The organism is Aromatoleum toluolicum, assembly GCF_012911005.2.
Classification (GTDB): domain Bacteria; phylum Pseudomonadota; class Gammaproteobacteria; order Burkholderiales; family Rhodocyclaceae; genus Aromatoleum; species Aromatoleum toluolicum.
Genome location: NZ_WTVS01000012.1, coordinates 1 through 110287, shown reverse-complemented (window position 1 = coordinate 110287; position 110287 = coordinate 1). Strand labels below are relative to the sequence as shown.

The following is a 110287-nucleotide window of genomic DNA, read 5'->3' as shown; positions in this document are numbered from 1 at the left end:
AGACAGACGCAACGCCCCCCACGGCCTCGCCACCATCGCGCCACCCGAAGCATGGGCTGCGTGCGATCCATTGGGGATGGCTGGCTGCGGTCGCCGGCGCACACGCGGCCGGACTGGCCGCGCTCTCGGGCCTGGGCGGAGATGCGCATCAGGTACCGCAACCGGCGGACACAGCGGCAATCAGCATCCGCCTGCTTGCGCCCGATGCCCGGCCCCGACCCGACGCCGCCGTCGCGTCGCCCGATCCGCACGAAGCTCCCGACACGCATGCAGCCGTCCCCGCACGACAGCAGAGCGCCCCGCCGCCCGCGCGGACCCGAGGACGCCGGAAGGAGCCTCCTGCCGGCCACCCGCCTCCCGCGGAAGCGCCCGCCCTTGCCAGCGGACGCACCACGCCCGAAACCCACTCACCGCAGACGCATGAAGAACCGCAGCATCCGGGCGGAATTCCAAACGCCCCCGCCGCGCCCGAACCCCCTGCGCCAGCAAGCGTCGCGCCGGCGTCGGCAGCGACTGCGCCGGGGGCAGGAATGTCGTTCCACGCATCGAGATACGACGCCGCCTATCTCGACAACCCTGCTCCGCAATATCCGAAGCTGTCCCGACGCCGCGGCGAACAAGGGAAGGTCACCTTGCGGGTGCGCGTTCGCGCCGACGGACGTGCGGAAGCCGTCGAAATCGCCCACAGCAGCGGACATCCGCGGCTGGATGACGCGGCGCTGGAAACCGTGCGGTCATGGCGGTTCGTACCGGCACGCCAGGGCGACACGCCCATCGACAGTTCGCTTCTGGTGCCCATCGCCTTCCGCCTCGACGACTGACCCAGCCAGGCGTGGTCAGGCAGGGCAACCGAAGCCGGCATCCTCCACCGCCGCGCGCATCGCCTCGACGGACACTTTCGCCGGATCGTACCGGACCACGGCCTGGCCCGCTTCGAGCGACACCTGGGCATCGCTCACGCCCGGCAGGGCCTTGAGAACGGTGGTCACGTTGCGCACGCACCCGCCACAGCTCATGTCCTCGACCTTGATCGTCACTTCCACCATTTCATTTTCTCCCGAGAAATCGGTTCAGCGGTCCGGCGCCCAGCGTCGCAACAGCAGCGAATTGGTGATCACCGAAACCGAACTCATTGCCATCGCCGCCGCGGCAATCACGGGATTGAGCAGCCCCAATGCCGCCAGCGGAATGCCCAGCACGTTGTAGACGAAGGCGAAGAACAGATTCTGCCGGATCTTCGACAGCGTCGCCCGCGACAGATCGATCGCGTCGGCAACCCCGTGCAGGCTGTTCCTCACCAGCGTGATGTCCGCGGCCTCGACCGCGACGTCGGCACCGACGCCGATCGCAAACGAAACGTCGGCCGCCGCCAGCGCCGGCGCGTCATTGATGCCGTCCCCAGCCATCCCGACTCGTCCGTGGCCGGCAAGCGCCTTCACTGCCGCGGCCTTGTCCCCCGGCATCACCCCGGCACGCCAGTCCTCGATGCCGGTCTGTGCCGCGATTGCCGCGGCCGTTGCCGGGTGATCGCCGGTCAGCATCACCACCCGCACGCCGCGCGCCTTGAGGCGAGCGACCGCGGCGGCCGAATCGGCGCGGACGCGGTCCGCCACGCCGATGACGCCTGCAAACACGCCGTCGACACCCACGGCCACGAGGGTCATTCCCCCCGCTGCAGTCCGCTCGCAGGCAGCAACATCCACCGCCACGTGCCGCTCATCGAGAAACGCCGGTGTGCCGACCACCACGTCGCGTCCGTCGACACGCCCCGCAAGCCCCTTGCCCGCCACGGCAATGACGTCCGCAGCGCCGGGTAGCGCCGCTCCCGATTCGCGTGCGGCACGGACGATCGCAGCGGCGATCGGGTGAGCGCTCGTCGCTTCGAGGGCGCCCGCGATCGCGAGCAACTCCTCGCGACTCCTGCCGGCCGCGGGAATCACGTCGCTCACCTCGGGCGAGCCTTCGGTCAGCGTGCCTGTCTTGTCGACCGCGAGTACGCGGATCTTTTCGGCCAACTCGAGCGCCTCGGCATTCTTGACGAGCATGCCTGCCCGCGCGCCCTGCCCCGTGCCGACCATGATCGCAGTCGGGGTGGCCAGCCCGAGCGCACAGGGACATGCGATCACCAGCACCGCGACCGAACTGATCAATGCCTGCGCAAAATCCCCTGCCAACCACCACCATCCGACGAAAGTGAGCGCCGCGATCACCACGACGACCGGCACGAACACGGCCGCGATGCGGTCCGCAAGCCGCTGCACCGGAGCTTTCGAGCCTTGGGCCTGCTCGACCATGCGGATGATTCCTGCCAGCAGCGTGTGCGCTCCGACCCCGGTCGCCCGGCAGCGCAAGACCCCCTGGCCATTCAGGGTCGCGGCAAAGATCCGGTCCCCGGGGCGCTTGTCGACCGGCATGCTTTCTCCGGTCAGCATCGCCTCGTTGATCGCGGACTCGCCCGCCTCGACCTCGCCGTCCACCGGGATCGCGTCGCCGGGGCGCACGACGAAGCGGTCGTCCGGCTGCAGCGTCTCGACGGGGACGGATACGATCTCCCCGTCGCGTTCGACGAACGCGAGTTTCGGCTGCAGGCGCAACAGGGCGTCGAGTGCCGCCGTCGTGCGCGCCTTCGCACGCGCCTCGAGCAACTTGCCGAGCAGGATCAGCGTGATGATCGTCGCCGACGCTTCGTAATACACGTGCAGATCGTGACGGCCAAGCAGCGTCACCACCGTGCTGTAGATCCACGCCATCGACGTGCCGAGCACCACCAGCACGTCCATATTGGCGCCGCCGCCGCGCAGAGCGGACCATGCGCCGCGGTAGAAGCGCGCGCCGATCCAGAACTGTACCGGGGTGGCGAGCAGCAACTGTATCCAGCGGGGGACGAGTTCATGCGCACCTGCCGACTGTCCGCCGAACATCAGGGGCATCTGCGCCAACAGCGGCAAGGTGAGCAGGACCGCGATCCAGAAGCGCTGCATCTCGCGCTTCCACGCCTGTTCCTGCTGCAGGCGCTGCTGCTCGCGCGCGGCAACGCCCGTCTCGACACCCGCGAAGCCCGCGCGGCGCACTGCTTCGCGAATGGCCTCAGGCACGACGAGGCCCGGCTGGTAACGCAGTGTCGCGCGCTCGGTCGCGAAATTCACCGTCGCATCGACGCCCGGAAGCCGATTGAGCACCTTCTCCAGACGCGTCGCGCACGCCGCGCAGGTCATGCCGGTAATGCCCAGTTCCATCGTAGCCTGCGGCACGTCGAAACCCGCCTTGCGAATCGCGGCGATCACCTGCTCGGGGCCGCTCGCCGGATCCATGAAACGCACACGCGCCTTTTCCGCAGCAAGATTGACCGATGCATCGACACCGGGCAGCCGGTTCAGCACCTTCTCGATCCGTGCTGCGCACGCGGCGCAGGTCATTCCGGAAACCGGCAGTTCCAGGGTAGGACTTTTCATTGTTGTTTCGGGTGCACTCATCTTCCCACTCCATTCGGCCTATCCGCGATCCGCGCATTCCGGTCGCCGATTGCGGAACGGAACGCTTGATGGCAGTCTAGACCCCGTACCCGAGTACGGAGTCAACCCCATGAACGACCTCACGATCGGTGCGTTGGCGAAATCGGCCGGAGTCGGCGTCGAGACGGTGCGCTACTACCAGCGCCGTGGACTGCTGTCGCCAAACGGCGCACACAAGGGCGCGTTTCGCGTTTACGGCAACGACGAACTCGCCCGCCTGCGTTTTATCCGTCGCGCCCAGTCGCTCGGCTTCAGCCTCGACGAGGTCGCCGACCTGCTTGCGCTCGACGAAGAGACAGACCGCGAGCGGGCACGTGCGTTCGCGCAGTCCAAGATCGCTGACGTCGAATCCCGTATCCGCCAACTGACGGAGATGCGCAGCGCGCTGCAGGGACTCGTGAGCTGTTGCGAGCATACCGAGGCGCCCGCCCCCTGCCCGATTCTGCACGCGCTGGCGAACAGCCCCGAGCCGCCGCCCGCGCCGCAGGGCAAGGCTCGCACCCGGTCCGCCAGGCAGGCACCCTGACGACGCTCAGACCTCGCACACGACGCCGCGCCAGAGGGCGCCGCCGAGGCTGGGCGCATGAAACAGCCCGAACACGCCGAACCCCAGCACCAGCATCCCGGCGACGAATCGCACGCGTCGATTGCGCGTGATGTCGCGGAAGCGCTTGAACACCATGCCCGCGAGCATCAGGTTCGGCAGCGTGCCGAGCCCGAAGGCCAGCATCAGCCCCGCCCCGCGCCCGGCCGAACCAGTCACGAGCGCCGTCGTCAGCACGCTGTAGACAAGGCCGCAGGGCAGGAATCCCCACAACAGCCCCAGCGGCAGGGCCTGCCCGACCGAACGGGCGGGGATGAAGCGCGCGGTGTAGGGCTGCACGCGCTTCCACAGAATCAAGCCCGCCCGCTCCACCGGCGCAAGGAGCCGGGTAAAGCCGGTCAGGTACAGCCCCAGGGCGACGAGCATCAGGTTCGCGAGCACATAAAGGCCCATCTGCACCGGAAGGATGTCCGAGAACAGCATCCCGACCGTGCCGAGGGCACCGAGCGCCCCGCCCAGCATCGTGTAGGTCGAGATCCTGCCGAGGTTGTAGGCGAGATGCACCGGCCACTGACGTCCGGCCCGGCCCGGCATGTTCACGGTGAGCGCGCCGACGATACCACCGCACATGCTGACGCAGTGCGTGCCTCCCAGAAGGCCGATCAGGAAGGCTGCGATGTAACCGGTTTCAGGCATGGCAATAGACGGCAAGACGGGAGAAACCCGGGGTCGCGACGCGAAAAAACAACGCGGGCGCCCGAGGACGCCCGCACTGTATCACCTTCTCCCGGCCGGTACAGCCCGCGGCCGCGAGCTGCCGGAGCGGCTCAGATGACCTTCGAATAGCGCGCGCGCTCGCGGTCGGAACGCAGGTAGCGGTCGAACACCATCGCGATGCCGCGCACCAGCAGACGCCCGGGGGGCAGCACGCTGATCCACTTGTCGCTGACCTTCAGCAGGCCGGCTTCTTCCATCGCCTTCAGGTCCTCGAGTTCGTCGGCAAAGTATTCGTCGAACTTGATCAGGTGCGCGATCTCGATCGAGTCGATCGACAGCTCGAAGTGGCACATCAGGGCCTGGATGATCGAACGGCGCAGCAGGTCGTCGGCGGTAAGCTCGATGCCGCGCAGGACGGGCAGCTCGTCGCGATCGAGGGCGTCGTAGTACTCGTCGAGCGTCTTCACGTTCTGCGCGTACACCGGGCCGATCTTGCCGATCGCCGAGACCCCGAACGCCAGCAGGTCGCACTCGGCCTGCGTCGAATAGCCCTGGAAATTCCGGTGCAGCCGCCCCTGGCGCTGGGCGATCGTCAGCTCGTCATCCGGCTTCGCGAAGTGGTCCATGCCGATATAGACGTAGCCCGCCTCGGTCAGGCGGCGGATCGCCAGCTGCAGGATCTGCAGCTTGGTGTCCGACGTCGGCATGTCGTTGATCGCGATGCGTCGCTGCGGTTTGAACAGGCCCGGCAGGTGCGCGTAGCTGTACAGGGAGATGCGATCGGGCGACAGCTCCAGCACCTGCTCGAGCGTGCGGTTGAAGCTGATGATGTTCTGGCGCGGCAGGCCGTAGATCAGGTCCATGCTGATCGACTTGAAGCCGGTGGCACGGGCTGCGTCGATGACGAGCTTGGTCTCGTCGTAGCTCTGGATGCGGTTGACCGCCTCCTGCACGTCCTCGTTGAAGTCCTGCACCCCGACACTCATGCGGTTGAAGCCGAGGTCGGCGAGCAGCTTCACGGTGTCGAAATCAACCTTGCGCGGGTCGACCTCGATCGAGTACTCGCCGTTCGGCACCAGCGTGAAGCGCTTGCGCACCGAATCCATGAGCTGGCGCAGTTCGTCGTGCGACAGGAAGGTCGGCGTACCCCCGCCGAGGTGCAGCTGCGTCACCTGATGGCTGCCGCCCAGTGCGGCAGCCTGCATCTCGATTTCCTTGTCGAGATATTTCAGGTACTTGGCCGAGCGCGCATGATCCTTGGTGATGATCTTGTTGCAGGCGCAGTAGTAGCAGATCGTGTTACAGAACGGGATGTGGAAGTATAATGAGAGCGGTTTACTCACGCCCCCAACACCGCGTTGCGCCAGCCAGTCCCGCAAAGCACGGGCATCGAACGCTTCGACGAAGCGATCGGCCGTCGGGTAGGACGTGTAACGCGGCCCGTTGATGTCGAACCGACGAATCAGCTGCTGGTCGAACACGAGATCTTTCTGACTGGTCATGGTTGTATCGCTTGAGTGCATTCCGTACGATCTCAAAAAGCTGCAGTTTCGTGGTTGACGTGGATCAACGGTCCATTCCGCCGGGCGCCTGCCACTTCTCGGTCGACGTAGAAGGAACAATATTATCGTGCAAATGAAGGCGACGGTGCCGATTACAGTTGCGAGTCTGAAGGTCGCATGCTCCCAGTGCAATCTGGTCGAGCTGTGCCTGCCGTTCGGGATGGCGGAATCGGAAATCGACCGTCTCGACGAACTCGTCGGCGCGCGTCGCAAGATCAAGCGGCAGCAGAATCTGTATCGCGCGGGCGATCCCTTCGAAGCGATCTACGCGATCCGCGCCGGGTCGTTCAAGACCGACGTGCTGCTCGAGGACGGGCGCGAACAGGTGACCGGCTTCCAGATGACCGGCGAGATGCTGGGCCTCGACGGCATCAGCACCGAAACCCATTCGTGCAACGCGATCGCGCTGGAGGACAGCGAGGTCTGCGTGATCGCTTACAGCAAGCTCGAAGAGCTGTCGCGCGTGGTGGAGGGGCTGCAGCTGCAGTTCCACAAGGTGATGAGCCGCGAAATCGTGCGCGACCATGGCGTGATGACCCTCCTCGGTTCCATGCGCGCTGAAGAGCGCCTGGCGGCCTTCCTGCTCAACATGTCCCAGCGTTTCACGGCGCGCGGCTTCTCTCCGGCGGAGTTCCACCTCCGCATGACCCGCGAGGAAATCGGTTCCTATCTGGGCCTGAAGCTCGAAACAGTCTCACGCGCCTTTTCGAAGTTCCAGGACGAGGGCCTGATCGCGGTGCAACAGAAGCACATCCGAATCCTCGACATCATCGGCCTGAAGCGGCTGATCCAGCACCCTTCGCCGCGCTCCTGAGGGGATCCCTCCCCCTTCGTCCGGCCGATCCGCCCGCGTCGTCCGCTATTGACGCCGCCGCGCGGTCATTGTTCCCGACAGGACGGCAATATCCTCCTCGGAAAGCAGACCGCGAGCGATCGGTAGCAGTTCGCCCTCCTCGCGCTGGATGTGACGACGGTAGGCGTCGGCAAACTCCTCGACATCCGCAGGCGACAGATCGGCGTTTTCGCCGCCGGCGATGCGCTCGAGCCGCGCCCGCATCCGCGCCCAGCCGGCAAAGAGCCTCTGGTGGTCGGCCAGGATCCAGTCGATGAGCGTGCCGAGTTCGGCGCGCCTGGCGTCATCGGCACGCGCCCGCAGGACGGGGAAGAGGTCGTCCTCCTCGTCCTGATGATGCTTCACGGCAGCGATGTCGAAGTAGCGCATCACGTTGACTGCCGCCTGCTGCGCCTGCTTGTCCGGACCATGCTCGGGCAGCCAGGCGGCAAGCCGGGCGAGGGTCGCGAGTTGCGCCTGCAGGCGCTCGTGGCAGGCTTCGAGCATCTCCAGAGGCGTCTCGAAACCCGGGGATGAAGGGATCAGCGAATCGGTCATCGGAACACTCCGGAAAATGCGAGGAATCCTGCCGGGTTCTTGCTCAGAGCCACCGACACGATCCATGAAAAGGTTAGCAGTGCCGCGAGCAGCGCCAGCACGCGGACGCGCATGGTGCGCCCCCAGCGCAGCGCGGTCGCGCCGAGAAGAATATAGACGACAAGCGCGACGACCTTTGCCGTGACCCACGGCGCGACGAAGGGGTACTGGCCGCTCATGGTCGCGAGCGTGATCGCGCTGCCGAGAAACACGGTATCGATGAGGTGCGGCAGTATGCGTGTAATCCGGTGATCGAGCAGCGGACTGCGCCGCATCATCCAGACGCCCTGGAGCACGAATCCGCTGATGCTCAGGACCGCGCACAGGACGTGCAGGTGCTTGATCGACAGGTACATCTTGCTCAGCCCGGGCGTCCATCGCTGCGCGGACGCCAGTAGATCGGCAGGTAGCGCGACGCCCACGCGCCGAACACGCCCAGCCAGCCGAGCACGGCCAGCAGCATGACAAATGCCGACCAGCCCGCAGGGACGAGTTCCGCGGCAATGCGCACAACGACGACCGCTTCGAGACCGAGAAACAGCACCCAGGTCAGGCGATCCGCAGAGAGCTTGCGTCCCGAGTGTCCGAGGGTGACGCGCGACACCATCGCCATCAGGACGGACCCGAAGAATCCGACGCCCAGCGCATGCAGCGGCGCCATCCCCAGCACGGCGTAACCCAGCAGGGACGCAAACCCTTGGATGGCGAAGAGCGTCAGCGCGATTCCGAGCCAGAGAAAACCGATGTGCAGCATTCCCAGCAGCGGCACCTTCATGGCCGGTACCGGCCTCCACTGCCGCGACAGCCACAGGGCCGCAAAGGCGGCGGGAGCGTCGACGATCCAGCGCAGCGACAGCAATCCCGCCACGTCGAGCGCAGCGTGCAGGACGCTGCCGCCGACGACCAGCACCAGTACCCACAGGGGACGCACCATCACGTAGGCCGGGATCACGCTGCTCGAAAAGAACGGCACCATACGGTGGCACACGCCGAAGAACACCGGCAGCAGCGAGCAGAACACCGCGATCTCGATTGCGATACGCGCCCAGACCGGGTTGCCGCTCAGCGCAAAGCCGAGCCAGGCGAGCACGGCGACCATTCCGGCGATCATCGCATAGCACACGAGGCGGGCATGCAGCGCCTCGAGGTCACCGTGATGCGCGACCTGCCACAGGATGCGCTGCATCCCGCCCCATCCGAGAAACACCAGTACGAGGCCCGGGACGGCGACACCGGGCACGACCATGCCGACGATGGCCAGCGCCCACCCTGCCGCCAGCAGACGCCAGGACCAGAGCCAGCGTCCTGCGTCGATCTCGTCATAGCCCTGCCAGCGCGGCATGGCGGTGAGGAGGAAGCCGAACATGAAGAACGGAAACACGCCGCTCGTCACGAGCAGGGCGTGCATCCAGCCCGGCGGGAACACCCAGCCGATCGCCGGCAGCAGTCCGACCCGGGCGCCGAGTTCCGCTGCCCACATCGCAAAGCTCACGAGCAGCATCACCGCGCCGGACAGGAACAATGTCCGGTGCGGTGCGACAAACAGCATGAATGAGGGCGGAACCGGCTTCGCGTGCCCCTGCATCTTGCCTCCTGTTGCCCCCAGCGGAGACAGTCTGCGGGACGCCGGATCGCGGCCCGTGCCGGGTTGCGGGTTAAAATGCACGAGTTTCTCCACGGAGTCCGAGATGCCCAACCATCCAGTCGATATTCCCACCGCACTGCGCCAGGTTTCTTTCTTCAGCGAACTGACCGCAGAGGAGATCGACCGTGTTGCCCGCTTCACCCGCGAACGCCATCTCGAGAAGGGCGAAATACTGTTCCAGCGCGGCGATCCCGTGCATGGTTTCTACTATGTCGCCTCGGGTCAGATGAAGCTCGCGGTCTCGTCGGCACAGGGCAACGAAAAGGTGGTCGAGATCATCAGCCCGATGCACACCTTCGGCGAGGCGGTGATGTTCCTCAACCGCCCCTACCCGGTTTTCGCCGAAGCCCTCACGTCGACGCACCTGCTGCACATCGGTCAGGCGGTGGTATCCGAGCTTATCGACCAGGATCCGGGATTTGCGCGCAAACTCCTTGTCGGCATGGCAATCCGCCTGCACGGCATGATCCAGGACGTCGAAACCTATTCCCTGCGCTCGAGCATGCAGCGCGTGATCGGCTACCTGCTGCAGCAGGTCGACAGCGAAAGCGGAGTCGCCTGCAACATCGCCCTGCCGACCAGCAAGCAGGTCATCGCCTCGCGGCTCAATCTGACGCCCGAAACGCTGTCGCGCATCTTTCACGACCTGTCCGAAGCGGGACTCATCACGGTACACGGCAAACACATCTCCCTGCTGGACCCCGCCCGCCTGGCCCGCCACCAAGGCTGACCGGCACCCATTGGCAGGGTTTGCAGGGGGATTCTCGGTGTGCAGGCCCCGGGTGACCTTGACAGGGGTCAATCGGGCGAAGCCGCCCCGATCCGCCGCTGGATCGAGCCCCTGACCTGAGGACGGATCAGCGCTCGAGGACGTACCGTCCGGGCGCCTTTGCCAGTTCGGGAAATGCCGCGGACGCGGCCGGGCGGGCCTCGACGAGCTCGCCGCAACGCGGCTTGAGCCAGGCCATCCAGTCGTTCCACCAGCTGCCGTCATGCGCTTCCGCGTGCTTGCGCCAGTCGTCCGCCTTGTCCGTGCGCCGCGCCGCCGCCGCCCAATACTTGCGCTTCGGCGGACTCACCGGCGGATTGACGATGCCGAGGATGTGGCCCGAGCTCGACAGCACGAAACGACGCGGCCCCGTGACGAGGTTGTTGATGCGATACGCCTGCTCCCATGGGGCGATATGATCGTCTTCGGCGGCGACGGCATACAGCGGCTGCACGATGCGCGACAGATCGATGGGCTGCCCCGATATCGTCAGCCCATCCACTTCGATCAGGCGATTCTCGAGATAGAGTTCGCGCAGGTACCACGAATGCATCGCATAGGGCATGCGCGTGGCGTCCATGTTCCAGTACAGCACGTCGAAGGGCGCAGGCGCCTCGCCATACAGCCAGCCGTGCACGACGTAGTGCCAGATCAGGCTGTTGGAGCGGAGCAGGCGGAAGGCGGAAGCCATTTCCTTGCCTTCGAGGAAGCCCTTGCGTGCCATGTTTTCCGACAGGAAGCGGACGCTCGCACCATCGATGAACACCTCGATGTCGCCCGGACGATGGAAGTCGACCAGGGTGGTGAATAGGGTCCAGTCGGCCACCGGCACCTCATCGGCACCGAAGCGGCGGTTCGCCCATGCCATGTACATCGCCAGGGCGGTGCCGCCGATGCAGTAACCGACCGCATGCACCTTCGGCGCACCGGTGAAGCTGCGTGCCGTTTCGACGGTGGCATGGACGCCTTCCTCGAGATAGCTGTCGAAGGCGACGTCGCGCATCGCCTCGTCGGGGTTTTTCCAGCTCGTGATGAACACGTCCAGCCCCTGATCCAGCAGGTAGCGGACCATGCTCTTCTTCGGCGTGAGGTCGAGGATGTAGTACTTGTTGATCCAGGGCGTGACGATCACGACCGGTTCCGCGTGCGTCTTCGGCTGCGTCGGCGCGTAGTGAATCACCTCGAGCAGACGGTTGCGGAAGACGACCGATCCCTCGGTCGTGCCTAGTGTCACGCCCACCTTGAAATCGCCCGGACTGCTCAGGCGGATCTCGCCCGCCTCGAGGTCGGCGAGCATGTTCCGTGCGCCGTTGGCGAGACTCTCGCCCTTCGTCTCGATGGCCTTGCGGATGGCGACCGGGTTCGTCCAGAAGAAATTGGTCGGCGCCACGGCGTTGAGCCACTTGCGCCACCAGAACGCGGCACGGCGCCGCTCCTTGCTCGACAGCCCCGGCGTGTCGAAGAGCATGTCCTGCATGTGGTGGGTGAATGCGAGGTACCACTCCTTCGTCAGGTCCCACGTCGCCGAATCGGACCACACCGGATCGGCAAACCGCTCATCGTCTGCATTGGGAACTACCGGATCCTTGCTGGCCAGCCCCATCGCGCGGCAGGCAGAGTGCCATTGCAGACGCCACAAATCGCTCGAGAGCTCGACCATGCGCTCTGCGAGTTCCTGGGGATGGGATAGCCACGCAAGCTGGGCATGCACGATGGGTGCCGCCATCCCCAGCGGGTCGAGACTTCCTTCGACGTTGTCGTGGATCTCTCGCAGCGCCCGCTTGACGGACCGCGGGGAATCGCCCGCGCCGTGCTTCCTGGTAGTCGTACCGTTCTTCATTCCTCGACGCTCCCGCGCTTCGCGATGACACTCAGGTCAGACTATAGCAGCGCCCTGCAAGCGGAACCGTGACATGCGCCCAGCCGAGCCGCTCATCGATCGCATCGGCCAGCGCAGATGCGGATTCCTGTTCGCCATGCACGACGAAGGTATGCCGCGGCGGGCGCACGAAATTCGACAGCCAGGCCAGCAGGGCCGGCTGGTCGGCATGGGCGGACAGCCCGCCGATCGTGTGGATCGCCGCTCGCACCGGCACTCGCTCGCCGAACAGGGTGACCGCGCGAGCACCGTCGACCAGTCGCCGGCCCAGCGTACCTGCTGCCTGGAAACCGCAGATGACGACACTGCATTCGCTGCGGTCGATGTTGTAGCGCAGGTGATGCTTGATGCGACCGGCCTCGCACATGCCACTTGCCGAGATGATCACCAGTCCCGAGCGCTCGTTGTTCAGCGCCTTCGACTCCTCCACATCCTGCACGAACCTCAGGCGCATGCGCTCGCCGTGCGCGCGAATCCATTGCAGCAACTCGCGCGTCTCGTCGTCCCACAGTTCGTCGTAACGCAGCGTAAGCTCCGTTACCGCTGAAGCCATGGGCGAATCGACGACGACATCCAGCGCATCCAACTTGCCCTGACGCACGAGGCTTGCAAGCACGAACAGCATCTCCTGCGTGCGGCCGACCGCGAACGCGGGAATGATGACGTTGCCTTTCCTGCGCTCCAGCGTGTCGTGCAGGACCGCGAGCAGTTCCTTCTCGGTTTCGGCCATGGCCCGGTGAGCGCGATTGCCGTAGGTCGACTCGACGACGAGGAAGTCGGCCTCCGGCACGGGGGTGGGGTCGCGAAGCACCGGTCGGGTCGGCTGCCCGAGATCGCCGCTGAACACCACCCTCCGCACGGCACCGCCCGATTCGATGTCGAGTTCGATCACCGCCGACCCGAGGATGTGCCCCGCGTCATGGAAGCGGCAGCGGACGCCCGGGTGTGGTTGAAGCTCCTCGCCGTAGGACACCTTGCGCAGGCTCGCCAGGCTCGCGCGCGCCTGGTTGACCGTATAGAGCGGCGCCGCCTCGTAACCGCGACGCAGATTCCGCTGACGATTGCCCCGGTTGATCCACTCCGCCTCCTTTTCCATGATGTGCGCCGAGTCGAGCAGCATCACGCCCAAGAGGTCGACGGTCGCCGCCGTGGCGTAGATCTTTCCCTTGTAACCGAGCGATACCAGCCGCGGAACGAGACCGGAGTGATCCAGGTGGGCATGCGTCAGGAGCACGAAATCGATTCCGCGCAGATCGAAATCGAGCGCCCGCAAATTCTTCCGATCCGCATCCCGTCCGCCCTGGAACAGGCCGCAGTCGACGAGAAACGCGCTGCCGTCATACTTCAGACGCGCACAGGAGCCGGTAACTTCCCCGGCAGCGCCGAAAAATGTCAGTTCCATGCGACCTCCGAGATGACCATTGACTGCCTGACGCGACCGCGACGAAGCTTGTCGGGAATCAACAGCCCGACATCATTACCTTCGCTTTCGCACAAGCGGGCTGGCTATAATCGACCCGTCCTTGCAAAACATTGGGAGATGCACGATGTTCAAGCACATACTGGTCCCCACCGATGGCTCTCCGCTTTCCGAGAGCACGGTGGCACGTGCCGTGTCCTTCGCGAAGGACGCCGGTGCGCGCATCACGTTCTTCTACGCACAGCCTGACTTTCCCATGCCTATATACGGGGAAGGAGCGCTGATCGATCCCACCACGCCGGAACAGTTCAGCAAAGCAGCCGCCGACGAAGCGAAACGCATCCTCGACGCGGCGAAGAGCGCAGCGGATGCGGCTGGCGTCGCATCCGACACCGACACGATCGTCAACGAGGTACCTTATGAAGCGGTCATCGACGCCGCCGAGCGCCACGGCTGCGACCTGATCTTCATGGCGTCGCACGGGCGCCGCGGCATCGCCGGCCTGCTCCTGGGAAGCGAGACGCAGAAGGTTCTCACCCACAGCAAGACCCCCGTACTCGTTTACCGCTGACCCGCGGCCGATCGGTTGCTCCATGCGCATCGGGCAGCGGAGGATCGCTGCCCGATGTCCATGTTACGCTTTCCGGTTGATCTCCGCGGCGCTGCGCTGAAAGAACAACGTCAGCAGACTGGACGCGGCGCCCACCAGCCAGAAGCCGAAGAAGCCGATCGAATATGTCGCCGTGAGCGAGTAATGCACGGGTTCGCCGAAGAGGTAGAGCTCCTGCGGATCGATCACCGTGAAGAAGACCGCCTCGGCAAGACCGGCCACCAGAAAGGACGGCCACAGCACCTGAATCCATCTCAGCATCGCATTCCCCTGCATGGCAACGGTCAGGACTTGGCGGGAACGATGCGGATCACCGCATCGGCAGGAACGTTCGCCGACCCGTTCATGCGCCAGCCGCGCGATTCGTCCTCCACCTGCAGCAGCCACCGTCCGGCAGACAGCGGCGCAAGCGGTGCCACAAACACGCCATCACGGCGTTTCAGCACGACCACCTGATCCATTCCGCCGCGTGTCGGATGGGAAATCGTCAGCACCACGGTCGGCGGCAACGGAGCGTTGGCCGCAGAAGAGAGATCGAGCGTCACTTCCTCTGCGCGCAGCCTGACGTCAGCCATCAATCCCAGTTCGGCGGCCCTCTGCGAGCGAGCGATCGTCTTTTCGATCGCTTTGCCCTCTTGGTAATAGTCGTCTACGACCAGCCCGTCCCAAGTGCTCACGGCAAGCCACAAGGTAATCATCCCTGCAACCACTGCTATTGCGGGGATGGCGATCAGGAACCACGGCCAGCCCTGCCGATACCAAGGTTCCACCGTCTTGTGCATATTTGCACTGCTCATGCGTTTGCTCCTGATTAGCGCGGAAGAAGGAAAGTCGTGCGTTCGCGGACGGCCACGCCGGAGTCGCCCGGGACGCCGATCTCGAAAACGATCTCGTGGCTGCCGGGCGTCGCCGCCTCGGGTGGAACCTGCACCTGCACCGTCACCGATTCGGTCATCGCTGGCTGGATCTCGAACTGCTGCGGCCCTTCCAGGCGGATTCCCTCGAGGCCGGACACACGCACGACGACCGGGCGGGTGACTTCCTGCATGTTCATGATGCGCAACTGATAGACGTTCTCGATCAGCCCGCCCGCGACTTCGCGCCCCAGCGTCGCGCGATCGCGGATCACGTCCACCCGCAGGTCCGATCGCGTTGCCAGACTCCAGACCGTCGCCAGCAGGATCAGGACCAGTACCCCGCCGTAGATCAGGGTGCGGGGGCGCAGCACGTGCCGCACGATCTCGCTCCGGCCCCAATGACGGCGCAGCGCGTTCTCGGTCGAATAACGGATCAACCCGCGCGGATAACCCATCTTGTCCATCACCTGATCACACCCATCGATGCAGGCGCCGCAGCCGATGCACTCGTACTGGAGCCCCTCGCGGATGTCGATACCTGTGGGGCACACCTGGACACAGATGCCGCAGTCGATGCAATCCCCTACCCCGACGCTGCGTGGCTCCACGCCCTTGCGGCGGCTGCCGCGCGGTTCCCCGCGTTCCTCGTCATAGGTCACGACGAGCGTATCCGGGTCGAACATGACGCTCTGGAAGCGCGCATAGGGGCACATGTACTTACACACCTGCTCGCGCAGCACACCCGCGAACAGGTAAGTGAAACTGCCGTAGAACAGGATCCAGAAGATTTCCCACGGTCCGAAGCCGAAAGTCCGGGCGGACTGCAGGAGCTCCTCGACCGGAGTGAAATAGGCGACGAGCGTGAAACCGGTCCACAGCGAAAACAGCCCCCAAGCCGAGAACTTGGCCGCGCGCAAACCGAATTTCCGCGCATCCATTGGCGCCGCCTCGAGCTTGCGGCGCTTGTTGTGATCGCCCTCGATCTTCTCCTCGACCCACATGAAGATTTCGGTGTAGACCGTTTGCGGACAGGCGTATCCGCACCAGAGACGACCGGCGATCGCAGTGAAGAAGAACAGCGCGTAGGCGGAGATGATGAGCAGAATCGCCAGATAGAACACGTCCTGCGGCCAGAAGACCCAGCCGAACACGTAGAACTTGCGCTCGGTGAGATGGAACAGAACCGCTTGCCTGTCGTTCCAGGTCAGCCACGGCAGGCCGTAATAGAGAATCTGGGTCAGCCAGACGAGGGCCCAACGCCAGTTTGCAAAGACGCCCTTCACCGACCGGACATGAATCTTCTGCCTGGACGCATACAGCTCGTCGCCTTGCTCTTCCCGAAGCTGCGATTTCGGAACCACGCGCACCCGTACCGGATCGCTCATTATCGCTATATCCGTATCTTCTAATTTACTGGCAAGAATTTTCCCCGGGGCGAACCCCGGGGACTAAGCAGCAGTGCAGCAAATTCAGATCTTCGACTTACTTGGCGGCCGGTTGGTTCGAGAGGCCATACACATACGACGCCAGCAGATGGACCTTCGCCTCGCCGAGGAACTCCCCGAAGCCGGGCATGCGGTTGGTACGACCGTTTTGCACCGTCTCCGTCATGACCGCTTCCGTCGAACCGTACAACCAGTCGCCGTCGGTGAGGTTCGGAGCGCCCATCGCCTGGGTTCCCTTCGCCTCGGGGCCGTGGCAAGCGACGCAGTTCTGCTGGAACAGCTCCGCCCCGCGCTGGGCGCGCAGCGAATCATGGGCAAGACCCGACAGCGAACGCACGTAGCTCACCACGTCCTTGACCCCCTCAGGCCCCAACACGGGCCCGAACGGCGGCATCATGCCCATGCGCCCGCCGGTGATCGTGGTCTTGATCGTCTCGGCTTCGCCACCCCAGTTCCAGACCCTGTCGGTCAGGTTCGGGAAGCCCTTCGCACCGCGAGCATCCGCCCCGTGGCACTGGGCGCAGTAGGTCACGAACAGCCGCTTGCCGGCGCCGCGCGCCTCGTCGTCAGCCGCCACAGCGGCCACTTCCATGCCCTGGTATTTGGCAAAGATCGGGGCGTAACGCTCTTCGGCCTTGCGCATTTCGGTCTCGTACTGACCGACAGCGCTCCAGCCCAGCACGCCCTTCGTATTGCCGAAGCCCGGATACATCACCAGATACACCACGGCAAAGATCAGCGTGATCCAGAAGAGGTACAACCACCAGCGCGGCAGCGGGTTGTTGTATTCAGCGAGGTTCTCGTCCCACACATGGCCGTGGAGTTCGACCGGACCGGTTTCCCGCTTGTTGTTCGACATGAGCACGAACAGACAGAACAGCAGGCTCAGGCCCACCAGGCCCATCACGTACGCGTTCCAGAAGCCGCTAATAAAGTCAGCCATTTTTATCCTTCCTTGCTGTGCCGTCCCCCGGAGAGGGCCGGCGCATCATCATCGGTGAAGGGAAGTCGCGCCGCCTCCTCGAAGCCTGCCCGTGCGCTCCTGCTGTATGCCCATATGCAGATGGCGACGAAACAGGCCAGGCCGAGCACGGTGACCAGGGACCGGAGATCGTTGATATCCACGGCGCTTCTCCTTGTTCTTACTTAAAGTTCGACAGTACGATGCCCAATCCCTGGAGGTAGGCAACGATGGCGTCCATTTCCGACTTGCCTTCGAGCGCGGCCCGCGCACCGGCGATTTCCTCGGCGGTGTAGGGGTGCCCCAGCGTCTGAAGCGCGCGCATCTTGTCCTCGATGTCGTCGGCCTTGACCGGCCGCTGCAGCCACGGGAACGCGGGCATGTTCGATTCCGGCACGACATCGCGCGGGTTAACCAGATGCACGCGGTGCCATTCGTCCGAATAACGGCCACCGACACGCGCGAGGTCCGGACCGGTACGCTTCGAACCCCACTGGAACGGACGGTCGTAGATGTATTCACCCGCGACCGAGTAGTGGCCGTAACGCTCGGTTTCCGCGCGGAAGGGACGGATCATCTGCGAGTGGCAGTTGTAGCAGCCTTCACGCACATAGATGTCGCGCCCCACCAGACGCAGCGGTTCATACGGCTTGACGTTGAGCGGCTTGCCGGTGCGGTCGATCGCGGTCGTCGTGGTCTTCTGGAAGAACAGCGGAACGATCTCGACGAGACCGCCGACGCTGACCGTCAAAAGGGTCAGCACGATCAGCCAGCCGACGCTGCGCTCGATGAATTCATGTTTCGATTGAGCCATGTCCTGTCTCTCCGATTAAGCGTGGGCGGCAGCAGGAGCGACCACGGGCGCCTCATACGCCTTCTCGCCCGCCATCGTCTTGACCATGTTGTAGAACATGATGAGCATGCCGGTCAGGAACAGGACACCGCCGAGCAGGCGGATCGCCCAGAACGGATAGCTCGCCTTCACGCTCTCGACGAAGGAATACGTCAGCGTGCCGTCCGGGTTGGTGGCGCGCCACATCAGCCCCTGCATCACACCGGCGATCCACATCGAGGCGATATACAGCACGATGCCGATCGTCGCGATCCAGAAGTGGGTGTTGATCAGCCCGACCGAGTACATCTGGGTCTTGCCGTACATCCGCGGGATCAGGTAATACATCGAACCGATCGAGATCATCGCAACCCACCCGAGCGCGCCCGAATGCACGTGACCGACGGTCCAGTCCGTGTAGTGCGACAGGGCATTGACCGTCTTGATCGACATCATCGGCCCCTCGAAGGTCGACATGCCGTAGAAGGACAGCGCGGTGATCAGGAACTTCAGGATCGGATCGGTACGCAGCTTGTGCCAGGCGCCCGAGAGCGTCATCACGCCGTTGATCATGCCGCCCCACGACGGCGCCAGCAGGATCAGCGAGAAGATCATGCCCACGGACTGAGTCCAGTCCGGCAGCGCCGTGTAGTGCAGGTGGTGCGGACCCGCCCACATGTAGGTGAAGATCAGCGCCCAGAAGTGCACCACCGACAGGCGATAGGAATACACCGGACGCTCGGCCTGCTTGGGCACGAAGTAGTACATCATCCCGAGGAAGCCCGCGGTCAGGAAGAAACCCACCGCATTGTGGCCATACCACCACTGGATCATCGCGTCCTGCACGCCGGCATAGGCGGAGTAGGACTTCGTCAGGCTGACCGGCATCGCGGCGCTGTTGACGATGTGGAGCAGTGCAACCGTGAGGATGAAGCCGCCGAAGAACCAGTTCGCAACGTAGATGTGGCTGGTCTTGCGCTTCGCGATCGTGCCGAAGAACACGATCGCGTAGGACACCCACACGACAGCGATCAGGATATCGATCGGCCACTCGAGCTCGGCGTACTCCTTACCGGACGTCAAGCCCAGCGGCAGGGAAATCGCCGCCAGCACGATCACCAGTTGCCAGCCCCAGAACGTGAAAGTCGCCAGCCCGGGCGCGAACAGCGGCGTGTGGCATGTCCGCTGCACGACGAAATACGAAGTCGCGAACAATGCACAGCCGCCGAAGGCAAAGATCACGGCGTTCGTGTGGAGTGGGCGCAGCCTGCCGAAATGCAGCCACTCGCCCAGATTGAGCTCGGGCCAGACAAGCTGTGCCGCGACGATCACCCCCACCAGCATGCCCACCACTCCCCATACCACGGTCATGATGGAGAACTGGCGGACGACGTTGTAGTTATAAGTCGCCTGCGATTGCATGGAACTCCCCTTGAGATGAAGAAAACTTCAGCACCAGTCCGGGAGAGCATGTGCAACGGCTCGCCACGGACTCGTGACAACGGCCGACATTCTATTGCACTGCAGTAGTGGGTGAAAATACCCAATTACAAAAAATACCTGTTGCCAGCATGGTTTTAATTACCGCATCATAGCCCATGCCATCGGGCAAAAAAAAAGGGTGCGCATCAAGCGCACCCCCAACCCCAACAGAGAGACAAAAATTCCTTACCAGACTGGCGCGATCGAATCGCGACGCACCAATCTCGAAAACCGTAAGAAAAGTATGCCAATCCTCGTTCTCCGGGGCGTTGACGTAGGTCAACAAACCCCTCGCGACGCGCGGAGAAGGCGTTTCCCCATCGCGTGGATCACTGCTTCCTGACCTGCGAGGGAGTGTCATCGGATTGTTTCTGCTTCGGGCCTTCGGGCTGGTCACGGTCGTCCATCAGCATGCGATAGGCGGGACCTTCCATGTCATCGTACTGGCCCGAGCGCAGCGACCACCAGAAGATCACGCCGATCACGAACACCAGCACCACCGAGAGCGGCACGAGAATGTAAAGACTTTCCATGAGCAGTCAACTTACCCGGCGATAACCCTGCAGGCGTAGGGCATTTAGCACGACGAGCAGCGAACTTCCTGCCATGCCTATCCCCGCCATCCAGGGCGTGACCAATCCCGCCATTGCGAGCGGGACGGACGTGAAATTGTAGGCGAAGGACCACCACAGGTTCTGCCGGATGACCTTCAGGGTACGCCGGGCGAGGTCCACGCCCCGCCCCAGACCTGCGAGGTTCTCGCTCAACAGCACGATGTCACCCTGGTTGCGGGCGAGCTCGGTCCCTCCCCCCATCGCTACCGAAACATGGGCCTGGGCGAGCACCGGCGCGTCATTGACCCCGTCACCGACCATCGCCACCACCGCCGACGGATCACGCTGCAGCGCGGCAATAAAGTCACGCTTGCCCTGCGGCGTCATCCCGCCATGCGCGTCATTCAGTCCCAAGCGCGCCGCGATCGAGCTCGCGACCGACGGTGCATCACCACTCAGCACGCTCGTGCGGATTCCCTCAGCTGCCAGCTTCGCGGCCAGCTGACCGGCCTCGGGGCGCGGCACGTCGGCCAAGCGGAAGAGCCCCAGCCAGCGCCCCCGCCCGCCCAACGCAACGATGGTGCCCCCGCGTCCGGACAGATCTTCAAATTTAGACGGCAAATCGCAGCCCAGATTCCCGGCCACGAAATCGGGACGTCCCAGCCAGTACGATTCGCCATTCACCGTCCCGGTGACCCCCTGGCCCGTTTCCGACTCGAGGTTCCGGGCTACGGGGAGCTCCGCATCGTCGCTCGAGCGGCGCAGGGCCCGGGCGACCGGGTGCTCGGACGACTGTTCCAGTGCCCCTGCGATCGCCCCTAACTGCCGGACATCGAGATCGGCGAGCGGCAGCGTTTCCTCAAGTGTCAGGCGCCCAAGTGTCAGGGTACCGGTCTTGTCGAAGACGAAATGGTTCGCGTTCGCCAGCGTCTCGATTGCGTGACCGCGGGTCACAAGCACGCCCATCCGCGCCAGCGTGTCTGTCGCGACGGTGAGCGCAACCGGCGTGGCGAGCGACAGCGCGCACGGACACGCCACCACCAGCACCGACACGAACACCCACAGGGCCCGCGACGGATCCACGAAGTACCAGACGACGCCCGTGATGCTCGCCAGGACCAGCAAGGCAATGATGAAAACGACGGCAACCTTGTCGGACTGCCGGGCGATCTCCGGTTTCTCGCTCGCCGCACGCTCCATCAGCCGCCGGATTGCCGCCAGCCGGGTCGAATCGCCTGTCTGCTCCACCCGGATTGCAAGCGGGCTGGAGATGTTGATGCTCCCGCCCGTCACCTCGCTGCCGACCGACTTGGGCACCGGCAGGCTCTCCCCGGTGAGCAGGGCCTCGTTGGCATCGCTCAGCCCGTCGATGACGACGCCGTCAGCCGGAACGACCTCGCCCGGACGAACGCGCAGGATGTCGCCCACCACGAGCTGGGATACGGGAACCCGCTCGCCGGTGAGGGACGGCCAGCGGGAAAGCCGTTCGGCGAAAGCCGGCAATACCTTGCCGAGTTCTTCCACACCGCGCACGGCCTTCTGCCGCGCGACCATTTCGAGGTAGCGCCCGCAGAGCAGGAAGAACACGAACATCGTCACCGAGTCGAAATACACCTCGCCGCGCGCCGTCAACGTTGCCCAGACGCTTGCGACGAATGCGCTGCCCACCCCCAGCGCAACCGGCACGTCCATGCCCAGACGACGCAGCCTGACGTCGCGCAGTGCGCGCCGGAAGAACGGCGCGGCCGAATACAGGACCACAGGCAGGGTCAGCACGAGGCTCGCCCAGCGCATCAGCAGTTCGATGTCGGGCGTCAGGTCGCCGTCACCGGCGAGGTACGCCGGGAAGGCGTACATCATCACCTGCATCATGCCGAAGCCGGCAACGAACACGCGCCACAGCATCGAGCGACGTTCGCGTTGCGCGATCTGCTCGGAACGCTCCGCATCGTAGGGATAGGCGCGGTAACCGATCGCCTGAATGGCCGCAAGGATGTCCGACAGGCGCGTGCGGCGCTCATCCCAGCGTACCCGCGCGCGACGCGTGGCGTAATTGATGTCGACCAACGACACGCCCGGCTGGCGCGAGACATGCTGCTCGTTCAGCCAGACACAGGCTGCACAGGTGATCCCCTCGAGGATCAGCGACGCCTCCCGCTCGTGCTCGCCGACCGGTTCGACGAAGCTCTTCTGGAAGTCCGGATGGTCGAACAGGCCGAGCTCCTGCAATTCCGCCGGCAGGGCCTCCTTTTGCGGTTCCGGCATCGCGTCGCGGTGCCGGTAGTAATCACTGAGCCCGTTATCGACGATCGAGCGCGCGACGGCCTCGCAGCCCACGCAGCACATCCGCCGCTCGACGCCGTCGATCGCAACGAAGTGGCGGGTCTGTGGCGGGACGGGCAGTCCGCAGTGGTAGCACTCCTCGTCAGGAGATGAATCAGGGACGGCAATTTCGGACGAAGTCATCGGGACGGGCGGAAGGGGGCCGGGCATGCAGCCGCTGCAGCGCAGCATGAGACTGGAAGGAACGCACTTTTAGCACACTTCCCCGATCTCGACCAACGCCCCATCCCGGCTCCCGCAAGAACGCGGGGGCGGCCGCAATCGGCGCCCCCTGCTCCGGCCAGAAAGACCGGAAGGCGACTTACTTCGCGGTCATGCGGATCGCACCATCCAGGCGGATCGTCTCGCCGTTCAGGTAGGCGTTTTCCACGATGTGGCGAACGAGCGCCGCGTACTCGGACGGACGTCCCATGCGCGACGGGAACGGGACGGTCTTGCCGAGGGAGTCCTGCACTTCCTGCGGCATGCCCATCAGCATCGGCGTCTCCATGATCCCCGGCGCGATCGTCATGACCCGGATGCCGAAGCGGGCAAGCTCGCGCGCGACCGGCAGCGTGAGTCCGACGACCCCCGCCTTCGACGCCGCATAGGCGGCCTGGCCGATCTGGCCGTCGTAGGCGGCGACCGAGGCGGTGCTGACGATCACACCACGTTCGCCCTCTTCGTTCGGAGCCGCCTTGCTCATCACGTCCGCAGCCAGCCGCATCATGTTGAAGCTGCCGATCAGGTTGACGTTGATGGTGCGGGCAAAGGACTCGAGGCGGTGGGGTGCCTCGCGGCCCAGGACCTTTTCCGCCGGAGCGATACCGGCGCAGTTGACGAGCCCGTGCAGCCCGCCGAATTCGGACACGGCACGCTCGATCGCCGCCCGGGCGCTGTCCTCGCTCGTCACATCGGTCTGTGCAAACACGACGTTCGCGCCGAGCTCCTTCGCGAGGGCTTCTCCCCCTTCACGGTTCACATCGGCCAGCACCACCCTGCCGCCGGCCGCCGCGAGCATGCGCGCCGTTGCCGCACCAAGACCGGAGCCGCCCCCGGTCACCACGAATACGCTGTTTTCGATCTTCATGCCGAACTCCTCTCCATCGCCGTCCACATGCGGCGACACGAAGGCGCAAAATAATTGCAGTTGACGTCAACGTCAACTCCAGCCGCCGGTCGCACTACCTGCCCTCGCCCAGAAACCTGTACAGGGAAACGAGGATTCCCGCGGTCGCCCCCCAGATGAAGTAATCGCCGTAAGGCATCGCGTAGTACTCGCGCATCCTTCCCTGGTACTCCGCCTGATGCTTCTGGTGCCTGGCCGGATCGAGAAAATGCGACAACGGCACCTCGAAAGCCTCGGCGACCTCGAAACTGTCGAGCGACAGATCGAACGGCGGGTGCACCAGCCCGACCACCGGCGTGATGCGAAATCCCGTGCCGGTCCGGTATTCCGGCAGTTCGCCGAGCAACTCGACGCAATCGGGATCGAGTCCGATCTCTTCTTCCGTCTCGCGCAGCGCCGTCATCACCGCCGAAACGTCGGTCTCTTCCACCCTTCCGCCAGGAAAACTGATCTGTCCGGGATGATGATGCAGATGGTCGGTGCGACGCGTCAGCAGCACGGTCAGCGCCTCCGCGCGCGCAACGACCGGCACCAGCACCGCCGCCGGCCTCAGGCTCGTCACCGACGGGCTGCCATCCTCGTGCACCGGTTCGATCGGCCGCGCCTCCGTGAACTGCCGACGCAGCCACTCCGCATCCCGGAATTCCCCCGAACGCACGCCTTCCTTCTCTGTCACGCCCACCTCTCAGAACCGTTTGCGCAGCGTCAGCCGATCGCCTTCCCGCTGCATATCCATGCGACTGAGGAAGCTCATCCCGAGCAGCACGAACGGAAGGTCGTTCTCGTGAATCAGCCCGTCGACGCCGTGCAACGTGACGTCGCCGACGCGCACCGTATCGAGCCTCACCTTCCATACCCGCGCCGGGCCGCTCGCCGTCTGGCTCACGCCCCCCACGCCCTTGCGAAAGTCGATCCCGGCGCGACGCGCGTCCGATGCCCCCATCGAGACCATGCTCGCCCCCGTATCCACGAGGAAACGGACCGACGCGCCGTTGATGCTGCCGCTGGAAAAATGATGACCGCGCACGTCCGCAACCAGACTGACCGCCGCGGCGCCCCCCTGCTCGCCCGGAGCGCTGCGGACCGGGCCTGCGCCCAGTGCCACTTTCTGCCGTTTTCCGCCGATCTCGACCGTTGCCGCACCGTCGGTCACCTCGACCAGACGCAGTCCGTCACGAGTCTGCTCACCCACTGCAAGTGTACGCGGCGCGCCGCCGTCGACGACCAGCACCGCCTTCCTTCCGAAGAGCCCGACGACTTCGATCTCTGCAGCCATCGCTAAGGCCCCGCTGCTCGCAGCAATCGCAACTGATGACAATAACTGCAGCAATCTGAAAATCCGACTCATCATTCACCTTCCGGACGAAACCGCTTCCCGAGCCCAAAAGCAGACATGCCCCGCCGCGCGGCGGAAAAGCGTACCTGTTCCGCACCCGACCTGCCAAACAAGTCACGCCACTCGGGCACGCCGGCTTGAGGCCGAACGCGGGATGCTGACCTTTACGACGAACAACCTGTCCTTCAAGGAGATTCGCATGCTGCCTTCGGCATCGAAATGTAAAGCGAGGCGTTCCTCGATGTTCGCCAACGCAATCCGGTTCCCTGACGGAGCCCGTGTGTCTCCCCCCAAGACCGAGTTCCTCACCTCGATGACAAGTTCGCGCGAATTGCCTCCTATTGAGACGTACACATCTCCGCCATCTGCCGACGGTTCGACCCCGTACCTGACCGCGTTTTCCAGCAAGGGCTGGAGGACGAGAACCGGAACCTGCGCGGCGAGCGGAGCAGAATCAAGTGCCCAGTGCATTCGCAAGCGTTCGCCGAGGCGGAGTTGCTCGATCTGGAGATACGCCTCAGCGAGACGGATCTCATCGGAAAGTGGCACCAGTGAGCGACTGTCGGCAAGTAACGCTCTGAACAGGTCAGACATGTCCAGCAGGACCTGTTCCGCAAGGCGCGGATCCTGCCGCACGAGGGACACCGCCGTGTTCAAGCTGTTGAAGAGGAAATGCGGACGTATGCGCGACTGCAGAGCCATCAGGCGGGCGTTCGAAAGTGCGGGGGACAGGACCCTTTGCCGCCAGTTGAAATACATCAGGATCAATGCAGCCATCACGGTCGCCAACACCATGGATGTAAATGGACTTGCAACGGCAATACCTCCGCCAAGCCCTTGCATACCTGCATCCAGCCCCCCGCTCGTCAGTGCTGATACGCCACAGACCAAACAAACGCCTCGGCGATAGGGGCACGACGCAAGCCAAGGTGACAGCATGAACAGAACCAGCACGATGGCCAGAACCGAAACCTCGAACAACACCCCCCAGTTCGCAGCGACCAGAAGCGACGAAATTCCTTCCGGCGCATGCGCCATCAGCGAAAGAAGATTCGCAGCCTCCGCGATCACGATGATGCGAAGCATCACCCCGAGATTCCGGAAGTCTGGGAGTTCCTCCCGCATATCTGGATAAGGCCCCTTTCCCATTCGTGCATGCTACACAGAAAGTGATCGTTGGGCGCACCGCCACTCGTACGCAAAATTTACGCGCTCGTCGGATATCCATGCGATGCATGCTGCCCGGCGCTATGCTCACCTCAGCCACCATGGTGATCGTATCGACCAACCCCTCAATCCGGAAATATCGTGAGCCGTCAGCAAACTCCCCCTCGCCCTTCGCTTCGCGGATTCACGTTGATCGAATTGATGATCACCGTGGCTATCATCGCGATCCTTGCCGCCGTCGCCCTGCCCAACTATCAGCAGTACGTCATCCGCGGCAAGCGTGCTGCGGCGCAGGCAGAAATGATGGACATTGCGAATCGCCAGCAGCAGTTTCTTCTCGCGAACCGTGCCTACGCGAGCAAGGCGTCATTGGAAGCCAGCGGATACGCCCTACCGACCGAGGTCAGCACTAATTACTCGTACACGATCACGGTGGGAACCGGGGCCGTACCGTCGTTCACGATCACGTTCACGCCGACTGGTGGTCAGGCAAGCGACGGGGCACTGACCCTGAACAGCGAAGGCGTGAAGACGCCAGCCGGAAAGTGGAAATGATCCTCACCACCCCTTCCCCCCTCGCTCAACGGGGCACAACGATGATCGAGGTGCTCGTCACCATCATCATCCTCACACTCGGATTGCTGGGGCTGGCCGGCCTGCAGTCACGATTGCAGGTATCCGAAATGGAAGCCTACCAGCGCGCCCAGGCCGTGATCCTGCTTAACGACATGGCCAGCCGGCTTACGACGAACCGCAAGACCGCACCAAACTACGTCACCGGCAGCGCATCGCCGGTTGGCGCAGGCATGACCTGCCCGGCCATCAGCAACACGTCATCCCGCAAGGACATAGATATTGGCGAGTGGTGCAATGCCCTGCAAGGGGCAGCCGAAACGTCGGGCAGCACGCTGATGGGGGCGATGGTCGGAGGCCGCGGATGCATCGAGGATTTGGGGGCGGACGAGTATTTGATCACGGTCGCCTGGCAGGGGCTTACCCCGTTGTCGCCTCCGCCCACCGCCATAGCGTGCGGGAAGGACAGCTACGACGGCGCCAGCGGCTCGACCTGCGTTGCGGACAGATGCCGGCGAGTTGTAACGACCAGAGTGAAGATCGCGAAGCTGGACTAACGGCCATGACGAAGAATACCCGGACCGGTTCGACCGGAGCCCTCTCGACCCGACGACAAAGGGCATTCACCCTGATCGAGTTGATGGTCGCGATGACTGTCGGCCTGCTGTTGATGTCCGCACTCCTCGCGGTCTTTCTCAACGTCTCGCGCACCAACCGCGAGATGGCGCGAACCAACATACTGATAGAGAACGGGCGGTTCGCGGTCCAACTTCTCGAAAGCGATCTCGTGCACGCTGGCTACTGGGGGGAACTCGACTACACGAGCACCGACCCCACCCCCACATTCGCTAATGCCAATGCGATTCCCGATCCCTGCGCCGCTGTCGCGAGTTGGACTTCCGCATACAAGGACAATCTCCTTGCCATTCCGGTCCAAGGGTATGCGAACGGGGCTGCATTGACCGGCTGCGGCATCACCAGCGGCAGCGTGCTGGGCACGAGCGATGTTCTCGTCATTCGCCACGCTAATACCTGTGCGCGCGGGGCGGCCGACTGCGCGGAGGGAGCGGATACCGGGCCGCATATTCAAGTTTCGACTTGTCGCAGCGAAGTCTCACCCGGCGCCACAGAACCCTTCTATGCGATGGCTGTTTCCGGGGACACTCCATCGACGGCAGCATTTCCCCTTCGGGACAAGGCTTGCCCGCCGACACCGGTGGCAGCTATCGACGCCCCCTTGCGTAAGGTGATCTCACATATCTTTTACCTTGCAACGAGCAGTAATCAGCCGACGCTGATGCGCGCTTCCCTGGAAAATGGCGCCTATGGGACGCCGCAACCATTCATCGAAGGCATCGAGGAGTTCCGCGTAGAGTACGGTGTCGATGAGAACGGCAAGAATGGCTTACCGATCAGTGCAACCAACCCGGGCGACGGCTCTGCGGACCGCTTTGTCACGACCGCGCAGATTGCGGCCGCACCGACAACTGCATGCGATGTCGCCGGCTCGCGCTGCTTCCTCCTGGCAAACACGGTCGCGGTAAGGGTGCACGTGCTGGCGCGAAACCTCGAACCGACACCCGGATACACCGACACGAAAACCTACGACCTCGGGGAAACCACGGTGGACGCGAAGAACGACAACTTCAAACGCCACGTCTTCTCACGCACGGTTCGCCTCGTCAATCCTTCCGGCCGCAGGGAAACGCCATGATCGCATCCAGAGGTTGCCACCAGCGTGGAGCAACGCTTGTCGTAGGCCTGATTCTGCTCGTCCTGATCACGCTGATCGTCACCAGCGCCTTCAATCTCAGCACCGGCAACCTCAAGGCGGTCGGCAACATGCAGACGCGCGACGAAGCAGTCGCGGCCGCGAACGTCGCGATTGAACGCGTCATCAGCACCGATACCATTTTCTTTGCTCCTGCCGCAAAGACTGAGTCGGTGGGGCCCTATAGCGTTTCGGTGGCAGCACCGGTATGCATTTCCTCCGTAAGCATCAAGGATTACACAAGCGCCGACACCAATCCAAACGTCCTGATCGAGGGCGGACCAGGCGGAAGTGGGTCGGCAACCGGATTCGTGGTCACTTACTGGGACATTACCGCGACGGTCAATGACACGACGACCGGTGCGCGTGCGGAAGTCCATCAGGGCGTGAAGATCACCCTGCCGGCAAGCCCGAACCCCTGCACCTGATCCCATACCGAAACCGCTGCATCTGGAATAACGAACATGACACGCACAAAACCGCTTGCGAAGGCCGTCGCGCTAATGGTTCTGGGATTCTCCTGGCCCGCCGCAGCCGAGGACATCGACATTTTTCTCACGAATCCGGATATCACCGGCACGCGGCCGAACGTCGTCCTGGTTCTCGACAACGCCGCCAGCAATAACTCCCAGGTCACACTACTGAACGGTTCCAGCGGTCAGAAACTGGAGATGCTCCGACAGGTGCTGAACAACATCGTCGACCCACTGAACTCCCCGTACTTCCCGAGCTGCGTTGTGACCGAGACGGAGTCCGGGGAGTCACGCAATCCCGAGGGCTGCGTAACGCGGGCCGAAGTCGATAAACTCCTCAGCGGAATCAATCTTGGCCTGATGCTTGCCAACCCCTCGGGTTCCGGTCGCGGCGGCTACGTCCGTTCACATGTCAGATCGATGGAGGTCGCGGCGAACCGCAGCTCGCTGCTCGCCAAGATCAACAACACGTCCAGCAGCCCCACGGGGATTCCGCAGGCTAACAACGCGCCGTACGCGAAATCGATGCATGAAGCCTATCTCTACTTCGGTGGACGGGCAGCCTATGTCGGTTTCGACAGCAGCCAATACGATAACGCTGCGAGAAGCGGCCAGAACTATGTAAGCCCGGCAGGCGACGCCTGCGCCGACAACTACATCATTTTCGTCGGCAATGGCGGCCCGGACTCCGGCGAGGAGAACGACACCAGAACCCTGCTCACAGGAATTGGCGGGATCCTCAGCACCGACCCGGTTCCCTTTACCCCTTCTAACCTCATGAGCAGTTGGTTCGACGAATACGCACGTACGCTGAACAAGCAGGATGTCGTTCCGTCGATAACCGGAACTCAGACCGTCACGACCTATACGATCGCCGTCCAGAACCCGGCCGACGCCAATTACAACACGGCGCCGGTCAAGAGCTCCCGCGAACTTCTGCGCAGCGCTGCAAGCCTAGGCGGCGGGGAGTACTACGAAGCAAGTGACGGACAGAAGGCAATGAAAGCGTTCATCAGCATGCTGCAAAAAATGCAGGCGGTAAACTCTGTGTTTGCGGCAGTGACCCTTCCCGTGAGCGTGAACGTGCGCGGCACCTTCCTGAACCAAGTCTACATGGGCCAGTTCCGCCCCGACAAGGACGCTCGGCCCCGCTGGCCAGGCAACCTCAAGGTGTATCAGATCGCGCTCGACGCCAATGATCAGCCAATGCTCGCGGACCGTAACAAAGAAGGCGTCGAGGACACCGTCAAGGGCTTCCTGCTGCCTGACAAGACCAGTTTCTGGACCACGAGCTCGAGCTATTGGGAATTTGACAAGATGGGGACGCCACCGTCGGCGAGCGACGCACCCGACGGTGCAATCGTCGAGAAGGGAGGCGCGGCCCAGCGTCTACGCACGAAATTTGCGTCGAGTCAGACAAGTCGGAAATTATATACTTGCAATGGGGCCTGTTCGACCGGAGCTTCATACTCGTCGATGCTCTTCAGCACCGAGAACAGTACACTGACAAGCAATACCACGTTGTCCGCCGGTTCGACTGAACGAACGGCTCTGATCAACTGGATCCGCGGACAGGACAATCAGGAAAATGAAAACAAGAATAAGGATGCGAGCGATGCCCCGATACTAACGGACGTACGTGCACGCATTCACGGCGACCTCCTGCATTCGAGACCCGCGGTGGTAAACTACAACCGCACGGATGGCGATCGTGACATCGTCGTCTATTACGGCACGAACGGTGGCGTATTCCATGCCGTGAAGGGCGGACTTGCCGATGCCACCGCGACTGAAGAAGGCGACGGTTTCGAGAAATGGGGCATCGTATTCCCGGAGTTCTATGGCGACCTGAAGCGACTCAGGGATAATTCGCCCGACATCTCGACCGCATCGCCGAGACCCTATTTCGCCGATGGCCCCGTCTCCATTTATCAGAAGGACGCAAACGGAGACGGACGGATCGTTGCCGCCGATGGCGACAAGGTCTATCTATACGTCGGCATGCGGCGCGGCGGACGTTTCTTGTATGCACTCGACGTCAGCAACCCCGATGATCCGAAGCATCTATGGAAAATCGACAGTTCCCAGACTGACTTCTTGGAACTCGGCCAGACTTGGTCTGCTCCGCGCCCGGCGCGCATCCGTGCCGTCACCGACGATCCGGTCGTGATTTTCGGCGCGGGCTACGATTCCGAGAACGAGGACTTGTCGACGGCCACCGTCAACGACAAGGGCCGCGGCATTTTCGTCGTCAATGGCCGAACCGGGGCGCTCGTCAAGCACATCATCATCCCGGGCGAAATGGGGAGCGTTCCCAGCGACGTCACCGTCGTCGATCGCGACAACAATGGCTCGCAGGATCGCATATACACTGCGGATACCAAGGGCAACGTCTGGCGTTCCGATATCGACGATGCAAACCCGGACAACTGGGCGACCTACAAGATCGCGTCTCTTGGTGGCAGCGGTCCGAGCGCGCGCAAATTCCTTAACAAGCCCGACGTTGTGTTCGGCAGGACGTACGATGCCGTCCTCGTCGGCTCGGGCGACCGCGAACATCCGTTCGACACCACGGTGGTCAATCGCTTCTACATGCTGCGCGACTCATTCACCAGTCTCACGGGCGGCCTTTTCTGCGGCACGACCGACGCGCCGGCTACCTGCACGGAGAGCGATCTCGAGGATGTGACGAGCAATCCTCACCAGGAGTCCCCCCTGCTTACCAACTCGAAGGGTTGGTACATGACGATGGCGACCGGCGAGAAGGTCGTCGGTAACGCGATCACCGTTTTCGGAACCACGTTCTTCGGCACCAATCGTCCAACCCCACCCACGCCAGGGGAGTGCACGAGCAACCTCGGCGAAGCGCGCCTTTACTCAGTGGGATTCGAGACGGGCAATGCGACTCGCGACCTCAATGCGGATGGCGTGATCAACGGGCAAGACCGCTCCGAAAAGATCGAAGGCGGCGGCTTCCTGCCGTCGCCGGTCTATGCGCCGGTCCAGATCAACGGGAAGAAGATCGACACCGTGTGCACCGGACCGAACTGCTTCGGCCCCGGTGGCAAGAGCTTCGGAACCGATCGAATCCGGACATACTGGCGGGTGCAACAATGAGTTCGTTCATTGAGCAGCCTCGCGCACCGCTCCCGTGGGTGCAACGGGCGTCCGGGTTCACGCTCGTCGAGATGATGGTCACCGTTGCCGTGATGGCAATCCTCGTCGCGATTGCCGTCCCGTCATTTACCGACACGCTGCTCGGAAGCAAACTTGCGGCCTACGCAAACAGCCTTTCGGGCGGCGCAATGCTTGCGCGCAGCGAGGCCATCAAGAGAAACGCAACGGTAAGCCTGTGCGTATCCTCGACGGGAACGTCCTGCGACACGGGCTCCTGGGAGCAGGGATGGATCGTTATCAGCGGGACGTCCGTCCTGCATCGCGAGGAAGCTCTTCCGACCGGGCTCCGGATCACGGAGGCGAGCGCGATTGAACGTGTCGACTTTCGGCCCGCCGGAGTCGGCACTACGGCAGCAACCTTGACCGTGTGTCGCCACGCTCCAAGCGTCGGCCCCCAGGAACGCGTGATCACAATCAGCACAACGGGACGTACATCAGTCAGCAAGACGACGAACGCCTCATGCCCCTGAGACCCGATGACCGGCCTCGACGCACAGCGCTCTTCCCGCACGACGCGCGAAAGGTTGCTGCGCGCCCTCCGTAGCGCCCTAGCAGGCAAGCTTCCCCGAGATACGCGGACGGCCGGTCGCACTGATTATCACTTGCCGTGCAGCCCCCTGATCGCATAGCGTAAGAACACCCATCTGCAGGGCTCCAGTGAAGGCTCTCGTCTCGCCGGTGGGAACGTAGGATATGTAATCGCGGACTGGCGTGCTACCCACGATCACAAGTGATGGATCTCGGGGCTCCGACAAGAGCAAGATCGGTTCGATCACGTCTCGCTCGCCGTCGTCATCAAGATCCTCAAACACCAGCCAACCGTGCTGCCATCCGATGCTTCTTGCGCATTCGGACAGCGATATGGTGGTGCAGATACTGACGCGGCGACTACGCTTGACGGCCTCCGAACGAGCAAAATATAGCGTGCCAAGAAGATCATTGGCCGACGTCGTGAGCCGGGACTCTCGCGCCAGCGCTGCAAGACTCGGAGCTGCCGAAGCGGCAAGAACCGCCGTTATCGCGATCACGAGCATGATCTCGACTAACGAAAATCCTCGGCTCAATGCCGTGTGCCGATGCGAATATCTGTGAAGCGAACGACGGACTGTCTCGTACTCAGGACAATCTCCGATTCGCCTCGACACCTCGTCACCTCGTTCCATCAAAAAATGACGAATGATATTACATCAACCTTTAAATTATTCCAAAGGCGTATTCAAATTAATTAACAATCCAACTCTGGGGAAGCAACCGGTTAGCGCAATCGACGGTAACGACAAAGTCGTCGCCGGATAAAGCGCGTGGTTCGCTACGTCATCGGTGTGTCGAGGCAGTCTTGACTGAGTAGACGGATTGCCGCCCTCTCGCAGGAACTAAGCCCGAGGTCAAAGGCATTGTGGTGTGCGACGACGGCGAACAACGCCAGCCCGACGCAACGACAGAAGGTCCCGACGCTCGTGGTCTCGTAGTTCGTAGGCGACTGACCTGTTACGGGACCCCGAGATACTTTATACAAACGTGTCAATTACGCTACCCAGCCTAGCGCCCGGAGTCGGGCCAGCAGGAGCGGGAAGAGCCTGCAGGAGTTGCGCCGCATTGAGCGTCTGCAACTCCATCGCTTTCTTGAGGACCAGGACGGAAGCCTGGGCCTTGAGGGAGGTCGATGCGTTGGCGGAGGCGATGGATGCGATTGTGGTGATGTCCATGACGCCTCCGGCTGGCGGTATCAGTCGCGGAAGTTGCCGAACTGGAGCGGGAAATCGACGATTTCCTTTTTGACCAGCGCGATGGCGTCCTGCAGCACGTCGCGCTTGGCGCCGGAAACGCGCACCACGTCGCCCTGGATCGCCGCCTGGACCTTCATCTTGCTGTCCTTGAGGAGCTTGACGATCTTCTTGGCCAGATCCTGCTCGACGCCGACCCGGACCTTCACTTCCAGCTTGACCTTGTTGCCCGAGATCTTCTGCACGTCGCCGTAGTCGAGGCAACGCACGTCGACGCCTTTCTTGGTCATCTCGGGCAGCAGGATGGTCTTCATCTGGTCGAGCTGGAAGTCGGTGTCGCCGAACATCGTGATCAGCTTGTCGCCGAGTTCGAGCTTCGCGCTGGTGCCCTTGAAGTCATGGCGCCCGGCGATCTTGCTGTTGGCGACGTCCAGGGCGTTCTTCAGCGAGGGCTGATCGACCTCGGACATGATGTCGAAAGACGGCATGTTCGGCTCCCTGCGCGAAGATCAGCCGTAGTGGCAGACGTAGTGATAGGGCTCGCCGGTCACTTCGATATCGAAGCTCGAATTGCCCGGAACGTTGAAGGACTGGCCAGCCCCCCAGGTGGTCCACCCGGTTTCGCCCTTCAGCCGCACGCGGCAGCTGCCGCCGACACCTTCCATGATCTCGGGCGCCCCGGTATTGAACGTCAGCGTCGCGGGCAGGATCACGCCGACCGACTTGCGGGTGCCGTCGGCGAAGGTGATGCCGTGCGAGATGCACTTGCCATCGAAATAGACGCTGGCCTTGGTCGTGACGGCGACGCCGTCGATCTTTTCGGTAATGCTCATGAAACGGGGCCTCCCTATTCGATACCCATGAATTTCTGGATGAAGCTCTTGGCGATGAACCCGATGAAGCCGAGGCCGAGGGCGACGAACAGCCAGATCGTTCCGTAGCGCCCTGCCTTCGACTGCTTCGCGAGGTTGCCGATGATGAACAACATGTACACGATCAGCGCGGAAACGAGGATCTTGAGCGACCAGTCCTCGAATTCCGCTACCGTCAGCCCGAATATGATCGGGTCACCCTCCATCCAGACAGCTCCTTAACCGCGCTTGTTGCGCGCGTTCGCTGCGATGCGCATGCGCAGCGCGTTGAGGCGGATGAAGCCGTGCGCATCCTTCTGGTTGTACGCGCCCTGGTCGTCCTCGAAGGTCGCGATCGTCGGGTCGAACAGCGAATCGGTCTTCGAGTCACGGCCGGTGACGATGACGTTGCCCTTGTAGAGCTTGAGGCGGACCCAGCCATTGACGGTTTGCTGTGTGTGGTCGATGAGCGCCTGCATCGCCTGGCGCTCGGGGCTCCACCAGTAGCCGTTGTAGATCAGGCTCGCGTAACGGGCGAGCAGGTCGTCCTTGAGATGGGCGACTTCGCGGTCGAGCGTGATCGACTCGATGGCACGGTGCGCGCGCAGGAGGATGGTTCCCCCCGGCGTTTCATAGCAGCCGCGCGACTTCATGCCGACATAGCGGTTCTCGACGAGATCGAGGCGGCCGATGCCGTGCTTGCCACCGAGCTTGTTCAGTTCGGCCAGCAGTTCATGCGCCTTCATGCGCGTGCCGTTGATCGCGACGAGATCGCCCTTCTCGAACTCGAGGTCCACGTATTCGGCGGCATCCGGTGCGGCCTCGGGCGAAACGGTCCAGCGCCACATCGATTCTTCCGCTTCGGCGGCGGGGTTCTCGAGATGACGGCCTTCGAAGGAGATGTGTAACAGATTGGCGTCCATCGAGTACGGCGAGCCGCCCTGCTTGTGCTTCATCTCGATGGGAATGCCGTGCTTTTCGGCGTAGGCGAGCAGCTTCTCGCGCGAGAGCAGGTCCCATTCGCGCCACGGGGCGATGACCTTCACGCCGGGCATGAGCGCGTAGTAGCCGAGCTCGAAACGAACCTGGTCGTTGCCCTTGCCCGTCGCGCCGTGCGACACGGCGTCGGCGTTGGTGGCGCGGGCGATCTCGATCTGGCGCTTGGCGATCAGCGGACGTGCGATCGAGGTGCCGAGGAGATACTCGCCCTCGTAGACGGTGTTGCAGCGGAACATCGGGAAGACGAAGTCGCGCACGAACTCTTCGCGCAGGTCGTCGATGAAGATGTTCTCCGGCTTGATGCCGAATTTCAGTGCCTTCTGGCGCGCGGGTTCGAGTTCCTCGCCCTGGCCGAGATCGGCCGTGAAGGTGACCACTTCGCACTTGTAGGTGTCCTGCAGCCACTTGAGGATGACTGAGGTATCGAGTCCGCCCGAGTAGGCGAGGACAACTTTCTTGACGTCGCTCATGTGGATTTCCGCTCTTTCCTTACCGCTTGACTGATTGGCCGTGTCACCACGACCGCTTTTCGCTCCGGGGTCGGCGAAAACTTCGCTCCCCGGTCAACTGCCGTTCCTCCGGCTCGCCCTGCACGCGCGGTCGCTCCGCGTGCGCCGGGCCGAGTCGTCAGCTGTCGACCTTCCCGAGCACGAGGTACTCCATCAACGCCTTCTGCACGTGCAGCCGGTTTTCCGCTTCGTCCCACACGACGGACTGGGGACCGTCGATCACGTCGGCGGTGACCTCCTCGCCGCGGTGTGCCGGCAGGCAGTGCATGAACAGGGCACCCGGATTCGCCGCTGCCATCATGTCGGCATCGACGCACCAGTCGGCGAAGGCTTTCATGCGCGCCTCGTTCTCGGCTTCATACCCCATCGACGTCCACACGTCCGTGGTCACGAGATCGGCACCGCGGCACGCCTCCATCGGGTCGGCGAACAGTTCGAAGTGTCCGGTGCCGGCAAGGCCGGCACGCGCCGGATCGATTGCGTAGCCCGGCGGCGTCGACACGCGGACCTTGAAGTCGAGAACCTCGGCGGCCTGCAGCCAGGTGTAGGACATGTTGTTGGCATCGCCCACCCAGGCGACGGTCTTGCCCTGGATCGAGCCGCGATGCTCGATGAAGGTGAAGATGTCGGCCAGGATCTGGCAGGGATGGTATTCGTTGGTCAGCCCGTTGATCACCGGCACGCGCGAATTCGCCGCGAAACGGTCGATGATGTCCTGTTCGAAGGTGCGGATCATCACGACGTCGCTCATGCGCGAGATGACCTGCGCCGCGTCTTCGACGGGCTCGCCGCGGCCGAGCTGCGAGTCGCGCGTATTCAGGTAGATCGCAGACCCGCCGAGCTGCTGCATGCCCGCTTCGAAGGACAGGCGCGTGCGGGTGCTGGCCTTCTCGAAGATCATGACCAGCGTGCGGTCGAATAGCGGGTGATACGGTTCGTAACGCTTGAACTTGTCCTTGATCCAGCGCACGCGGCCGAACAGGTAGTCGTACTCCTCGCGCGTGAAGTCCTTGAACTGCAGATAGTGCCGCGGCGTGTTCATCCCGGGCCTCCTTATTGCGTCAGGAACTTGCGCACCAGCGGCGCGAGCGCCGACACGAGGTTTCCGGCGTCCTGCTCGGTGAACACGAGCGCGGGCAGAAGACGGATGACGCGCTCGGCCGTGACGTTGATCAGCAGGCCCGCCTCGAGCGCCTGGCGCACGAGATCGCCGCAGGGGCGGTCGAGCTCGATGCCGATCATCAGGCCGCGGCCGCGGATGTCCACGACCCCTGCCACGCCGTCCAGCGCTTCGCGCATGCCGTTGCGGATGGCATCGCCGACACGCACGGCGCTCTCCCGCAGGGCCTTGTCCTCGATCTCGGCGAGGGTCGCAAGGCCCGCAGCGCACGCGAGCGGATTACCGCCAAAGGTCGAGCCGTGATTGCCAGGCGAGAACAGGCCGGCAGCGCGCCCTGCCGTGACGCAGGCACCGATCGGCACGCCCGAACCGAGGCCCTTTGCCAAGGTCATGATGTCCGGCTTGACGCCCGACTGCTGGAAGCCGAACCAGTGGCCGGTGCGGCCGATCCCGCATTGCACCTCGTCGCAGATCAGCAGCCAGCCGCGCTCGTCGCATATCGCGCGCAGCTCGCGCTGGAAGGTGTCGTCGGCGATGTTGATGCCGCCCTCGCCCTGAACCATCTCGAGCATGACGGCGACGACGTTATGGTTGTGTTCGCCCACCGCGCGGATCGCGCCGATGTCCTTGTACGGGACGCGCACGAAGCCCGTCACGAGCGGCTCGAAACCGGCCTGAGTCTTGCGGTTGCCCGTTGCCGAAAGCGTGGCGAGCGTGCGGCCATGGAAGGCGTTTTCCATGACGATGATCTCGGGATGGTCGACGTTCTTCTTGTGGCCGTAGAAGCGCGCGAGCTTGATGGCAGCCTCGTTGGCTTCACAACCGGAATTGCAGAAGAACACTTCGTCCATGCCGGACAGGGCGGCGATGCGGTCGGCCAATTCCTCCTGTAGCGGGATGCGGTACAGGTTGGACGTATGGAGCACGCTCGCCGCCTGCTCGGAAATGGCGCGCACGAGCCGCGGGTGGTTGTGGCCGAGCGTGGACACGGCAATGCCCGAAAGCGCATCCAGGTAGCGCTTGCCGGTCTCATCGAAGAGCCAGACGCCCTCCCCATGCGTGAAAGCAACGGGCAATCTGGCGTAGGTGTTCATGAGATGCGACATGGGGGACCCCGTTCAGGATGTAGCAGAAACGCACACGGCGGCACATGCCGCCGTGAAAAGGTTGGAAGCCGATGTTAAGCGAAAACCGCAGGCGTTGTATAGGTTCGGGAGCCTGCGCGGATAGTCGCCCGGGGGCTCACGGCAACATCCACATTCCGGAATCGCCCGCCGCATCGCGGGATATAGCAGGGGATTTCTGCTAGAATCCGCCCCGTCTTTCGCGGTGCCAGCAGTTCCGGCCGCAGCCGGCGCACCAATCCCCCGGAAATTCCCGCAGCCGCCGAGTCTCGCCCTATGAGCCAATCGATCGAAAGCTTCGTCATCATTGGAGTCACGCGCGAAGGAAAGACCTTCCGCCCGAGCGACTGGGCCGATCGGCTGTGCGGAATCATGTCGGCCTTCGGTTCCGACAACCGGATGATGTACTCGCCCCATGTGCGCCCGGGATGCACGCTCAAGGGTCACAAGGCGGTACTGGTGGATGCCCAGCTGTATGACATCGAGCCCCTCGCCTACAAGTTCCTGATCAACTTTGCAAAGGACAACGACCTGGTCGTCGACCGCATCGACGACGAGCAGGTGAAGATCTGACGAAGGCGAGCAACGGCAAGCGCGCACAAGTAAAACGGAAATAAAAAACGGCGACCTCGGTCGCCGTTTTCTTTATCGCAAGAACGCGAGGATCAGGCAGCCATCGCCTTGACCGCTGCGGACAGGCGGCTCTTGTGGCGGGCAGCCTTGTTCTTGTGAATGATCTTCTTGTCGGCGATGCTGTCGATGGTGCTCGTCGAGGTGCGGAACACCGCCTGAGCAGCAGCCTTGTCGCCACCGACGACAGCCTTTTGCACAGCCTTGATCGCGGTACGCAGACGAGAACGGAGGCTGCCATTGTGAGCGCGGGCCACGACCGCCTGACGGGCGCGCTTGCGGGCTTGTGCCGAGTTGGCCATATCTATGTTCTTCCGTTGAGTGGTTCTTGAAAACGCGCGAGTTTAACCATTCGATCGGCAAGGCGCAAGTGCACCGGCGAGCGACTGCGGCTATCATCGCGTCTTTTGCCACGGCAGCCTCCGATGAACCTGTTGCGCGCCCTTGCCACCGTCAGCAGCATGACCTTGCTGTCGCGGATCCTCGGCTTCGTCCGGGACTTCGTGATCGCGCGCACCTTCGGCGCCGGCATGGCGACCGACGCATTCTTCGTCGCGTTCCGCCTGCCCAACCTGCTGCGACGCATGTTCGCGGAGGGAGCATTTTCCCAAGCCTTCGTGCCCATTCTCGCCGAATACAAGAACCGCCAGGGCCCCGAGGAGACGCACCAACTGGTCAGCCGCGTGGCGACCGCCCTCGCGCTGGCCGTGACGGCAGTGGCCGCGATCGGCATCGTGGCCGCGCCGCTGATCATCTGGATATCCGCGCCGGGTTTTGCGGATGAGCCCGACAAGTTCGCACTGACGGTCGAACTGACCCGCATCACCTTCCCCTACATCCTGTTCATGGCGCTGGTAGCGCTTGCCGGCGGCGTGCTGAACTCCTGGAGCCGGTTCGCCATTCCCGCGTTCACGCCGGTGCTGCTGAACCTCTCCTTCATCGGCATGGCGCTGTTCGCCGCACCGTGGTTCGACCCGCCGGTCCTCGCGCTGGCCTGGGCGGTGTTCATCGGCGGGGTCCTGCAACTGGCGCTGCAACTGCGCCCGCTGGCGCGCATCGGGCTCCTGCCGCGCTTCGACCTGAACCTGTCGGATCCGGGCGTGCGCCGCATCGCCAGACTGATGCTGCCGGCGATGCTGGGCGTTTCGGTGAGCCAGGTGTCGCTGATCATCAACACCATCTTCGCGTCCTTCCTCGAGAGCGGCAGCGTGTCGTGGCTGTATTACGCCGATCGCCTGATGGAGTTCCCGGCGGGCCTGCTCGGTGCGGCGCTGGGGACGATCCTGCTGCCCAGCCTGTCGAAGCTGCACGCGGACGAGCAGCCGGAAGCGTTTTCGTCGCTGCTCGACTGGGGACTGCGCCTGACGCTGATGCTCACGCTGCCGGCCGCCCTGGCGCTGGCGCTGCTGGCCGTGCCGCTGCTGTCGACGCTGTTCCAGCATGGCGCCTTCACGGTAACGGACGTGCAGCAGACGCGCCTCGCGCTCGTCGCCTACAGCGTCGGGCTGAGTGGGCTGATCCTGGTGAAGATCCTCGCGCCCGGCTTCTATGCGCGCCAGGATATCCGCACGCCGGTGAAGATCGCGCTGATCACGCTGGGCGCGACACAATTGATGAACCTCGCCTTCATCGTGCCGCTCAAGCACGCGGGCCTCGCCCTGTCGATCGGGCTCGCTTCGCTGCTGAACGCGGCGCTGCTGTACCGGGGTTTGCGTCGCCGCGGGGTCTATCGGCCGCAGCCGCGCTGGGGGATTTTCACGCTGCGCCTGCTGGTCGCGCTGGCAGTCCTGGGGGTCGTGCTGTGGTTCGGCATGGGCGACGAGCCGTGGTGGTACGCGCAGCATGCGACGACGCGCGTGCTGCGCCTGTCCGCCGTCGTGTTGGGAGGAGTCGCGGCGTACTTCCTGACCCTGTTCGCGCTGGGGATCCGCCTGCGGGACTTTCGCCGCCGCGCGGCGTGAGCGGCGCGCGGGCGCGCCGCGTCGCGGTCGCTGCGCCACGGACACCGTCGGGGGCACTACAATGAAGCGATTGATTCTCCCGATCGACATCGAAGGAGTTCCCTGGCATGAAACTCAGCAGCCAAAGCTTCACCGACGGCGCGCCGATCCCCGGCGAATTCTCGTTCTGCATTCCTGCCGCCGAGGGGCACGTATGCCTCGGCAGCAATCGCAATCCGCATCTGGCCTGGAGCGGGGTGCCGGCGGGAACGCGGTCCTTCGTGCTGATCTGCCACGACCCGGACGTGCCGAGCAAGGGTGACGGCGTCAACCAGGAGGGCCGCGTCGTACCGGCGAGCCTGCCGCGCGTGGACTTCTTTCACTGGGTCGTTATCGACCTGCCGGCGGACCTGCGCGAAATCGCCGCCGGCAGCTTTTCGGATGGCGTTACGCCGGGCGGGAAGAACGGACCGGAAGGGCCGCTCGGCACGCGTCAGGGCATCAACGATTACACGGCGTGGTTTGCCGGAGACGAAGCGATGCGCGGGAACTACCACGGCTACGACGGCCCCTGCCCACCGTGGAACGACGAGCTTGTGCACCACTATGTGTTCACGCTGTACGCGCTGGAAAAGGAATGCTGCAACCTCGACGGCCAGTTCGGGGGAGCCCAGGTGCGCAACGCGATCGCCGGCCACGTGCTTGCCGAAGCGAAGCTCACCGGCACCTACACGCTGAATCCGTCGCTGCGTGGCTGAGCATTCCGCCGAAGACGGACACCGGCCGGCGACTCAGTATCCGGCGGCAGCGCCCTCGCGACGCGGGTCGGCCGCGCCGACCCATTCGCGGCCGCGCCTGACGATCACACCCAGCCCGCTGGTCAGGTCGCGCATCACGGTTTCGTGGCCGAAGGCTGCGAGACCCGCCGCCAGTTGCCGTGCGTCGGCGCGGTCTTCGACTTCGGTGGGGCCATTGCGGCTGCCGACGTGCGGGCGCGCGAGCAAGGCGTCGGGCGCCATGTTCCAGTCGAGCAGGCCGACGAGGTTTTCCGCGACATAGTTGATGATCTGGCTGCCGCCCGGCGAGCCGATCACGACATGGAGTTTTCCGCCGGCGTCGAACACGAGGGTCGGCGACATCGAGCTGCGGGGGCGCTTGCCCGGACCGACGCGGTTCGGATGGGGGCCGCGCTCGTCGGCGGGCACGAAGGAAAAGTCGGTGAGCTGGTTGTTGAGCAGGAAGCCCCGCACCATGCGCCGGCTGCCGAAGGCATCCTCGATCGAGGCGGTCAGCGAGACGGCGTTGCCCGCGGCGTCGACGACCGAGACATGGGAGGTCGCGGGCTGCTCGACGTTTACCGCTTGCGGCGCTGCCGCCTTGCCCGGGGAGCCGGGCAGGGCCCGGTCGAGGCTGTCGTCGAGCAGGATCTGTTGTGCGCGACCGTCGAGATACTCCCGCGCGAGCAGTCGCGCCGGCGCGACCGGCATCGCAGCGGGGTCGCCATACCATGCATCACGGTCGGCGAACGCGAGCCGCCCCGCCTCGCTGAACAGGTGGGCCGCGAACGCCGAGTCGGACGGGATCTCGGCGAGCCGGAAGCGTTCGAGCATGCCAAGCATGGCCAGCACGGTGGCCGCACCCGAGCTGGGCGGGGGCATGCCGCAGACACGGTAGACGCGGTACCTGCCACACAAGGGGGGACGCTCGACCGCACGGTAGCCGGAGAGGTCGCCGAGGGAGAGGGCCCCCGGGTTCGGGCCGGAGGCGACTGCGTCGACGATGTCACGCGCGATCGGTCCTGCGTAGAAGGCATCCGCGCCCTGCTCCGCGACGGTGCGCAAGACCTCGGCGAGCGGGGGATTGCGCAGCGTAGCCCCTTCCGCCAGCGGGCGCCCGTCGGCATCGAAGAAGAGCTGCCGCGCGGACGGATCGCGACTCAGGAAGCGATCCTGCGCGATCAGGGTGTGCAGGCGTGGCGAGACTGCGAAGCCGTCAGCGGCGAGGCGGATCGCCGGCTGGAACAGGCGCGACCAGGGCAGCCGGCCATGCCGGGCATGGACTTCGGCAAACATGCGCAGCAGCCCCGGCACGCCGACCGAGCGCCCACCCACGACGGCGTCGTAGAAGGCCATCTTGTCCCCTTGCGCCGTGAGGAAGAGACGCTCGTCCACGGCTCGCGGCGCGGTTTCGCGCCCGTCCCACGCGCTCGTCCGGCCTTTTCGCGCATCATGGTGGACGAGAAACCCCCCTCCGCCGATGCCGGACGACTGCGGCTCGACGACATTGAGCACCAGCGCGGCGGCGATCGCGGCATCGACGGCACTGCCGCCGTCGCGCAGCACGCTCACGGCGGCGTTCGTCGCGTGCGCATTCGCGGTCACGACCATCGCCTGCGGCGCCACGACGGCGGGCTTCACGCGGAAACCGGTCGCGGCTTCGGGCTGAACGGGAACCTGTCCGAAGGCAGGGGTGGGCGCGGGAAGCGCCGCCAGCCATACCGCCAGCAGAGCCGCCAGCGACGTTCGCGATACGTTCATGTTCCCTCCGAGTTCCGCATGACGGCGGGTTGGCATGCCGGAACGATACGCCCAGCCGCCGTATGCCTGCGCCCGCGGAGTGTATCGCGACGTTTCAGGGGACGTAGGCGGCGAGCTGTCGCGGGACCGAAGACAGACGCGGACACCGGTAGTCAGGCACACCGCCGGCGTATGCGGGATACACCTCCCCTTCGATCAGGGGGTGCAGGTAGCGCCGCGCCGCGTCGGTGACGTGGAGCCCGTCGGCGCGGATGAAATGGGCGGGAACCCGGCGTTCGAGGCTGGCGATCGCGGCCACGTCGCGGAACACGATCTCCCAGCGATAGGGATCGTCGGACAGGCGCCGGATGGCGGGCATCACGCAGTCGCGCCCGGCGATGGCGGCTTCGACAGCGGCGCGTCCGACGGCACACGCCTGGGCGTGATCGACGGCGGAAACGAGGTGCCCCGCGGCGCGCTGCAAATAATCGGGAATGGCCCAGTGGTGCTTGTGGCCGAGACGCGCGTGGATCAGCCGCGCGATGCACTGGCCCGCGCCGCCGAGCTGCACGTGCCCCTTGCGGTCGTGGTCCTGTTCCATCACGAGGGTGCCGTCGGCGCGACGGATCCCCTCCGACACGGTGACGGCGCAGTAGCCGAGGCGCCTTACGGTCGCGTCGACGACGGCGAGAAAGGCGCCTTCGTCGAACGGCACTTCCGGCATCAGGATGATGTGCGGCGGCGCGTCCGCCGTGCGTGCGGCGAGCGCGGTTGCGGCGGCGATCCAGCCGGCGTTGCGCCCCATCACCTCGAGCACGAAGACGCGCCCGGTGCTGCAGGCCATCGACGCGATGTCGAGGCCGGCTTCCAGCATCGCCACTGCCGCGTACTTGGCGGCGGAGCCGAAACCGGGCGAACAGTCGGTGCCTTCGATGTCGTTGTCGACCGTCTTGGGCACGCCCACGCACACCAACGGATAGCCGCGCGCGCGCGCCGCGGCGGAAACCTTGGCGACGGTGTCCATCGAGCCGTTTCCGCCGTTGTAGAGGAATTGGTCAATGCCGTGGGCGGCGAAGACCGCGAACAGGCGGTCGTACTGGGCCGCATTGCGGTCAGGCGGATCGAGGTCGAAGCGGCACGACCCGAAGGCCCCGCCCGGCATGTGCGCGAGCGCTTGGAGATCGTCGGCGCCGAGCGCGGCCGTGTCGATCAGATCCTCGTCGAGGGCACCGAGAATGCCATGGCGCGCGGCGAAGATCGTCCCGATGGCGTCGTCGCGTTCGCGGGCCGCGGCGATGACCGCCGCCGCGGAGGCGTTGATGACCGCGGTGACGCCCCCCGACTGCGCATAGAGTAGATTGGTCCTGGCCATCGCGCTCTCGTGTGATGCAAAGGAAAACGCGGCGAGAAACGGGATGGCTCCCGCCGCTCGCCGCGCTCGTACCGGAGACGCCCGCTTACTTCAGCGCGTCAAAAGCGCGCGCGGTGATCGCGTCGACCGCGCCGAGTCCTTCGATCTTGCGGACCTTCGGGGCGGAAGCCGCACCGGAGGCGGCCCACTTGGTGTAGTACTCGACCAGCGGCTTGGTCTGGGCGTGATAGACCTCGAGGCGCTTCTTCACGGTTTCCTCGCGGTCGTCATCGCGCTGGATGAGCTCCTCGCCGGTCACGTCGTCCTTGCCGGCAACCTTGGGCGGGTTGTACTTGACGTGGTAGGTGCGGCCCGAGGCGAGGTGCACGCGGCGGCCGCTCATGCGCTCGACGATCTCGCTGTCGGGAACGTCGATTTCGAGGACGAAATCGATCGGCACGCCGGCTTCCTTCATCGCGTCAGCCTGCGGAATCGTGCGCGGGAAGCCGTCGAACATGTAGCCGGTCTTGCAGTCGTCCTGCTGCAGGCGGTCCTTCACCAGGCCGATGATGATGTCGTCGGAAACCAGGCCGCCCGCATCCATCACCTTCTTGGCTTCGATGCCGAGCGGGGTGCCGGCCTTGACCGCGGCACGCAGCATGTCGCCGGTGGAAATCTGGGGAATGCCGAACTTTTCCTTGATGAAGTTCGCCTGAGTGCCCTTGCCTGCTCCCGGGGGTCCCAACAGAATCAAACGCATGAATCCTCTCCTCCCTGTCATGCCGCGCCGGTAAGGCCGCATGGTTCCCAAAAAATGAAGCCCGAAACTTACTCGACTCGCCCCGCGCGGTCAAACGCCGCCCGGACCCGCTCGAGGTCTTCCGCGGTATCGACGCCCGCTGCCGGCGCGCGTTCGACCGTAAGTACCCGAATGCGGTAGCCGTGCCACAGCGCGCGCAACTGCTCGAGCGCTTCCCAGTTTTCCAGCGGCGACGGCGCGAGACCTGCGTAGCGGCGCAGGAAGTCCACGCGGTAGGCGTAGATGCCGACGTGGCGCTGCACCGGCAGCCCTGCGGGGATGAGGTCGCGCGATTTCGCGAAGTCGTCACGCGCCCACGGAATCGGGGCGCGCGAGAAGTACAGCGCCTGATCGCGCGCGTCGCACACGACCTTGACGACGTTCGGATTGAAGAGCTCGGCGGCATCGTGCAGCGGATGCGCGGCCGTTGCGATCGCGGCCTCCGGCGTGTCGGCGAGCGCGCGGGCGACGTCGGCGATCAGGGCCGGATCGATCAGTGGCTCGTCGCCCTGGACATTGACGACGATCTCGTCATCGCCCCAGCCGAGCGCGGCAACGACCTCGGCAAGGCGGTCGGTGCCGCTGGGGTGATCGGCGCGCGTCATCAGCACGTCACCGCCGGCAGCCTGCACGGCATCGACGACGCGCGCATCGTCGGTCGCGACCCACGCGGACAGCGGTCCCGCCTTGCGCGCCTGCTCGAGCACGCGCACGACCATCGGCTTGCCGCCGATGTCCGCGAGCGGCTTGCCCGGCAGTCGCGTCGACGCGTAGCGCGCCGGAATGACGACGTGAAAACCCGCCATGCTCAGCGGCGCAGCGCGTCGACTTCTTCGGTGGGCAGCTGGCGCGCCTCTTCCTCGAGCATCACCGGAATGCCGTCGCGGATCGGGAAGGCAAGACGATCGGCCTTGCAGACGAGTTCCTGCTTGTCCTTGACGAAGTCGAGGGGGCCTTTGCAGACGGGGCACACGAGGATTTCAAGCAGTCTGGCGTCCATGCGACAGTTTCTCCAGGATTTGTTCGGCCGCGCCCGCCGGAATCTGTGCCCTGACCGGGAATTCCCAAGTGTCGGCAGGCGCGAAAGCCGAGCATTTTACCGCATCCTTGCTGGTCAGGACTTTCGCCTCGCCGGGCGCGAACGCGAGGTCGGCGGCGGTGAACGGGTGATGGTCGGGGAATGGATGGGGCACGACGTCCAGCCCCATCGCGCGCAGCTGATCGAAGAATCGCTCGGGGCGACCGATGCCGGCGACCGCATGCACGCGGCGCCCCTGGAATGCAGCGGACCGGCATTGTTTCGCGCCATCGTGCAGGGCAATGAAGGTATCGCCTTCGAGTCGCATCGGAAACACCGGCGTGGCGCCGATCGCCTGCTTCAGGCCGGCCGAGAGCGGGCCGTGCGCAATCACGAGGTCGACTTCGCGCAGCCGGGAAAGCGGTTCGCGCAGCGGGCCGGCGGGCAGCAGCCAGCCGTTGCCCAGCGTGCGTTCATCCACGACCACGAGCTCGATGTCGCGTGCGAGTCGGTAGTGTTGCAACCCGTCGTCGGACACGATGACGTTGCATTCGGGGTGTTCGGCGAGCAGCGCACGCGCGGCGGCCGGACGGTCGGCGCCAACGGCGACCGCGCCGCCGGTCAGGCGTGCAAGGAGGACGGGCTCGTCGCCGTACAGCGACGGATCGCCATCCGGGGGCACGACGGAGACGCCGCCGACCCTACCGCCATAACCACGACTGACCACTCCGGGCACCCACCCTGCAGCGCGCAATTCGCGCACGAGCCAGTCGACGACCGGCGTCTTGCCGCTGCCGCCGACGGCGATGTTGCCGACGACAATGACGGGAACGGGCAGGCGTTCGACACGCCGCGGATCACTGCGGTAACGGCCGCGCCGCGCCGCGGCGAGCGCTCCGAACAGCGCCGACAGGGGGCGCAGCAGGTGCGCTTGGGGCGACCGGTCCTGCCACCAGACTGGACTGCTGCGCGCCATGGATCAGGTGCGCGGCAGCAGCGATCGAGGCGTCGGCGACGCCCCGGCGGCGCAACAGCTCACGGAGCGGACTGGGTAGCGAAGGTGATGTGCGGCAGGCCCGCACGCTGCGCTGCCTGCATGACGTCGATGACGCTCTGGTGGGCCGCCTTGGCGTCGGCCGTGATGACGACGACCGGATCCTTTCCGCCGGCGGGAACGGCGCGACCGAGCGCCGCAGCGATCGCGTTGATGTTCTTGTCGCCGACCGGCTGGCGGTTGACCAGCACGTCGCCGGCCGCGTTTACCGCGACGACGATCTCGTTCGGCGTCACTTCCGCCGCCTTGGTGTCGGCCGTGGGCAGATTGATCTCCAGCCCCGACACCTTGGAATACGTCGTCGTCAGAACGAGGAAGATGATGAGTACCAGCAGGACATCGATCAGGGGGATCAGGTTGATGTCCGGGGCTTCGTGCTTGCGTCCGCGCTGGAAGTTCATGCGCATTCCCGCTCAGGGACGACGGTCGCCGTGCACGACCTCGACCAGCTTGATCGCCTGCTGCTCCATGTCGACGACGAACCCATCGACGACCGCGCGGTAATGGCGCCAGAAGATGATCGAGGGGATCGCGATGATCAGGCCCAGGCCCGTGGCGTAAAGGGCCGTCGAGATGCCCTGCGCGAGCTGCTGCGGGTTGGTCGTGGCCCCGCCCTGGGCTGCGAAAATGTCGATCATGCCGACGATGGTGCCGAACAGGCCCATCAGCGGGGCGATCGACGCGATGGTACCGAGCGTGTTGAGGAAACGCTCGAGTTCGTGCGCAACGGCGCGACCGGTTTCCTCGATCGACTCCTTCATCACTTCGCGCGAACTGCTGACGTTGCGCAGCCCGGCGGCGAGAACACGCCCGAGCGGGGAATGGGCGGCGACGCGGCTGGCCATCTCGGACGTGGCGCCCTTCTGGCGCAGGTCGGCAAGAACCTTGTCGAGCAGCCCGTCGGGCACGATGCGCGAGCGACGCAGGGTCACGCCGCGTTCGATGATGAGGGCGACGGCAACGATGGATACCAGCAGGAGGGGCCAGACGGGCCAGCCCGCGGACTGGATGAGCGCGAACACGCAGGAACTCCGGAGCTCGAAAAAAGAAGAACTCTAACCCCCGGCCGCGAACACGGCAAGGGCGCAACCCTTTGTCATGGGGACAGCAAGAATCCACAAAACCTGTGGATAAGTTTGTGGATTCTTCGCGAATTAGTCGCCAAATAGCTGTCGCGACAAGCGTTTTCTTACTTCGCTGAAAAATTAAGCAACAATTTTTTCGTTTAAAAACAGCTACTTGAAAATATCCTTAAATACTTCAGGGGTTCGTAAATACACCATTGACAGAACGGCCCCCTTGTGGATTCCGCTACAATCCCGCCCATGCAGAACACCGTTTCCCTCCCCCTCGGCGGCCCCGAGGACACGAACGGCGCCAGCCGGGCGATCAGCGTTTCCGCGCTCAACCGGGTCGCCCGCGAGACGCTCGAGGCGCGCTTCCCGCTGCTGTGGGTGAGCGGCGAGATTTCCAACCTGACGCGGGCGCCGTCTGGCCACCTGTATTTCACGCTGAAGGACGCCCAGGCGCAGGTTCGCTGCACGATGTGGCGCAATCGCGCCCAGTTGCTGCCGTTCCGCCCCGAGAACGGGATGCGCGTGGACGCGCGTTCGCTCGTGACGCTGTACGAAGCACGCGGCGATTTCCAGCTCAGCGTCGAGGCCTTGCGCCAGACCGGACAGGGGAACCTGTTCGAGGCCTTCCTGCGGCTCAAGGAGAAGCTCGCGGCGGAAGGCCTGTTCGATCCGGCGGCGAAGCGGGAACTGCCGCCCTACCCGCGCCGCATCGGCGTCGTGACCTCACCCGCGGCCGCGGCATGGAAGGACGTGCTGGCGGCATTGCAGCGGCGTTCGCCGCACCTGGAGGTCGTCCTCTACCCGTCTCCGGTGCAGGGCGCGGACGCCGGCGCAAGGCTCGCGGAAGCCGTGCGCACGGCGGATGCACGTACTGCGGAAGACGGCATCGACCTGCTGCTGCTGGTGCGCGGGGGCGGCAGCATCGAGGATTTGTGGGCCTTCAACGACGAGGCGCTGGCGCGCGCGATCCGTGCGTGTCCGGTGCCGGTAGTGACCGGAGTGGGCCACGAGACCGATTTCACGATCGCCGATTTCGCCGCCGACGTGCGCGCGGCGACGCCCACCGGCGCGGCCGAACTGGCGAGCGCGGGCTACCACGCCGCGCGCGCCCGCGTCAGTGAGATCGAACGATCCCTGTCGGTGGGGATGGAGCGGCGTCTGCACGGACTGGCCCAGCGGCTGGACCGGGCGGCGTTGCGGCTGGTGCATCCGCGCGAGCGGCTGGGGCTCGCGCGCGAACGCAGCGAACGGATCGCCGCCCGCCTGGGCGCGGCGATGACGCGCCGCCTGGAGCGCCTCGAAGGTGCACGGCGCGTCCTGGAACTGCGCCTCGTCGCCCGCAAGCCCGACCTTCGTCGGGACATGGAACGCTGCGTCCGCGCGGCGCAGCGGCTGGGCGCTGCGGGCGAGCAACTGGTGCAGCGCCGCGCGGAGCGGCTCGCTGCGCTGGCGACCCACCTGCAGCACCTGGCGCCGCAGGCGGTGCTGGCACGCGGCTACAGCATCACGCGCGATGCCGAGGGCCGCATCCTGCGGGCCGCCGACGAGACGACGGCAGGCGAGGAAATTTCGGTGGAACTCGCAATCGGGCGCCTGCGTGCTATCGTGAATAGCACGGAAGCATGAAGGGCGCCTCAGCGCGCCAGGAGATCTCCCCGCGGACAGGCAGCACGGCCCGCAGGATTGCCAGCGGGGTCAAATCCCGACTAGAATAGTCAGGCTTTAACCCCGACAACCCTGAAACAAAACAGGAAGGAGAACAAATGGAACATACCCTGCCCCCCCTGCCCTACGCCAAGGACGCCCTGGCTCCGCACATTTCGGCCGAGACCATGGAGTTCCACTACGGCAAGCACCACCAGGCCTATGTAACCAACCTGAACAACCTGATCAAGGGTACCGAGTACGAGAATCTCGACCTCGAGGCGATCATCAAGAAGGCGCCCGCTGGCGGCGTGTATAACAACTCCGCGCAGGTGTGGAACCACACCTTCTTCTGGAACGGCATGAAGCCGAACGGCGGCGGCGAACCGACCGGTGCGCTGGCCGACGCGATCAAGGCCAAGTGGGGCAGCTTCGAGGACTTCAAGAAGGCCTTCACGACCTCGGCCGTGGGCAACTTCGGTTCCGGCTGGACCTGGCTGGTGAAGAAGGCCGACGGCAGCGTCGACATCGTGAACATGGGCGCCGCCGGCACCCCGCTGACGACCGGCGACAAGGCCCTGCTCTGTATCGACGTGTGGGAACACGCCTACTACATCGACTATCGCAATCGTCGCCCGGACTTCGTCGCGACCTTCCTGAACAGCCTCGCCAACTGGGACTTCGCCGCGAAGAACTTCGCCGCCTGATCCCCGCACGACATCGGCCGGCCTCCCCGGAGGCCGGCCGCGAGGCCTCCCCCTGCGGCGCAGGGCGGAGGCCTCGCCGTTTCTGAATATACTTTCCAGATTTTCTTGGTTCAGGTTCCAAGCGCGCAACGGTAGATTTTCTCCATCGAATTCCATTCAAGGGAGAAAGCACCATGACGACCAGCCTCATCCGCCGCAGCCTGCTGGCGCTCGCACTCACCGCCGGCCTGATTGGCAGCGCGCAGGCCGAGACGACGCTGCTCAACGTGTCCTACGATCCGACGCGCGAGCTGTACCAGGCCTTCAACCCCGAATTCGCGAAGTACTGGAAGGCGAAGACCGGCCAGGACGTGACGATCAAGCAGTCGCACGGCGGCTCGGGCAAGCAGGCGCGGGCGGTGATCGATGGGCTGGAGGCGGACGTCGTGACGCTGGCGCTGGCCTACGACATCGACGTGATCTCCGCGAAGACGAACAAGTTTCCCGCCGACTGGCAGAAGCGCCTGTCGCACAACAGCTCGCCCTACACGTCGACGATCGTGTTCCTCGTGCGCAAGGGTAATCCGAAAGGCATCAAGGACTGGGGCGACCTGGTGAAGCCGGGCGTGGAGGTGATCACGCCGAACCCGAAGACCTCGGGCGGCGCGCGCTGGAACTACCTCGCGGCGTGGGGCTACGCACTGCAGCAGCCGGGCGGCAACGAGGCGAAGGCGAAGGAGTTCGTGACCCAGTTGTTCAAGCACGTGCCGGTACTCGATTCAGGCGCGCGCGGCGCGACCAACACCTTCGTGCAGCGTGGCATCGGCGACGTACTGCTGGCGTGGGAGAACGAGGCCTTCCTGTCGGTGAATGAGCTGGGCCCGGACAAGTTCGAGATCGTGGTGCCGTCGGTGTCGATCCTCGCGGAGCCGCCGGTCACCGTGGTCGACGGCGTCGCGGCGAAGCGCGGCACGGCGGACGTGGCGAAGGCGTACGTGGAATATCTGTACTCGCCGGTCGGGCAGAAGATCGCGGCGCAGCATTACTACCGCCCGGTGAAGCCGGAGCTGGCCGACGCTAAGGACGTGGCGCGCTTTCCGAAGCTGAAGACCTTCACGATCGACGGCCTGTTCGGCGGCTGGGCGAAGACGCAGAAGGCGCACTTCGATGACGGCGGCGTGTTCGACCAGCTCTTCACGCGCTGAACCGCGCATCACTACTGACGAAAAGCGCACGGAGAGCCGCGCATGCGACACACGACGCTGATCGTGCCGGGTTTCCACGGCAGCGGGCCGGACCACTGGCAGACGTGGCTGGAACAGCGCTTGCCGGACGCGCGGCGCGTGCGCGGCGTCGACTGGGAAGCGCCCGTGCTGGCGCGCTGGGCGGCGGCGGTGCGGCGCGAAATCGACGAGTCGACGCACGCGGTATGGCTCGTCGCGCACAGCTTCGGCTGCCTGGCGAGCGTGGTCGCGGCGGCCGACCGGCCCGAGCGGGTCGCCGGGGCGCTGCTCGTCGCGCCGGCCGATCCGGCACGCTTCGGCCCGCTCGGACTGCAGGAGGAAACGGCGGGGCCGATCGACGACCTCGGGCCGTGGCTGCCGCAGGGGCAGCTCGGCTTTCCCTGTGCGGTGATCGCCAGTACCAACGACCCCTGGGTGCGGCTGACGGTCGCCGCCTACTGGGCCGACCGCTGGGGGGCGCGCTTCATCAACGTCGGTGCGGCCGGGCACATCAACGTCGACTCCGGCTTCGGTGCCTGGCCCTACTGCCACGACCTGCTCGAAGGCATGCAGCAGGCCCACGAGGATCTGCCGCTGGGCGCAATCTCCGGTCGGCGCGAGTCACACAAGGGCCGACGCAGCGCACTCGCACGCCTGCGCCATCACACCCGCAGTTCGCTCGATCTGCGGCCCGGCGATCCGGACTAGCTCTTCCCGTCCCCTCGCCCCCGGCAGCAGCGGCGCCCGCCCGCGGACGGACTTCGGTCCGGACGACGGCGGGCGCCGTGCCGCATGTGCTTATCGCATCCGACGATAAGCACCGTATTTCTTCCCCGCTGCAATACATCCGAATTTTTCTTGGTTCGTCGGCGCGCCGCTGCCGCGTAGATTTTGTGCATAGGACGGCGGCAGCGCATGAGGCGCGGGCCGCGGACGTCGCACATCGCCCAGGGAGAATTCCAATGCATCCATCTCGAATCGCACGCGCCGGCCTCCTCGCGCTGTCGCTGCTTGGCGCAACCAGTCTCGCGCATGCGGAGAGCCTGAAGGTGGGCTACCTTCCGGTCACCGGCCACGCCAAGTTCTTCGTCGCCAAGGAATACGGCCTGTTCAAACAGGAGGGGCTGGACGTCGAGCTGATTGAGTTCCAGAACTCGGCCGACGGGCTCAATGCCGTCACCGCCGGCAAGCTCGACGTGGGCGCCTTCGGCACCACCGCGCCGCTCGCGCACTACGCGAAGGGGGCCGACCTGAAGGTGATCGGCGGCATCATGGGGCTCGATGCGGCGCTGGTCGTGACGCCCGAAAAGGCGGCGTCGATCCGCAACATCGGCGACCTGCGCGGCAAGAAGGTCGCGACGGTGCGGCTGGCGACGGGCGATGCGGTGCTGCGCGGCGCGCTGCACGACGAGAAGATCGACTGGAAGAGCGACCTGAAGATCTTCGAACTGAAGAATCCGCCCGCGGTGATAGAGGCGGTGAAATCCGGCCAGGTCGACGCGGGGGTGGTGTGGGGACCGCACGACATCCGCGCCGAGCGGCAGGGGCTGAAGATCGTCGTGCGTTCGTCCGAGCTGCAGCCGGGGCATCCGTGCTGCCGCATCGTCGTGACCTCGGACAAGCTCAAGCAGGGCGACACGCACGTGCGCTTCCTGCGCGCGATCCTGAAGGCGGAGAAGTTCGCGGCGGAGCGCAGGACGGAAACCATCGACGCGATCCAGAAGTACGTGAAGCTCGATCGCGACGTGCTGGAACAGGGCTACTACTCGGCCCATCTGGACCAGTCGACCGACCCCAACGTGCAGGGCACGCAGAAGTTCTGGACGACGCTGGTGAGCTCGGAAGTGGTCGACGGCACGCGCCCGCTGGCGCCGATCTTCGAGCTGACGCCCTACCGCAAGGCACTCGACAGCCTCGCGAAGGAGAACCCGCGCGACGCGTTCTGGCAGACGCGCCTGAAGAGCGAACCGACGAGGAACCAGCTGTGAGCGACGCGACGACTGCGGCCTTGCGCCTGGAGCGGCTGCGTTTCGGCTACGGCGGGACGACGGTGCTCGACGGCATCGACCTCGCGGTGGAGGAAGGCAACTTCCTCGCCCTGCTGGGCCCCAGTGGTTCGGGCAAGAGCACTCTGCTGCGCCTGATCGCGGGCCTCGAACGGCCCGAAAGCGGGCGCGTGTTCGCCGGCGATCGGCCAGTCGCCGGGCCGGACGTCGAGCGGGCGGTGGTGTTCCAGAACTATGCGCTGTTTCCGTGGATGCGCGTGGTCGACAACGTCGCCGAGGGCGTGCGCAAGGCGCGGCCGGGGATTGCCCGCACGGCGGCGCGCGTGCGGGCAGCCGACTACCTCGAGCGCGTAGGTCTGCCGGGCGTCGCGGAGAGCTACCCGTTCGAGCTGTCCGGCGGCATGCAGCAACGGGCGGCGATCGCCCGCGCGCTGGCGCTGGAATCGCCCTTCCTGCTGATGGACGAGCCCTTCGGGGCGCTGGATCCGGTCAACCGCGCTCGTCTGCAGGATCTGCTGGTCGAGCTGTGGCAGGGGCGCGCGCCGCGGCCAACCGTGGTGTTCGTGACGCACGACGTCGACGAGGCTCTGCTGCTCGCCGACCGCGTCCCGGTGCTGGGAGCCTCGCCGGGGCGGGTCATCACGGACTTCGCGGTGCCCTTCGAGCGTCCGCGCTCGCGCGCGGCGCTGTTCGGCGAACACCGCTTCCACGCACTGCGCGAATCGATCGCCGAGGCGCTCGACGCGGACACGCTGGCCCGCCTTGCGGCGGCCTGAACCGTCATCTGGAGAACCATTCATGATTTCCGAAACTTCGACGCTCGACGCTGTGTCGGCGCCGGCGGACACGCGGGACGACGCCGACGCTGGGGCCACGCGCTCAGCCCGACTCGCCTTCGCGTGGGAACCCTGGCTGCTATGGCTGGCGCTGATCGCCGCGTGGCAGGGCATCGCCAGCCTGATCGCCGGGCAGGGCAATCCGCTGCTGCCGCCCCCCGTGGTGGTGCTCGACGCGCTATGGCAGTCGCTGCCGGAGCTGTTCACGGGGACCTGGTCGTCGCTGCTGATCCTGCTGCCCGGCTTCGCGCTCGCGGTCGTCGGCGGTGTCGGGCTGGGTCTCGTCGCGGGCACGTCGCCGCGACTGGGGCGGGCGTTCTTCCCCTTCGCGAAGGTCGCGGCGCCCGTGCCGCCGACCGTCTACATCCCTTACGCGATCGCGGTGCTGCCGACCTTCCACCTGTCGGCGACCTTCGTCGTGTTCGTCGGCGCCTTCTGGCCGGTGTTCCAGAATACGGTCGCCGGTGCGCACGCTGTGGAGGGGCGGCATCGCGACAACGCCGCGGTGCTGGGCTTTTCCCGCCTCGAATACCTGCGCAAGGTGGTCTTTCCCGCGAGCCTGCCGCACATCTTCTCGGGGATGGCGGTGGGCCTGGGCTTCGGCTTCATCCTGCTGACCGTTGCCGAGCTCTTCGGCGCGAACGCGGGCCTCGGTCGCTTCGTCCAATACTACGCGGACTTCGCCGACTACCCGCGCATGGTGGCAGGCATCCTGTACACCGGCGTCGTGACCTGGGCAGCGATGACCGTGCTCGAGCGGGTCCGGGCACGTGCGCTGTTCTGGCTGCGCTGAGGGGGCGGCGATGAGCACCTTTCTGCGCAAGCACGATTTTCCGGGGACTGCCGTCATGTCCGAAACACCCCGCCCGGACGACGAGGAAGACAAGGAACGCTACGTTGCGCGCCAGTTGTGGTGGGCGCTGGCCGGCCTGCTGCTGTTCGCGCTGGCCCTGCTGTTCGGCTGGGGCGGCGCATACGCGGCGGGGGGACGCTCAGCGCCGGACGCGCCCCTCTTCGCTCCGAGCGCCGACCTCGCCACCGCGCTCGCCGACGCGCGCCGCGCCGGACGCAAGGGGGTCGCGGTGCTGTATGAGATGGACGGCTGCGGCGAATGCGCACGCGTGAAGGCCTCGACCTTCCGCGATCCCGCGCTGCAGCGCGAGTTGCGTGCCCACTTCGTGCCGGTCAGCCTGCGCGCCGACGAGCCGGTGGCGCTGCGCGACTTCGACGGCGGCACGACGACGCTGGCCGCGTTCGCCAACGCGCAGCACGTGTTCGCGCTCCCGACCGTGGTGTTCTACGACCTCGACGGCATCGCCGTGGCGCGCCAGCCGGGCAGCCGCTGGCCGACCGCCGAGTGGCTGCGTCTGGCGCGCTACGTGCGCGACGGCGGCTACGAGGACGCGCCGTTCCAGCCGCGCACGCCGGCCGCCGGACACTGACCGGGATGCACCCCCGCGCAAGCGGCGCGCACCGCGAAATTCCCCGCCACCCGCACTGCGCCGCGGCGCTCGCCGCCCGTGCGCGCGCGTTCGTCCCATTCCCATTTCCGTTTCCATTCCCATTCCCATTCCATTCGACGCACACAGGAGCTTTCCACGATGCAGGGATTGATGATGCAGCTGCCGCTGCTGATTTCCGGCCTGATCTCCCATGCCGACCGCAATCACGGCGATACCACGATCGTCAGCCGGCTCGCCGAAGACCCGCACGGCCCGCTGCACCGCACGACCTGGCCCGAAACCCACCGCCGGGCCCGCCAGCTGGCCAATGCGCTCGCGCACCTGGGCGTGCGCCAGGGCGACCGCGTCGCGACGCTCGCGTGGAACACGCATCGTCACCTCGAGCTGTACTACGCCGTGGCCGGCAGCGGCGCGGTGTGCCACACGGTGAATCCGCGCCTCTTCGATGACCAGATCGCCTGGATCCTCGCGCATGCCGACGCGCAGGTGCTGTTCTTCGACGCCACCTTCGCGGACATCGTCGCACGCATCGCGCACAAGCTGCCGCAGGTGACGCACTTCGTGCAGATGACCAGCCGCGAACACCTGCCCGCGAACTTCCCGCGCGAGCTGCTCGCCTACGAGGATCTCGTGCATCGCCACTCGGAACACTACGCGTGGCCGCAGCTTGACGAGAACACGGCATCGAGCCTGTGCTACACGTCCGGCACGACCGGCAACCCGAAGGGCGTGCTGTACAGCCACCGCTCGACGGTGCTGCACGCCTACGCCTGCGCCCTGCCCGACAGTTTCGGTATCTCCGCGCGCGACGCCGTGATGCCGGTGGTGCCGATGTACCACGTCAATGCCTGGGGCCTGCCCTACATCGCGGCGCTCACGGGCGCACGCCTGGTGCTGCCGGGGCCGCTGCTCGACGGCGCGTCGCTGCACCGGCTGATCGTCGACGAGGACGTCAGCTTCTCGAACGGGGTGCCGACGGTGTGGGCCGGCCTGCTGCAGCATCTCGCGCAGCATGGCGGCGGGCTCGGGCGCCTGCGCCGTCTGGCGATCGGCGGCTCGGCCTGTCCACCGGCAATGGCGGAGTCCTTCGCCCGTCACGGCGTCGACGTGCTGCGGACGTGGGGCATGACCGAGCTGTCGCCGATCGGCACCGTGAATGTGCCACGCGCCGACGAGGCGACGCTCGCGCCCGAACGGCGCGAGGCGCAAGGACTCACGCAGGGGCGGCCGCTGCCGGGGATGGAGCTGGCGATCCTCGACGACGACGGCCAGCCGCTGCCGCACGACGGCGAATCCTTCGGCGAACTGGTGGTGCGCGCGCCGTGGGCGCTGCGCCAGTATCACGGGCGCGAGGAAGGCGACGGCTTCACCGCCGACGGCTGGTTCCGCACCGGCGACGTCGCGACCATCGACGCAGGCGGCTACATGCAGATCACCGACCGCGCCAAGGACGTGATCAAGTCCGGCGGCGAGTGGATCAGTTCGATCGAGCTGGAGAACATCCTCGCCTCGCATCCGGCCGTCGCCGAAGCGGCGGCGGTCGCCGTGCCGCATCCGAAGTGGGACGAGCGGCCGCTGATGGCGGTGGTGCTGAAGCCCGGCGCGGGACTCGACCGCAATGCGATGCGCGCCTTCTACGACGGCAAGATCGCGCACTGGTGGTTGCCCGACGACCTCGTCGTGGTGGACGAGATTCCGCACACGGCCACCGGCAAGATCAACAAACTCGCACTGCGCGAGCGCTTCCGCACCTACCGCTGGCAATCGCAGCCGGCCGCCGTTGCCCCGCCACGGTAACTGCCTGCGGCACGCGTCCCGCGCAGCACGGGCAGCCGGGACGCGGGCGACCAACCGGTCGAAGGCGGGATTGCCGCAGGTCGGCACAGTTCCGGTCCGGCGGGAAGCAGCGGATGGCCCACAACGCACATGGAGAGACGGACCGGCATAAGAGGCGCCGGACGCCCTTCGCAGGAATTCGAATAACCAGCCCGTTTTTTATTATTTAGCGAGCACAAACGGCGCGCATAGACTTGATTCATGAAATGCATATGGAGCGCCAATATATGAGCGCCAGCCGGACCTTCCGGGTGCTGCCGGGTTTCCACCTGACGCTCGGCTGCACCCTCGCCTACCTCTCGCTGATCGTGCTGCTGCCGCTCGCGGCGGTATTCCTCAAGAGCGCCAGCCTCAGCGCCGCCGAATTCTGGAACGTGATCAGCGCACCGCGCGTCGTCGCGACCTACCGGCTGTCCTTTGGCGTGTCGCTCGCCGCCGCCACTATCAACGCCGTCTTCGGCCTGATGCTGGCGTGGTCGCTGGTGCGCTACAGCTTCCCGGGCAAACGCTTCATCGATGCTCTCATCGACCTGCCCTTCGCGCTGCCCACGGCGGTCGCCGGCATCGCGCTCACTGCGCTGTACGCCAAGAACGGCTGGATCGGGCAATACCTCGATCCGCTGGGGATCCAGGTGGCGTTCAAGCCGCTGGGCGTGCTGGTCGCGCTGGTCTTCATCGGCCTTCCCTTCGTAGTGCGCACCGTTCAGCCCATCCTCGAGGACCTCGACACCGAACTGGAGGAAGCCGCCGCCAGCCTGGGGGCACAGCGCTGGCAGATTTTCCGCCACGTGATCCTGCCGGTGCTGCTGCCCGCGCTGCTGACCGGCTTCGCCCTGGCCTTCGCGCGCGCAGTGGGCGAATACGGCTCGGTCATCTTCATCGCCGGCAACATCCCGATGGTGTCGGAGATCACGCCGCTGATGATCATCACCAAGCTGGAGCAATACGACTATGCCGGCGCGACCGCGATCGCCGTCGTGATGCTGGTCCTGTCCTTCCTGCTCCTGCTCCTGATCAACGGCCTGCAGGCATGGACCGCGAAACGCACGGGGAGAGACCGCTGATGTCTGCCGCAACGACACTCAACTGGACTGCGGCTCCGCGGGGCGACGCCGCCATCCGCTTCGAATCCCGGGAGGCCACACGCGAGGTGCCATGGGTCAAATGGACCATTCTCGGCATCTCGCTGACCTTCTTCGCGGTGTTCCTGCTGATGCCGCTGGTCGCGGTCTTCGTCGAAGCGCTGCGCAAAGGCTGGGAAACCTACTGGAGCGCCCTGATCCATGAAGATGCGCTGTGGGCGATCAAGCTCACCCTCACCGCGGCCGCGATATCCGTTCCGCTCAACCTGGTGTTCGGCGTAAGCGCCGCATGGGCGATCGCGAAGTTCGAATTCCGCGGCAAGCATCTCCTCATCACGCTGATCGACCTGCCCTTCTCGGTATCGCCCGTGATCGCCGGCCTGATCTACGTACTGATCTTCGGCGCGCAAGGCTGGCTCGGTCCATGGCTCGCGGAATACGACATCAAGATCATCTTCGCCGTCCCCGGCATCGTGCTCGCGACCGTGTTCGTGACTTTCCCCTTCGTCGCGCGCGAGCTGATTCCACTGATGCAGGCGCAGGGGCGCGAGGAGGAGGAAGCCGCAATCGTGCTCGGCGCGAACGGCTGGCAGACCTTCTGGTATGTGACGCTGCCGAACATCAAGTGGGGCCTGTTGTACGGCGTGATCCTGTGCAACGCGCGGGCGATGGGCGAGTTCGGCGCCGTTTCGGTGGTTTCCGGCCACATCCGCGGCCAGACCAACACGCTGCCGCTGCACGTGGAGATCCTTTACAACGAATACCAGTTCGCCGCCGCCTTCGCGGTGGCCTCGCTGCTTGCCCTGCTCGCCCTCGTGACCCTGGCGGTCAAGACCTGGGTCGAGCACCGCGCCAGCGGCGGGAATCAATCACGAGAAGCCCATCAGGACGCTGCATCATGAGCATTCAGGTCAGGAACATCTGCAAGACCTTCGGCAACTTCGTCGCGCTGGACGACGTCTCGCTCGACTTTCCCACCGGCGAGCTGGTCGCCTTGCTGGGGCCGTCGGGCTGCGGCAAGACGACGCTCCTCCGAGTCATCGCCGGCCTGGAACAGGCCGACGCCGGACAGGTGCTGCTGGACGGGGCCGACGCCTCGCGCACGCATGTGCGCGAACGCCAGGTCGGCTTCGTGTTCCAGCACTACGCGCTGTTCCGCCACATGAACGTGTTCGACAACGTCGCCTTCGGCATGCGCATGAAGCCGCGCGATCAGCGCCCGTCGGAGAAGGCGATCCGCGCGAAGGTCGAGGAGCTGCTCGCCCTCGTGCAGCTCGAATGGCTCGCCGACCGCTTCCCCTCGCAACTTTCGGGTGGCCAGCGCCAGCGCATCGCGCTCGCCCGCGCGCTTGCGGTGGAGCCGCGTGTGCTGCTGCTCGACGAACCCTTCGGCGCACTCGACGCGAAGGTGCGCAAGGAGCTGCGCCGCTGGCTGAGGAAGCTGCACGACGAGCTGCACATCACGTCGATCTTCGTCACGCACGACCAGGAGGAAGCGCTGGAAGTGGCCGATCGCGTCGTCCTCATGGACCGCGGCCACGTCGAACAGATCGGCACGCCGGAGGAGGTCTATCGCCAGCCCGCCACACCCTTCGTCTACGGCTTCCTCGGGTCGGTGAACTTCTTCCACGGCCGCGTCGACGGTGGCAATCTGCGTGTCGGCGAGGACGTGCTTCCGCATTCGCCGCAGGATTTCGACACCGGCTCGGAAGTCATCGCCTTCGCACGCCCGCACGAACTGGACCTCGTTCCCGACGCGCATGCCGACACCGGCGTCGCGGCGCGCATCACGCGCATCCTTGCCTTCGGCGTCACCGTGCGCGTCGAGCTCGACGGCCTGAACGGAGCGACCGGCCAGCATTTCGAGGTCGAATTGACGCAGCAGCGCGTCACCGAACTCGCCCTCGCCGAGGGGCAGACCGTGCGTCTGCTACCCTCGCGCCTGAAAGTCTTCCAGCGCAACGACGCCATCGGAGCAAGCGCATGAATTTCCAGCAGCTACGCATCATCCGCGAGACGGTGCGCCGCAATTTCAATCTCACCGAGGTCGCCAACGCCTTATTCACGTCGCAGTCGGGCGTCTCCAAGCACATCAAGGACCTCGAGGACGAGCTCGGCGTCGAGCTCTTCGTACGCAAGGGCAAACGCCTGCTCGGCCTCACCGATCCGGGCCGCGAGCTCGTCGTGATGGTCGAGCGCATGCTGCTCGACGCCGGCAACATCAAGCGCCTGGCCGAGCAGTACAGCAACCGCGACGAAGGCCGCCTGACGGTCGTGACCACGCACACGCAGGCGCGCTACGCGCTGCCCCAGGTGGTGACCGAGTTCAAGAAGGCTTACCCCAAGGTACTCCTCAAGCTGCATCAGGGCAGCCCCGAGGAGATCGTATCGATGCTGCTGGACGGGCAGGCCGACATCGGCATCGCGACCGAGGCGCTCTCGGATGTGCCCGAACTGGCGTCCTTCCCTTACTACTCCTGGCATCACTCGGTGATCGTGCCCGCCGGCCATCCGCTCGACAACGCAACACCGCTCACGCTCGAGGCGATCGCCGAATACCCGCTGATCACCTACCACGAAGGCTTCACCGGGCGCTCCATCATCGACCGCGCCTTTGCCGCCGCGGGGCTGTTGCCGGACGTCGCGATGTCGGCGATGGACGCGGACGTCATCAAGACCTATGTCGAACTGGGCCTGGGCGTGGGCATCGTCGCGTCGATGGCCTTCCAGCCCGGGCGCGAGGGCGAACTGCGCCAGCTCGACAGCAGCCACCTGTTTCCCGCCAACACCACGCGCATCGCCGTGCGCCGCGGCCATTACCTGCGCGGTTTCGCCTACCGCTTCATCGAGATGTGTTCGCCGACGCTCACCGAGGCGACGGTACGCAGCAGCGTCACCCCGGCGGGCAATGGCCACGCCGAAGAATGAAGCAGCCCGCCGCGCGCCAGCGCCTGCTATTCTCCGTTTTCCGGACCAAGGAGCCATCACATGTCGAACTGGTACAACGATAATGCAGAATCCATCGGCAAGACGCCGCTGGTCAGACTGAACCGCATCACCGACGGCGCCGCCGCGACGGTGCTGGGCAAGATCGAAGGGCGCAATCCCGCCTATTCCGTGAAGTGCCGCATCGGCGCAGCGATGATCTGGGACGCCGAGAAGCGTGGCCTGCTGGGCCCCGGCAAGGAAATCGTCGAACCCACGAGCGGCAACACCGGCATCGCGCTGGCATTCGTCGCCGCCGCACGGGGCATTCCCATCACGCTGACGATGCCCGACACGATGAGCGTCGAACGACGCAAGCTGCTGGTCGCCTACGGCGCCAAGCTGGTCCTGACCGAAGGCGCGAAGGGCATGAACGGCGCGATCGCGAAGGCCGAGGAGATCGCGGCGTCCGACCCGAACAAGTACGTGCTGCTGCAGCAGTTCAAGAACCCCGCGAACCCGGCGATCCACGAGGCGACGACCGGCCCCGAGATCTGGAACGACACCGACGGCAAGATCGACATCCTCGTGTCGGGCGTCGGCACCGGCGGCACCATCACCGGCGTGTCGCGCTACATCAAGCAGACCAAGGGCAAGGCGATCCATTCGGTTGCCGTCGAGCCGACCGCGAGCCCGGTGCTTACGCAGACGCGCGCCGGCGAACCGCTGAAGCCCTCGCCGCACAAGATCCAGGGCATCGGCGCAGGCTTCGTGCCGCAGGTGCTCGACATGTCGCTGGTCGACGCGGTCGAGACCGTCAGCAACGAAGACGCGATCCTCTACGCCCGTCGCCTCGCGCGCGAGGAAGGCATCCTGTCGGGCATCTCCTGCGGCGCAGCCGCGGCCGTCGCTGCGCGCCTCGCACAGCGGCCGGAGAACGCAGGCAAGACCATCGTCGTGATCCTGCCGGATTCCGGCGAGCGCTACCTCAGCTCCATTCTGTTCGAAGGCCTGTTCGACGCGACCGGCGCGGCGCTTTGAGCGACGCGGTTTCGACGACTGCCGCGGGGGCGTCCGCCCCCGCGGCACAGGCGGCGGAAACCCTGCCCATCCTGTACCGCGACGACTGCCTCGTCGCCGTGCACAAACCCTCGGGGCTGCTCGTCCATCGTTCCGTCCTCGACGTGCATGAAGAGCGCTTCGCGGTGCAGATCCTGCGCGACCAGATCGGCCGCCACGTGCACCCCGTGCACCGCCTCGACAAGGGCACTTCGGGCGTGCTGCTGTTCGCGCTCGACCGCGAGACGGCCGCCCTGGTGTCGTCGGCCTTCGAACGGCAGGCCGTGCGCAAGACCTACCTCGCCGTCGTGCGTGGCCATCCGCCCGCGGACGGCGTCATCGACCACCCGCTGACGCGCCGTTTCGACGACGCCGAGCGCCGCCCCGAGACAGTGGCGGAGGCCCCCGCGCAGGACGCCGTGACGCACGTCCGTCGCCTCGCCACCGCCGAACTGCCCTACCGGGTCGACCGCTACCCGACGAGCCGCTACGCGCTGGTCGAGCTCAGCCCCGCCACCGGCCGGCGCCACCAGATCCGCCGCCACCTGAAGCACATCTCCCACCCCATCATCGGCGACGCGACCTTCGGCAAGGGGCGGCACAACCGCCTGTTCGCGCAGCTCTTCGGCACCTCGCGCCTGCTGCTCGCCTGCACCCGCATGCAGCTCGCGCATCCGCACACCGGGGAAGCGCTGGATCTGCGCACGCCCCTCGCAGACGACTTTGCACGCGTGCTCGATGCACTCGGCTGGAGGGAAGCAGCAATGGCTAGCTGGTAGCCGCGCCGCAAGGAAATCCCGTTCGGGCTGAGCCTGTCGACGCCCTGCCCATGCCCGTCGGCGCGCTCGGGGCGTACGCCTCCATTGGATTGCCGCCTTGATGATGGGCGACGGACACGTCCGGCAACAGCATCGCGCAAGCGGCGTCTTTCGGCGGTCACCGATTCGTTGCACAATGAATCTCCACGATTACCAACACGACACCGGCTCATGAACCCCCTGCTCCAGGTCCGCGCCCAGGGTCAGCAAGTCTGGCTCGACAACCTCTCCCGCACCCTGCTCAACGAAGGCCAGCTCGCGAAGATGATCGCCGAGGACGGCATCGACGGCGTCACGACGAACCCCGCGATCTTCCACAAGGCCATCGCCGGCGGGCGCTATTACGAGGACGACCTCGCGGCACTGAAGGCGCAGCCCCTCGATGCCGAGGCGCGCTACGAAGGCCTCGTGATCCCCGACGTGCAGCGCGCCTGCGACCTGCTGCGCCCCACGTGGGAGCGCAGCGGCGGCAACGCCGGCTACGTGAGCCTCGAGGTGTCGCCCGCCCTCGCCCACGACGCGGCCGCCACGGTCGCCGCCGGCGTTCGCCTGAAACAGGCCGTCGCACGCGACAACCTGCTGATCAAGGTGCCGGCGACCGTGGCCGGGCTGGACGCGATCGAACTGCTGATCGGCCGCGGCGTGAGCGTCAACGTGACGTTGATGTTCTCCCTCGCCCACGTCGATGCGGTTGCCGACGCCTACGTCCTGGGCCTGCAGCGCCTGCGCCAGGCCGGCGGCGACGTGCGCAAGGTGATGTCGGTCGCGAGCCTGTTCCTGTCCCGCGTCGACACCCTCATCGACAAGCAACTCGACGAACTCGGCGGTGATGCGCTCGCCCTGCGCGGCAAGGCTGCCGTGGCGATGTCGAAGCTTGCCTACCAGCGCTATCGCAAGCGCTTCCACGGCACGGCGTTCGCGGAACTGCGCGCGCTGGGCGCACGCCCGCAATACATGCTGTGGGCGAGCACCGGCACCAAGAACCCGGCCTACAGCGACCTGCTCTACGTCGAGCCGCTGATCGGCCCGGAAACCGTGAATACCCTGCCCGACGCAACGCTCGCGGCGCTGCGCGACCACGGCAAGGTCGCAGCGACGCTCGGTGACGACGTCGGCGCCGCGCGCTCGACCTTCGACGCGCTGAACGCCCTGGGCCTGGACATGACGGCAGCCGGAGAGCGCCTGCAGCGCGAAGGCCTGGCGCAGTTCGAGGACGCGTTCGCGCAGCTGCTGCAACTCACTGCCTGACGCACGCGCGACGGACGCAACAACCGCCACAAGACAAAGCCCGGCGGAGGCCATGCCTCCCGCCGGGCTTTTCGTTTAGCGCGCCGTCCGGCGCTCAGGCGGCCGCGACCTGCTTCGCCATCATCGTCAGGCGGCTCAGCCAGCGCTGGTCGCCGGCGCTGCCGAGCAGCTCCTTCATGTCGAGGATCAGCACGATCTGGCCATTCGACAGCGTGGTCACCCCGGCGACGCCCTTCGGGCGGAAGTCGTCGAGCGACTTGATCACCGCATCCTCGCGCCCCGCGAAGCTGTCGATGCCGAGGATGAAGGACATCTCCGCCGTCTGCATCAGCACGCCGTAGTACGGCGCGCGCTCGAGCGGCCAGCCCAGCAGCCCTGCCAGCGGCATGATCGGCAGGACCTCGCCGCGCACGACCATCGTCGCGCGCCCGCCGACCTCCTGCACCTCCTTCGCCTCGATCGGCAGGATCTCGCGCACCATCGACAACGGCACGGCGAAGGGCTGATCGCCCAGGCGCACCAGCAACACCGGCAGGATCGCCAGTGTCAGCGGCAGGCTGATCACGAAGGTCGTACCCTTGCCGAGTTGCGACTGGATCTCGATGTTGCCGTTGAGCTTCTGGATGTTGGTGCGCACCACGTCCATGCCGACACCGCGACCCGACACGTCCGACACCTGCGCCGCCATCGAGAAGCCCGGCAGGAAGACCAGGTTGAAGCTCTGACGCTCGTCCATCGAGTTGGACTCTTCGTCGGTGATGAGCCCCTTCTCGACCGCCTTGGCGCGCAGGCGCTCGGCGTTCATGCCGCGTCCGTCGTCGGCGACCAGGATCACGATGTGGTCGCCTTCCTGGCGCGCCTCGAGGCGCACGATGGATTTTTCCGGCTTGCCGGCCGCGATCCGCCCCGCCGCATCCTCCACGCCATGGTCGACCGCGTTGCGGATCAGGTGGATGATCGGGTCGGCGAGATCCTCGATCATGGTCTTGTCGATCTCGGTTTCCTCGCCGGCGAGCACCAGCTCCACATCCTTGCCCATGCTGCGGGCGAGGTCGCGCGCGATGCGCGGATACTTCTGGAACAGGCGCCCGATCGGCTGCATGCGCGTCTTCATGACGGCGTTCTGCAGATCGGATACGAGCAGGTCGAGCTGGCTGACCGCGATATCCAGCGAATGCAGGGTCTCGGTGTCGTTGCGGCCGGAGAGGATGTCGCTGCGCAGCGCGTTCAGGCGGTTCTTCGTCAGGCCGATCTCGCCCGACAGGTTGAGCACTTGGTCGAGACGCGTCGTATCGACGCGGATCGAGTTGTCGCGCTGCTTCTCGCCGTCGCGGCGGCCCGTGCTGACCTGCGAACCGGGTTTGTCGCTCGCGCGGCGGCCCACCGCCGCCTTGATGACCTCCTCGGGCGGGCGCGTCGGGGCGGCCGCAACGACGGCTGCCACCGGCCCGGCTTCGCGCACCGGCTGCACTACGCGCGCCACGCCGGTGACGACGCCGTGCAGCAGTTCCCAGTCGGGAGCGCCGCCGGCCACCGCCTGGCCAGCCGCCGCCGGTTGCGCCGGGGCGGTCGTCTCATGCGCACTGCCGGCGACCAGCTCGCCCGCGATCGCCTGCCTGAGGCGAGCGATCAGGTCCGGATCGGCAGCCGTCGGCTGCATGCCCTGCTCGAGGCTCGCGAACATCTCGCGCACCGTCGCCGTCGCCGCCAGGATCACGTCCATGATCTCCGGCGTCACGGCGAGTTCGCCATTGCGCAGGTTGTCGAACAGGTTTTCTGTCAGGTGGCACAGGGTGACCAGCTCGGTCGCGTTGAGGAAACCCGCCCCCCCCTTGATCGTGTGGAAGCCGCGGAAGATCTCGTTGAGCAGGCCGCGGTCGTCGGGCGAGCGCTCCAGATCCACGAGCTTGTTGTCGACCCCGGAGAGCAGGTCTCCCGCCTCGATCAGGAAATCCTGAAGAAGGTCTTCCATTCCGGCGAAGTCACTCATCACGTTCTCGCTTACTTGTTGCGGGCCGGCGGCCCCGTTCATTCGCCGGCCCAGTCATCCGGGGTGCCCGGCCCGGCGGAACCGGGCAGCGACCGTTCAGAAGCCCAGGCTGTCCAGCAGGTCGTCCACCTGCTCCTGCGTCGTGACCACGTCATCGCGGCCCTCGGTGCTGACGACGGGGCCATTCATCAGCCCGCTGTGCTTGTCGCCGCGCTTTTCCGCCGGCGTCACCTCGAGCAGCACCTGCAGGAGTTCCGTCTCCAGCTTCTGCGCGAGGTCGACGACCTTCTTGATCACCTGGCCGGTCAGATCCTGGAAATCCTGCGCCATCATGATTTCCATCAGCTGCGCGTTGGTCGCGCGACTTCCCTCGACCACGTCGCCGAGGAAGCTGCGCGTTTCGCCGGACAGCGCCTTGAACTCCTCGACCGACAGCTGGTTCGCGAACAGCTTGTCCCACCGCGCCTGCAGCTCGGCAGCACCGGACTGGATACGCCCCTGGATCGGCTGGGCGATGTCGGTCGCATTGAGCACACGGCTCGCCGCCTGCTCGGTCATCTGCGCGATGTAGGTCAGGCGCTGGCGCGCATCGGGAATCGCCTGCACCGCATCCTGCAAACCGTCGTCGGTGCCCAGCTCGCGCAAGGTGTTGTGCACTTGTCGTGTCATCTGTCCGATTCGCGTGAACACCGCATCGCAGCTGTGCTCGGATTGCGCAGGCGCGACAACCGATGCGGCGGGCGCGGCAGTCTCTGCGGCCACGGCGCCGGCCTCGAAGTCCGCGGCAACGGAATCGAACAGCGCCTGCAGTTCGTCGTCGTCGCCCCCTGAATTCCCTGCTGCAGCAGGGGCGGGCGCAGCCCGCGCTGCCGCCGGTGCCGGCTGCGCCTGCGTGTTCGCGATGCTGTCGAACAGGGCCTGGAGTTCGTCCGAATCCCCAACCTCGTCCTGTTTCAGCTTCTTCGCCATTATCGGCCTCCCTGATCGTCTCTCTTCCCGCCCGTCAGGCGGTGGCCTTCTTGCCCATTTTTTCGAAGATCTTTTCCAGCTTTTCGGACATCGTCGCCGCGGTGAAGGGCTTGACGATGTAGCCGCTGGCGCCGGCCTGTGCCGCAGCGATGATGTTTTCCTTCTTCGCCTCGGCGGTGACCATCAGCACCGGGAGGTGCCGCAGGTGCGGCGTCTGGCGGATCGTCTGCAACAAGGTCAGCCCGTCCATGTTGGGCATGTTCCAATCCGTCACCACGAAGTCGAACGGAGCGCTGTTGAGCTTCTGCAGGGCGACGGCGCCATCCTCGGCCTCGTCGACGTTGGTGAAGCCCAGCTCCTTGAGCAGATTGCGCACGATGCGGCGCATGGTCGAGAAATCGTCGACGACGAGGAATTTCATCTTGGGGTCGGACATTCTTGTATCTCCGTAATCTTGCGCACGACCCGGGTCAGCCTTGATGACCCCGGGTCAGCAGCGGACGCAGAGTGTCTGCGAGCGCATCGGCGTCGAATTTTGCCACGTAGGCGTCCACACCGACCCGCTTTCCCATCGCCCGGTTCGCTTCCGACGACAGCGAGGAGTGCATCACGACCGGGATGCCGTCGAAGCGGCTGTCGGCCTTGATGTTGCGCGTCAACACATATCCATCCATTTCGGGCATCTCGGCATCCACGAGAATCAGGTCGAGCTCGTCGCTCACCCGGTGGCCGATCTGCTGCGCGTGGCTGGCCATGCCCTGCAGGCGCGTCCAGGCCTCCAGGCCATTGACCGCGTGCTTGTGCTTCACTCCCAGCTTGTCCAGCACCTCCGAGATCTTGCGCCGGGCGACGCCCGAGTCGTCGACGTAGAAGACCTCGTAGTCCTCACCGTCGGGGATCGGCGCGATGTTGCCGACCACCGCATCGCCGAAGGTCGTGGCCAGCACGGTCTCGACATCGACGATCGACACCAGCTTGCCGTCGGGCAGCTCGGTGATCGCGGTGATGTAGTTATGCACGGAGCTCGAAATGTTGTCCGGCGCGCGCACCTTGTCCCAATCGACGCGGATGATGCGATCGACCCCGGACACGAGGAAGCCGAGCGTGCGCTTGCTGTATTCGGTGACCATCATCGACCCGCCGAGCGGATCGCCGGGCCGCGCAAGGCCGAGGATCTTCGCCAGCGCCAGCACCGGGATAACGTTGCCGCGCAGCGAGATCAGGCCCTCCACCCCCGCCGGCATGTTGGGCGCGCGCGTGATGAAGGGCGCGGCCGACACCTCGCGGACCTTGAACACGTTGATGCCGAAGGTCTCCGAGGTGCCGAGCGAGAACAGCAGGATCTCCATGCGGTTCGAGCCGGCGAGGCTGGTACGGCCATCGACGACGTTGAGCACGCCGTTTTCTTCGGTCTGGTAGCTGGACATGACAGGAATTCCTCAGGACGCGCGGGTTTGCTGCTCATCCCGATTGAGCAGGCGGCGCAGCGTCTCGGCGAGACGCTGAGGTTCGAACTTGGGAACATATTCATCGACGCCGACCGACTTGCCGAGCTGCTGGTTCGACATGCCGGACAGCGACGAGTGCATGATCACGGGAATGCCCGCGAAACGCGGATCGGACTTGATCGACTTGGTGAGGATGTAGCCGTCCATCTCCGGCATCTCGACGTCGGTGAGCACCAGGCTCACCACGTCGCTGACCCTGCGCCCGGTGGTTTCGGCGAAGCGTGCCGCCTTCTGCAACTCTTCCCACGCCATGCGCCCGTTGATCGACCCGACATACGGCACGCCCAGCACGTCGAGCGTGCGTTCGATCTGGCGGCGCGCCACCGAGGAGTCGTCGGCGAAATACACCGTGTGCGCGCTTCCCTCGATCGGCTCGATCCCCTTGAAGAGGTACTGGTCGTCCTGGGTCGTCGTTTCCGCCAGCACCTTCTCGACGTCCAGCATCATGACCAGCTTGTTGTCCTTGAGCTCGGTGACCGCGGTGACCAGTCCGCCCATGTTCGCCGTGAGCATGTCCGGGGGCACGCGCATCTGCGCCCAGTCGAGGCGCAGGATCGTATCGACCGCCTCGACGAGGAAACCCTGCGTGTGGCCGTTGTACTCGGTGACGATCATAATCTCGCGCTTGGCGTCGGCTCCGACACCGACATAACGGCCGAGATCGACCACCGGCACCAGCACGCCGCGCAGGCTGACCATGCCTTCCACCGAGGACGGCATCTCCGGTGCCGCGGTAATGGCCGGGGTGCGCATCACCTCGCGCACCTTGAACACGTTGATACCGAAGGTCTCGCGACGTCCGGTGCGCTGGTCGACACCGAGCGTGAACAGCAGTATCTCCAGCTTGTTCGTGCCGGCCAGACGCGTGCGGGCTTCGATATTCTTGAACAGTTCGGACATTTCACTCTCCGCGTTACGCGGCAATATGATCGGGGCGGCATCCCTGCGCCGTGATTACAATCAAGATAACGTCAGTGACCTGAAATACTTGAGGCGCCGCATCACGGAATTTGCACCGCATTCGCGTCGGCCCGACATTTTCGCATTATGGTCGTGCTCCGGGTGAACCGCTCCCCGGTTCCCGGCTAGGCATCGCGCGCGCCGCCCGGCACCACCTGGCGCAACACATGCTGCGCGACCTCGTCCAGCGGCACGACCTCGCACGCCGCGCCGATCATCGCCGCCTCGCGCGGCATGCCGTACACGACGCACGAGCCGGCGTCCTGGGCAATGGTCCACGCCCCCGCACGCCGCATCGCGAGCAGGCCCCGTGCGCCGTCCTTGCCCATGCCCGTGAGCAGGACGCCCACCGCCGCAGCCCCCGCCAGCTCCGCGGCTGCGGCGAAGAGCACATCGACGGAAGGCCGGTGACGATTGACGGGCTCCGCACGCGACAGCTCGCACTGAAAACCGCCCACCGACGCGCGCCGGATCAGGAGGTGCGAATGCCCCGGCGCAATATAGGCCGTGCCCGGCAGCACCGCCTCGCCGTGCTCGGCCTCCTTGACCCGTAGCGCGCACAACCCGTCGAGGCGGCGCGCGAACGCGCCGGTGAACATCTCCGGCATGTGCTGCGTGATCAGGATCGGCGGCGAATTCTGCGGCATGCCGAGCAGGACCTGCTTGATCGCCTCGGTACCCCCCGTCGAGGCGCCGATGAAGATGATGCGGCCACCGGACACATGGCCGGAGGACAGGGGTCTAGTTGCCGTCGGCATCGGTGCGCTGATAGACGGTGCGTCCCGTCGAACGGAACAGGTCGCCCGCGTGCATGAAACTCTCGGAATGGCCGGCGAACAGCGCCCCGTCCTTGCGCAGCAGCAGCGGCACGAAACGCTTGAGGATGCTGTACTGGGTCGTCTTGTCGAAGTAGATCATGACGTTGCGACAGAAGATCGCATCCAGCGGCCCCTGCACCGGCCATACGGCATCGAGCAGGTTGATGCGCCTGAAGCTCAGCAGGCGCTTCAGCTCCGGCCGCACACGATGCTCGCCGGCCGCGAGACCGCCCCCCTGCTCGAAATAGCGCCGCAGCATCTCCGGCGACATGCGCGCCACGCGGTCCTCGCGATACACGCCACGCTCGGCATGCGCGAGGACACTGGTATCGATATCGCTGGCGATGATCTGGACCGGCGGGGTGAGCGTATTGAACGCCTCGCAGGCCGTGATCGCAAGCGAGTAAGGCTCCTCGCCGGTGGACGCCGCGTTGCACCAGATGCGTATCGTGCGGCGTTCGACGACACGCCGCATGCGCTCGGCCAGGATGTCGAAATGGTGTGCCTCGCGGAAGAACGAGGTGAGATTGGTCGTCAGCGAATTGACGAAGGTCTCCCACTCGGCGCGATCGCGCTCGAGGCGGCCGATGTATTGCGCGAAGCTGCGGTCCCCGCACGCGCGCAGCCGCCGTGCCAGCCTGCTGTAGACCATGTCCTGCTTCGCCTGCGACAGGACGATGCCGGCGTGGTCGTAGATGAGCTTGCGGATGCGTTCGAAATCGGCCTGAGTCAGCTCGAACTCGCGCTCGCCGGACGCCGACAGCGCCGACGCGGCCGCTGCGGCGGCCATCGCCGCCAGCCCCGGCGCGGAATTCGCCGCGAGATTGGGACGAACCGGAGCGTCCGCCGCCGTGTGGGCAGCAGCTCCCGGCACTGCGGGCTTGCGGCCGAAGGGGGAATCACCAGCGGGCATCTTCAGACCACCTCACAGGCCGTGTCCGGACGGCAGCTCATCACACGGCATCGCATCAGGGCGACTTCACGGGTGGTAGCGGGAGCGGCAAGGGACTGCGCCCCCGCACCGGCGCCGCGGGCGCCTGGTTCCTGCTCTCGATGTTCTCGCGCAACTCCGTGCCGTCGAGCGGCGCAGACGAACCGATATCCAGAGCGCCCGCCTGGTTGCGCACGGCCTCCTCGGTCTTCTTGTTCATCACGATGATGCTGATGCGGCGATTCATCGGATGAAACAGGTCGTCCTTGCGCAGCGGCACCATGTCCGCGAGGCCCACGACGCGGATCACCTTGCCGGCCTCCAGACCGCCGACGACCAGCTCGCGGCGCGAGGCGTTGGCGCGATTGCTCGACAGCTCCCAGTTCGAGAAGCCGCGCTCGCCGCCGGCGTATCGCGCCGCATCGGTGTGCCCCGACAGGCTCAGCCGGTTGGAGACATCGTTGAGCGCACGCCCGATCGCCCGCAGCAGCTCGCGCGTGTAAGGCAGCAACTCGTCACTCGCGGTGTTGAACATGGGGCGGTTCTGCGCATCGACGATCTGGATGCGCAAGCCCTCCGACGTGATGTCGAGCAGGATCTGGTTGCGGAAGGGGCGCAGCTTGGGGTCGGCCTCGACGAGGGCCTCGATGCGCCCCTTCAAGTCCTCGAGGCGCGCGCGTTCGCGCGTCGCTTCCACGCCTTCGTCGTCGCCCTCGACGCGATACACCTCGCGTCCCTTGGCTGCATCGAGGTTGATCGAGCGGCGCCCTTCGATCTCGCCGCGCTTGCGCTGGCCGAGGGAGCGGGTGAGATCCTCGCCGCCGCCCTGGATGACGCTGGAGCTGTCGCCCGCCCCGCTGCCACCCTGCATCGAGACCTTGAGCGGATTCAGGAAGTGGTCGGCAATGCCTTCGAGGTCGCCCTGCGCCGTGGAGCCGAGCAGCCACATCAGCAGGAAGAAGGCCATCATCGCCGTAACGAAGTCGGCGTAGGCGATCTTCCACGCGCCGCCGTGTGCCGCGGCGGCGACCTTCTTGATGCGCTTGACGACGATGGGCTGCTGGCTATCGTCGCTCATGGGCGCCTCATGCCGCGGCGGCGGTCAGCGTCGAGCATTCGCATGGCGACGGCGGTCATCGCGGCCTCACCCCTTGCGGGCCTTGATGTCCTGCTCGAGCTCGGCAAAAGTCGGGCGTTCGCTCGAGTACAGCGCCTTGCGTCCGAACTCCACGGCGACCTGCGGAGCGTAGCCGTTCATGCTGGCGAGCAGCACCAGCTTGATGCATTCGAACATCTTGCCGCCTTCTTCCACCTGCTGTTCGAGCTGGCTGGCGATCGGCTGCACGAAGCCGTACGAGATCAGAATGCCGAGGAAGGTGCCGACCAGCGCACCGCCGATCATCTTGCCGAGCACGGCCGGCGGCTGGCCGACCGAGCCCATCACGTTCACGACGCCCATCACCGCGACGACGATACCGAAGGCCGGCAGCGCGTCGCCGAGCTTGGCCATGACGTGCGGCGCGATGTGGGTTTCCTGATGGTGCGTCTCGATTTCCTTGTCCATCAGGCCTTCGATCTCGAAGGCATTGAGGTTGCCGCCGACCATCATGCGCAGATAGTCGGTCAGGAACTCGACCGCATGATGGTGCGCCATGATGGTGGGGTACTTGGTGAAGATCGGGCTCGACTCGGGATTGTCGACATCGTTCTCGATCGACATCAGGCCTTCCTTGCGCACCTTCGCCAGCACCTCGTACAGCAGGCCGAGCAGGTCCAGGTACATGGCCTTGGTGTAGGGCGAGCCCTTGAACAGGCTCGGCAGGGCCTTCATCGTCACCCTGAACGCCTTGGGGCCGTTGCTGCCGACAAAGCCGCCGATCATCAGGCCGACGATGGCAAGATATTCCATCGGCATCCACAGCGCCATGAGACTGCCGTGGACGGAATACGTGCCGACCGATGCTGCGAGGATGATCAGATAACCAATGATGAGGAACACCGGGAAGCCCCCGTCGATTCGACACGCGCGGCAACACCGCCGCACGCCGGAAGATTTATTGCGATTCTAACGTCACTCGGCGTGCAAACTTGAACCCGGAAAATGAAAAGGCCGCCGGCATGTGCGGCGGCCCCATGCGCGGACGGACGCCGCGAATCAGTCAGCGGTAGCGAGCGCCTTGGTCTTGGCGACGCGCCGGGTGGCCGGGGCGCGCTTGGCGCCCGTCGCCCGCGCGGCCTCGGCGGCACGCTTGGTCTTGCCGGCGCGCGAGGGCATGTTGCACAGGCCGCACACGAACTCGTGCGTCGGGTCGTAGGCGTGCGCGACGAAATGGCCCCCACAGGTCGTGCACGAGGCCATCTGCAGCAGGTCGGCATCGAAGAAGCGCACCAGCGTCCAGGCGCGGGTGAGGCTCAGCGCCGGCTCGATCACTTCGGCCTCGATGTGGTCGAGGTACAGGTGATAGGCCTTCAGGATCGCGTCCAGCCCCTTGAGGCCGGTATGCGCCTGGAAGAAGCTGAAGAAGTTCATGAACAGCGACGCATGCACGTTCGGCTGCCAGGTCATGAACCAGTCGGTGGAAAACGGCAGCATGCCCTTCGGGGGCGACATGCCGCGGATTTCCTTGTAGATCTTGAGGAGACGCTCGCGGCTGAGCTTGGTTTCGGCTTCCAGCATCTGCATGCGGGCACCGAGGCGGACCATTTCGGCCGCGCGCTGGATGTCCTCAGCCTCTTCGATGATGCTCTTGTTCTTCATCGTATTCTCCTTGCCGCCCCACCCGGGGGCGCTCCGCCGCGATCCTGCAGTGGCCTGCGGCATCCTCTGCCGCCCGTGCCCCTGCACCTCCCGCGGCGCCGTGTCGGCGCCTATCCCGCCAACCGCTTCACCGGCTTGCCCGCGGCGAGAATCGCCGCATGCAGGCTGGAACTCGTCTCGTCACGCCCCTTGCCCGCGAGCAGCCCGGCAAGCAGCGCATCGTCGAAGCGGAACAGCAGCATCTGGCTGCTGGCCATCTTGACCAGCTTGGCGCTCGAAAGCCCCTCGACCAGATCGGCGACGTCCTTGTCGATGCCCAGGCGGAACATCGCGGTCTCCCGGTCGCTGCGCAGCATCTGCTGGGCCAGCATCAGGTACGCGAGGTTCAGTTCCTTGATTTCCGCCTGAAAATCAGGACGTTTCATTTCCGCTCCCTTTCAGGGACAAGCGCCATAAAGTTAAAGTGAATTGTGAGCAATTGCAAGAAAATGTGCCGGATGGCATGTTGCAGATACGCCACAGGTAATAACCACAGTACGACCAAGGTGCTGTAACGAAAGAGAAATTACCGAAATCCCGCGGCTTTCCGGACGAGAGCCGGACTTCAGTCGGCGGCAGTGGCGACGCCATCCGATTCGCCGGTCTTCTGGACCGTCGCGACACGGTTGCGCCCCTTCTGCTTGGCGAGATAGGCGCCCAGGTCGGCCTGTTTCATCAGGGCGTCGACGTCGGGCATCCAGTGTTCGCGCATCGCGACGCCGATGCTGGCGCTGATCGCGACGCGCGCGTCGCCGGCCTGCAGCGAAAGGCTGTCGAGCGCCTTGCGCAGGCGCTCGGCGCAGCTCAGGGCGTGGGCCAGATCCGTTTCCGGGCAGATCGCCAGGAACTCGTCGCCGCCCGTGCGGCACACGACGTCCTGGCCGCGCAGCGCGCCCCTCAGGGCGTCGGCCGCGCTGCGCAGGACTTCGTCGCCGACGTCGTGGCCGAAGGTGTCGTTGATCTGCTTGAAGTTGTCGAGGTCGATGATCATGCACGACAGGGGGCGCCCCCAGCGCTGTGCGGCGGACCATTCCTGCTGGATGCGGTCGATGGCGTAGCGGCGGTTGGGGAAGCCGGTCAGTGCGTCGGTGAGGGCGGCTTCGTGCAGGCGGCGGTTCGTGACCGCCAGCTGCGACGCGAAGTGGCGGATTTCCTCGTGCTCGCGCTCGACCTCCTGCTGCAGGCGCACCACCCGCTGGCCGGCCTTGAGGCGCGCGGCGAGCACGCGCGGGCGCAAGGGCTTGGCGATGAAGTCGTCGGCCCCGGCGTCGAAAGCCGCGACGAGGTGTTCGTCGTCGCCGCTGTGCGTGAGGAGAATCATGTAGATCGCCTGGCCGATGCGCGTCTGGCGTAGCGAACGGACCAGATCCGGACCGTCGAGTTCGGGCAGGTTCCAGTCGAGGATCATGATCTGCGGTTGCAGCTCGAGGGCCAACTCCATGCCCTGACGTCCGTCGCCGGCCTCATGCACTTCGTAATGCGCCTGCTCCAGAACGGCGCGCAGGCCGGCGCGTGTGCGCGGTTCGTCGTCGACGATCAGCGCACGCTGGTGGGCGCGCGCGGCCGGCTCGCCCGCAGCCGCGTCGGCGGGCTCGGGCGTCGCAGGCAGCTTGACGGCGCTCCGCTTGCGGGCCTGCGACACGGCGGGAACCTTTGCCGCGGCCACGACCACGGGGCCGGCCTCGGCCAGGTCGGCGAAGTTCGGGGCGCGGGGTTGTTCGAGCTGGAGCAGGCCGCCCCAGTCCAGCCACAGGGCGGCAATGCGCTCGCAATCCGCGACGATGCATTCGCGTTCGATGCCCAGACGCGCGCCGTCCATGAAAAGACCGGCTGCGAGCCTGTTCCGCGCGACGTCGTCGGAAACGCAGATTTCGGCAACGTCGCGCGCCGCGACAAGGACCTGAAGCATCCGCCGCGCCCGCGATCCGTCGGCGAGGTGAGTTTCTTCCGGATCGTGGGATTGCGCGACGGCATCGATGAAGATCCGCGGCAGCCCCCAGTCTTGGAGCATCGCGCCGGTCAGCTCGCGGTGGTTCATCGCAAACTCGGCCTGCTCCAGCTCGAGCAGCGGCGCAGCGCCGGGCCGGCTTGCCGCCTCGAGCACGGCTGCGTATTCGGCCGGATAGAGCGTCGCGAGGGAAAGCTCGCCGACGCTGCCGAGCAGGCCGACGGCGAAGAGTTCGTCCGCCGGCGCCGCGCGGGTGCGCTCGGCGAAGACCTGGGCCGCGAGCGCACGGGCGAGCGAAGCACTCCAGAAGCGGTTGTAATCGAACGCCTGGCAAGCTCCGCGCCGGTAATGCGAGAGCAGCGAAAAACCCAGCACCATGGTCCGCACGGCGGGCAGGCCGAGCACCATGAGTGCCTCGTGCACCGAGGCGACCGGGCGGCGGCTGAAGGCGACGAGGCCGTTGGCCGCCTTGATGAGCCGGCCGACGAAGGCCGGGTCGGCGCCGATCACCCGCGCGAGCTCGGCCGTCGACACGTCCTGCTGGCGCGTCAGGCGGATCACCGCGAGCGCGATTCCCTTCGGCGACGGGAGATCGCCGGAAGCGCGGATCTGTTCGAAGCGGGTCGAATCCAACGGGGGAGGCATCGGCGGCGGTAAACGGGGGGTGGATTGTCGCCGCGCTGCAGGCGTGCTGCGGACGGCGTTCGGGTCGGGCGAACTGTACCGTGCCGGGCAGTCGGCTGTCACGAAGGACGATCGGCGAAACGTCGCCGGGAGGTCTCGGGGGCGGTTTAGGGGCTAGAATTTGTCCGAACGAACAGGTCGGCGAACACGATGAAATACTGCTCAGACTGCGGCGCGAACGTCACGCTGCGCATTCCGCCCGGCGACACCTTGCCGCGCCATGTGTGCGCGAGTTGCGGGACGATCCATTACCAGAATCCCAAGATCGTCGTCGGCGCGATTCCCGAATGGGGAGAACGCATCCTGCTGTGCCGTCGCGCGATCGAGCCGCGCCACGGGTACTGGACGCTGCCGGCGGGGTTCATGGAGAACGCCGAGAGCACGGCCGAGGCAGCGGCGCGCGAGACGCTGGAGGAGGCGTGCGCGCGCATCGAGGTCGGCGCGCTGTTCACGCTGATCAGCGTGCCGCACATTAACCAGGTGCATATCGTGTATCGCGCACGCCTGCTGGACCTGGAGTTCGGGCCGGGCGAGGAATCGCTGGAGGTGGGGCTGTTCGAGGAGAAGGACATCCCCTGGGACGACATCGCCTTCCGCACGATCTCGCTGACGCTGCGCCATTATTTCGAGGACCGGCGGCGCGGCAGCTTCGGCACGCACAACGCGAGCATCACATTGCCGCCGATGGCGACGATTCCCTGAGGAGCAGCGATGCGCGCGATCCGCGGCGAGATCCTGTACTTCACCGGCGATCCCGCCGGCGGGGGAGCGGATGCGCTGCGGCATTTCGCCGACGGATTGCTGATCGTGCGCGACGGACTGGTCGCGGAAGCCGGGCCGGCGGACGCCCTGCTGGCGAAGCTGCCCGCAGACATCCGGAGCGAGGACCGGCGCGGACGGCTGATCGTGCCGGGGTTCGTCGACACGCACATCCACTTCGCACAGACGGACATCATCGCGAGCTCGGGCGGGCAGCTGCTCGAATGGCTCGAATGCCACACCTGGCCGGCCGAACGGCGCTTTGCCGATCCGGACCACGCGGCAGCCGTGGCCGGTTTCTTCTGTGACGAACTGCTGAGGAACGGCACGACGACCGCGGCGGTGTTCCCCACCGTCCATCGCGTCTCGGTCGAGGCGCTGTTCCGTGCGGCGCAGCGGCGGCGCATGCGCGTGATCGCCGGCAAGGTGCTGATGGACCGCAATTGCCCGGATTTCCTGCGCGAGACGGCCGAGGACGGCGATGCCGGATCACGGGAACTGATCGCGCGTTGGCATGGCCGGGATCGCCTGCTGTATGCGGTGACGCCGCGCTTCGCGGCGACCTCGACGCCGCAGCAGATGCGGCTTGCGGGCCGGCTGTTCGCCGAGCACCCGGGCATCCATCTGCAATCCCATCTTGCGGAGAACCGCGCCGAGGTCGCGTGGATCCGCGAGCTATATCCGGAGGCGCGCAGTTATCTGGACGTGTATGAGCGTTTCGGGCAGCTCGGCCCGCGCAGCGTGTTCGCACATTGCGTGTGGCTGGACGACGCCGATCGCGGGCGCATGGCGGCAACCGGCGCGGCGATGAGCTTCTGCCCGACCTCGAACCTGTTCCTGGGCTCGGGGCTGTTCGACCTTGCGAAGGCCGACGCCGCGGGGGTGCGCGTCGGCATCGGCACCGACGTGGGCGCGGGGACGAGCTTCTCGATGCTGCAGACGCTGGGCGAGGCTTACAAGGTGCTGCAGTTGAACGGGCAGTCGCTGTCGGCTGAGCGGGCCTTCTTTCTCGCGACGCTGGGGGGGGCACGCAGCCTGTATCTGGACGACCGGATCGGCAGTTTCGCGCCGGGGCGCGAGGCGGATTTCGTCGTGCTCGATCCGGCCGCGACGCCGCTGCTCGCACGACGCAGCGCGGCGTGCGAGACGCTGGCGGAGCGGCTGTTCGTGCTGATGATGCTGGGCGACGACCGGGCCGTGGCCGAGACCTGGGTGATGGGTGAACCGGCGTGGCGCCGGGCATGACGTGAAGGTTGCGTCGTCTGTAGGGCGGGCGTAGCGCAGCGCATCCCGTCAAACCCAACGACGGCGCGCGCTCCGGGCGCGCATGGCGGGATACGTCTTCGGTTACTCCCGCCCTACGATCCGGGGGAGTAACCGGCGTTCGGGGCATCGCATGGACGGAAGCACGAAGCGCATCCCACCCCTTAGGACGCCAGTTCCGCACGATCCTCGAACAGGTCGAGGGCCTCCGGGTTGGCGAGCGCCTCGATGTTCTTGACCGGCCGGCGATGCACGACGTTGCGCACGGCGAGTTCGACGAGCTTGCCGCTCTTGGTGCGCGGCACGTCGGTGACCTGCACGATCTTCGCCGGCACGTGGCGCGGCGTCGCGTTGTCGCGGATGGCCTGCTTGATGCGCGCGACAAGGGCGTCGTCGAGCGCGAGGCCTTCGCGCAGGCGCACGAAGAGCACCACGCGCACGTCGGTCGGGTCCTGCGGCGGCCAGTCCTGGCCGATCACGATGGACTCGACGACTTCGGGCAGCTTCTCGACCTGGCGGTAGATCTCCGCGGTACCGATGCGCACACCGCCGGGGTTGAGCGTCGCGTCCGAGCGGCCGTGGATGACGAGGCCGCCGTGCGCGGTGATCTCGCAGAAGTCGCCGTGGCACCACACGTTGTCGAAGCGCTCGAAGTAGGCCGAGCGGTATTTCGTGCCGTCCGGGTCGTTCCAGAAGCCGATCGGCATCGACGGGAATGGCCTGGTGCATACCAGTTCGCCCTTCTCGCCTGCGACCGGACGGCCTTCATCGTCCCACACCTCGACCGCCATGCCGAGGCCGCGGCACTGGATCTCGCCGCGCCACACCGGCAGGGTCGGGCTGCCGAGGACGAAGCACGAGATGATGTCGGTGCCGCCGGAAATCGACGCGAGCTGCACGTCGGCCTTGATCGACTCGTAGACGAAGTCGAACCCTTGCGGAGCGAGCGGGCTGCCCGTGGACAGCACGGCGCGCAGCGCAGAGAGATCGTAGGACTCGGCCGGGCGCAGGGCGCTCTTGCCCAGCGTCTCGATGTACTTCGCTGAAGTGCCGAAGTGGGTGATGCGCTCCTGCTCGGCGTAGTCCCACAGGACCTTGCCGTCGTCCACGAAGGGGTTGCCGTCGTAGAGCATCAGCGTGGCGCCCGCGGCGAGGCCCGAAACGAGCCAGTTCCACATCATCCAGCCGCAGGTCGTGAAGTAGAACAGGCGGTCGCCTGCGCGCACGTCGGCGTGCAGCGTGTGTTCCTTGAGGTGCTGCAGCAGCGTGCCGCCCGCGCCGTGCACGATGCACTTGGGCACGCCGGTGGTGCCGGACGAGTACATCACGTACAGCGGGTGGTTGAACGGCAGGCGCTGGTAGCGCGGCTCGGTCTCGGCCGCATGCGGCGCGAGGAAATCGGCATAGGCGACGGCGTCGCGGATGCCGGCGAGATCAAGCGAAGCATCCCCCGCCAGATAGGGGACGACGACGAAGCGCTCGACGCTGGGCAGCTGCGGCGCGAGTTCGGCGAGCTTGCCGCGGATGTCGATCGGCTTGCCGTTGTACCAGTAGCCGTCGCAGGCGATCAGCACCCTGGGCTCGGTCTGGCCGAAGCGGTCGAGCACGCCCTGCACGCCGAAGTCGGGGGAGGCTGAGGTGAAGGTCGCGCCGAGGCTCGCGGCGGCCAGCATCGCGACGAGGGTCTCGGGCAGGTTGGGCATCCAGGCGGCGACGCGGTCGTGCGGGCGGACGCCGGCGGCACGCAGTGCGGCGGCGAAGCGCGCGACTTCGGCACGCAGCTCGCTGCGCGTCATCGCGCGCTTGACCTTGTCTTCGCCCCGGAACACCAGCGCTTGGTCGTTGCCGCTGTCGCGCAGCAGGTTCTCGGCGAAGTTCAGGCGCGCGTCGGGGAACCAGGCGGCGCCGGGCATGCGGTCGCCGTCGATGAGCGCGCGCGCGCCGCGCTCGCCGATCACGCCGCCGAAGTCCCAGACTTCGCACCAGAAATCGGTCGAATGGCGCACCGACCAGTCATGCAGTGCGTCGTAGTCGGCGAGTTGCAGGCCCGAGGCGCGGCGGATGCGTTCGGTGAAGGCGGCCATGCCGGTCGCGGCGATCTGTTCGGGACGCGGGGTCCACAGCGGGCGATCGTCGAATTCCTTGTTCGTCATGTTTCGTGTGTCTCCTCGTTCAGAACGGGCCGGTCGCCTGGGCGACCGGGTGCGCCGGCACGCCCTGCTCGACCGCAGCACGCTGTTGCGCGGCGAGCGCTCGCTGGTAGCCGTCGCGTGCCTGCAGGCGCTGCCAATAGGCGAGCACCGCCGGCTTGAAGCGCTCCTTGAGTCCGATGTCGTCGGCGAGCATCAGCGCGTAGCCGACCGACACGTCGGCGGCCGTGAAGCGCCCGGCGCACATGAACTCCTGCCGAGCGAGCAGCGGTTCGAGCGTGCGCAGGCGCGACAGGAACCAGCGTGTGTAGTCCTCGGCGACCTGGGGCTGACGCCGCTCGGCCGACTCGAAGCGGGCGTAGCGCAGGATCAGCGTCTGCGGGAAGGTCAGCGTCGCCTCGCCGAAATGCAGCCAATTCAGGTAGGCGCCGAAGTCGGGCTCGTCGGTTTCAACGTTGAGCGCGCCCGGCGAGTGTCGCGCGGCGAGGTAGTGGCAGATCGCCGCCGACTCGGTCATGCGCGTGGCGCCGTCGAAGAACGCCGGGATCGTGCCGAGCGCGTTGAGTTCGAGGTAGGGCTGCGCCTCGAGCCGCGGCGGGAACGGCAACACCTTGAGCTCGTACGGCAGACCGAGCTCCTCAAGCATCCACAGCGGCCGGAACGAGCGCGCGCTGACGCAGTGGTACAGCGTGATCATGTGCCCCTCTCCGCGCCGCTCAGGCGGTCTTCGCTTCGTCCAGACCCAGTTCGCGCTTCATCTGCTCGCGGATCTGGAATTTCTGGATCTTGCCGGTGACGGTCATCGGGAAGGTGTCTACGAACTTGATGTAGCGCGGCACCTTGTAGTGCGCGATCTGGCCCTGGCAGAAGTCGCGCACTTCGGCTTCGGTGAGCGTCTGGCCTTCGCGCACGATGACCCACGCGCACAGCTCCTCGCCGTATTTCTGGTCGGGCACGCCGACGACCTGCACGTCGAGGATCTTGGGATGGCGGTAGAGGAATTCCTCGATCTCGCGCGGGTACAGGTTCTCGCCGCCGCGGATGACCATGTCCTTGATGCGGCCGACGATATTGCAGAAGCCTTCGTCGTCGATGGTCGCGAGGTCGCCGGTGTGCATCCAGCGGCCGGGGTCGATCGCCTCGCGCGTCTTCGCTTCGTCGCCCCAGTAGCCGAGCATCACGGAGTAGCCGCGCGTGCACAGTTCGCCGGGCGTGCCGCGCGGGACGATGCGGCCTTCGTTGTCGACGATCTTCACTTCCAGATGCGGCTGGACGCGACCGACGGTGGACACGCGGCGGTCGAGCGGGTCGTCGGTGCCGCTCTGGAAGCTCACCGGCGAGGTCTCGGTCATGCCGTAGGCGATCGTCACCTCGCGCATGTTCATCTTGTCGATGACGCGCTTCATGACCTCGATCGGGCACGGGCTGCCGGCCATGATGCCGGTCCTGAGACGCGACAGGTCGAAGTCGTTGAAGCGCGGGTGATCGAGCATCGCGATGAACATCGTCGGCACGCCGTAGCTCGCGGTGCAGCGCTCTTCGGCGAGGGTTTCGAGGGTTGCCAGCGGGTCGAAGGCTTCGGCCGGATAGACCATCGTCGCGCCGTGCGTGAGGCAACCGAGGTTGCCCATGACCATGCCGAAGCAGTGGTAGAGCGGCACCGGGATGCACAGGCGGTCACCTTCGACGAGGCGGATCGCTTCGCCGACGAAGAAGCCGTTGTTGAGGATGTTGTGGTGCGACAGCGTCGCGCCCTTGGGCTGGCCGGTGGTGCCGGACGTGAACTGGATGTTGATCGGGTCGTCGAACTGCAGCTCCTCGCCCAAGGCTTCGAGCGCGTCGAGTTCGTCGCCGGTCGGCGCGTGCAGCAGGTCGTCAAAGCTCAGCATGCCGTGGGTTCGGTCGGCCCCCATGCGGACGACGATTTCGAGCGTCGGCAGCTTCGCGGCCTGCAGCTTGCCGGCTTCGGACTGCGCGAGCTCGGGGGCGAGGTCGCCGATCATCTCGAGGTAGTTGCTGCTCTTGAACGCGGGCGACATCACCAGCGCACGGCAGCCGACCTTGTTGAGCGCATATTCGAGTTCGGAGCGGCGGTAGGCGGGGTTGATGTTCACGAGCACGAGGCCGGCCTTCGCCGTCGCGAACTGGGTCAGCGCCCATTCGACGTTGTTCTGCGACCAGATGCCGATGCGCTCGCCGCGCTTGAGGCCCAGGCGCATCAGGCTGCAGGCGAGGGCGTCGACGCGCTGCTTGAGCGCCGCGTAGGTGAGGCGCACGTTCTGGTGGCGCACGACGAGGGCCTCGCGTGCGGCGTGGCGGGCGCAGGCCTCGTCGAAGAAGCGGCCGATGGTCTGGCCGATGAGGCGCTTTTCGGAGGCGCCGTGGACGTAGCTCAACTGGGTCATGTGTCTCTCTCCACTCTGTTCGATTCGATGTCTTCTTCTTGCGTTTCGCGGGCCAAACGCCGGTAACGCGGGACATGGGAAAGCACACACTGGCCGGGGCGCGAGGCGCCGGCCAGTGTGGTGGCAGCAGATGCCGATCAGCCCTTCGCCGGCTCGAACTCGACGAGTTCCGCGCCGTCGCCGACCTGGTCGCCGACCGCGAAGCGGAAGGCCTTGAGGGTGCCGGTGGCGGGCGCCGTGATGGTGTGTTCCATCTTCATCGCCTCGAGGATCAGCAGCGGCGCGCCCTTCTCGACCTTGCTGCCGGCTTCGGCGAGCAGCGCGATGACCTTGCCGGGCATCGGCGCGAGCAAGCCCCCTTCAGCGCCGCCGCCCTCGCCCGCGTGGTGCAGCGGGTCGACATTGGCGAGCTGCCAGGTGCGGCCGTCGAGGAAGACGTGGCGTTTCTCGCCCGCGACGATCACGGTGGCGCCCAGGCGCCGGCCGTCGAATTCGACGCGCAGGCCGCCACGGTCGTCGAGCTTGCCGCGCGCCTCGGTGCTGCGGCAATCGACCGTGAGGGTGTAGCGGTCTCGTCCGCGGTAGGCGACGGTGACGGCCTTCTGCGTCTCGCCGAAGCGGAACAGCAGTTCGCGGCTGGCCGTGGCATTGAGCCGCCAGCCATCGCGCGCATGCCACGGCGAACCGGGGTCGTTGCCGCGTTCGGCTTCGCCCTCGGCCCACGCCGCCTCGCGCAGCAGTTCGCCGAGTGCGACGACGAGATAGACCTCGGCCGGCGGTACTTCGCCTTCCGGGAAGAGGTAGGCCTTCTCGCGTTCGATCAGGCCGGTGTCGAGATCGGCATTGGCGAAGGCCGGGCAGTTCGTCAGGCGCGACAGGAACTCGATGTTGTTCGCGACGCCGACGACGCGGTAGTCCGCGAGCGCCTGCAGCATGCGCGCGAGTGCCTGGTCGCGGTTCTCGTCCCACACGATCAGCTTCGCGATCATCGGATCGTAGAAGGGGCTGATCTCGTCGCCCTCCTCCACGCCGGTGTCGACGCGCACATGCAGGCCTTCGGCCGGCGGCGCGAGGTGCACGAGCTTGCCGGTCGAGGGCAGGAAGCCCTTCGCCGGGTCTTCCGCATAGATGCGCGCTTCGAGCGCATGGCCGCGGATCTGCAGTTGCTCCTGCGCGAGAGGCAGCGGTTCGCCCGAGGCGACGCGCAGTTGCCATTCGACGAGGTCGAGGCCGGTGATCATCTCGGTGACCGGGTGCTCGACCTGCAGGCGCGTGTTCATCTCCATGAAGTAGAACGAGCCGTCCTGGTTGGCGATGAACTCCACGGTGCCGGCGCCGACATAGCCGACGGCCTTGGCGGCTTCGACCGCGGCCTTGCCCATCGCGGCGCGGCGTTCGGGCGTCATGCCCGGCGCGGGCGCTTCTTCCAGCACCTTCTGGTGACGACGCTGCACCGAGCAGTCGCGCTCGAAGAGGTACACGCAGTTGCCGTGGGTGTCGCCGAAGACCTGGATCTCGATGTGGCGTGGGCGGGTGATGTACTTCTCCACCAGCACGTGCTCGTCGCCGAAGGACGAAGCTGCTTCGCGCTTGCAGGAGGCGAGCGCGGCGATGAAGTCGTCGGATTTCTCGACGAGCCGCATTCCCTTGCCGCCGCCGCCGGCCGCGGCCTTGATCAGCACCGGGTAGCCGATCTGGTCGGCCTGCTCGTGCAGATACGTCGGCTCCTGGTTGTCGCCGTGGTAGCCGGGGGTGAGCGGCACGCGCGCCGCTTCCATCAGCTTCTTCGCTTCGGACTTCGAGCCCATCGCACGGATCGCCGACACCGGCGGGCCGATGAAGACAATGCCTTCGCGCTCGCAGGCGTCGCAGAAGTCCTCGTTCTCGGACAGGAAGCCGTAGCCGGGGTGGATCGCCTGCGCGCCGGTCTGCTTCGCGGCGGCGATGATGCGGTCGATGACGAGGTAGCTTTCCTTGACGGCAGCGGGGCCGATCAGCACGGCCTCGTCGGCGAGTCGCACGTGGCGGGCATTGGCGTCGGCTTCGGAATACACCGCGACGGTCTTGATGCCCATGCGGCGCGCGGTCTTGATCACTCGACAAGCGATCTCCCCGCGGTTCGCGATCAGGATTTTTTCGAACATTGTTGTCTCCTCCCCTTACATCCGGAACAAGCCGAACTTCGTCTGCGGGATCGGCGCGTTGAGCGTCGCCGACAGCGACAGCCCCAGCACGCGGCGGCTCTGCGCCGGGTCGATCACGCCGTCGTCCCACAGGCGCGCGGTGGCGTAGTAGGGGTGGCCCTGCACTTCGTATTGTTCGCGGATCGGCGCCTTGAACGCCTCCTCGTCTTCCTTGCTCCAGCTGCCGCCCTTGGCTTCGATGCCGTCGCGGCGCACGGTGGAGAGCACGCTCGCGGCCTGCTCGCCGCCCATCACCGAGACGCGGGCGTTCGGCCACATCCACAGGAAGCGCGGGCTGTAGGCGCGGCCGCACATGCCGTAGTTGCCGGCGCCGAAGGAGCCGCCGAGGATCATCGTGAGTTTGGGCACCTGTGCTGTCGCGACCGCGGTGACCATCTTCGCGCCGTCCTTGGCGATACCGCCGTTCTCGTACTTGCGCCCGACCATGAAGCCGGTAATGTTCTGCAGGAAGAGCAGCGGGATGCCGCGCTGCGCGCACAGCTCGACGAAGTGCGCGCCCTTCTGCGCCGATTCGCCGAACAGGATGCCGTTGTTCGCGACGATGCCCACCGGGTAGCCGTAGAGTTGGGCGAAGCCGGTGACCAGCGTCGTGCCGTAGCGCGACTTGAATTCGTCGAAGCGCGAGCCGTCGACGACACGGGCGATGACTTCGCGCACGTCGTAGGGCTTGCGCGGATCGGCCGGGATGATGCCGTAGAGTTCTTCGGGGTCGTACAGCGGCTCTTCACCGGCGCCGACTTTCAACGACACGGGTTTCTGGCGATTCAGGTTCGACACGATGCGACGCGCGATGTAGAGCGCGTGCGCGTCGTTCTCGGCGAGGTGGTCCGCGACGCCCGAGATGCGGGTGTGCACGTCGCCGCCGCCGAGATCCTCGGCGCTGACGACTTCACCCGTCGCGGCCTTCACCAGCGGTGGGCCGCCGAGGAAGATCGTGCCCTGGTTCTTGACGATCACCGCCTCGTCGCTCATCGCCGGCACATAGGCGCCGCCGGCGGTGCAGGAGCCCATCACGACCGCGATCTGCGGGATGCCCTGCGCGCTCATGTTGGCCTGGTTGAAGAAGATGCGGCCGAAGTGATCACGGTCGGGGAAGACTTCGTCCTGCGTCGGCAGGTTCGCGCCACCGGAGTCCACCAGATACACGCAAGGCAGATTGTTCATCTGCGCGATTTCCTGCGCGCGCAGGTGCTTCTTCACCGTCATCGGGAAGTAGCTGCCGCCCTTCACCGTCGCGTCGTTGGCGACGATCATGCACTCGACGCCCTTCACGCGGCCGATGCCGGCGATCACGCCGGCCGAGGGGGCATCGCCGTCGTACATGCCGTACGCCGCCATCTGGCCGACTTCGAGGAAGGGCGTGCCGGGATCGAGCAGGTGATTGACGCGATCACGCGGAAGCAGTTTGCCGCGCGCGGTGTGCTTCGCCCGCGCCGACTCGCCGCCGCCGAGGGCCACTTCCGCTGCCTTGTCGCGCAGGTCGCCGACGAGCTTGCGCATCGCCTCGGCGTTGCCCGCGAAGTCCGGGCTGCGCGTGTTGATCGAAGATTTGATGACGCTCATGTCTCCATCCTTTTCTTGTGAGGGAGAAAGGTTTCGGCCCCCTCCCCTTCAAGGGGAGGGCTGGGGTGGGGATGGGTTGACGGTGCAAATGCCAAATGGCGGCGCTTCCTTCCACCCATCCCCCACCTGTCCTCCCCCTTGAAGGGGGAGGAACCTGCTAACTGCGCTATCCCTTACCGACTCACAGCGTCTCCGCGAACAGCTCGCGACCGATCAGCATGCGACGGATCTCGCTCGTGCCGGCGCCGATCTCATAGAGCTTGGCATCACGCCACAGGCGGCCGGTGGCGTATTCGTTGGTGTAACCGACGCCACCCAGAGTCTGGATGGCCTCGCCCGCCATCCACGTCGCCTTCTCGGCCGAGTACAGGATCGCACCCGCGGCGTCCTTGCGCAGCGTGCGCGCGTGATCCGCGCGGTCGCAGGCCTGCCCCACCGCATACACGTAGGCGCGCGTCGCGTTCCACACCGAATACATGTCCGCGACCTTGCCCTGCATCAGCTGGAACTCGCCGATCGCCTGGCCGAACTGCTTGCGCTCGTGGAGATAGGGCACGACGACGTCCATGCACGCCGCCATGATGCCCAGCGGGCCGCCGCACAGCACGGTGCGCTCGTAGTCGAGGCCGCTCATCAGCACCTTCACGCCGTTACCGACGCCGCCGAGCACGTTCTCTTCCGGCACTTCGACGTCGTCGAAGAACAGCGGAAAGGTGTTCGAGCCGCGCATGCCGAGCTTGTCGAGGTGGGTGCCGTGGCTGAAGCCCTTCATGCCCTTCTCGATGATGAAGGCGGTCATGCCCTTCGGGCCGGCGTTGATATCGGTCTTCGCGTAGACCACCAGCGTGTCGGCGTCGCCGCCGTTGGTGATCCACATCTTGGCGCCGTTGAGCACGTAGCGGTCACCCTTCTTGTCCGCGCGCAGCTTCATCGACACGACGTCGGAGCCCGCATTCGGCTCGCTCATCGCCAGCGCGCCGACGTGGTCACCCGAAGTCAGCTTCGGCAGGTACTTGTCCTTCTGCGCGGCGTTGCCGTTGCGGCGGATCTGGTTCACGCACAGGTTGGAGTGCGCACCGTAGGACAGCCCGACCGACGCCGACGCGCGCGAGATCTCTTCCATCGCGATGATGTGCGCGAGGTAACCCATGCCGGTACCGCCGTATTCCTCCTCGACGGTCATCCCGAGCAGGCCCATGTCGCCGAACTTCTTCCACAGGTCGGCGGGGAATTCGTTCTCGCGGTCGATCGCGGCCGCGCGCGGAGCGATCTCGGCCTCGGCGAACTGGCGCACCGCGTCGCGCAGCGCGTCGATGGTTTCACCGTGGTGGAAGTTCAGGCAGGGGATGTTCATCGGGGGTCTCCTCGTTCCTTGGTGGCTGTTCGTTTTCGGGGCGTCGCCAGATGCAGCTTAGACGCCCGCGGGCAAGACTGTTTGACTGCGTAAGAGTAGGCCCGCGCGCGACGCAGCGGGCGCCAAGGTGGTTGCAAATCCTGCCAAGCGAATTATGATGTCCCGATGGCAACCGTGATCCCTTCGGTCGGCGATCCCACGCGCGGCCCCGCTGCGACGCCGGTCGCCTTCATCCGCGCGATCGTCGCGGCCTACCGCCGCTACGGGATCAATCCTGCCAACGCCTTGCGCGAAGCGCAGATTCCGCCGGCGGCACTCGACGCCCCGGCATCACGCGTGACCGCGGCGCAGATGGAGATCATGTCCGCAGTCGCGATGCAGGAGCTCGACGACGAGGCGCTGGGCTGGTTCTCGCGCCGCCTGCCGTGGGGCAGCTACGGCATGCTATGCCGCGCGTCGATCACCGCGCCCGACCTCGGCGTCGCGCTGAAACGCTGGTGCCGGCACCACCGCTTGCTCACCGACGACATCCTGCTGCAGCTCGACGACGACGGCGCAGTCGCGACGCTGCGCATCGAGGTACGCCGCTATCTCGGCGAGATGCACGAGTTCTGCCTCGTGACGCTGCTGCGCTACGTGCTCGGTTATGCGTGCTGGGCGATCGACTCGCGCATCCCGCTGCTCGCGGCCTCCTTCCCCTTCCCCGCGCCGCCGCACCGCGGCGTGTATCCGCTGCTGTTCCAGGGTCCGGTGCACTTCGACGCCGAACGCGCCGAGATCCGCTTCGACGCGCAATACCTGCACCTGCCGCTGCGGCGCGACGAGACGGCGCTGCAGCAGATGCTGCGCCGCGCGCTGCCGCTAACCGTGCTGCAATACCGCCGCGACCGCCTGCTGGTGCAGCGCGTGCGCCATCTGCTGCGCGAACGTCTGGACGAAGGCGCGACTGCCGAGACGCTGGCCGAACGCTTGCACCTGTCGCCGCGGACCCTGCACCGCCAGCTCGACGAGGAAGGCGCGTCGCTGCAGCAATTGAAGGACGAGGCGCGGCGCGAACGGGCGATCGAGCTGCTGCATCGCACCAGCCGGCCGGTGAAGCAGATCGCGCAGGCCGTCGGATTCCGCAACGAGAAGAGCTTTTCGCGCGCGTTCAGGCAATGGACCGGCGAGTCGCCGGGTGCCTTCCGGGAAAGACAGATCAAGGTGCGCGGCGCACACGCGGAAAGCTGATCGCCACCGCGCAGCCGTGACGTACCGGCTCCGCCCGCTAGACGCTGAAATGCCCGACAGAGCGCTGCAGCAAACCCGCCAGCTCCGCCAGGCGCTGCGCCGCCTCGGCCGTCTGACGGGTGGCCTCGCTGTTCTCTTCCGACATTTCGGTGATGCGCGCGACGTTGATGGCGACCTCGTTGCTGGCCGCACTCTGCTCCTTCAGCGCCAAGGAGATTTCGCACACGGCGTGCGCCACGCCGGCTGCGCTGCTCTTGATGCCGGTGATCGATTCCCCCGCCTGGTTGGCCAGCGTCACGCCCTGGTTGGCCTGCCGCACGCCGGTTTCCATGCTGCTGACGGCACTGCGCGTGCCGGTCTGGATGCTCGCGATCATCTCGGCGATTTCGCGGGTGGATTGGCCGGTGCGCTCGGACAGCTTGCGCACCTCGTCGGCGACGACGGCGAATCCCCGCCCCTGCTCACCGGCACGCGCGGCCTCGATGGCGGCGTTCAGGGCCAGCAGGTTGGTCTGGTCGGCAATGTCCTTGATGACATTGACGATGGCGGAGATTTCCCCCGATTTTTGCTCCAGCGCCTCGATCACCTGCGACGAGTGGCTGACGGTCTGGGCGATGTTGCCCATTTCGGCCACCGCGCCGTGAATCACTTCGCCCCCCTCCTCGGAGAGATTTCCCGCATGCCGGGAAATGGACTCGGCCTCGGTGGCGCTGGCCGACACCTGGTCGATGCTCACCGTCATCTGCTCGATCGCTGCCGCCACTGCAGCGGCGGCCGAACTCTGCTCCGACGAACTCACCGCGACCTGACAGGAGGCCGCAGACAACATGCCCGCCGCGCCGTTGAGCTCGGCCGATCCGGCGCGAATCTCCCCCACCGTTTTCGACAGCGCGGCCTGCATGGTGGCCAGCGAACCGAGCAAGTTCCCGATCTCGTCGCGACCGGCGGCGTGTACCGCACCGGTAAGATTTCCGCCGGCAATCCGTTCGGCGACGGCGACCGCCTCGCGCAGGGGGCGTGTGATCGAGCGGATGATCCACATGGCGACGGCGATGCCGGCCAGCAGCCCGGCGACGATGGTGCCGACCGTCGCCTCCCGCACCGAATCGTACTCGAGCCTCGCCTCCCCGAACTGCATGCCGGTGGCGGAGGCTTTCAGCTCCATCAACCTGCGCAGGTTGCGCACGGCATCATTGTACTTCTCGCCCGCGCCAGTCGCTTTCATGATTGCCGAAGCCCTGTCGCGATCACCGCCGCGAATCGCCTCGATTACCTGGTGGCGTACGGTGACGTAGGCATTCCAGCCGTCGTCGATACGCATCACCGTCGCCTTCTCCTCGGCGCTGAGCGGCAGTGCCATCACGGCGCCGCGCGCGGCGCCGATCGTCGCGTCGAGCTCCGGGATGTGCCGCAACTGATCCTCCACGAGGTCGTGGTTGCCGGCGGAGATCGCCGCGGCGAGGACATGCACGCGGATGCGGTGCATGCTGTCCAGTGCACTGCCGAGTTCGACCAACGGCAGCGTCTGATCCTCATAGACCGACTTCAATCGGGCATTCGACCCCGACATGCCGTGCAGGCCGGTGATACCGACCGTCACGAGCAGGGCGGCAAGCACGCCGACGAGAAGGATCAGGCGGGCTCGAATCGTCAGACTCCGAAACATCGTTTTTGTCTCCCTGTATTGTTTTATCTGCGGGTTTGTCGTGCTGAAAGCGTGAAGGCACTGCCTACGCGCACACGGCGCCGGTGCGCAGCAGCGCTGCAAACGGTTCGGCGGAAAGAGGCCGGCTGAAGAAGTAACCCTGCATTTCGTCGCATCCGTGTTGGCGCAGGCACTCCAGCTGGCCCGCATCCTCGACGCCCTCGGCGACGACCGTCAGACCCAGGCTGTGGGCGAGCGACACCACGGCAGCCGTGATCGCGGCATCGGTGCGGTCGGTGGTGATATCCCTGACAAACGAGCGGTCGATCTTCAACGCGTCGATCGGGAAACCCTTGAGACGGTTGAGGCTGGAGTAGCCGGTACCGAAGTCGTCGAGCGACAGGCGGACCCCGACCGCCTTCAGTTCCCGCATGGTCGCGATCGCAGAATTCGGATCGTCCATGAGCATGCTCTCGGTCAGCTCCAGTTCGAGAAAGGCGGGATCCAGTCCGCACGCTTCCACGGTGCGCGCGACCAGCCCCGCCAAACCCTCCTTCCTGAACTGGCACGCCGACAGGTTGACCGACATGCGTACCGGCGGCAGACCACGCTCGAGCCACGCGCGAGCCTGCAAACAGGCGGCCCGCAATACCCACTCGCCGATCGGCACGATGATGCCGGTCTCTTCCGCCAACGGAATGAACTTTGCCGGCGGCACGAGGCCCATCTGCGGATGGTGCCAACGGATCAGGGCCTCGGCGCCCACCACCTGCATCGAACCGATATCGACCTGCGGCTGGAACTGCAGCACGAACTCGTCGTTCTTCAGCGCACGGCGCAGCTTTCCCGTCAGTGCAATGCGTTCGCCGGCATGGGCGTTCATCTCCGCGGCGTAGAACTGGAAATTGTTGCGCCCCTGCGCCTTCGCCCGGTAGAGCGCAGTGTCCGCGTTCATCAGCAGCGTCTGCACCGAGTTGCCATCCCGCGGGCACAGGCTCGCACCGATGCTGCACGATACATACAGCTCGTTGTCATCCAGTTGGTACGCCCCGGTCATCGCCTCCTGGATGCGGTGGATGGCCGCCGCAACCTGCGCCTCGTTTTCGACCTCCTGCAGCGCAACGACGAATTCGTCGCCGCCCAGACGGGCGACGGTATCCTCTTGCCGCACGCACGAGGACAGACGCTCGGCCACGGCCTTCAGCAGGCGGTCGCCTGCGTTATGGCCGAGGCTGTCGTTGACGTACTTGAAGTGGTCGAGGTCGATAAACAGGATCGCGGCATTGCGCCGGTAGCGCTGCGCCCGCCCGATCGCCTGCTGCAGGCGGTCCGTCAGCAGCGCCCGGTTCGGCAACCCCGTCAGGCTGTCGTGACCGGCCTGGTATTCGAGCTGCTCCTGGTAACGCTTACGGTCCATCGTGGTCCGCAGGGACATGATCCCGTATGCCAGATTCTCGGCGAGCTTGCCCAGCAGTCCGACCTCCTCGTCATCAAAGGCACCGGTCTCTCCGGCATAGATCGCCAGCACGCCGATGACCTGACCGTCCTTGCACAGCGGCAAGCCGACGCAGGCATGGTAGTCGCGGCCCAGCGCCTCGTGACCGCGCACGAAACTGTCGTCGTCGCGAATGCTGTTCACGACCACCGGCCGGCCCGTGCGCACGGCCCTGCCGATCGGCCCGTTCTCGCGCACGGCGCTGTCCCACGAGATATCCAGCGTGTCGAGGTATCCCTGCTCGTACCCGGCATGCACCACCGGACGCACGCTCTTGCGCTCGTCGTGTTCGGCGTAGCCCGCCCATGCCAGCCGGTAGCCGCCGGTGCGCGTGATGGTGTCGCAGATGTGGCGCAGCAGTTCGCCTTCCTCACCGATGCGGACCAGCGCCTCGTGGCAATGCGTCAGCAGCCTGAGCGTGCGATTGAGCTTGTGCAGCGTGCGCTCGGTCTGCTTCCGCTCGGTCAGGTTCTCCTTCACGGCGACCAGATGGGTGATCTGGTCGTGCGCATCACGGATCGGCGACGCCACCATGTGTTCCCAGTACAGCTCGCCGTTCTTTTGCCGATTCAGGAGTTCGCCACGCCACACCTCGCCGTTGCACAACGAGCCCCACAGGTCCTTGTAGACGCGGGTGGGCGTAGTGCCGGAACTGAAGATCCGCGGCGATTTCCCCAGCACCTCGTGCGCCTCGTAGCCAGTCACGCGGGTCACGCTCGGATTCACGTATTCGATGCGCCCGTTGCAGTCGGTGATGACCACCAGCGACGGACTCTGCTCGACCGCACGCGACAGCACCCGCAGATGCTCGACCGCACGGCGCCGCTCGGTGACGTCACGAATCACGCTGACGATGATCCGTCCCCGGTCGGCCATGTCGGACAACAGTACGGCCTGCATGTCGACCCAGCGACGCGTCCCGCCGAAGCCGACGATCTCGAACTCGAGTGCGACCGGATTGCTATCGGAGATCTGCGCGGACAATCGACGCAGCGCGCGAAAATGCTTTCTCGGCACCACCTCCTGCACCCTGCGCCCGACGACGTCGTTGGACTCGTCGGCCTCGATCATCTCGAGCCCCGAGCGGTTGATGCTCAGCACCCGTCCATGCTCGTCGATCATCGCCACGCAGTCCGGCACCGTATCGACGACGGCCTGCAGCAGGCTTTCGCGAGTCTCCAGTTGCCGGCGATCATGGTCGATGCGCTGCATGCAGTGTGCGGTCTGCTCCGCGAGCAAGTTCAGGTCCGCGGCGAGCTGGCCGATCTCGCCGTGACCGGCGATCGCCAGTCGCGGGGAGTAATCGCCGCAGGCGAACCGGCGACTCGCCACGGACAACTTGCGCAGCGGCACGACGATGTGACGCCGCACGGCGAGCAACGCGAGTCCCAGCAACAGGGCATCGAGCACCACCAGCCCATGCATGTAGAACCTTGCTTCCCGCTCTTCCTCGTTGGCATGGTGCGTCAGCCCTGCGACCACCGCTTCGAGGTTGCTCAGCAGGATCGCGGCGTCGTTGACCAGATGTTCGAGATCGATCTGCGAAAGATTCCGCTCGCCGTCCGGACGCAGCAACAGTGCAACGTCGGCACTGTAGTCCGCCCACGTTTCGCGGACGATGCGCATCGCACCGATGATCGCCGGGGGCGATACCCGGACGGCGTAACCGAAGGCGTTGCCCCCCTGCTCGAGCGCCCTGAGCCCCGCCTCGAACTCGCGCACGGCCAGTTCGGCCTGCGCGCCACTCGCGAACCCCTGATGCGCCAGGACCCCCTGGAAGGCGATGCGCTGGCTCAGCATGCGCATGCGCCCGGCCACATTGATCGTGTCGGCGACGTGATGGAGTCGTTGCAGCAGACTGTCGATGACCGTCGCATTGGCCACGATCAGGGACAGGAACAGCACGGACGCCAACGCGAACTTGATTCCCAGCCCAGGGCGGTGGAATTCTGCAGGGGGCATCATGTCACGCATGTTTCCGGTCTCTTCCGTCTCGCCAAGGCCACCTCGTCGCGACACCGCTGCGTCGCGCCCACGTACGACGTCTGCCCCCGGCACGGAGCCGATCGGCACGTCTGCAGAAAGACCGGTTTATTGGACGCGGACAGGCCACATGTCGCGCTGGGCTGCCGACACGGCAAGACCATCGCGGGAACGCAAATCCGCCGCCCTGTGAATACGCACCGCCTTGCGGCGGCGCTCCATGCAAAGCACGGGCTCCCGACCCAGCAAGACGGACTGTCTCCGGTTTTCTTTTCATTATTCGACCGCTGCGTCGCTCGACGACAACTCGCCCCATTCCACCCGGATCGATGTCGCATCCACTTCGCTCGTCCTGAAACCCCATGAACAGTCGATCCTGAGAGCAGGAAAAACCCGACGGCATTCACGCAGGCGATCGTGCGCACACTATGGGTAATCCTCAAGGAAGGGTCCATCCCTCCTTCGGCCGAGCCGGCATAGTCCGGAGCGACTACCGCAGGCGCCCCCAGCTGTTGCGATTACGTCTTCTGGACTATTGACACGGGCAGGCGCCGCAGCGGCGACACCCGGAGAATCGATCGCCACACACTCACGGCTGCGGCGTCATCGTGAGGGCAAAGAACCAGGCATTCCCATCGCTTCCCCCTGCGCGCGCTCGCTGCAACCCCGTCGCGAAACGGCGATCCACCCTCCACGTTCGCGGGGGTGCCCGCGCCGGTCAGTCGTGCGCGGCGGCAGCGAACCCGCTGACCGAAAGGGCCGACCGATCCCCGACCCGGTGCAGGCGCGCGTGCATGCGGCGCAGGCCGAACCAGGTCGCGCCTGCGACCAGCGGCAGCGCCAGCCCGATCGCCTGGTCCACAGGCACGTCCACACCCCAGCCCTTCAGCGCCTTCAGCGCATAGGCGGCGAGGCCGATGCCGTAGTACGAGATCGCGACCACCGACAGCCCTTCCACCGCCTGCTGCAACCTCAGCTGCAGGCGCGCGCTGCGGCTCAGGCTTTCGAGCACGCTCTGGTTCTGCCGCTCTTGCGCGAGATTGACGCGCGTGCGCAGCATGTCGTTGGCCCGGCTCACCTTGTGGGCGAGCGCGTCCTGCCGCGCGGCCACCGACACGCAGCTATCCATCGCCGGCGCGAGGCGCCGCTCCATGAACTCGCCTATCGTCGGCACGCCCTCGATGCGCTGCTCGCGCAGTTCGCCGATGCGCGACTGCACGATACGGTAGTAGGCCTGCGCGGCGCTGAAGCGGTAGCCGGTCGCGTGCGACATCGCACGCATGCGCGCATCCAGCCGCGAGATCTCGTGCAAGAGCTGCTCCGCATCGCCGTCGATCTCGAGCTCGCACATTCGCGCACCGAAACCGCTCAGGTCTTCCTCGATGCCGTCGAGGCGCACGATGCCCTCGCGCGCGAGCGGCAGCGCGAGCAGCGCCATCATCAGGTAAGTCTCGATCTCGCAGATGCGCTGTACGAGTCGCCCCATCTGCGCCTCGCGCAGCCCGGTATCGCGCACCAGGTAGCGTGAGAAGCCGTCCGGGCCGACCTGGAAGTCGGTCCAGATCTCGCCGCCGGAGAGCACGCGGCTGCCGACCAGCGGCGGCATCGGGAACAGTCCGTGCAGACGTTCGTCGGCGAGGTCGAGCGGTTCGCCCGACTCCGCATGGATGTGCGAGGCGACGACGACCGACGCGCCGAGCGATTCGAGCCAATCCATCGGCACGTGACGCATCGCCGTCTGCGCGAAGTCCGCGCCGCCGCGCCCAGGCTCGACGAACGTGAAGGTGGCGAATTCGGTATGCCGCTCCCACTTGATGCGGAAGTGGCCGAAGTCGTGGAAAAAGTGCTGCGCGCCGTCCTTGGGGCCGGATACGCCGAAGCGCGCGCACAGGGCCTGCAGCGTGCGCTCGTGCCAATCGCCACCTTCATCGCAATGGATCGCGAGGTGGGAGACGCGTGCCGGCGCGCCGATGACCATGAAGGGCCGGGAGTGGATCTCGCTCGCGAGCGCGAGCCGCTGCGGGTGATTCAGACTGCGGGGAAGATTCATCGCGGGATGCCGCGGCGGGGCGCGCTGCGCGTCGTCCAGTGCGGAGCCGACGGGCTCCACGCGCCCGCCAGCCGGTCAGTTGTAGCCGAGCACGACCACCGCTGCGAGGTCGCGGCGCTCCGCCTCGACCTGGGTGTCGTAGTCCTCGCAACGCGGATCGACGCGGCGCTTCAACCGGCTTGCGAGCTCGCTGCCGATCTTCGCGCCGGTCTGGCCGGCGATGAATCCGAATTCCTTGAGGGATGCCTGTTGTTGGGGAATCATTGTGCTGTCTCCGATTCGAGCGTCGTGTAAAGAAGGAAAACAATCGGCTTTCCCGGAGCGATGCTCCGCCTTCCCTGTGCGCACCTTGGCGTCGTTTATCGTTATTGGGGTGCCGACTGACCGACGCGAATTCTTGTGCAAGCGCCGGACATGCTCAAACGAAATAAACTACGAAGATCGTGACTCGGAGGAAGTATCCATGCGCCGGCGCATTCCCAGCATCGAGGCGCTCGTTGCATTCGAGGCCGCTGCACGCCACCTGAGTTTCACGCGCGCGGCCGACGCGCTGTCGCTCACGCAGAGCGCGGTATGCAAGCAGATCGCCTCGCTCGAGGACTATCTCGGCGTGCCGCTGTTCAACCGCATCAAGAAGCGCATTTCGCTGACCGAGGCCGGGACGATCTACGCGAAGCGTGTCGCCGAGGACCTCGACCGTCTCGAGCGCCATACGGTCTCGCTGATGTCGCACCGCGGCGAACGCAACGTGCTGGAACTGGCGGTGATTCCGACTTTCGGTTCGCGCTGGCTGATCCCGCGGCTCGCGCAGTTCCATGCGGCCAATCCGGGGATCACGGTGAATCTGACGACGCGCTCGGATCCCTTCGTGTTCACCGAGACGCCGTTCGACGCGGCCATCCATTTCGGGGCGCCGACGTGGCCGGGCGCCATCTCGCATCCGCTGTTCGGCGAAGAGATGGTGCCGGTGTGCAGCCCCGCACTGCTGCGCGACCAGCCCTGCCGCGAACCGCGTGAGCTCGCGCGCCTGCCGCTGCTGCATCAGGTGAATCGCCACGCCGCGTGGCAACGCTGGTTCGAGGCAGCGGGCGTGAAGGACGTGGATGCAATGGGCGGCCCGCGCTTCGATCTGTTCTCGATGCTCGTGGAGGCCGCCTGCGCAGGACTGGGCGTGGCCCTCGTGCCGCGGTTCCTGGCGCTCAGCGAACTGGAATCGGGGCAACTGGTCATCCCCTTCGACCTGCCGCTGCGCTCCGAAATGGGCTACCACCTCGTCTATCCCGACCCGCCGAGCACGAACCCGGCGCTGCGGCGTTTCACCGACTGGCTGCTGGCCGAGGCGGCGGCCTACCGGGGCGCCCAGAACCCGGTCGCGGATCGGGCGGTCTAGCGGCAGCGTACCGGGCCCGCCGCGGACGGCGGACCCGGTATGACTCAGGCAGCCTGCAGTTCGCGGACCGCAGCGCGCGGGGCCGCGCTGACCGGCACCGAACCGAACAGGTTCTTCGGGTCGGCGAGATCGGGGATCAGCGAAATCTCTTCCTCGACGCCCAGCTCGATCGCGAGGTCGCGCATGAAGCGCAGCGCCGAGAAGTCCTCCAGCGCGAAGCCGACCGAATCGAACACCGTCACTTCATCCGCGGCCTGACGCCCCGGAAGCTTGCCGGCGAGCACGTTCCACAGCTCGGTCACTGCGAAGTCCGCCGGCATCTGCTGCATGTCGCCCTCGATGCGCGACTGCGGCTCGAACTCGCAGAACACGCGCCCCATGCGCAACACGTCGGCGTGCAGTTCGGTCTTGCCCGGGCAGTCGCCGCCGACGCCGTTGATGTGCATGCCCGGCTCGATCATGTCGGGCGTGAGAATGGTCGCGTTGGTCTTGTCGGCCGTCACCGTGGTGACGATGTCGCAGCCCTTCACGGCGTCCCTGGTGCTGGCGAAGCGCTTCGCCGACAGGCCCATGCGCTCGAGGTTGCGCATCAGCTTGTCGGTCGCGGCGGCATCGACATCGAACAGGTGGAATTCGGTGATGCCCAGCAGGTGGTGGAAGGCCAGTGCCTGGAACTCGCTCTGCGCGCCGTTGCCGATCAGCGCCATGCGCTTGCTGTCCGGACGGGCCAGCGCACGGGCGGCAAGTGCGGAGGTGGCGGCGGTGCGCAGCGCCGTGGTCAGGGTCAGCTCGCTGACCAGGGTCGGTGCGCCGGTATCGACGTCGGCGAGCACGCCGAAGGCCATCACGGTACTCAGGCCGAAACGATGGTTCTTCGGATGGCCATTCACGTACTTGAAGGAATACAGCGCGTCGTCCGAGATCGGCATCAGCTCGATCACGCCGTCGTCGGAATGGTTCGCGACACGGGCGGTCTTCTCGAACTCGTTCCAGCGCAGGAAGTCCGCACGAATGTAGTCGGCCATACCTGCCAGACAATTCGCGATACCCTTCGCGGCGACGAGCTCGGCAGCGCGCTCGGCGCTCAGGAAGCGGGTGGGGATGCGGTTGCTGGTTTTCATGGTGTCGTCCTCTTTGGTGTCCTGCGATTCTGTGAGGACATCATCGACCAGTTCCGTGTCAATCAAAATATCAAGTACTGTGCTATTTTGATAAAAACCTGATCATTTAGACATACATCTCTGACAGATCGACAAAATGGACACCCTCGACCAGCAACTGATCAGTCTCCTGCGCAACGATGCGCGCATGAGCGTCGCGAACCTCGCGCACAAGCTGAAAGTGTCGCGCGGCACCGTCACGAACCGCATCACCAAGCTCGAGAACGACGGCATCATCGTCGGCTATACCGTCAAACTCAGGCCGGATTCGCAGCCGAACGAGATCCGCGCGTGGATGAGCATCGTCGTCGCCGGCAACGAGACGCGCTCGGTGATCGCGAGCCTGCTCGGCGAACCGGGCGTCGCCGCCCTGCACGACACCAACGGGCGCTGGGACCTGCTCGCGGAATTGCGCGCGGAGAACCTCACGGAACTGTCGAACGTGCTCGAACGCATCCGCCTGATCCGCAGCATCCAGCACACCGAAACCAGCATCCACCTCGCGAGCTACCGCGCCGAAAGTTCCTGAGCGTTGAAGCCGGCCCCCCGTCTTGCGATCCGCGGTCAGTGACGGCGACTCCCTGTCGCACCGATATTTGTATATACATTACGACTTCAGCTCTTGCGCCCGCAAGCAAGCGCACTGACGGGCGCAAGCACACGAGTCCCTCGCACATTCTCAGCCGAACCGCTAACTCAGGCCGGCCTTCACAGAACGCCCACAATCGCAGTTTCTGACTGACGCCAAGAGACTCCCGGACGCTCCGAAACTGCCGCCCGGAATCGGCACAAAAATTCCTTGACGCCTGCGTGTCTCGCTTCTATTGTATATACAACTACACGACACGGAGACGTCACAATGCCCGCCCCCCACTCCCGCCTGCTTTGGCGGGACGTCACGATCTTCGACGGACAACAGGAACTGCCCGCCCCGATGGCGGTACTGGTCGAGAACGGCCACATCGCCAAGCTGTGCCGGACCGGCGCCCTGACCGCCGCCGACACTGACGACGCGCGCGACATGGGGTGCGGCGGCGTGATCACACCAGGCCTAGTCGACTGCCACACCCACCTCGTGTTCGGCGGCAACCGCGCCGACGAATTCGCCCTTCGCCTGGAAGGCGCGGGCTACGCCGAGATCGCGCAGGCCGGCGGCGGCATCCTCAGCACCGTGCGCGCCACCCGCGCCGCCTCCGAGGACGAACTCCTCGCCGCCACCCTGCCCCGGCTCACCGCCCTCGTCGCCGACGGTGTGACCACCGTCGAGATCAAGTCCGGCTACGGCCTCACCGTCGCCGACGAGCTGAAGATGCTGCGCGTCGCGCGGCGCCTCGGCCAAGCACAACACGGCAGCCTGCCCGTGCGCATCGTCACGACGCTGCTCGGCGCCCATGCGCTGCCCCCCGAATACAGCGACGACAAGGATGGCTACATCCGCCTCGTGTGCGACGAGATGATCCCCGCCGCCGCGGCCGAAGGCCTGGCCGACGCTGTCGACGTCTTCTGCGAGGGGATCGCCTTCAGCCCCGCGCAATGCGAGCGTGTGTTCGACGCCGCCGCGCGCCACGGCCTGCGCGTGAAGGCGCACGCCGAGCAACTCTCGAACCTCGGCGGCGCCGCACTCGCGGCCCGCCACGGCGCGCTGTCGGCCGATCACATCGAATACCTGGATGAAGCCGGCGTGCATGCGATGGCCGAAGCCGGCACCGTCGCGACGCTACTGCCCGGTGCCTACCTGACGCTGCGCGAGACGCAATTGCCGCCGGTCGAGGCGCTGCGCCGCCACGGCGTGCCGATCGCGATCGCGACCGACGCCAACCCCGGCAGCTCGCCGCTCTTCATGCCGACGCTGATGCTGAACCTCGCCTGCTCGCTGTTCCGCCTGACCCCGCGCGAGGCGCTGGCCGGCATGACGGCAAACGGCGCCCGCGCGCTCGGGCTGGCCGATACCGGGCGCATCGCCGAGGGTCTGCGCGCCGACCTGTGCGTGTGGGACGTCGCCCGCCCCACCGAGCTCGCCTACGCGGTACAGCCCGGACGCTTGCGCCAGCGCGTGTTCAACGGCGAGATCACGCACGACCGCACACAGGAGCGGCGCGATGAACGCTGACCGCAGCACCATGGCAACCTGGGCCGGGCGCATCGACCCGGAACCCGACAGTCTGCGCTGGCATCAGGTCGTCCGCCCGCTCGACGCCGCCGGTGCGCCCGGCGTCGCCCTCATCGGCTTCGCCTGCGACGAAGGCGTGCGCCGCAACAAGGGCCGTCCCGGCGCAATCGCCGCGCCGGCGGCAATCCGCAAGGCCTTGGCAAACCTCGCCTGGCACCGCCCAAGCCCTGCTTACGACGCCGGCGATGTCGCCTGCGACGACGGCGATCTCGACGCCGCTCAGGCACGCCTTGCCGAGCACGTCACCACCCTGCTCGCCGCCGGCCACTTCCCGATCGTCCTCGGCGGCGGCCACGAGGTCGCCTACGGCAGCTGGCAGGGCCTCGCCGCACACCTTGCCGGCGCCGCCGAAGACACGCCACGCATCGGCATCATCAATTTCGACGCTCACTTCGACCTGCGCGACCCGGCGTACGCGCACTCGTCCGGCACCCCCTTCGCGCAGATCGCCGACGCCTGCGCCACGCGCGGCTGGCCCTTTCGCTACGCCTGTCTCGGCGTGAGCCGCGCCGCGAACACCCGCGCACTATTCCGCCGCGCGGTCGACCTGGAAGTGCTGGTGCGAGAGGACCGCGAGTTCACGCCCTCGAGCCTCGACCGCATCGGTGAGCGCCTCGACGCTTTCGTCGCCGCCTGCGACCACATCTACCTCACCATCGACCTCGACGTCCTGCCCGCCTGCGAGGCCCCGGGCGTCAGTGCCCCGGCCGCCCGCGGCGTGCCGCTCGCGCTGCTCGAACCGCTCGTCGAGCGCGTGCGCGACAGCGGCAAGCTGCGCCTCGCCGACCTCGCCGAGCTGAACCCCGACTTCGACATCGACAGCCGGACCGCCCGCGTCGCAGCGCGCCTGATCCATCTGTTGACCCTGAACGGCTGAAGTCACGGCCGTCTTTTCATAGAAGCACACCGGAGGAGACCCGCATGACCCCGACCCATCGACACGCCCCGCCTGCGCCAGGCCGCAGTATCCGCCCCGCCACGCAGGGCGAGCCGACGCCCCGGCGCCAAGGAGCGCGATGATGGCCGAACAAATCTCGCTGAGCGTCGCGCCAGCGCGAACCCATACGCTCGCCCGCCTGCTGGGCTACAGCCTGATCGGCCTGGTGCTGTTCTTCCTGCCCGTCGACATCGCCGGCCGCTCGACCATCCTCCTCGACCATGCCGCGAGCTTCCTGCTCAAGGAGGCGCGGCCGCTCGTGATCGGCATCGCGCTCGTGCTGATGGGCTACGGCGCGATCCATCCCTGGGTGAGCGGTGCGTGGCGCCACAACGCGGTCGCGATGGCGTTCTCGGTGTTGAAGGTGCTGGGCCTCGCGATCGGTATCGCCTTCCTGTTCAGGGTCGGCCCCGAGGCGGTGTACGCGCCCGGCATGCTGCCCTTCCTGTTCGAGAAGCTGGTGCTGCCGCTCTCGCTGATCGTGCCGCTGGGTTCGCTCGCGCTGGTGTTCCTGATCGGCTTCGGCCTGCTGGAGCTGATCGGCGTGCTGATGCAGCCGGTGATGCGGCCGATCTGGCGCACGCCGGGCAAGTCCGCGATCGACGCCGTGGCGTCCTTCGTCGGCAGCTACTCGGTGGGCCTGCTCATCACCTCGCGCATGTACGCCCAGGGCCACTACACGCTGCGCGAAGCCGCGATCATCGCCACCGGCTTCTCGACCGTGTCGGCCCCCTTCATGGTGATCGTCGCCAAGACGCTCGACCTGATGCCGGAGTGGAACCTGTACTTCTGGGGCAGCATGGCGGTCACCTTCGCCGTCACCGCGGTGAGCGCGCGCCTGTATCCGCTGTCGCGCCTGGCGAGCGAAGGCCCGCCCGATCCGGAACTGCCGCCCGGCCAGAGCCGCCTTCAGGCCGCGTGGCACGCCGGCGTCACCCAGGCGCAGAGCGCCCCGTCGCTGTCCGCCGCGCTGCGCGAAACCTTCGCCGACGGCGTACGCATGACCGCCGCGATCCTGCCGAGCATTCTCGCCGTCGGCCTGTTGGGCCTGCTCGCCGCGAAGTACACGCCGCTCTTCGACGTCATCGGCCTGCTGCTCTACCCGGTCACCTGGGCCTTCGGCCTCGCCGAACCGATGACGGTCGCCCGCGCGATCGCCGCCGGCCTCGCCGAGATGTTCCTGCCGGCGATGCTCCTGAAGGACGCCGACGTCGTCGTGCGCTTCGTCGCCGCCACGGTGTCGGTGAGTAGCGTGCTGTTCCTCTCGGCCTCGATTCCCTGCGTGCTCGCCACGCGGATTCCCATGCGCCTGCGCGACCTGCTGCTGGTCTGGCTGCAACGCACCCTTTTGAGCCTCGCGTTCGCCATTCCGCTGGCCCAGTTCGCACACCACCTCGGCTGGCTCTGAGCGCCATTCCGATCAGACGAAACAAGGAGACCCCGATGAGCAAACTCCGTGACACCGAAATCCGCGCCCCGCGCGGCACCGAGCTCAGCGCAAGGAGCTGGCTGACCGAAGCGCCGCTGCGCATGCTGATGAACAACCTCGACCCCGAGGTCGCCGAGAATCCGAAGGAGCTCGTCGTCTATGGCGGCATCGGCCGCGCCGCACGCGACTGGGCCTGCTTCGACAAGATCGTCGAGGTGCTGCGCCGTCTCGAGGACAACCAGACCCTGCTGATCCAGTCCGGCAAGCCGGTCGGCGTGTTCGAGACCCACCGCGACGCGCCGCGCGTACTGCTCGCGAATTCCAACCTCGTGCCCGCGTGGGCGACCTGGGAGCACTTCAACGAGCTCGACCGCAAGGGCCTGATGATGTACGGCCAGATGACCGCCGGCTCGTGGATCTACATCGGCTCGCAGGGCATCGTGCAGGGCACCTACGAAACCTTTGTCGAGGCCGGGCGCCAGCATTACGGCGGCGACCTCAAGGGCCGCTGGGTGCTCACCGCGGGCCTCGGCGGCATGGGCGGCGCACAGCCGCTCGCCGCGACGCTCGCCGGCGCGTGCTCGCTCAACATCGAATGCCAGCAGTCGCGCATCGACTTCCGCCTGCGTACCGGCTACGTCGACGAACAGGCCACCGACCTCGACAATGCGCTGGCCCGCATCGAACGCTACACGCAGCGCGGCGTCGCCAAGTCGATCGCCCTGTGCGACAACGCCGCCGAGATCCTGCCCGAGCTCGTGCGCCGCGGCGTGCGCCCGGATATGGTGACCGACCAGACCAGCGCCCACGACCCGCTGCACGGCTACCTGCCGATCGGCTGGACCTGGGACGACTACGTCGCGCGCGGCAAGACCGAGCCCGAGGCCGTCGTTGCCGCCGCGAAACACTCCATGGCCCGGCATGTGCGCGCGATGCTCGCCTTCCAGCAGATGGGCGTCCCCACCTTCGACTACGGCAACAACATCCGCCAGATGGCGCTCGAGGAAGGAGTAGAGAACGCCTTCGACTTCCCCGGCTTCGTCCCCGCCTACATCCGCCCGCTGTTCTGCCAGGGCATCGGCCCCTTCCGCTGGGTCGCGCTCTCGGGCGATCCCGAGGACATCTACAAGACCGACGCCAAGGTCAAGGAACTGATCCCGGACAACCCGCATCTACACCACTGGCTCGACATGGCGCGCGAGCGCATCAGCTTCCAGGGCCTGCCGGCACGCATCTGCTGGGTCGGCCTGAGAGACCGCGCCCGCCTCGGCCAAGCCTTCAACGAGATGGTCGCGAAAGGCGAGCTCAAGGCCCCTATCGTGATCGGTCGCGACCACCTCGACTCCGGTTCGGTCGCGAGCCCCAACCGCGAGACCGAGAGCATGCTCGACGGCTCGGACGCCGTGTCCGACTGGCCGCTGCTCAACGCGCTGCTCAACACCGCCGGCGGCGCGACCTGGGTGTCGCTGCATCATGGCGGGGGCGTCGGCATGGGCTACTCTCAACATGCGGGCGTCGTGATCGTCGCCGACGGCACGCCCGAAGCCCACGCCCGTCTCGGTCGCGTGCTGCGCAACGACCCGGGCACCGGAGTGATGCGCCACGCCGACGCCGGCTACGACCTCGCCCGCGACTGCGCCCGCGAAAACGGCCTGGACCTGCCGATGCTCGACGCCGTGAAAGGAGCCTGAGGTGACCGAAATGACCTTCGAGCCGAGCATTGAACTCACGCTCGTCCCTGGTGAGCTGACGCTGGCCCAACTGCGCCTGGCCTACCAGCAGACGATCCGCGTGACATTGCCCGAAGCCGCCTCCGCGCCGATCGAGCGCAGCGTAGCCTGCGTGCGCCGCGTCATCGACGAGGACCGTACCGCCTACGGCATCAACACCGGCTTCGGCCTGCTCGCCCAGACCCGCATCGCCCACGCCGACCTCGAAACCCTGCAGCGCTCGCTGGTGCTGTCGCACGCCTGCGGCGTCGGCGAGGCGCTCGACGACGCAACCGTGCGCCTGATCATGCTGCTCAAGGTGAACAGCCTCGCGCGCGGCTTCTCCGGCATCCGCCGCAGCGTGATCAACGCCCTGATCGCGCTGCTCAACGCCGGCGTCTATCCCGAGATCCCGGCGAAGGGTTCGGTCGGCGCCTCCGGCGACCTCGCCCCGCTCGCCCACATGTCGTTGGTACTGCTCGGCGAAAGCCGCGCCCGCCATCGCGGCCAATGGCTGCCGGCCGTCGCGGCACTCGCCGTCGCCGGCCTCGAACCGCTCACGCTCGCCGCCAAGGAGGGCCTCGCGCTCCTCAACGGCACTCAGGTGTCCACCGCCTACGCGCTGCGCGGTCTCTTCGACGCCGAGGACCTCTTTGCCGCCTCCACCGTCTGCGGCAGCCTCACCGTCGAAGCCGCGCTCGGCTCGCGCGTGCCCTTCGACGCCCGCATCCACGCCGCGCGCGGCCAGCGCGGGCAGATCGACGCCGCCGCGGCCTATCGCCACCTGCTCGAAGAAACCAGCGAGATCGCGCAGTCGCACGTCGCCTGCGGCAAGGTGCAGGATCCCTACTCGCTGCGCTGCCAACCGCAGGTCATGGGCGCCTGCCTCACGCAGATCCGCCAGGCCGCCGAAGTGCTCGCGGTCGAAACCAACGCGGTCTCCGACAACCCCCTTGTGTTCGCGGAGGACGACGACATCCTCTCCGGCGGCAACTTCCACGCCGAGCCGGTGGCGATGGCCGCCGACAACCTCGCCCTGGCGCTCGCCGAGATCGGCGCGCTTGCCGAACGGCGCATCTCGCTGATGATGGACAAGAACATGTCCCAGCTGCCGGCTTTCCTCGTCGCCAACGGCGGCGTCAATTCCGGCTTCATGATCGCGCAGGTCACCGCCGCGGCACTCGCCAGCGACAACAAGGCCCTCGCGCATCCGGCCAGCGTCGACAGCCTGCCGACCTCGGCGAACCAGGAAGACCACGTCTCGATGGCCCCCAACGCCGGCCGCCGCCTGTGGGCGATGGCCGACAACGTGCGCGGCATCCTCGCCGTGGAATGGCTCGCGGCCTGCCAGGGTCTCGACTTCCGCGACGGGCACAAGAGCTCGCCCAGGCTCGAGGAAGCCCGCGCCGCATTGCGCGCGCGAGTGTCCTTCTACGACGTCGACCGCTTCTTCGCCCCGGACATCGCCGCCGCGACCGAACTGCTCGCCGCACGCACCCTGTCCCCCCTCATGCCACCCGCACTCCTGCCCTCGCAGGCCTGAAGCTCAATGCCCCCAACCGATGCACCACCGCGTGAACCTTGCCCGGCCCTCCCATTCATATTGCATGCCGATTGATCCCGGCCGGTTGTATCATGGCGAAATCGCATCAGCCACAAGAGGAATGGCCGTGGCCAGCCCCGCCCCCCGCTACCGCCAGATCGAGGAATTCCTGCTCGAAAAGATTCGCAGCGGCGCATATCCGATCCATCATCAGATCCCGCCAGAGGAACAGCTCGCCCGCGATTTCGGCGTCAGCCGCATGACCGCCAACAAGGCGATCCGCGATCTCGTGCAGGGCGGCTACCTCGTGCGCCAGCCAGGCCTCGGCACTTTCGTCACCGACCGCAAGGCCGAATCCTCGCTGCACGAAGTCCTCAACATCGCCGCGGAAGTCCGCGGCCGCAACAACACGTACAGCAACACGGTGCTGCGCTGCGAAGCCATCGAGGCCGACGACGAAGTCGCCCTGCGTCTCGGCGTGCGCCTCGGCACGCGCGTCTTCCGCACGACAATCGTGCATCGCGAGAACGACATCCCGATCCAGTTCGAGGAGCGCTTCGTCAATCCGAAGTGGGTCCCCGGCTACCTCGACACCGACTTCTCGCGCCACACGCCCAACGAGGTCCTCGTCGCAGCCTGCCCGATCTCCGACGTCGAGCACGTGGTCGAGGCAGTTCTCCTGGACGCACAGACCGCCGCCGCGCTCGACACCACGACCGCCACCCCCTGCCTGCTGATGATCCGCCGCACCTGGTCCGACGAACACCTCATCAGCTACGCGCGGCTCACTCACCCGGGCGACCGCTATAAACTGCGCTCCTCGATGCACTACCGACCCTGAACGCCGCGCACGCCCGACATGGGAACGTGGCCGGCAGCGCACACTCACTCCTCGGTCACCGCCATCACCATCCACGCCACCCCGAAGCGGTCGGAGAGCATCCCGAAACGCGGAGACCAGAAGGTCTTTTCGAGTGGCATCTGCACCTGCCCACCGTCGGCCAGCGCCCCGAACACCCGCTCGACTTCCGCGACGTCGGGCAGACCCACCGTCAGTGCGAACCCCTGGAAACCCGGCTGGCCCGTGCATCGACCATCCGACACCATCACCGCGGTGTCGCCGAAACGCAAGTTCGCGTGCATCACCTTGTCTTCGGATCCCGCCGGCAGGGTGCCCGGCGGCGGAGGATCCGGACTTTCTCGAAAGCGCATCAGCATCGTCACCTCTGCACCGAGCACCTTGCGATAGAACTCGATCGCCTCCTCGCAACGGCCATCGAAGAACAGATACGGCTCAACCTGCATCTCACACCTCCTTGGAGAACGCGACCACGCCCGCGCGCGGCACCTCACGCGATAGGCTGCTCCTCGTGGCCACCTAGCGCGTCGAACCGGACGCTACGTTGCGTTATAGTAAGCCCCCGGGCAACCCGTCTTGACGTGGCTGTTCAGCCGTTCGAAGGCTGCCAGCGATGAGGCAGCAACTCACCAAGGCGGCTGTGAGGCTGACTGGGCAGGCGTGCGAGGACGTTCTTCAGAT

The 110287-nt window shown here is 65.9% G+C and carries 104 protein-coding genes and 1 pseudogene; 41 read left to right on the top strand and 64 right to left on the bottom strand.

Going from position 1 to position 110287, the window contains the following annotated elements; all coding sequences use genetic code 11:
* Positions 1-530: 530 nt before the first annotated feature.
* Complete coding sequence (locus tag GPA27_RS07920) at positions 531-821, top strand: energy transducer TonB (protein ID WP_169139228.1); 291 nt, start codon at positions 531-533, stop codon at positions 819-821.
* A 15-nt stretch (positions 822-836) separates the two neighbouring features.
* On the opposite strand, the gene GPA27_RS07915 is transcribed toward GPA27_RS07920, so the two are convergent.
* Together GPA27_RS07915 and GPA27_RS07910 are read right to left on the bottom strand one after the other, a co-directional pair.
* Positions 837-1046, bottom strand: a complete 210-nt coding sequence (locus GPA27_RS07915; RefSeq protein WP_169139226.1) for a heavy-metal-associated domain-containing protein — start codon at positions 1044-1046, stop codon at positions 837-839.
* 24 nt (positions 1047-1070) lie between these two features.
* Positions 1071-3452: a heavy metal translocating P-type ATPase gene (locus tag GPA27_RS07910; RefSeq protein WP_211164886.1), complete on the bottom strand. Its 2382-nt coding sequence runs from the start codon at positions 3450-3452 to the stop codon at positions 1071-1073.
* Positions 3453-3582: 130 nt separating this feature from the next.
* On the opposite strand from GPA27_RS07910, the gene GPA27_RS07905 reads away from it, so the two are divergent.
* Positions 3583-4038: a MerR family transcriptional regulator gene (locus GPA27_RS07905; RefSeq protein WP_169139222.1), complete on the top strand. Its 456-nt coding sequence runs from the start codon at positions 3583-3585 to the stop codon at positions 4036-4038.
* A gap of 6 nt (positions 4039-4044) precedes the next feature.
* Here GPA27_RS07905 and GPA27_RS07900 read toward each other — a convergent pair whose 3' ends face one another.
* The gene (locus tag GPA27_RS07900) at positions 4045-4752 is read right to left on the bottom strand and encodes a sulfite exporter TauE/SafE family protein (protein ID WP_169139220.1); all 708 of its coding nucleotides are present in this window, start codon (positions 4750-4752) and stop codon (positions 4045-4047) included.
* 131 nt (positions 4753-4883) lie between these two features.
* Positions 4884-6275, bottom strand: a complete 1392-nt coding sequence (gene hemN, locus GPA27_RS07895; RefSeq protein WP_169139218.1) for an oxygen-independent coproporphyrinogen III oxidase — start codon at positions 6273-6275, stop codon at positions 4884-4886.
* A 133-nt stretch (positions 6276-6408) separates the two neighbouring features.
* Between hemN and fnr the strand changes: the two genes are divergently transcribed.
* The gene (gene fnr, locus GPA27_RS07890; RefSeq protein ID WP_169139250.1) at positions 6409-7149 is read left to right on the top strand and encodes a fumarate/nitrate reduction transcriptional regulator Fnr; all 741 of its coding nucleotides are present in this window, start codon (positions 6409-6411) and stop codon (positions 7147-7149) included.
* 45 nt (positions 7150-7194) lie between these two features.
* Here fnr and GPA27_RS07885 read toward each other — a convergent pair whose 3' ends face one another.
* Genes GPA27_RS07885 through GPA27_RS07875 form a run of 3 tightly spaced genes read right to left on the bottom strand, consistent with a single transcriptional unit; the run spans position 7195 to position 9349 of the window.
* Complete coding sequence (locus GPA27_RS07885) at positions 7195-7725, bottom strand: hemerythrin domain-containing protein (RefSeq protein WP_169139216.1); 531 nt, start codon at positions 7723-7725, stop codon at positions 7195-7197.
* Complete coding sequence (locus GPA27_RS07880) at positions 7722-8120, bottom strand: SirB2 family protein (RefSeq protein ID WP_169139214.1); 399 nt, start codon at positions 8118-8120, stop codon at positions 7722-7724. Before GPA27_RS07880 ends, GPA27_RS07885 begins: the two co-directional genes overlap by 4 nt.
* Positions 8121-8125: 5 nt before the next feature.
* The gene (locus tag GPA27_RS07875) at positions 8126-9349 is read right to left on the bottom strand and encodes an NnrS family protein (protein WP_169139212.1); all 1224 of its coding nucleotides are present in this window, start codon (positions 9347-9349) and stop codon (positions 8126-8128) included.
* Positions 9350-9452: 103 nt separating this feature from the next.
* Here GPA27_RS07875 and GPA27_RS07870 point away from each other — a divergent pair, with 103 nt between their 5' ends.
* Positions 9453-10139, top strand: a complete 687-nt coding sequence (locus tag GPA27_RS07870) for a Crp/Fnr family transcriptional regulator (protein WP_169139210.1) — start codon at positions 9453-9455, stop codon at positions 10137-10139.
* 127 nt (positions 10140-10266) lie between these two features.
* Here GPA27_RS07870 and GPA27_RS07865 read toward each other — a convergent pair whose 3' ends face one another.
* The gene (locus GPA27_RS07865; protein WP_373322739.1) at positions 10267-12018 is read right to left on the bottom strand and encodes a PHA/PHB synthase family protein; all 1752 of its coding nucleotides are present in this window, start codon (positions 12016-12018) and stop codon (positions 10267-10269) included.
* A gap of 31 nt (positions 12019-12049) precedes the next feature.
* Positions 12050-13459 (bottom strand): MBL fold metallo-hydrolase RNA specificity domain-containing protein, encoded by a 1410-nt coding sequence (locus tag GPA27_RS07860; protein ID WP_169139208.1) that lies wholly within the window; start codon positions 13457-13459, stop codon positions 12050-12052.
* A gap of 145 nt (positions 13460-13604) precedes the next feature.
* Here GPA27_RS07860 and GPA27_RS07855 point away from each other — a divergent pair, with 145 nt between their 5' ends.
* A complete protein-coding gene (locus GPA27_RS07855) occupies positions 13605-14048 on the top strand; it encodes a universal stress protein (RefSeq protein ID WP_169139206.1) in 444 nt (147 codons plus the stop codon).
* A 63-nt stretch (positions 14049-14111) separates the two neighbouring features.
* On the opposite strand, the gene GPA27_RS07850 is transcribed toward GPA27_RS07855, so the two are convergent.
* The 14 genes from GPA27_RS07850 to GPA27_RS07785 all read right to left on the bottom strand — a co-directional run bounded on the left by GPA27_RS07850 (position 14112) and on the right by GPA27_RS07785 (position 26091).
* Entirely contained in the window at positions 14112-14348 is a 237-nt protein-coding gene (locus GPA27_RS07850; RefSeq protein WP_169139204.1) for a hypothetical protein, read from the bottom strand.
* Positions 14349-14371: 23 nt separating this feature from the next.
* Positions 14372-14884 (bottom strand): FixH family protein, encoded by a 513-nt coding sequence (locus GPA27_RS07845; RefSeq protein WP_169139202.1) that lies wholly within the window; start codon positions 14882-14884, stop codon positions 14372-14374.
* A gap of 14 nt (positions 14885-14898) precedes the next feature.
* Positions 14899-16329, bottom strand: a complete 1431-nt coding sequence (gene ccoG, locus GPA27_RS07840; RefSeq protein WP_169139200.1) for a cytochrome c oxidase accessory protein CcoG — start codon at positions 16327-16329, stop codon at positions 14899-14901.
* 97 nt (positions 16330-16426) lie between these two features.
* Complete coding sequence (gene ccoP / locus GPA27_RS07835; protein ID WP_169139198.1) at positions 16427-17332, bottom strand: cytochrome-c oxidase, cbb3-type subunit III; 906 nt, start codon at positions 17330-17332, stop codon at positions 16427-16429.
* A 2-nt stretch (positions 17333-17334) separates the two neighbouring features.
* The gene (locus GPA27_RS07830; protein WP_169139196.1) at positions 17335-17514 is read right to left on the bottom strand and encodes a cbb3-type cytochrome oxidase subunit 3; all 180 of its coding nucleotides are present in this window, start codon (positions 17512-17514) and stop codon (positions 17335-17337) included.
* Positions 17515-17531: 17 nt separating this feature from the next.
* Positions 17532-18164: a cytochrome-c oxidase, cbb3-type subunit II gene (ccoO, locus tag GPA27_RS07825; RefSeq protein WP_169139194.1), complete on the bottom strand. Its 633-nt coding sequence runs from the start codon at positions 18162-18164 to the stop codon at positions 17532-17534.
* Positions 18165-18179: 15 nt separating this feature from the next.
* Complete coding sequence (gene ccoN / locus GPA27_RS07820) at positions 18180-19604, bottom strand: cytochrome-c oxidase, cbb3-type subunit I (protein ID WP_169139192.1); 1425 nt, start codon at positions 19602-19604, stop codon at positions 18180-18182.
* Positions 19605-19695: 91 nt separating this feature from the next.
* Positions 19696-19947: a hypothetical protein gene (locus tag GPA27_RS07815; RefSeq protein ID WP_169139190.1), complete on the bottom strand. Its 252-nt coding sequence runs from the start codon at positions 19945-19947 to the stop codon at positions 19696-19698.
* 46 nt (positions 19948-19993) lie between these two features.
* Entirely contained in the window at positions 19994-20197 is a 204-nt protein-coding gene (ccoS, locus tag GPA27_RS07810; RefSeq protein ID WP_169139189.1) for a cbb3-type cytochrome oxidase assembly protein CcoS, read from the bottom strand.
* Between the two features lie 6 nt (positions 20198-20203).
* Positions 20204-22684 carry a heavy metal translocating P-type ATPase gene (locus GPA27_RS07805; RefSeq protein ID WP_169139246.1) on the bottom strand — a complete coding sequence of 827 codons (2481 nt, stop codon included), beginning with the start codon at positions 22682-22684 and terminating at the stop codon, positions 20204-20206.
* Positions 22685-22862: 178 nt separating this feature from the next.
* A complete protein-coding gene (locus GPA27_RS07800; RefSeq protein WP_169139188.1) occupies positions 22863-23630 on the bottom strand; it encodes a 3-hydroxyacyl-CoA dehydrogenase in 768 nt (255 codons plus the stop codon).
* Positions 23631-23724: 94 nt separating this feature from the next.
* Positions 23725-24264, bottom strand: a complete 540-nt coding sequence (locus GPA27_RS07795) for a CoA pyrophosphatase (RefSeq protein ID WP_256222840.1) — start codon at positions 24262-24264, stop codon at positions 23725-23727.
* A 90-nt stretch (positions 24265-24354) separates the two neighbouring features.
* Positions 24355-24945: a retropepsin-like aspartic protease family protein gene (locus GPA27_RS07790; RefSeq protein WP_246260991.1), complete on the bottom strand. Its 591-nt coding sequence runs from the start codon at positions 24943-24945 to the stop codon at positions 24355-24357.
* 174 nt (positions 24946-25119) lie between these two features.
* Positions 25120-26091, bottom strand: a complete 972-nt coding sequence (locus GPA27_RS07785) for a sensor histidine kinase (RefSeq protein ID WP_246260990.1) — start codon at positions 26089-26091, stop codon at positions 25120-25122.
* A gap of 270 nt (positions 26092-26361) precedes the next feature.
* On the opposite strand from GPA27_RS07785, the gene GPA27_RS07780 reads away from it, so the two are divergent.
* Genes GPA27_RS07780 through GPA27_RS07755 form a run of 6 tightly spaced genes read left to right on the top strand, consistent with a single transcriptional unit; the run spans position 26362 to position 32636 of the window.
* A complete protein-coding gene (locus tag GPA27_RS07780; RefSeq protein WP_269469647.1) occupies positions 26362-26727 on the top strand; it encodes a type IV pilin protein in 366 nt (121 codons plus the stop codon).
* Positions 26724-27302: a type IV pilus modification protein PilV gene (gene pilV, locus GPA27_RS07775; protein WP_211164885.1), complete on the top strand. Its 579-nt coding sequence runs from the start codon at positions 26724-26726 to the stop codon at positions 27300-27302. Before GPA27_RS07780 ends, pilV begins: the two co-directional genes overlap by 4 nt.
* Positions 27303-27307: 5 nt before the next feature.
* Positions 27308-28459 (top strand): PilW family protein, encoded by a 1152-nt coding sequence (locus GPA27_RS07770; RefSeq protein ID WP_169139185.1) that lies wholly within the window; start codon positions 27308-27310, stop codon positions 28457-28459.
* On the top strand, positions 28456-28944 hold the full coding sequence (locus tag GPA27_RS07765; protein WP_169139184.1) for a PilX N-terminal domain-containing pilus assembly protein: 489 nt from the start codon (positions 28456-28458) through the stop codon (positions 28942-28944). The genes GPA27_RS07770 and GPA27_RS07765 overlap by 4 nt, the downstream gene beginning before the upstream one ends.
* A 36-nt stretch (positions 28945-28980) precedes the next feature.
* Positions 28981-32106, top strand: coding sequence for a pilus assembly protein (locus GPA27_RS07760; RefSeq protein WP_169139183.1), 3126 nt, complete (start codon positions 28981-28983; stop codon positions 32104-32106).
* Complete coding sequence (locus GPA27_RS07755) at positions 32103-32636, top strand: GspH/FimT family pseudopilin (protein ID WP_169139182.1); 534 nt, start codon at positions 32103-32105, stop codon at positions 32634-32636. The genes GPA27_RS07760 and GPA27_RS07755 overlap by 4 nt, the downstream gene beginning before the upstream one ends.
* A 78-nt stretch (positions 32637-32714) precedes the next feature.
* On the opposite strand, the gene GPA27_RS07750 is transcribed toward GPA27_RS07755, so the two are convergent.
* The 8 genes from GPA27_RS07750 to GPA27_RS07715 form a co-directional block, all read right to left on the bottom strand.
* Positions 32715-33329, bottom strand: a complete 615-nt coding sequence (locus GPA27_RS07750) for a GspH/FimT family pseudopilin (RefSeq protein WP_256222836.1) — start codon at positions 33327-33329, stop codon at positions 32715-32717.
* A gap of 345 nt (positions 33330-33674) precedes the next feature.
* Positions 33675-33872 (bottom strand): YjfB family protein, encoded by a 198-nt coding sequence (locus GPA27_RS07745; protein WP_169139181.1) that lies wholly within the window; start codon positions 33870-33872, stop codon positions 33675-33677.
* 20 nt (positions 33873-33892) lie between these two features.
* Positions 33893-34378, bottom strand: a complete 486-nt coding sequence (locus GPA27_RS07740; RefSeq protein ID WP_169139179.1) for a YajQ family cyclic di-GMP-binding protein — start codon at positions 34376-34378, stop codon at positions 33893-33895.
* Between the two features lie 21 nt (positions 34379-34399).
* Positions 34400-34723, bottom strand: coding sequence for a pyrimidine/purine nucleoside phosphorylase (gene ppnP, locus GPA27_RS07735; protein WP_169139177.1), 324 nt, complete (start codon positions 34721-34723; stop codon positions 34400-34402).
* 14 nt (positions 34724-34737) lie between these two features.
* Positions 34738-34968 (bottom strand): DUF2788 domain-containing protein, encoded by a 231-nt coding sequence (locus GPA27_RS07730; protein ID WP_050416734.1) that lies wholly within the window; start codon positions 34966-34968, stop codon positions 34738-34740.
* 12 nt (positions 34969-34980) lie between these two features.
* Positions 34981-36210: an argininosuccinate synthase gene (locus tag GPA27_RS07725; protein ID WP_169139175.1), complete on the bottom strand. Its 1230-nt coding sequence runs from the start codon at positions 36208-36210 to the stop codon at positions 34981-34983.
* Between the two features lie 157 nt (positions 36211-36367).
* Positions 36368-37291 carry an ornithine carbamoyltransferase gene (gene argF / locus GPA27_RS07720; protein ID WP_169139173.1) on the bottom strand — a complete coding sequence of 308 codons (924 nt, stop codon included), beginning with the start codon at positions 37289-37291 and terminating at the stop codon, positions 36368-36370.
* Positions 37292-37302: 11 nt separating this feature from the next.
* Positions 37303-38475, bottom strand: a complete 1173-nt coding sequence (locus GPA27_RS07715; protein ID WP_169139171.1) for an aspartate aminotransferase family protein — start codon at positions 38473-38475, stop codon at positions 37303-37305.
* A 294-nt stretch (positions 38476-38769) separates the two neighbouring features.
* Between GPA27_RS07715 and GPA27_RS07710 the strand changes: the two genes are divergently transcribed.
* Positions 38770-39066, top strand: coding sequence for a DUF3579 domain-containing protein (locus GPA27_RS07710; protein ID WP_169139169.1), 297 nt, complete (start codon positions 38770-38772; stop codon positions 39064-39066).
* Positions 39067-39158: 92 nt separating this feature from the next.
* Here the strand turns inward: GPA27_RS07710 and rpsT are convergent, their stop codons facing one another.
* Positions 39159-39425 (bottom strand): 30S ribosomal protein S20, encoded by a 267-nt coding sequence (gene rpsT, locus GPA27_RS07705; RefSeq protein ID WP_169139167.1) that lies wholly within the window; start codon positions 39423-39425, stop codon positions 39159-39161.
* A 123-nt stretch (positions 39426-39548) separates the two neighbouring features.
* Here rpsT and murJ point away from each other — a divergent pair, with 123 nt between their 5' ends.
* Both murJ and GPA27_RS07695 read left to right on the top strand, forming a co-directional pair.
* On the top strand, positions 39549-41084 hold the full coding sequence (murJ, locus tag GPA27_RS07700) for a murein biosynthesis integral membrane protein MurJ (protein ID WP_169139165.1): 1536 nt from the start codon (positions 39549-39551) through the stop codon (positions 41082-41084).
* A gap of 107 nt (positions 41085-41191) precedes the next feature.
* The gene (locus tag GPA27_RS07695; RefSeq protein ID WP_169139163.1) at positions 41192-41821 is read left to right on the top strand and encodes a YbhB/YbcL family Raf kinase inhibitor-like protein; all 630 of its coding nucleotides are present in this window, start codon (positions 41192-41194) and stop codon (positions 41819-41821) included.
* Between the two features lie 33 nt (positions 41822-41854).
* Here the strand turns inward: GPA27_RS07695 and ggt are convergent, their stop codons facing one another.
* The 8 genes from ggt to GPA27_RS07655 all read right to left on the bottom strand — a co-directional run bounded on the left by ggt (position 41855) and on the right by GPA27_RS07655 (position 48823).
* Positions 41855-43600, bottom strand: coding sequence for a gamma-glutamyltransferase (gene ggt, locus GPA27_RS07690; RefSeq protein ID WP_169139161.1), 1746 nt, complete (start codon positions 43598-43600; stop codon positions 41855-41857).
* Between the two features lie 94 nt (positions 43601-43694).
* On the bottom strand, positions 43695-44951 hold the full coding sequence (locus GPA27_RS07685) for a 6-phosphofructokinase (protein ID WP_169139159.1): 1257 nt from the start codon (positions 44949-44951) through the stop codon (positions 43695-43697).
* Between the two features lie 85 nt (positions 44952-45036).
* A complete protein-coding gene (gene adk, locus GPA27_RS07680; protein WP_169139157.1) occupies positions 45037-45690 on the bottom strand; it encodes an adenylate kinase in 654 nt (217 codons plus the stop codon).
* A gap of 68 nt (positions 45691-45758) precedes the next feature.
* Positions 45759-46535 carry a 3-deoxy-manno-octulosonate cytidylyltransferase gene (gene kdsB / locus GPA27_RS07675; RefSeq protein ID WP_169139155.1) on the bottom strand — a complete coding sequence of 259 codons (777 nt, stop codon included), beginning with the start codon at positions 46533-46535 and terminating at the stop codon, positions 45759-45761.
* Positions 46536-46537: 2 nt separating this feature from the next.
* A complete protein-coding gene (locus tag GPA27_RS07670; RefSeq protein WP_169139153.1) occupies positions 46538-46729 on the bottom strand; it encodes a Trm112 family protein in 192 nt (63 codons plus the stop codon).
* Positions 46710-47723, bottom strand: a complete 1014-nt coding sequence (gene lpxK / locus GPA27_RS07665) for a tetraacyldisaccharide 4'-kinase (protein ID WP_169139151.1) — start codon at positions 47721-47723, stop codon at positions 46710-46712. Before lpxK ends, GPA27_RS07670 begins: the two co-directional genes overlap by 20 nt.
* Positions 47724-47782: 59 nt before the next feature.
* The gene (locus GPA27_RS07660; RefSeq protein ID WP_169139149.1) at positions 47783-48202 is read right to left on the bottom strand and encodes an ExbD/TolR family protein; all 420 of its coding nucleotides are present in this window, start codon (positions 48200-48202) and stop codon (positions 47783-47785) included.
* 12 nt (positions 48203-48214) lie between these two features.
* Entirely contained in the window at positions 48215-48823 is a 609-nt protein-coding gene (locus GPA27_RS07655) for a MotA/TolQ/ExbB proton channel family protein (RefSeq protein WP_169139147.1), read from the bottom strand.
* Positions 48824-49126: 303 nt separating this feature from the next.
* Here GPA27_RS07655 and xseA point away from each other — a divergent pair, with 303 nt between their 5' ends.
* The 16 genes from xseA (at position 49127) to tal (ending at position 65703) form a co-directional block, all read left to right on the top strand.
* Positions 49127-50503, top strand: coding sequence for an exodeoxyribonuclease VII large subunit (xseA, locus tag GPA27_RS07650; RefSeq protein ID WP_211164884.1), 1377 nt, complete (start codon positions 49127-49129; stop codon positions 50501-50503).
* Positions 50504-50640: 137 nt separating this feature from the next.
* On the top strand, positions 50641-51228 hold the full coding sequence (locus tag GPA27_RS07645; protein ID WP_050416747.1) for a superoxide dismutase: 588 nt from the start codon (positions 50641-50643) through the stop codon (positions 51226-51228).
* Between the two features lie 173 nt (positions 51229-51401).
* The gene (locus tag GPA27_RS07640; RefSeq protein WP_169139145.1) at positions 51402-52412 is read left to right on the top strand and encodes a sulfate ABC transporter substrate-binding protein; all 1011 of its coding nucleotides are present in this window, start codon (positions 51402-51404) and stop codon (positions 52410-52412) included.
* A 42-nt stretch (positions 52413-52454) separates the two neighbouring features.
* A complete protein-coding gene (locus GPA27_RS07635; protein WP_169139143.1) occupies positions 52455-53138 on the top strand; it encodes an RBBP9/YdeN family alpha/beta hydrolase in 684 nt (227 codons plus the stop codon).
* Positions 53139-53392: 254 nt separating this feature from the next.
* Complete coding sequence (locus tag GPA27_RS07630; protein ID WP_169139141.1) at positions 53393-54418, top strand: ABC transporter substrate-binding protein; 1026 nt, start codon at positions 53393-53395, stop codon at positions 54416-54418.
* Positions 54415-55212: an ABC transporter ATP-binding protein gene (locus GPA27_RS07625; RefSeq protein WP_169139139.1), complete on the top strand. Its 798-nt coding sequence runs from the start codon at positions 54415-54417 to the stop codon at positions 55210-55212. The genes GPA27_RS07630 and GPA27_RS07625 overlap by 4 nt, the downstream gene beginning before the upstream one ends.
* Positions 55213-55234: 22 nt before the next feature.
* On the top strand, positions 55235-56065 hold the full coding sequence (locus GPA27_RS07620) for an ABC transporter permease (protein ID WP_169139137.1): 831 nt from the start codon (positions 55235-55237) through the stop codon (positions 56063-56065).
* 10 nt (positions 56066-56075) lie between these two features.
* The gene (locus tag GPA27_RS07615) at positions 56076-56714 is read left to right on the top strand and encodes a thioredoxin family protein (protein ID WP_169139135.1); all 639 of its coding nucleotides are present in this window, start codon (positions 56076-56078) and stop codon (positions 56712-56714) included.
* 159 nt (positions 56715-56873) lie between these two features.
* Positions 56874-58532, top strand: a complete 1659-nt coding sequence (locus tag GPA27_RS07610; RefSeq protein ID WP_169139133.1) for a long-chain-fatty-acid--CoA ligase — start codon at positions 56874-56876, stop codon at positions 58530-58532.
* Between the two features lie 266 nt (positions 58533-58798).
* Positions 58799-59635, top strand: coding sequence for a sulfate ABC transporter permease subunit CysT (gene cysT, locus GPA27_RS07605; RefSeq protein WP_169139131.1), 837 nt, complete (start codon positions 58799-58801; stop codon positions 59633-59635).
* Positions 59635-60555, top strand: a complete 921-nt coding sequence (cysW, locus tag GPA27_RS07600; protein WP_169139129.1) for a sulfate ABC transporter permease subunit CysW — start codon at positions 59635-59637, stop codon at positions 60553-60555. Before cysT ends, cysW begins: the two co-directional genes overlap by 1 nt.
* The gene (locus GPA27_RS07595; protein ID WP_169139127.1) at positions 60552-61640 is read left to right on the top strand and encodes a sulfate/molybdate ABC transporter ATP-binding protein; all 1089 of its coding nucleotides are present in this window, start codon (positions 60552-60554) and stop codon (positions 61638-61640) included. The genes cysW and GPA27_RS07595 overlap by 4 nt, the downstream gene beginning before the upstream one ends.
* Positions 61637-62581, top strand: a complete 945-nt coding sequence (locus tag GPA27_RS07590) for a CysB family HTH-type transcriptional regulator (RefSeq protein ID WP_169139125.1) — start codon at positions 61637-61639, stop codon at positions 62579-62581. Before GPA27_RS07595 ends, GPA27_RS07590 begins: the two co-directional genes overlap by 4 nt.
* Before the next feature lie 60 nt (positions 62582-62641).
* The gene (cysK, locus tag GPA27_RS07585; RefSeq protein ID WP_169139123.1) at positions 62642-63619 is read left to right on the top strand and encodes a cysteine synthase A; all 978 of its coding nucleotides are present in this window, start codon (positions 62642-62644) and stop codon (positions 63617-63619) included.
* Positions 63616-64416 carry a pseudouridine synthase gene (locus GPA27_RS07580; protein ID WP_169139121.1) on the top strand — a complete coding sequence of 267 codons (801 nt, stop codon included), beginning with the start codon at positions 63616-63618 and terminating at the stop codon, positions 64414-64416. Before cysK ends, GPA27_RS07580 begins: the two co-directional genes overlap by 4 nt.
* Positions 64417-64626: 210 nt before the next feature.
* Entirely contained in the window at positions 64627-65703 is a 1077-nt protein-coding gene (gene tal, locus GPA27_RS07575) for a transaldolase (protein ID WP_169139119.1), read from the top strand.
* 94 nt (positions 65704-65797) lie between these two features.
* Here the strand turns inward: tal and GPA27_RS07570 are convergent, their stop codons facing one another.
* The 12 genes from GPA27_RS07570 to GPA27_RS07515 all read right to left on the bottom strand — a co-directional run bounded on the left by GPA27_RS07570 (position 65798) and on the right by GPA27_RS07515 (position 78257).
* Positions 65798-67693 carry a chemotaxis protein CheA gene (locus GPA27_RS07570; RefSeq protein ID WP_211164883.1) on the bottom strand — a complete coding sequence of 632 codons (1896 nt, stop codon included), beginning with the start codon at positions 67691-67693 and terminating at the stop codon, positions 65798-65800.
* 96 nt (positions 67694-67789) lie between these two features.
* Positions 67790-68662: a protein phosphatase CheZ gene (gene cheZ, locus GPA27_RS07565; protein WP_169139117.1), complete on the bottom strand. Its 873-nt coding sequence runs from the start codon at positions 68660-68662 to the stop codon at positions 67790-67792.
* A gap of 34 nt (positions 68663-68696) precedes the next feature.
* A complete protein-coding gene (cheY, locus tag GPA27_RS07560; protein ID WP_018991156.1) occupies positions 68697-69098 on the bottom strand; it encodes a chemotaxis response regulator CheY in 402 nt (133 codons plus the stop codon).
* A 34-nt stretch (positions 69099-69132) separates the two neighbouring features.
* Positions 69133-70089, bottom strand: coding sequence for a chemotaxis protein (locus tag GPA27_RS07555; protein ID WP_169139115.1), 957 nt, complete (start codon positions 70087-70089; stop codon positions 69133-69135).
* Positions 70090-70101: 12 nt separating this feature from the next.
* The gene (locus GPA27_RS07550) at positions 70102-71070 is read right to left on the bottom strand and encodes a chemotaxis protein (RefSeq protein ID WP_169139113.1); all 969 of its coding nucleotides are present in this window, start codon (positions 71068-71070) and stop codon (positions 70102-70104) included.
* A gap of 185 nt (positions 71071-71255) precedes the next feature.
* Positions 71256-71888, bottom strand: coding sequence for a chemotaxis protein CheB (locus GPA27_RS07545; RefSeq protein WP_211164882.1), 633 nt, complete (start codon positions 71886-71888; stop codon positions 71256-71258).
* Positions 71872-72738 carry a CheR family methyltransferase gene (locus tag GPA27_RS07540; protein ID WP_169139232.1) on the bottom strand — a complete coding sequence of 289 codons (867 nt, stop codon included), beginning with the start codon at positions 72736-72738 and terminating at the stop codon, positions 71872-71874. Before GPA27_RS07540 ends, GPA27_RS07545 begins: the two co-directional genes overlap by 17 nt.
* 178 nt (positions 72739-72916) lie before the next feature.
* Positions 72917-73957, bottom strand: a complete 1041-nt coding sequence (gene motB / locus GPA27_RS07535) for a flagellar motor protein MotB (RefSeq protein ID WP_169139111.1) — start codon at positions 73955-73957, stop codon at positions 72917-72919.
* A 66-nt stretch (positions 73958-74023) separates the two neighbouring features.
* Positions 74024-74878, bottom strand: coding sequence for a flagellar motor stator protein MotA (motA, locus tag GPA27_RS07530; protein ID WP_169139109.1), 855 nt, complete (start codon positions 74876-74878; stop codon positions 74024-74026).
* 156 nt (positions 74879-75034) lie between these two features.
* Positions 75035-75637 carry a flagellar transcriptional regulator FlhC gene (gene flhC / locus GPA27_RS07525; RefSeq protein ID WP_169139107.1) on the bottom strand — a complete coding sequence of 201 codons (603 nt, stop codon included), beginning with the start codon at positions 75635-75637 and terminating at the stop codon, positions 75035-75037.
* A 110-nt stretch (positions 75638-75747) separates the two neighbouring features.
* Entirely contained in the window at positions 75748-76062 is a 315-nt protein-coding gene (gene flhD, locus GPA27_RS07520; protein WP_076603648.1) for a flagellar transcriptional regulator FlhD, read from the bottom strand.
* Positions 76063-76241: 179 nt separating this feature from the next.
* Entirely contained in the window at positions 76242-78257 is a 2016-nt protein-coding gene (locus tag GPA27_RS07515; RefSeq protein ID WP_308446326.1) for a GGDEF domain-containing response regulator, read from the bottom strand.
* 201 nt (positions 78258-78458) lie between these two features.
* On the opposite strand from GPA27_RS07515, the gene GPA27_RS07510 reads away from it, so the two are divergent.
* Entirely contained in the window at positions 78459-79010 is a 552-nt protein-coding gene (locus GPA27_RS07510; protein WP_169139103.1) for an NUDIX hydrolase, read from the top strand.
* Between the two features lie 9 nt (positions 79011-79019).
* Complete coding sequence (guaD, locus tag GPA27_RS07505; protein WP_169139101.1) at positions 79020-80312, top strand: guanine deaminase; 1293 nt, start codon at positions 79020-79022, stop codon at positions 80310-80312.
* A 182-nt stretch (positions 80313-80494) separates the two neighbouring features.
* Here the strand turns inward: guaD and GPA27_RS07500 are convergent, their stop codons facing one another.
* From GPA27_RS07500 to GPA27_RS07475, 6 genes are all read right to left on the bottom strand, one after another.
* Complete coding sequence (locus tag GPA27_RS07500) at positions 80495-82483, bottom strand: acetoacetate--CoA ligase (RefSeq protein ID WP_169139099.1); 1989 nt, start codon at positions 82481-82483, stop codon at positions 80495-80497.
* 19 nt (positions 82484-82502) lie between these two features.
* Entirely contained in the window at positions 82503-83177 is a 675-nt protein-coding gene (locus GPA27_RS07495; protein ID WP_169139097.1) for a glutathione S-transferase family protein, read from the bottom strand.
* A 19-nt stretch (positions 83178-83196) separates the two neighbouring features.
* Positions 83197-84885: an AMP-binding protein gene (locus GPA27_RS07490; RefSeq protein ID WP_169139095.1), complete on the bottom strand. Its 1689-nt coding sequence runs from the start codon at positions 84883-84885 to the stop codon at positions 83197-83199.
* A gap of 137 nt (positions 84886-85022) precedes the next feature.
* A complete protein-coding gene (locus GPA27_RS07485) occupies positions 85023-87029 on the bottom strand; it encodes an acetyl/propionyl/methylcrotonyl-CoA carboxylase subunit alpha (protein ID WP_169139093.1) in 2007 nt (668 codons plus the stop codon).
* A gap of 15 nt (positions 87030-87044) precedes the next feature.
* On the bottom strand, positions 87045-88652 hold the full coding sequence (locus tag GPA27_RS07480; protein ID WP_169139091.1) for a carboxyl transferase domain-containing protein: 1608 nt from the start codon (positions 88650-88652) through the stop codon (positions 87045-87047).
* A gap of 181 nt (positions 88653-88833) precedes the next feature.
* Entirely contained in the window at positions 88834-90006 is a 1173-nt protein-coding gene (locus tag GPA27_RS07475; protein ID WP_169139089.1) for an isovaleryl-CoA dehydrogenase, read from the bottom strand.
* Between the two features lie 165 nt (positions 90007-90171).
* On the opposite strand from GPA27_RS07475, the gene GPA27_RS07470 reads away from it, so the two are divergent.
* Complete coding sequence (locus GPA27_RS07470) at positions 90172-91236, top strand: AraC family transcriptional regulator (protein ID WP_169139087.1); 1065 nt, start codon at positions 90172-90174, stop codon at positions 91234-91236.
* 37 nt (positions 91237-91273) lie between these two features.
* On the opposite strand, the gene GPA27_RS07465 is transcribed toward GPA27_RS07470, so the two are convergent.
* The 4 genes and pseudogenes from GPA27_RS07465 to GPA27_RS07450 form a co-directional block, all read right to left on the bottom strand.
* Positions 91274-93091, bottom strand: a complete 1818-nt coding sequence (locus GPA27_RS07465) for a methyl-accepting chemotaxis protein (protein ID WP_169139085.1) — start codon at positions 93089-93091, stop codon at positions 91274-91276.
* Positions 93081-96338, bottom strand: a pseudogene (locus GPA27_RS07460) (EAL domain-containing protein); the annotation flags it as partial. The gene GPA27_RS07465 and the pseudogene GPA27_RS07460, both read right to left, overlap by 11 nt.
* Before the next feature lie 739 nt (positions 96339-97077).
* Positions 97078-98409, bottom strand: a complete 1332-nt coding sequence (locus tag GPA27_RS07455) for a DUF3422 family protein (protein ID WP_169139083.1) — start codon at positions 98407-98409, stop codon at positions 97078-97080.
* A 75-nt stretch (positions 98410-98484) separates the two neighbouring features.
* Positions 98485-98673, bottom strand: a complete 189-nt coding sequence (locus GPA27_RS07450) for a hypothetical protein (protein WP_169139081.1) — start codon at positions 98671-98673, stop codon at positions 98485-98487.
* A 199-nt stretch (positions 98674-98872) separates the two neighbouring features.
* On the opposite strand from GPA27_RS07450, the gene gcvA reads away from it, so the two are divergent.
* Positions 98873-99799: a transcriptional regulator GcvA gene (gene gcvA / locus GPA27_RS07445; RefSeq protein WP_169139079.1), complete on the top strand. Its 927-nt coding sequence runs from the start codon at positions 98873-98875 to the stop codon at positions 99797-99799.
* 44 nt (positions 99800-99843) lie between these two features.
* Here the strand turns inward: gcvA and ocd are convergent, their stop codons facing one another.
* Positions 99844-100920: an ornithine cyclodeaminase gene (ocd, locus tag GPA27_RS07440; protein ID WP_169139077.1), complete on the bottom strand. Its 1077-nt coding sequence runs from the start codon at positions 100918-100920 to the stop codon at positions 99844-99846.
* 136 nt (positions 100921-101056) lie between these two features.
* Here ocd and GPA27_RS07435 point away from each other — a divergent pair, with 136 nt between their 5' ends.
* From GPA27_RS07435 to hutC, 7 genes are all read left to right on the top strand, one after another.
* Positions 101057-101488, top strand: a complete 432-nt coding sequence (locus GPA27_RS07435) for an Lrp/AsnC family transcriptional regulator (protein WP_169139075.1) — start codon at positions 101057-101059, stop codon at positions 101486-101488.
* Positions 101489-101818: 330 nt separating this feature from the next.
* Positions 101819-103069 carry an imidazolonepropionase gene (hutI, locus tag GPA27_RS07430; RefSeq protein WP_169139073.1) on the top strand — a complete coding sequence of 417 codons (1251 nt, stop codon included), beginning with the start codon at positions 101819-101821 and terminating at the stop codon, positions 103067-103069.
* Positions 103059-104006 carry a formimidoylglutamase gene (hutG, locus tag GPA27_RS07425; RefSeq protein ID WP_169139071.1) on the top strand — a complete coding sequence of 316 codons (948 nt, stop codon included), beginning with the start codon at positions 103059-103061 and terminating at the stop codon, positions 104004-104006. The genes hutI and hutG overlap by 11 nt, the downstream gene beginning before the upstream one ends.
* Before the next feature lie 142 nt (positions 104007-104148).
* On the top strand, positions 104149-105474 hold the full coding sequence (locus GPA27_RS07420; RefSeq protein ID WP_169139069.1) for a YjiH family protein: 1326 nt from the start codon (positions 104149-104151) through the stop codon (positions 105472-105474).
* A gap of 35 nt (positions 105475-105509) precedes the next feature.
* Positions 105510-107186, top strand: a complete 1677-nt coding sequence (gene hutU / locus GPA27_RS07415) for a urocanate hydratase (protein WP_169139067.1) — start codon at positions 105510-105512, stop codon at positions 107184-107186.
* A 10-nt stretch (positions 107187-107196) separates the two neighbouring features.
* Positions 107197-108747 carry a histidine ammonia-lyase gene (gene hutH / locus GPA27_RS07410; RefSeq protein ID WP_211164887.1) on the top strand — a complete coding sequence of 517 codons (1551 nt, stop codon included), beginning with the start codon at positions 107197-107199 and terminating at the stop codon, positions 108745-108747.
* 121 nt (positions 108748-108868) lie between these two features.
* Complete coding sequence (gene hutC / locus GPA27_RS07405) at positions 108869-109588, top strand: histidine utilization transcriptional repressor HutC (protein WP_169139065.1); 720 nt, start codon at positions 108869-108871, stop codon at positions 109586-109588.
* 44 nt (positions 109589-109632) lie between these two features.
* Here hutC and GPA27_RS07400 read toward each other — a convergent pair whose 3' ends face one another.
* The gene (locus GPA27_RS07400; protein WP_169139063.1) at positions 109633-110052 is read right to left on the bottom strand and encodes a VOC family protein; all 420 of its coding nucleotides are present in this window, start codon (positions 110050-110052) and stop codon (positions 109633-109635) included.
* Positions 110053-110287 lie beyond the last annotated feature (235 nt).

Coding starts and splice junctions, on each gene's coding strand:
- ccoO (WP_169139194.1), bottom strand. CDS start 18,164: ATGGCTCAATCGAAACATGAATTCATCGAGCGCAGCGTCGGCTGGCTG.
- GPA27_RS07715 (WP_169139171.1), bottom strand. CDS start 38,475: ATGTCGCATCTCATGAACACCTACGCCAGATTGCCCGTTGCTTTCACG.
- GPA27_RS07740 (WP_169139179.1), bottom strand. CDS start 34,378: ATGCCGTCTTTCGACATCATGTCCGAGGTCGATCAGCCCTCGCTGAAG.
- argF (WP_169139173.1), bottom strand. CDS start 37,291: ATGAACACGCCGCGGCACTATCTGCAGTTCAAGGACTTCACGCGCGAG.
- pilV (WP_211164885.1), top strand. CDS start 26,724: ATGATCCTCACCACCCCTTCCCCCCTCGCTCAACGGGGCACAACGATG.
- GPA27_RS07470 (WP_169139087.1), top strand. CDS start 90,172: ATGGCAACCGTGATCCCTTCGGTCGGCGATCCCACGCGCGGCCCCGCT.
- GPA27_RS07635 (WP_169139143.1), top strand. CDS start 52,455: ATGCGACACACGACGCTGATCGTGCCGGGTTTCCACGGCAGCGGGCCG.
- GPA27_RS07500 (WP_169139099.1), bottom strand. CDS start 82,483: ATGACGAACAAGGAATTCGACGATCGCCCGCTGTGGACCCCGCGTCCC.
- GPA27_RS07495 (WP_169139097.1), bottom strand. CDS start 83,177: ATGATCACGCTGTACCACTGCGTCAGCGCGCGCTCGTTCCGGCCGCTG.
- GPA27_RS07805 (WP_169139246.1), bottom strand. CDS start 22,684: ATGACTTCGTCCGAAATTGCCGTCCCTGATTCATCTCCTGACGAGGAG.
- GPA27_RS07800 (WP_169139188.1), bottom strand. CDS start 23,630: ATGAAGATCGAAAACAGCGTATTCGTGGTGACCGGGGGCGGCTCCGGT.
- GPA27_RS07915 (WP_169139226.1), bottom strand. CDS start 1,046: ATGGTGGAAGTGACGATCAAGGTCGAGGACATGAGCTGTGGCGGGTGC.
- hemN (WP_169139218.1), bottom strand. CDS start 6,275: ATGACCAGTCAGAAAGATCTCGTGTTCGACCAGCAGCTGATTCGTCGG.
- GPA27_RS07685 (WP_169139159.1), bottom strand. CDS start 44,951: ATGGCCAGGACCAATCTACTCTATGCGCAGTCGGGGGGCGTCACCGCG.
- murJ (WP_169139165.1), top strand. CDS start 39,549: ATGAACCTGTTGCGCGCCCTTGCCACCGTCAGCAGCATGACCTTGCTG.
- GPA27_RS07730 (WP_050416734.1), bottom strand. CDS start 34,968: ATGGAGGGTGACCCGATCATATTCGGGCTGACGGTAGCGGAATTCGAG.
- ccoN (WP_169139192.1), bottom strand. CDS start 19,604: ATGCAATCGCAGGCGACTTATAACTACAACGTCGTCCGCCAGTTCTCC.
- cheZ (WP_169139117.1), bottom strand. CDS start 68,662: ATGGCGAAGAAGCTGAAACAGGACGAGGTTGGGGATTCGGACGAACTC.
- GPA27_RS07450 (WP_169139081.1), bottom strand. CDS start 98,673: ATGATTCCCCAACAACAGGCATCCCTCAAGGAATTCGGATTCATCGCC.
- GPA27_RS07845 (WP_169139202.1), bottom strand. CDS start 14,884: ATGAGCAGTGCAAATATGCACAAGACGGTGGAACCTTGGTATCGGCAG.
- gcvA (WP_169139079.1), top strand. CDS start 98,873: ATGCGCCGGCGCATTCCCAGCATCGAGGCGCTCGTTGCATTCGAGGCC.
- GPA27_RS07620 (WP_169139137.1), top strand. CDS start 55,235: ATGATTTCCGAAACTTCGACGCTCGACGCTGTGTCGGCGCCGGCGGAC.
- GPA27_RS07725 (WP_169139175.1), bottom strand. CDS start 36,210: ATGAGCGACGTCAAGAAAGTTGTCCTCGCCTACTCGGGCGGACTCGAT.
- GPA27_RS07550 (WP_169139113.1), bottom strand. CDS start 71,070: ATGTCCGAACTGTTCAAGAATATCGAAGCCCGCACGCGTCTGGCCGGC.
- GPA27_RS07630 (WP_169139141.1), top strand. CDS start 53,393: ATGCATCCATCTCGAATCGCACGCGCCGGCCTCCTCGCGCTGTCGCTG.
- GPA27_RS07850 (WP_169139204.1), bottom strand. CDS start 14,348: ATGCTGAGATGGATTCAGGTGCTGTGGCCGTCCTTTCTGGTGGCCGGT.
- GPA27_RS07400 (WP_169139063.1), bottom strand. CDS start 110,052: ATGCAGGTTGAGCCGTATCTGTTCTTCGATGGCCGTTGCGAGGAGGCG.
- GPA27_RS07750 (WP_256222836.1), bottom strand. CDS start 33,329: ATGGAACGAGGTGACGAGGTGTCGAGGCGAATCGGAGATTGTCCTGAG.
- GPA27_RS07695 (WP_169139163.1), top strand. CDS start 41,192: ATGAAACTCAGCAGCCAAAGCTTCACCGACGGCGCGCCGATCCCCGGC.
- hutU (WP_169139067.1), top strand. CDS start 105,510: ATGAGCAAACTCCGTGACACCGAAATCCGCGCCCCGCGCGGCACCGAG.
- GPA27_RS07745 (WP_169139181.1), bottom strand. CDS start 33,872: ATGGACATCACCACAATCGCATCCATCGCCTCCGCCAACGCATCGACC.
- GPA27_RS07590 (WP_169139125.1), top strand. CDS start 61,637: ATGAATTTCCAGCAGCTACGCATCATCCGCGAGACGGTGCGCCGCAAT.
- kdsB (WP_169139155.1), bottom strand. CDS start 46,535: ATGGCGGGTTTTCACGTCGTCATTCCGGCGCGCTACGCGTCGACGCGA.
- lpxK (WP_169139151.1), bottom strand. CDS start 47,723: ATGGCGCGCAGCAGTCCAGTCTGGTGGCAGGACCGGTCGCCCCAAGCG.
- GPA27_RS07545 (WP_211164882.1), bottom strand. CDS start 71,888: ATGCCGACGGCAACTAGACCCCTGTCCTCCGGCCATGTGTCCGGTGGC.
- xseA (WP_211164884.1), top strand. CDS start 49,127: ATGCAGAACACCGTTTCCCTCCCCCTCGGCGGCCCCGAGGACACGAAC.
- ggt (WP_169139161.1), bottom strand. CDS start 43,600: ATGAACGTATCGCGAACGTCGCTGGCGGCTCTGCTGGCGGTATGGCTG.
- GPA27_RS07610 (WP_169139133.1), top strand. CDS start 56,874: ATGCAGGGATTGATGATGCAGCTGCCGCTGCTGATTTCCGGCCTGATC.
- GPA27_RS07645 (WP_050416747.1), top strand. CDS start 50,641: ATGGAACATACCCTGCCCCCCCTGCCCTACGCCAAGGACGCCCTGGCT.
- hutG (WP_169139071.1), top strand. CDS start 103,059: ATGAACGCTGACCGCAGCACCATGGCAACCTGGGCCGGGCGCATCGAC.
- GPA27_RS07465 (WP_169139085.1), bottom strand. CDS start 93,091: ATGCGGGCCAGCTGGAGTGCCTGCGCCAACACGGATGCGACGAAATGC.
- GPA27_RS07905 (WP_169139222.1), top strand. CDS start 3,583: ATGAACGACCTCACGATCGGTGCGTTGGCGAAATCGGCCGGAGTCGGC.
- GPA27_RS07880 (WP_169139214.1), bottom strand. CDS start 8,120: ATGTACCTGTCGATCAAGCACCTGCACGTCCTGTGCGCGGTCCTGAGC.
- hutI (WP_169139073.1), top strand. CDS start 101,819: ATGCCCGCCCCCCACTCCCGCCTGCTTTGGCGGGACGTCACGATCTTC.
- GPA27_RS07870 (WP_169139210.1), top strand. CDS start 9,453: ATGCCCAACCATCCAGTCGATATTCCCACCGCACTGCGCCAGGTTTCT.
- ccoP (WP_169139198.1), bottom strand. CDS start 17,332: ATGGCTGACTTTATTAGCGGCTTCTGGAACGCGTACGTGATGGGCCTG.
- GPA27_RS07475 (WP_169139089.1), bottom strand. CDS start 90,006: ATGAACATCCCCTGCCTGAACTTCCACCACGGTGAAACCATCGACGCG.
- GPA27_RS07670 (WP_169139153.1), bottom strand. CDS start 46,729: ATGGACGCCAGACTGCTTGAAATCCTCGTGTGCCCCGTCTGCAAAGGC.
- GPA27_RS07510 (WP_169139103.1), top strand. CDS start 78,459: ATGAAATACTGCTCAGACTGCGGCGCGAACGTCACGCTGCGCATTCCG.
- GPA27_RS07435 (WP_169139075.1), top strand. CDS start 101,057: ATGGACACCCTCGACCAGCAACTGATCAGTCTCCTGCGCAACGATGCG.
- fnr (WP_169139250.1), top strand. CDS start 6,409: ATGAAGGCGACGGTGCCGATTACAGTTGCGAGTCTGAAGGTCGCATGC.
- GPA27_RS07640 (WP_169139145.1), top strand. CDS start 51,402: ATGACGACCAGCCTCATCCGCCGCAGCCTGCTGGCGCTCGCACTCACC.
- ocd (WP_169139077.1), bottom strand. CDS start 100,920: ATGAAAACCAGCAACCGCATCCCCACCCGCTTCCTGAGCGCCGAGCGC.
- GPA27_RS07865 (WP_373322739.1), bottom strand. CDS start 12,018: ATGAAGAACGGTACGACTACCAGGAAGCACGGCGCGGGCGATTCCCCG.
- ppnP (WP_169139177.1), bottom strand. CDS start 34,723: ATGAGCATTACCGAAAAGATCGACGGCGTCGCCGTCACGACCAAGGCC.
- GPA27_RS07540 (WP_169139232.1), bottom strand. CDS start 72,738: ATGGCCGCCGCAGCGGCCGCGTCGGCGCTGTCGGCGTCCGGCGAGCGC.
- GPA27_RS07490 (WP_169139095.1), bottom strand. CDS start 84,885: ATGACCCAGTTGAGCTACGTCCACGGCGCCTCCGAAAAGCGCCTCATC.
- GPA27_RS07555 (WP_169139115.1), bottom strand. CDS start 70,089: ATGTCCAGCTACCAGACCGAAGAAAACGGCGTGCTCAACGTCGTCGAT.
- cysW (WP_169139129.1), top strand. CDS start 59,635: ATGTCTGCCGCAACGACACTCAACTGGACTGCGGCTCCGCGGGGCGAC.
- GPA27_RS07710 (WP_169139169.1), top strand. CDS start 38,770: ATGAGCCAATCGATCGAAAGCTTCGTCATCATTGGAGTCACGCGCGAA.
- GPA27_RS07755 (WP_169139182.1), top strand. CDS start 32,103: ATGAGTTCGTTCATTGAGCAGCCTCGCGCACCGCTCCCGTGGGTGCAA.
- GPA27_RS07910 (WP_211164886.1), bottom strand. CDS start 3,452: ATGAAAAGTCCTACCCTGGAACTGCCGGTTTCCGGAATGACCTGCGCC.
- motB (WP_169139111.1), bottom strand. CDS start 73,957: ATGAGCGACGATAGCCAGCAGCCCATCGTCGTCAAGCGCATCAAGAAG.
- GPA27_RS07420 (WP_169139069.1), top strand. CDS start 104,149: ATGGCCGAACAAATCTCGCTGAGCGTCGCGCCAGCGCGAACCCATACG.
- GPA27_RS07485 (WP_169139093.1), bottom strand. CDS start 87,029: ATGTTCGAAAAAATCCTGATCGCGAACCGCGGGGAGATCGCTTGTCGA.
- cysK (WP_169139123.1), top strand. CDS start 62,642: ATGTCGAACTGGTACAACGATAATGCAGAATCCATCGGCAAGACGCCG.
- GPA27_RS07855 (WP_169139206.1), top strand. CDS start 13,605: ATGTTCAAGCACATACTGGTCCCCACCGATGGCTCTCCGCTTTCCGAG.
- hutC (WP_169139065.1), top strand. CDS start 108,869: ATGGCCGTGGCCAGCCCCGCCCCCCGCTACCGCCAGATCGAGGAATTC.
- GPA27_RS07900 (WP_169139220.1), bottom strand. CDS start 4,752: ATGCCTGAAACCGGTTACATCGCAGCCTTCCTGATCGGCCTTCTGGGA.
- adk (WP_169139157.1), bottom strand. CDS start 45,690: ATGCGTTTGATTCTGTTGGGACCCCCGGGAGCAGGCAAGGGCACTCAG.
- flhD (WP_076603648.1), bottom strand. CDS start 76,062: ATGAAACGTCCTGATTTTCAGGCGGAAATCAAGGAACTGAACCTCGCG.
- GPA27_RS07920 (WP_169139228.1), top strand. CDS start 531: ATGTCGTTCCACGCATCGAGATACGACGCCGCCTATCTCGACAACCCT.
- flhC (WP_169139107.1), bottom strand. CDS start 75,637: ATGAAGAACAAGAGCATCATCGAAGAGGCTGAGGACATCCAGCGCGCG.
- GPA27_RS07765 (WP_169139184.1), top strand. CDS start 28,456: ATGATCGCATCCAGAGGTTGCCACCAGCGTGGAGCAACGCTTGTCGTA.
- cheY (WP_018991156.1), bottom strand. CDS start 69,098: ATGTCCGACCCCAAGATGAAATTCCTCGTCGTCGACGATTTCTCGACC.
- GPA27_RS07615 (WP_169139135.1), top strand. CDS start 56,076: ATGAGCACCTTTCTGCGCAAGCACGATTTTCCGGGGACTGCCGTCATG.
- GPA27_RS07480 (WP_169139091.1), bottom strand. CDS start 88,652: ATGAGCGTCATCAAATCTTCGATCAACACGCGCAGCCCGGACTTCGCG.
- GPA27_RS07790 (WP_246260991.1), bottom strand. CDS start 24,945: ATGGCTGCAGAGATCGAAGTCGTCGGGCTCTTCGGAAGGAAGGCGGTG.
- rpsT (WP_169139167.1), bottom strand. CDS start 39,425: ATGGCCAACTCGGCACAAGCCCGCAAGCGCGCCCGTCAGGCGGTCGTG.
- GPA27_RS07770 (WP_169139185.1), top strand. CDS start 27,308: ATGACGAAGAATACCCGGACCGGTTCGACCGGAGCCCTCTCGACCCGA.
- GPA27_RS07455 (WP_169139083.1), bottom strand. CDS start 98,409: ATGAATCTTCCCCGCAGTCTGAATCACCCGCAGCGGCTCGCGCTCGCG.
- GPA27_RS07885 (WP_169139216.1), bottom strand. CDS start 7,725: ATGACCGATTCGCTGATCCCTTCATCCCCGGGTTTCGAGACGCCTCTG.
- GPA27_RS07595 (WP_169139127.1), top strand. CDS start 60,552: ATGAGCATTCAGGTCAGGAACATCTGCAAGACCTTCGGCAACTTCGTC.
- hutH (WP_211164887.1), top strand. CDS start 107,197: ATGACCTTCGAGCCGAGCATTGAACTCACGCTCGTCCCTGGTGAGCTG.
- tal (WP_169139119.1), top strand. CDS start 64,627: ATGAACCCCCTGCTCCAGGTCCGCGCCCAGGGTCAGCAAGTCTGGCTC.
- GPA27_RS07570 (WP_211164883.1), bottom strand. CDS start 67,693: ATGAGTGACTTCGCCGGAATGGAAGACCTTCTTCAGGATTTCCTGATC.
- GPA27_RS07875 (WP_169139212.1), bottom strand. CDS start 9,349: ATGCAGGGGCACGCGAAGCCGGTTCCGCCCTCATTCATGCTGTTTGTC.
- GPA27_RS07660 (WP_169139149.1), bottom strand. CDS start 48,202: ATGAACTTCCAGCGCGGACGCAAGCACGAAGCCCCGGACATCAACCTG.
- ccoS (WP_169139189.1), bottom strand. CDS start 20,197: ATGGAAAGTCTTTACATTCTCGTGCCGCTCTCGGTGGTGCTGGTGTTC.
- GPA27_RS07760 (WP_169139183.1), top strand. CDS start 28,981: ATGACACGCACAAAACCGCTTGCGAAGGCCGTCGCGCTAATGGTTCTG.
- GPA27_RS07860 (WP_169139208.1), bottom strand. CDS start 13,459: ATGGAACTGACATTTTTCGGCGCTGCCGGGGAAGTTACCGGCTCCTGT.
- cysT (WP_169139131.1), top strand. CDS start 58,799: ATGAGCGCCAGCCGGACCTTCCGGGTGCTGCCGGGTTTCCACCTGACG.
- guaD (WP_169139101.1), top strand. CDS start 79,020: ATGCGCGCGATCCGCGGCGAGATCCTGTACTTCACCGGCGATCCCGCC.
- ccoG (WP_169139200.1), bottom strand. CDS start 16,329: ATGAGCGATCCGGTACGGGTGCGCGTGGTTCCGAAATCGCAGCTTCGG.
- GPA27_RS07785 (WP_246260990.1), bottom strand. CDS start 26,091: ATGCTTCGCATCATCGTGATCGCGGAGGCTGCGAATCTTCTTTCGCTG.